Source organism: Bradyrhizobium lablabi (assembly GCF_018129385.1).
Lineage (GTDB): Bacteria > Pseudomonadota > Alphaproteobacteria > Rhizobiales > Xanthobacteraceae > Bradyrhizobium > Bradyrhizobium lablabi_C.
Genome location: NZ_JAFCLN010000018.1, coordinates 1 through 113,065 on the forward strand (window position 1 = coordinate 1; position 113,065 = coordinate 113,065).

Here is a 113,065-nt window from a genome sequence, read left to right on the forward strand (position 1 = left end):
CCTGCGCAATGGTGTTACGGCTTACTTCGTGATCTTCCCGGTGGGGCGAGCTCGTTGTCACCGTCGCCGGCAGCTCACGCAAGAGCCAGCCGACTTGACGCCAGCATCGCGGCGTCAGAACCACACGACTTGACCGTACGCAGCCCGGCTTGGCCAAGAGGCTTCGCCGGGCACGGCCCGTGCGTCCTCTCTTGAAGCGCAACGCCACTCGCCTGTGGCGCCACTGCGTCCATCGCATCCCGCGCCCAACGTGTCGTGACGATGGCGATACGCCCCTCATGGTGGGCACGAGACGGCAACGTTTATAATTCTGATTTTCCGAATTGTAAAGCGAAATATTTTGCGCGGCGGGCCGGATGATCCGAATCGGCTTGAGATTGCTCAGGAAAATAGATTTCAGGCGCAATGGATTTTGCGGGCTTTCGCGCGCGGAAGCGATCGTCATGCCCGGGCTTGTCCCGGCCATGACGAGAAAAGTGACCGGTTCCCGGACACAACGAACCTTCTTTGCGGCGTGCGGGTTTGGGAATGATTTTCTTTTTGGCCACGCAACTTGCGACGGCTAGAATTCAGCCATGATTCAAAATGCCAATACGACTTCGCCGCCAGATCGGCGAACGGGGGTGATCGCATGAATGCTTCGGCAAGTCGGCACGCGATCATCATCGGCGGCGGCGCCAGCGGCGTTCTGCTCGCTTATCAGTTGCTGCACCGCTCGACCCCGGAGCTTCGCGTCACGCTGATCGAGCGACGCCCGGATATCGGACGCGGACTTGCGTACCACACCGGCAATCCCGAACACGTCCTCAATGTGCGCGTCGCCAATATGAGCGCGCTGCCGGATGAACCGGATCATTTCTGGCGCTGGCTGAATTCCCGTGACGGCGTACCGCCGCCCTGCCCCGACGCATTTTGCTTCGTGCCGCGGCGCATCTATGGCGATTATATTGCAAGCCTGCTGACGACATCCACGGGGCGCTCATCGCACCGGCTAACGGTCGTGCAGGGCAATTGCATCGACGTCTGCGAAGATGCCGGCGAAATATCGGTCAGCCTGGAAGACGGCAGGCGCTATGCCGGCCATGTCGCGATCCTCGCCACCGGCAACGACGTCACATCCAGCTCCCCCTACCATGTCGATCCATGGAGCGCACAGCCGAGTTCCGACATCGATCCCGACGCACCGGTTCTGCTGCTCGGAACGGGACTCACCATGGTGGATCGCGTCCAGTCGCTGATCCAGGACGGGCATCGTGGACCGATCATTGCCATGTCGCGGCGGGGATTGCTGGCAAAATCCCATCGCCGCGTCTCCCCCTTTCCGATCGAGGAAGCCGAAGTGCCGTTCGGCGCCGACATCAGCCGCTTGCTCCAATGGCTGCGCGGCAAGATCGATGCGCATATGGCGCAAGGCGGGGACTGGCGCAGCGTGATCGACGGTCTGCGTCCCCACACGCAGCGGCTTTGGCGCGAGCTTCCGCAGGCGTCCCGTCGCCGCTTCCTCGAGCATGCACGCGCCTGGTGGGATGTGCATCGTCATCGCATGGCGCCTGAGGTGGAAGCGCGGATCACGGACGCGCTGTACACCGGCCGGTTGACGCTGATGGCCGCAAAAATGATCGGGACGGAGCCGGCTCCATCGGGTGCTGTCGTGCGCTATCGCCGGCGCGGCCAGCGCGAGGTCCGCAGCATGGAGGTGGGCGCGATCATCGATTGCACCGGGATCGTCAAGGATCCCATGGCCTCCGCCAACCCTGCGGTGCGCAGCCTGTTCGAGCGCGGCCTTGCGAGAGTTGACCCCTTGCGTATCGGCATCGAGACCAGCCCGGAAGGTGCGATCGTCAATCGCGAAGGCGTTCCATCAGAACGGCTGTTCGCCGTGGGACCGCTTACCAGAGCGGCTTTCTGGGAGATCATCGCCATCCCGGACATACGCAATCAATGCGCCGAGCTTGCCGCCAGACTCGCCCGTATCGACGGGACGAGCCCGGCGGAATTCGTTGCCGCGTCACAGGCCTAGCTGTTGCCGGCTACTGCACGAACAATGCTTCATCCATCAACACGGGCCGGTCGCTGACGGCGACCGGAAACTCCATCTGTTCGAGGATGTCCTTTCTGATATCGACACCCTTTGCGACTTCGGTCAGCGCCAGTCCCTCGGCGGTCACCTCGAAGACGGCGCGCTCGGTGATGATCCGGGCGCGCTGCCCGCGGTTCACCACGCCCTCGCGCACGGGATAGGTGATCTGCTCCGCGGCATTGACGAACTTGCGGACCTTGCCCTCCCTCGCGATGCTCAGGCCCTGCTTGCCGGCTTCGATCTGTAGCCCTGCCGTGGTGAAGGTCCCCGTGAACACCAGTTCGCGGGCATTATGGGCGATGTCGATAAATCCCCCGGCGCCCGGATTGAAGCTGCCGAACTTGCTGACGTTGACGTTGCCGGCCGCATCGAACTGCGCAAACGCCAGCGCCGCGAACTTGCAATTGCCGCCGTCGATGAAATCGAATTGCGCAAGTCCGTCGAGCAGCGCTTCCGGATGGCGGTTTGCGGAAAACTGCCAGTTGCTCATGACGAGGCCGCCGAACGGGCCATGCTCGGTGGTGAAGGCGTAATCCCTGATCCTGCCGTTGTCGAAGGCGCCCTGCTCCGCCATCACCAGAGGCGTGTCGGAAGCCGCGCCGAAACCGAAGATGCTGACCACGCCCGGCTTGACCTCCTGTGCCGTACGGCGCGCGATGATCTTGTCCGCTCCGAACGGCACGCCGGGAATTTTGGAGGAGTCGTAAGGCTGTCCGCCGAAATAGGCGGCATCATGCTGGACTTCCGTGGTCATCATCTGCTGCGGATCGAGCACGACGTGGTCGACCAGCGCCCCGGGAATCTTCACGGATTGGGCCCGGCGCGTTCCGCGCTCGACACGCTGCGAGACCTGCGCGATCACGAGGCCGCCACAGGCCTTGGCCGCCAGCGCCAGCGCCAGCGAAGACGACATCAGCGCTTCGTTCTCGAATGACAAATTGCCGGCGTCGTCGGCCTCGCCGGCACGAATGATCGCGACATCGATGTTCCAGGCTGGATAGAACAGATATGGCTTGCCGCGAAACTGGATCTTCTCGACCAGACTATCGGTCGAGCGCGATGTCAGACGGCCGCCGGTCTGATCGGGGTCGATGTAGCAGCCAAGTCCGATCTCGGTCATGTAGCCGGGGCTTTTGCGCGCGACTTCCCGCAGCCACTGCATGCTGGCACCGATCGGCCAGCTATAGGCCTCGATGGCATTCTCGCGGATCAGGCGCATCAGTTCAGGGCGCTTGCCGGTCGCCGGATTCATCGGGTTGATGTAGGAGCCCGAGACGATCCGCTTCATCAGTCCTTCGATGGCAACGTGGTCCATGCCGCGGATGCCGACGCCGTCGCCGGTGCCGCACGGAAAATAGAATGTGAGGTCGCGCGGCGCGCCTTCGCTGCGATAGCGCGCGGCGAGGCTCTTGAGGACAAGGTCCGGCGTGATCCAGCCGATGACGCCGACGCTGGCAACGGTCTGGCCGCTCTTGATTGTTGCGACCGCGGCTTCTGCGGAACAGAACTTGTTCATCGGGTATCCCTTAAGAATTAAACCTTCATGCCGAACTTGCGCAGCGTCGCCTTCGAGGCGTCGTCGTTGCAGTTCTCCGCAAAAATTCGGTTGGCGAGCATGTCGCTGGCCTCAGTGTTGCCATTGATCAGGGGCGCAAAGAACCGCTTGGTGCTGGCGATGGCGACGCGCGGAAGCGCGGCGAGCCGCTCCGCCACCGCAATCGCTTCGCTCTCGACGTCGGAATGCGGCACCAGATAATCCGCAAGCTTGAGTTCATAGGCTTGCGTTCCCGTGATCGGCTCGCTCGCCCAGACCAGCCGCCGTGCGGTCACCGGACCAACCCGCGCGGCAAGCGAAGCCAGCGCCCAGGGCGGCAGCCAGCCGTTCGGCACCTCCGGCATATGCCAGCGGCATTCCGGATGCGTCACGATCAAGTCGCAGCCGACGGCGAGGCCTACGCCGCCGCCGAGCGCAAATCCGCTGACCGCGGCGACCACGGGCTTTTCCAGAAATCCGATCGCGCGCACGATGCGCGCGGTTTCGGCCTCGTGATGGCACATCTGCGGGATGTTCATCGTCGCCAGCTCCTTCAGATCGCTGCCGGCACAAAAGCCCGGCGCGGTCGCGGAGACGACGATGGAGGCAACGCCGTCATCGTGCTCGAGCTCGGCGAAGGCGCGATCGAAATCTCGCATCAGCTCGGTGCCGAGCGCGTTGCGCCGGTTCGACCGGTCGATGGTGAGGATCGCAACCTGGCCCTGCTGCCGCCGCTTCAACATGGACAGACCTTTCGTTTCTTGTTGGTCATCGGCTGCCGAACCGCTCGAGCGTTTCGCGCGCAACCGGGTGACGGCAATTACCGGCAAAGACCTCGTTCGCCTCGATATCAAGAACTTCGGAAAGACCGGATATGCCAGGCGTGAAGAAGCGCTTGGTGGCGGAGACCGATGCCGCCGGCAGATCGGCCAGCCGCTGCGCCAGCGCGATTGCGGTTTCAAGTGCGCGGCCGCTCTCGGCGAGATGATCGACAACGCCGAGCCGCATCGCTTCGCGTCCGTCGAACGCTTCGCTCGCAAAGCAAAGTTTTCGCGCCGACACCGCCCCTACCCGCGCAACCAGCGCACCAAGCCCCCACGGCGTCAGCCAGCCGATCGGCACTTCCGGCAAATGCCACCGTGCGGAATCGGACGACACCACGAGATCGCAGGAAACGGCCAGGATGAAGCCGCCGCCGAGCGCAAACCCTTCGACCGCAGCGATCACAGGCTTGCGGACAAAGCCGATCAGCCGGGCCATGTCGCCGGTCTCGGCTTCGAACCGGCACATCTCTTCGAGCGAGAGACGGCCGATGAATTTCAGATCGCTGCCGGCGCAAAAGCCGGGCGACTCTCCGGTCAGCACGATGGCGGCGATGTCCGGATCCGCGTCAAAGCGCCGGAACGCCCCGACCAACGCCGCGACCAGATCGCGGTCCATCGCATTGCGCCGCTGCGGCCTGTTGATGGAGAGGATACCGATCCGGCCCTGCGTCGTGACGTCAAGCATCGGCCGCCTCCGCGCCGAAGTAGAGTTGTGCGACGACGGGCGATTCCTTCAACTGCTCCGGTGTGCCCTGCGCCGAAATGGCGCCTGCGGCAAGCACGTAGGCGCGGCTTGCGACTTCCAGCGCCATCGCCGCATTCTGTTCGGCGAGCAGGATGGTCATGCCGTCTCGCGCCAGCTTCATCACGGTCGCCGAGATTTCATCGACGATGACGGGTGCGAGCCCGAGCGTCGGCTCGTCGAGCAGCAGACATTTCGGCCTGGCCATCAATCCGCGCGCGATCGCCACCATTTGCTGTTCGCCGCCGGACATCGAGCCGGCGCGCTGGTTGCGACGCTCGCCGAGCCTCGGAAACATCGCGAACATGGCGTCGATGTCGGGCTGGATGTGGTTGCGATCGGCGCGGTGGTAGGCGCCCATGATCAGGTTCTCGAGCACGGTGGACTGCGCAAAGACCTGACGGCCCTCGGGCACCAGCGCGATGCCGAGGCCGACGCGCTTCGGCGTCGACAGGGACTCGATCTCGGTGCCATCAAGCTTGATGGAGCCGGAGGTCGCACGCTTCAAGCCCGCGATCAGGCGCATGGTCGTCGACTTGCCGGCGGCGTTCGCGCCGATCAGAGCGACTACTTCGCCGGCCTCGACCTTGAGATCGATCGAGCGCAAGACCTGGTTCTTGCCGTAATGGGCGGAGATCGCGGAAAGCTCAAGCATGGTGGCTGCGTCCGAGGTAAGCCTTCACCACGGCGGGATCGGCGAGCACGTCGTTCGGACGGCCCTGCGCGATCTTGCAGCCCTGCTGAAGCGCAATCGCCTGATCGGCGAACTTGGCGAGAAACGCCACCTTGTGGTCGATGATGCAGAGCGTGGTGCCGTGCGCGCGCAAATCGCGAAGCACGTTCTCCAGATTATGGATTTCGTCGTTGCCGAGGCCCGATGCCGGCTCGTCCAGCAAGAGCAGCTCCGGTTCGCACATCATGGCCATGGCGACGCCGAGCATTTTCTCCTCGCCATAGGACAGCTCGGCCGCGGATTTTTCCGACGCGCCCTGGAGGCGGCACAGCGTCAGCGCCTTCTCCGCACGGGCGCGCAACACGGCTTCGCCCCTGCCGGGCGCGAGAAAACTGCTCAGGCGGCTGTGATCCTTGATGCGGGTGAATGCGAGGAAGCTTGCGATCATGACGTGCTCGAATACCGAAAGCTCGGAAAACAGTTGCGGGTTCTGGAACGTCTTGATCACGCCGCGCGAGGCGATGACGTTCGGGCGCGCGCCGGCGATATCCTCGCCCTTCCAGAACACGCGGCCCGCGGTCGGCGGCAACAGTCCCGCCAGCAGGCTGAGCAGCGTGGTCTTTCCGGAGCCGTTCGGCCCGAATATGCCGATGATCTCGCCCTTCTCGATGCCGAACGAGACGTCCGACACCGCGACGAGGCCGCCGAAGCGCTTGGTGAGATTTTCGACCTTAAGAAGCATGGGCCCGCCTTTTGAAAAAGCCGGCAGCGAGCCCGACAATTCCGCGCGGCATCACCAGGATCACCAGGATCAGGATCATGCCGTAGACCGCGACCCGCAGCTCCGCGGGCAGTTCGATCAGATGCGGCAGCGACGTCAGCACGAGCGAGCCGACCACCGGCCCGAGGATGGTGGAAACGCCGCCGAGCAGCGCCATGGCTATGGCGTCGAGCGATTGCGTGACGGAAAGGTAGGACGGCTCGATGAAGCCGGTGTAGAAGCCGTAGAGCGCGCCGGCAAAGGAAGCGATCACGTTGGAAATCGTGAACGCCAGCAGCTTGTAGCGAAACGTATCGATGCCGAGCGTCTGGGCGAGATCTTCGTTGAGCCGGATCGCGGAAAAATTCCGTCCGATCCACGAGCGCATCAGCAGCGCGGAAAACGCCAGCACGACCGTCAACGAGACCAGGGTGAGGAAGTACCAGGGAGTCGTTTGCTCGATCTTGACGATGCCGCTGCCGGGCAGCCAGAGCGTCGGCTTTTCCAGCACCAGCATCCCCAGCGTTCCGTTGGTCACGCTGGTCCAGTTCAGCGCGATCAGCCGGCAGAGTTCGGCAAAGGCCATCGTCACGACCGCGAAGTAGAACTCCTTCAGCCGGAACTTGAAACAGATCCAGCCGATGACGATCGAAACCAGCACGACGACCACCACCGCAACGAGATAGCCGAGCCAGAATGGCAGGCTGAATCGCAGCATCGACAGGAACGTGACGTAGCTGCCGATGCCGAAAGCCGCGGCATGAAACATCGTCAATTGCCCGGCACCGCCGAACACGATGTTGAATCCAACCGCCAGAATGCTCAACAGGAACGAGAATATGAGAACCGTCAGAACCGTGTCGCTCGTCACGACCAGCGGCAGCAGGTAGAGTGGGATCAGTAACCAAAGCGCTTTCACTTCTGGCCTCCGAACAAGCCGGCGGGCCGGAACAGCAGGATCGCGACGAGGAAGACAAGGCCATAGGCGTCGCGGAAAGCGGATGGCAGATAGAGCGAGCCGACGGACTCAGTGACGCCAAGGATCACACCGCCGGCGAGCGCGCCCAAGAGATTGCCGACGCCGGCGAGGATCGCGGACTCCACCCCCTTCAGGATGAACAGACCGCCCAGCGAAGGCTCCAGCGAGAACAAGCAGGCGTAGAGCGCGCCGCCAAAACCCGCGATGGCGCAGGAATAAACCACCACCCCGGTCTGGAGCAGCTTGGTGGGAACGCCCATCAGCATGGCCGCCTCCGGGTTCTGCGCATAGGCGCGCGTCGCCCGGCCAAGCCATGCCCGCGACAGCCCGAGCCAGGTCAGACCGATCACGGCCGCCAGCAACAGGAAAGCCACCACCTTCATGCGCGGCAGCGTGATCGCACCGAGAGTCCATGATCCCGCAATGACGGGATCCATGTTCTTGGGCGTCGTCGTAAACAAGAGCAGAGCCACGCTTTCCGTCACCGAAATCAGGCCGATCGAAACCAGCAGCCCGTTGACCAGATTGTTGCGCGTGAAGCGAAACAACGCTTGGTCGGCCAAAAGACCGGCCACGGCGGAAATCACCACCGCGAGCGCCACGGCGACCGGAAAGGGAAACCTCGCCAGATCGGTGAAGTACCAGGTCGCGTAGGCCCCGATCATCATGAACTGCCCGAGGGCGAAGTTCACGATGCCGGTGATGCCGAACGTCATCGTCACGCCGAGCGCGATGATTCCGTACAACGAGCCGAGTATGATCCCGTTGAGGATCTGGCCGACAACAACTTGCGTCATGCTTACGGCTCGACGTGCACCACTTCCTTGGTGCCGCCTTTCCTCAAGTGAACGATATCGAAGTCGAAGATCTGCTCGCTGGTGGCGTCGAAGCTGATCTTCCACATGCCCTGGTAGGTCATCGACAGCAGGGCCTTGCGGATCTTTTCGACATCGTCGACCGTGCCGGCCTTCTTCATCGCCTCGACCAGCATGTAGACATGGTCGTAGCAGGAAGACGAACACAGCGGCGCCTGGTCGTACGGGAAGTCACGCTTGTAGAATGCCTTGTAGGCGTCGACGAAGTGCTTGACCTTCGGCTCCTTCTTTTCGGCCTCTTCGAAATCCTTCGGCACGTAGACGATGTAATCTTCCAGGCCGTCCTTGTTCTTCAGCCCCGGCCCGGTCGAGCCGCGCACCAGGAAGAATTTCTTGGAGTAGTTGCCCTCGATCGACTGACGCACGATGTCGTAGAGCGCCGCATCGGAATAGCCGGGGAAGAGATAGTCCGGCTTGAACCCGGCGATCTTGGCGAGAACGGGCGAGAAATCCTTGGTGCCCGGCTCGAAATATTCGGTCATGGTTTCGATGCCGCGGGCCTTGAAGATCGGCTCGTAGATATCGCCGAGAATCTTGCCGCCGGAGTCGTTCTGGAACAGCATCGCCACCTTTTTCGGATTGGCGGTCTTGACCAGATAGTCGACCATCTTCTCGCCAAAGCCCTTCGGCCCCGCGTCCCAATTCCAGGTGCGGATGACGAATTCGTTGCCGGGCTGGCCGACGAATTCATGGATGCGCGTGCCGCCGCCCATCATCAGGAACTTGCCGTTGAACTGCTTGGCGTAGGGGAAGACCGTCACGAACACGTTCGAGAGGAACGGGCCGAACACGAACTTCACCTTGTCCTGCTCCAGCAGCTTCTTGAGCTGGATGGTGGCCTCTTTCGGATCGCCGCGCGTGTCGAGCGCGATCAGTTCGAGCTTGTAGGTGGTCTCGCCGACCTTGAAGCCGCCGGCCTTGTTGATTTCGTCGACTGCGATCGGAACGCCCTGCGACGACATATAGCCGTAGATCGCATTCGGCCCGGTCTGGGCCTCGATCTGACCGATCTTCACCGTCTGCGCGCTGGCAAAATGCGGAACGGCGGCCGCAAGCAGCGCCGCGGCGAAGCATCCTTTGACCATACTTTTCATTTCCTCACCCCTCTTGTCTTGTTTCTGTCGTTGATACCGCCCCTGCTCCCGGGCGGGCCTTGCCTATCGAGGACCTCAAATCATCGCACCGTCCTTGCGCAGCGCGTCGCGAAGATCGGAAACCGGAAGCTGCCGCGGCGAGATTCCATCACGCAGCGACATCGCGGCCGCCATGCCGATGGCCTGACCATAGGAGAAGCACTGCGCCGTCACGCGCGCGGAGGCCATCGCCTCATGCTCGGCCGAGAGACAGCGCCCGGCCGCCAGAAAGCCCTCGCCGGCAGTGGGAACGAAGCTCTCATAGGAGATGTCGTAGTAGTCATCGAGCAGCCACTTGAGCTGCGGCTTTTCGCCGGAATGCAGCTCGATCGGCCACGCCGAGCGGGCGATCGAGCTCTTGCTCTTGGCGCCGGCGACCACGTCCTCATTGGTAAGCGTCGCAACGCCCCTGATCTGCCGCGTCTGGCGAATGCCGACCTGCACGCCGGTATCGTTCACGAACGACTCCTCGCAGCCGACCAGCCTGTCCTTGAAGAAGTTGGCGTATTCGCGAACCTGCTTGCGGCCCTGGATTTCCGCCTCGGTGATATCCTCGACCAGCACCGGATTGAGCTCGCGGCCGTCGCGACCGATGATGCGCGTGCAGTTGCAGAGCAACTCGTTGGGCCGCGGCGTTGAGAACAAAAATATCTTCGAGCGCGGCAGGTCGTATTCCCTGCTGTTGTGCAGATTACGGATCATTTGCGACACTTCTTCGCCCATGATGGTGTCTTCGCCGTAGTGCGCGCGCAGGCGCTTTACGTCGACGCCCATCAGGCGAAATATCATGGTCGGATTCTGGACCTTGCCATCCTGGCCCATGAAGGTCTCGAAGCCGCCGAGCGCGGCCACATCAGCATCGCCGCTGGCGTCGATCGTCAGCCGGGCGCGGATTTCCGCACGGCCCTGCTTGGTCCATGCCAGCACGCCCCGAACCTGATCGCCCTCGGTCAGCACATCGATGACGCTGGTGTGAAAGAGAACCTGCACGCCGGCTTCGTCGAGGAAATGATCGCCGGCCTCCCGCCAGACCAGCGGATCATGCGTCAGGGTGTAGGTGTTGCCGTAGCGTTGCGGCTCGGTGATGCCGCCCTTGCTTTGCATCACCTTGATGAAGCGATCGGCGAAGCCGAACACCACCTGTTCGGGCGGCTTGGCGGCGCCCTCGGTGGCCGCATAGAGGCCGCATACCGTACCGGAGAGTCCGGCGACGGCGGCGCCGCCGCAGAAACCGTATTTCTCCAGAAGAAGGACACGCGCGCGCGCCCGGGCGGCCGTGAATGCGGCCGCAACGCCGGCCGCGCCGCCGCCGACCACGAGGACATCCGTATCGAAAGTCAGCTGTCCGCGCCGGTCCCGCAACTCAGCCATTTCCGCTCCCCAAACTTTTCTTGTAATATATTACAGATACTTCTTTTGGCCTGTCAACACCTCTGCATTTCCCAATAGAAATAGCGATATTTCAGCAAGCCCCGCTTGTTACGTTCGCTTTTTTGATGCATTTAGCGGTGCTAACATATTATAAAGATACATCAGGAAACGCCGGGACCGGAAATGCCGATCGAACTGACCGAAGATGAATCCTCGATGCTGGCGGCGACCGACCGCTTCATCGAGCGAGAAATGAAGCCCGTGATCGGCAACTATGTCCGCGAGCACCAGTTTCCGACGCCTGTCGTTGAGGCGTTCGCCAAAGCCGGGTTCATGGGCGTCGCCTACGATCCGGCGTTCGACGGCGGCGGACTGGGCGCGCGCGGCGCCGCATTGCTGGCGGCACGACTGGCTGAAACGGAGCCCGGCTTTGCCGCCATCTTTCTCTGCAACAGCGCACCAATGACCGTGCTCGCGCGCTTCGGCTCAGACCGGATCAAGCAGGAATGGCTGGCGCCGTTGTGCCGGGGCGAGACGCTTGCATCCTTTGGGGTCACGGAGCCGCATGGCGGCTCGGACGTGGCGCAGATCAAGACCCGCGCGCGCGAAGATGGAAACGATTTCGTGCTGGATGGATCCAAGGTGTTCTCCACCAATGCCGGCACGCCTCCCCACGGCGTGACGACGGTCGTCGCGGTCACCGATCCGGACAAGGGGCCCAAGGGATTGTCCACCTTCGCGGTGCCGGTCGGCACGCCGGGCTTTTCGATCGGCAAGCCCGGCCGCAAGATCGGCTGGCGAATCGCGCCTTCCTGCGAACTGTTCTTCGACGGATGCCGGATACCAAAAACAGCCATGATCGGTAACCGCGGCGACGGCCTGAAACAGATCCTGACGACGCTTGCGATCGGCCGCGTTCTTGTCGCGGCCACCGCGCTGGGCCTGACGCGCAAGGCAACCAGGCTGGCAGTCGGCTATGGTTCCGGAAGGAAGCTGTTCGGACACAACATCCTTCAAAACCAGGGCCTGTCCTTCCCGCTCGCTGATATCCTGACCAAATGTTATGCTGCCGAACTCATGATTCAGGACGCGGCGCAGCTTGTCGATCAGGAGCGACCGTTCAAAAGCCAGACCTCGATGGTCAAGCTGTTCGCGACCGAGATGGCCGTTGAGGCGGCAACCCTCGCGATTCAGGTTCACGGCGGTTATGGCGTCTTCGAGGAGTATGATGTTTCCGGCTTGCTGGGAGAAGCCAAGGTTCTGACCCTCGTCGAGGGGACCAGCGAAATACAGCGCCTTGTTATTGCGCGAGACCTTGTGGAATTCTGAGGACGAGCACCTTCATGCGCAATGCCAGCAATCGCGGAACGGCCAAAGGCAGCCCGGCAATTTCCTCGCCATGGCCGGCGGACGCCCTGCCGCAAAAGGCCTCGCGTGGCGCCAAGCCGCGGCCCGACAGGCTCGCCGACATCGCGCACAGCAAGCTCGAGGAACTCATCGTCACGCTGGAACTGGCGCCCGGCAGCCTCTGGTCCGAGGCCATGCTTAGCGAGCGTATCGGAATTGGCCGGACACCCGTCAGAGAGGCCGTGCAACGGCTGGCATGGGAAAAACTGGTCACGATCATCCGCCGCCATGGCGTGCAGATTTCCGACATCGATCCGCACGAACAAATGCTGGTTCTCGAGCTGCGGCGGGAATTCGAGCCGCTGGTTGCATCACGCGCTGCGCGCCGCGCCACCGTCGACGAAAGACGCTATCTGTCGAAGATCGCCGATTCGTTCATGGAAGCCGGCGCCACCGTCGACGTTATGAAATTTCTTCGCGTGCACTTCGAATCCAAGCGCTTCGTGATCGCCTGCGCGCGCAATCCCTTTGTCGCTAATGCCTTTGCCCCGATCAATGCGCTGACGCGGCGCTTCTACTTTGTCTACCAGCGCGAGACAAAGGACGTGGCGAGGGCCGCCGCCCTGCACGCCGCCGTGCTGAAAGCGATCGCCTCGGGTGACGAGGTCGCGGCCGCCGAGGCTGCGACGGCAATGGTCGACTACGCCGAGTACTATACGCGGTCGGTCATTGTCGGGCGAACCACAATCGATCCGTGATGCGAGCGGCCGCTCGCGTTCAAACGGATGGCCCCGGCAGCATGCCGTTCGTGTCTCCACGACGGACGACGCCCCTACAATACGCGCCCCAGGCCGTCGGCGTGCCGCCGCAGCACCGGTACAAAGCCCCTGATCATCTGCTGGATGGTGATCCGCGCCGATGATGCGCTCGCGCTCATCGCCGCGACCACCGATCCACGCGAGTCCACCACCGGCACCGCGATCGATCGCAGCCCGATTTCCAGCTCTTCATCGGTGACCGCGTAGCCAAGACGTTTGGCTTTTTGCACGGCATCGCGAATGGCCGATGCCTTGATGAGGCTGTGCTTGGTCCTTGCCACGAATCTGGTGCGGCCGAGATAGGCCGCGAGTTGCTCGTCGTTCCAGGCGGAAAGCAGGACCCGCCCCGTTGCCGAGCAATAGAGATCGATGCGCGTGCCCAGCGCAATGCCGGTCGTCACCAATCGTTCCGCCTCGGCGCGGGCCACGAACAGAGCGGCATCCCGGTCCAGCATCGCAAGCGAAATCGACTCATGAAGCTCGTTGCGCGCCGCGGCGAGGAACGGTTGCGCGACGACGGGAAGAGACCGCGTTTCCGAATACGCGTTGCCAAGTGCAAGCAGGCGCGGCTGTGGCCGGAAGTACTTGCCGTCGAACTCGAGATAACCGAGTTCGACCAGCGTGAGCAGGCATCGCCGCGCCGAGGCGCGTGACGTGCCGGCCGACAACGCCGCGTCGGAAACCGTCATGCGGGTCCGGTCGGGCGTGAACGCCTCGATGATCGCAAGACCCTTGGCGAGGCCACCCATGCCTTCCGGCAGCCGCTGGCTTGCCTGAACGGATTTGGACGTCTTGCCGGTCATATTGACAATCGCCTTTTTCCGGTTGATCCTGACTTGGACACTTGTTCGATATTCGAACAAAGTCGGCAAGCCGTCAAATGCGGGCCAGGAGGCCATCCATGCTGGATCAGATCATCCACAGCAAAAGCGAACCCGGACATGTCTGGCCGAGCGAAAGCCTGACCCGTGTGCCGTACTGGATCTTCCAGGACCCGGACACCTACGCGGCGGAACAGAAGCTGATCTTCCAGGGTGCGTCATGGAATTACCTGTGTCTCTCGGTCGAGCTGAAGAACACCGGCGACTTCATCACGACCTTTGTCGGCGACACCCCGGTGATCGTCGCCCGCGATTCAGACGGCGAGCTGTACGCCTTCGAGAACCGCTGCGCGCATCGCGGCGCCCTGATCGCGCTGGAGCCGCGCGGCAACACCAAGGATTTCAGTTGCGTCTATCACGCCTGGACCTACGACCGGCAAGGCAACCTCAAGGGCGTCGCGTTCAAGGACGGCATCAAAGGCAAGGGCGGGATGCCCGCCTCGTTCTGCATGGAGCAGCATAATCCGCGCAAGCTGCGTCTGGCGGAAGCATTCGGCATCGTGTTCGGAAGCTTTTCCAACGACGTTCCGCCGCTCGAAGAGCATCTGGGCGAAGAGATCTATTCGCGGATAGGCCGGGTCATGAACGGACGCACGCCGGTGGTGCTCGGCCGCTTTACGCAGGCGCTTCCGAACAACTGGAAACTGTACATGGAGAACGTCAAGGACTCCTATCACGCCAGCATCCTGCACCTGTTCTTCACCACGTTCGAGCTCAATCGCCTGTCTCAGACCGGCGGCATCATCGTCGACGCTTCCGGCGGCCACCACATCAGCTTCTCGGCAATCGAGCCCGACGCTGCAAGGGACAATGAATACGCCGAGCAGGACATCCGCTCGGACAGCGAGTTCAAGCTGGCCGATCCTTCCCTGCTACAGAGCTTCAAGGAATTTCCCGACAACGTGACGCTACAGATCCTGTCGGTGTTTCCGACATTCGTCTTACAGCAGATCCAGAACGCGATTGCGGTGCGCCAGGTCGTGCCGCGCGGAACGGGCCGGACCGACCTGCACTGGACGCTGCTGGGCTTTGCCGAAGATACGCCGGAGCAGCGGCTCGTGCGCCTCAAGCAGGCCAACCTCGTCGGCCCGGCCGGGTACATTTCGATGGAGGACGGCTGCGTCGGCGGCTTCGTGCAGCGCGGCATCGCCGGCGCCGGCGGCGAGCAGGCGGTCATCGAGATGGGCGGTGCAGGCGCCGACAGCAGCGAAAGCCGCGTCACCGAGGCGTCGGTACGAGGGTTCTGGAAAGCCTATCGCGCCGGGATGGGCATGTAGGGGCCGAAGCGTGAGTCAAGACGTCGTCAACCTGATCAATCACGTGCAAGGCGCCTATGCGCGCTGCATCGACAACGGCCAGCTCGAAGCCTGGCCCGACTTCTTCGAGGAGAACTGCACCTACAAGATCACGACGGCGGACAATTACGCGCAAGGACTGGAAGCCGGCGTGATCTTCGCCAACTCGCGCGGTATGCTGCGCGACCGGGTGGCCTCGCTGCGCGAAGCCAACATCTATGAGCGGCACGTCTACCGGCATTTCCTTGGCCAGCCATGGATCCTGGCGGAAGACGCCGCGGAAGTTTCCAGCGAAACCTCGTTCTTCGTCGCCCGCATCATGCGCGACGGCACCACCGACGTCTATGCCACCGGCCGTTACCTCGATGTCTATCGCCTGAACGGCGGCGCGCCGAAGCTTCGCGAGCGGATCGTCGTCTGTGACAGCTCACGCTTCGACACGTTGCTGGCGTTGCCGCTGTGAGCGGCGGCAAGACGATAGCGCTGACGATCGGCGATCCGAACGGCATCGGCCCCGAGATCGCCGTGAAGGCAGCGGTCGAAATGGCCGGCAGGGACGATATCCGGGTGATCCTGATCGGCGACGAGCATGTGATCCGACATTATGGCGAGCGCCACGCCGGCGATGCACAGCTTCGGCAAGCCGGGGCTTCGTCGGCCGCGGCGGCTGGCGGCATTCTGTTTCATGCGGTCGATGCGTTGCCGTCCGCCAGTTTTCGGCCCGGACAGATCAACGCCGCGGCCGGCCGCGCGACAGTCGCTTATGTGGAAGCCGCCATCGGCCTGGTTCGCAGCGGCGCAGCCGACGCGATCGTCGGATGCCCGCACAACGAAACCGCGGTCAACGCCGCCGGCATCCCGTTTTCGGGATACCCCGGCCTGATCGCACAGCTCACGCATACGCCGGAAGACAAGGTATTCATGATGCTGGTCGGCGGCGGCCTGCGCATCCTTCACGCCACGCTGCATGAGCGCATCCATCACGCGCTGGCTCGCCTCACCCCCGATCTGATCGAACAGGCGGGCTTGGCCTGTGCCGCCACCTTGCAACGGCTTGGCGTCGCACATCCGCGCATCGGCATTTTCGGCATCAACCCGCATGCCGGGGAGAACGGCCTGTTCGGCGATGACGACGATCGCATCACCGCCCCGGCCGTGATGCGGCTGCGCAAGGCCGGCATTCTCGCCGAGGGACCTGTCGGCGCCGATATCATGCTTGGCCGCAAGGACATCGACGGCTTTGTCGCGATCTATCACGACCAGGGCCATATTCCCGTCAAGCTGCTCGCCGGCCGCAACGCGTCCGCGCTATCGGTCGGTGCCGGCGTGCTGTTCTCGAGCGTCGGCCATGGCAGTGCGTTCGATATTGCCGGGCAGGACAAGGCCGATCCATCGGCCGTGCTGCGCACCCTTCGGCTGCTCGGCAACATTCCGGCGCCGCCAAAGCTCGCTTCGGAAAGCGCGGCATGACCTTTACCGTCCACGTTGCCGGGAGCGAATTGTCCTTTCCATGCGAACCGCGTGAGTTCGTGCTCGATGCCGCCGAGCGGGCCGGCTATTCGATGCCCTCCTCCTGCCGCAAGGGCGTCTGCAACACCTGCGAGACCGCGCTGCTTTCCGGCGAGGTCGAGCAGCGCGGCAAGGGCCGGCGAACGGCGCGGGACGGCTCGGCATTGGTATGCCGCGCCCAGCCGCGTGCCGACCTGACCATCCGCCCCAAGCGTTTCGAACGGATCGACATCTTTCGCCGCAAGACCATCACGGCGACCGTATACCGGCTCGCCCGGCCTGCGCCTGACGTCACCATCCTGACGTTGCGCTTTCCGATCGGGCTGCGCGCGCCGTTCAAGGCCGGTCAGTATCTGCAAGTCATCATGGAAGACGGCGACCGCCGGAATTTCTCGATGGCGAATGCGGCGCGCCACAATGACGGCGCGGAATTGCATATCCGGCACGTTCCGAACGGAAAATTCTCGGAGAAAGCCCTTTCCAGATTAGCGGTCGGCGATCGGTTGCAGGTCGAAATCCCCCATGGCGATTTTCACCTGCGCGTGTCGCCGCGGCCCGTCATCCTGCTCGCCAGCGGCACCGGCTTCGCGCCGATCAAGTCGATCGTCGAGACGGCGATCCACGCGGGCAATGATCGCCCGATGCACCTCTATTGGGGCGGGCACAGGCGCGAACACATCTATCTGTTCGATCTTGCCGCCAACTGGCAACGGCGGCTGCCCTGGTTCACGTCCACGCCGGTGCTTTCAGACGCGCCAGCGTCCTGGGCGGGCCGCACCGGGCTCGTCCACCATGCGGTCCGCGAAGACCACAGGGATTTGTCGGGGGCGCAGGTCTATGCCTGTGGCAATCCAAAAATGGTCGAGGCCGCGCAGCGCGATTTTACGGCAGATCATGGCTTGCCCGAAGCCGAGTTTTTCGCCGATGCCTTCGTCGATTCCGGGCCATCCGCTTCGGGTGATTCCCAACGAGCCTAAGCGATCGCAACCGGCCTTATGGGGGAGCCGGTGCTTCCCGAAAGGCGCAGCGGCAGCGCGATGAACATGGCCCTTGGAAACCGCTGTGGCGCGATCTCCTCGAGATTCAGGTTTTCCATGATGTGGATGCCGTGATCGACCAGCATGATGGCGTGGACCGAAACGCCGGGTGTCGGCAGGCACTCGAAGCCGGGCGTATCCGAGCCCACCAGCGTCGCGCCGCGCGCAACCAGCCATCGCGCCGCCTCCTCACCCGGACCGGGCATCCCGCCACGGCGGCCGATGAAGGTCTCCGCATCCGTCCAGTATTTCGACCAGCCGGTGCGGATCAGCACCGCGTCGCCGGGCCGGAGCTCTGCGTTGGAGAAGGCGAGAGCGCGTTCGAGATCGCCAACGGAAATCTCTTCGGCCGGTTTCAGGCATTCGACGCCCTGGGCCGCCGCGACGTCGAGGATGACGGCGTGCTGGAGAATCGGCGGAATGTCGGCCGCGTTGTGCTCCCGGTAGCCATCGCGCGTCTCGACCTCGGAGACCTTGATGCCGCCGTGCAGGCAGCCATTGCGCGAGAAATGCCCGAGCGCATCGATGTGGGTGCCGGAATGACCCGAGGTGACGATCACCTCGTTGGCAAAGCTCGAACCGTCCTCGCGCGGCTTTGGATGCGGGTCGCCGTGCCGGCGATGCAATGCGAGACTGAAGGGGATGTGCTGATGGTAGACCGGCATCGACGGCGCCATCGCATGCGACAGCTCGTAAATTCTTGCGTCCGGCCGGATCGCGGCGAGCAACGCGGGATCGAAACCCGGCAAACGACTATCCATCCCTACCCCCGAGATCAGACGCCAATCTTCGGCACGCGATGCCTGTCGAGGCCGATCGCGATATTCTTCTGCTCCATGTAGATCTCGAAGGCATAGTCGCCGCCGTCGCGGCCGATGCCGCTGGCCTTCACGCCGCCGAACGGCGTCGGCAGATGCCGGACGTTCTCCGAGTTGACCCAGACCATGCCGGCGTCTACGCCCTGGGCAATTCGGTGGGCGCGGCCGACATCGCCCGTCCACAGATAGGCGGCCAGCCCGTACCGGACGTCGTTGGCGATGCGCAATGCATCGGCTTCATCGTCGAACGGGATCGCGGTCAGCACGGGGCCGAAAATCTCTTCCTGTGCGATGCGCATCGACGTGGCAGCGCCGGTGAACAGTGTCGGGCAAACGAAATTGCCCTTGCCGTCGAGAGCACGATTGCCACCGGTTGCGACTTCGGCGCCGTCGGCTTTCGCATGAGCGGTGTAGCTCAGCACCTTTTCAACATGCCGCTTGTGAATCAGCGGGCCAAGCTCGGTCGCGGGATCCAGCGGATGTCCGACGGCGATCTTCTCCACCCTCGCCTTCAGCTTCGCGGTGAACTCGGCGTAGATCGACCGTTGCACGAGGGCGCGGCTCGATGAGGTACAGCGCTGGCCGTTGAGGCTGTAGATCATGAACAATACGGCATCGAGCGCGCGGTCGAGATCGGCATCGTCGAACACGATGACGGGGTTCTTGCCGCCAAGCTCGAAATGCACGCGCTTGAGGGTCATCGCGCCCTGCGCCATGATGTGGCTGCCGGTGATCGACTCGCCAACAAAGGCGATGGCCTTGATGGCGGGATGTTCGGTCAGCGCCTTGCCGGCGGTTTCGCCCAGACCATGCACGAGGTTGACGATGCCCTTGGGAAGGCCGGCGCCCTCGAACACCTCGCTCATGATTTCCGAGAGGATCACGGCGGTCAGCGGACTCCACTCTGCCGGCTTGTGCACGATCGTGCAGCCGGCCGCCAGCGCAGGCGCGATCTTCCAGGTCGACAGCATGAACGGCGTGTTCCAGGGCGTAATGACGCCGACCGGACCGATCGGTTGCCGGATCGTGTAGTTGAGGTGTGTTTCGGTCGGCAGCGACAGGCCGTCGCGCGCCTCGGGCGCCTTGTCGGCATAGAAGCGGAAATTCTCCGCGCCGCGCAGCGCGGCCTTGGCCATGTAGCGTATCGGCTGGCCGCTATCGGTGCTTTCAATGAGGGCAATCTCGTCCGCCCTCGCCTCGATCCTGTCCGCGATCTGGTGCAGCAATGCGCGACGGCGCTCGCCCGGCACGTCCTTCCAGATCCTGAACGCATCCTCGGCGGCGCGGGCGGCAAGATCGATCTCATGCGCGCCGCCCGAAGATATCTGGCACAGCACGGTGTTGTCGCTCGGATCGAAATTCTCAAAGCTCGCATGGCCCACGACGTTCTCGCCCGCGATCCGGTGCGGCACGGCGGCGTTCTTGAAGCGCGCCAGATAATTCTGCGCCTTACGGAGATTCTCGGTCAGTGCGTTGCTGGCGAGAGGCTTGTTCATGGGGTTCCTCCTGGCAATTGGCGTTTCTCAGGCCCATTCATTTAACATGTTAATTATATCTTGGAAGCCTCTTTTTGTATAGGTGCCATTACGCCGCCAGCGTTCCGTCGGAATAGGCGATTTTGCCTCCGACCACGGTCAGCCGGCTTCGGGTTTCAGCGAGTTCGGCGGGATCGACCATGAGAATGTCGCGATCGAGCACGGCAATATCCGCGAGCATGCCTGCCTGCAATTGGCCGCGCCGCAGTTCGTGCCCCATCGCAAACGCCCCGCCCTGCGTATAGGCTGCGAGCGCCTCGCGCACCGGCAGGCCTTCCTCCGGATTGAGCACAAGCCCGGCCGACGTGGTCCGATTGATCGCTGCCGCAATCGCCGGATAGGGCGACAGAGGCCCGATCGGATGATCGGAACTGCCGGCGATGGTCACGCCGGCCCGCTTCACGCTGCGGCCGGGATAAAGCCGCTGCGCGCGATCGGGACCGATGGCTGAGGCGAACGAGTTTCCAAGCCGGTGCAGGAAGCCGTATTGCGGAACGACAATGGCGCCGAGGCGGTGTACCCGCGCGAGTGCATCGCGGCCGGGCACCGCAAAATGTTCGAGGCGATGGCGCTCGGGCGATGGAGCTGCCTCGGCAGCCGCCTCCAGGCAATCCAGCCAGTGTGCGATGGCGCGATCGCCGATCACATGCGCGGCAAGTTGCCAGCCGAGCACATGGGCCTCGACCGCCTTGGCGCGCAAATCAGCCGCCTCCTCCATCAGGAAACCCTTGGTGTCGCGGTCGGCATAAGGTTCGCTGAACGCCGCCGTGCGCGCACCGATGATGCCGTCGACGAAGAATTTCAGCGTGCGCACCTGCCAATGATCGTCATGGCCGGTCGGGCGAAGGTTCAGCCGGCGCGCCTCGGCGGGATCGATGCGCAGCATGAATCCCATGCGCAGCGGCAGGCCGCCCGCATCCTTCAGCGCCTGCCAGATATTCCACTCGACGCCAAAACCGTTGTTGAAGCCGACGGCCGCTTCGACCGCCGCAACAATGCCGAGGCTCAGACACTCGGCGGCGACCTTGCGAATGGCCTCGATGGTTTGCGCCGGCGACGGCGGCGGGATCAGGGCCGCGACGATGTCGGCAGCGTTCTCGGTGAGAACGCCGGTCAGCTCGCCATGCGCCCGCTCGATCGTGCCGCCGGGTGGATCCGGCGTATTGATATCGAACCCGGCCAGCGCAAGCGCTGCGGAATTGGCGACGGACAGATGGCCGCCCGTGCGCCGCAGCAGCACGGGATTCCCCTGCGAGACAGCATCGAGTTCGGTGCGCGTCGGATGCCGCCGTTCAGCGAGGAACTGTTCGCTGTAATCGGCGGACATCACCCATTGGCCGGGCGCTGTGGCCGCACACGCGGATCGCACGCATTCCAGCAGCGCAGGAATCGATGCCGTCGCCGGACCGAGCCCGAGGTTGAGCAGCTCCTGCGCGCGCATAAAGAGATGAAGATGCGCGTCTGTCAGTCCGGCAACGGTCCGGCTGCCGTGCAGGTCGATCGCTTTGCCGGCGCGCGGCGCATCGCGCGCCTCGCCGATCCAGGCGATGCGATCGCCCTCGATCAGGATGCTGTCGCGCGGCGCGCCGTCCAGGGCAGGATCGATCTTCCCGCCCCGCAACAACAGCGTTGCCGTGCTGGCGCCTTTTTGTTTTGACGCGTTTTCTTCACGCGAACCGGTACCCACTTCGCTCGAAAACGCTTTAGACGCCATCCTTCACCACGGCGATCATGTCGATCTCGATCTTCAGGCCGGTGCGCGCCAGATGCGCCACGCCGACGGTGGTGCGCGACGGCGGGTCCTTCGGGAAGAACTCGCGGAACACTTCGTTCATCGCGCCGAATTCGTTGAGCATGTCGGTCATATGGATGGTCATCTTCAGCGCCGTGTCCATCGATGCGCCGCCGGCCTCCGCCAGCGCCTTGACGTTCTCCAGCGCAATGCGGGTCTGCGCCTTGATGTCCGGCGGAAATTCGCGCGTCACCGGATCGGAGCCGGTCTGACCCGAGATGAACAGCAGCTTGTCCCAGCGGATCGCCGGCGAATAGGGAATGCCGGGGCGCAGGCCCGTGGGCGGAACGACGACGGTACGTGCCATGATGGTTTCCTTCCGTTTGGCGTGAATTATGCGTCGCGATAGCGGTCCCCGGCGCCGAGATAAGCGGCAAGCACCCGCGGATCCTGGCGCAATTCGTCGGCCGCGCCGGAGGCGACGACGTTGCCGACTTCCAGCACAAAGCCGCGATCGGCGACCGAGAAGGCGAGATGCGCGTTCTGCTCCACGATGATTGCCGTCATGCCGTCGGCTTTGAGCCGGGCAATCGCTTCGAAAATCTCTTCGGTGATCCGCGGCGCAAGCCCGGTCGAGGGCTCGTCGAGCATCAGCAGTTGCGGCTCCGCCATCAGCGCGCGGCCGACCGCCACCATCTGCTGCTCGCCGCCGGACAGCGTGCCGGCCAACTGCCGCCGCCGTTCCTTCAATTTCGGCAGCAGCGCGTAAATGCGTTCGAGCCCGGCGTCGAGTATTGCCCGTCCTTCCCTGCGGCGCAGGAAGGCGCCAAGCCGCAGATGGTCTTCGACCGACAATTGCGGAAACAGCTCGCGCCGTTCCGGAACGATGACGATGCCGCGCGCTACACGCGTCTCCGGCTTCAGTGTTCCCAGGTCTTCCCCCTTGAAGGACACCGTGCCCGACTTCTGGCGCAGCACACCCATCAGGCTGTTGAGCAGCGTGGTCTTGCCGGCCCCGTTGGGACCGATGAAGGTGATGAACTCGCCGCGCGCGACATCGAAGGAGATCGCATCGAGCGCCACGGCCTCGCCGTAGCCGACGGTCAGGGCGGATACCTCAAGCAGCTTTGTCACGGGCGCCCCCGAGATAAGCCGAAATCACGGCCGGATTGGCCTGGACATCCTTGGGCGCGCCTTCCGCGATGACGCGGCCGCGGTCGAGCACGACGAGCCGTTCCACGCAACCCATGACGAGCTCCATATCGTGCTCGACAAGCAGGATGGTGACGTGCTCGGCATTGAGCTGGCGCAGGATCTTGACCAGCAGGAGCTTCTCCTGAAAGCGCAAGCCGGCAGCCGGCTCGTCAAGCAGCAGGATCTGCGGATCGGCCAGCAGCGCGCGGGCGATCTCGACGATGCGCTGCTTGCCGAGTGGCAGGCTGCCGGCGGCAAGCTCGGCTTCGGCCTCGAGCCCGACGCGGCGCAGCACGGCGCGCGCACTCGCCAGCACGCGCGCATTCTCGGCGTCATCGAGCGCGAGAAGACCGCGCATGAAGCCGGAAGAGGTGCGCCAGTAGGCGCCGAGCGCGACGTTGTCGATCACGGACAGCGTGGGCACCAGCTGGACATGCTGGAACGTGCGCGCCATGCCCTCGCGCACGATCGAATGGCTGTCCGGCATCTTGCCGCCGAACAGGGTCACCGTGCCACTGCTCTGGCGCAGCAGGCCGGAGATGATCGCAAACAGCGTGGTCTTGCCGGCGCCGTTGGGACCGATCAGACCGACGAATTCGCCGCGCTTGAGCTGCATATTGACGTCGGCAAGCGCCTGTAGTCCGCCGAAATTGATGCCGATGCCCTTCAGTTCAAGCAGGGACTCCGCGCGATCGGCCGGCAATGTACGCGCCGACAGCGGCGTGCCGTCGCTGCGGCGAGGCTTCGCCTTCGGCAGCAGCCTTTCGAGCGCGGGCGAGAGGCCTTGCGGCCATTTCAGCAGCATCACGACAAGGATGACGCCGAACACGATGACCTCGAGATTTCCCGTTGCGCCCCAGCGCGCGAGCAGATCCTGCAACGCCCACTGCGCGCTCTCCAGGGTCAGCGCGCCGACCACGCCGCCGATGGCGCTGGACGGACCGCCGACGACGGCCATGATGAGCAGCTTGAAGGAGGTCAGGAGCGCAAACGGCGACGGACTGACGAAGCGTAGCAAATGCACGTAGAGCCCGCCCGCCAGCGCCGCCAGCACGGCGGAGAACACGAATACCTTGATGCGCAGCACGGTGGTGTCGATACCGAAGCTGCGCGCCATGCCGTCATGCGATTCCAGTGTCGCGATCGCCCGGCCAATGCGCGAGTTGCGCAGGCGTGAAAGGCCGAGCACGGCGAGCAGCACGACGATCCAGATCAGTTGGGTATAGAGGCGATCATCGGTCAGCGCATAGCCGAACAATCCGAGCGGCGGAATCTTGTCGAGGCCGGAGGCGCCACCGGTGACGTCATGCCAGGCGGTGAAGCTGCTCGCGAGTGCAATGCCATAGGCGAGCGTTGCCAGCGGCAAATAATGACCGCGCAGACGCAACGTGATGTAGCCGATCAGAGCGGCGACCAGCGCAGTTGCGGCGATGCTGAAGATCAGAGTGAAGAAGCTGTCGATGCCATAGGCGCGCGCCACCAGCGCCGAGCCGTAGGCACCGAGACCCATGAAAGCGGCCTGGCCGAGCGATATCTGGCCGGCCTGTAGCAACAGCACGAGGCCGATCGCGGCCAGCGCATAGATGCCGGCATAGGCGAAGATGCCGACATGGAACGGCGGCAACAGCCACGGTGCGACGAGGAAGATGAGGCTCGCCGTAAGGGCAAGCAGCGTTCTGCGCGGCACGGCTACCTCGTTTCCACGCGTTGCCGGGCATTGCGCCAGAGCAGGATCGGGATAAGCAGGCTGAACACCAGCACGTCGCGGTAAGCACTCGCGAGGTAGGCGGAGGTCGATTCGAGACCGCCGACGATCATCACGCCGGCGAGCGACAACGGATAATCGGCAAGCCCGCCCATGGCGGCGCCGACAAATCCCTTCAGGCCGACCATGAAGCCCATTTCGTAGTTGGCGGTGATCAGCGGCGCGAGCAGCATGCCGCTGAGCGCGCTGAAGGCGGCCGCGAGCAGGAAGGCCAATCCGCCGGCAAGGTTGACCGGAATGCCGCAGAACTGCGCGCCAAGCCGGTTCATGGCGGAGGCCTGCAGCGCCTTGCCGATCAGCGTGTGCTCCGAGAAGAGATAGAGCCCGCCCATCGACAGCAGCGCGACAACCATGATGGCAATGGCCTGGTAGGGAATGAACACGGGACCGGCCATCAGGCCACCGGCGGCGATCGGCTCGACCGGATAGGGACTGGCGCCCCAGATCAGCAGGCCAAGCCCCTGCACCGCCATCGACACGCCGACGGAGATGATGACGAAGACGATGGTGCTGGCGTCGGGAATGGGATGCACGGTGAAACGATAGATCAGGACGCCAAGGGGGGCGACCAACAACAGCGCGACCGCCATCATGGCGATCACCGGGAAGTGCAACGAAAGCGCCATACGGGTGATCAGGGCAGCCGCGATCGCAACCGCGATCAGGCCCGTCGCGAACAAAAGCGCGCCGCGCCAGTCGCGCCGCCAGCGGCCGGCGTCAAGCAGAATGCAGAGCGCAAGTCCGCCGATCAGGAGATACAGCGTGCCCGGCATCCGTCCCTGCAGGAGGTCGGCAAGAGTCAGCGCGCCCAGCATGACGTACTCGCCTTGTGCGATGTTCACCACCCGCGTGACGGTGAACACCAGCACAAGGCTGAGCGCCAGCAGTGCATAGATCAGGCCGTTGGTCAGACCATCGACCAGCAGAAAGAGAGCGGTATCGATCATGCCCTATTTGGCATTGTAGAGGCGGAATTCGCCGTTCTTGACCACTGAGATGAAGGTCGAGCGCTGGTCAAGACCAAGATGGTCGGTCGGCGAATAATTGAAGATGCCGCCCACCGCCACGAACTCCTTGACCCCTTCCAGCTTGTCGCGCAGCGCGGCGCGAAAAGCTTCGAGATTGTCGGGCTTGGCACCCGCCTTGACGGCGTTCGATGCGGCCAGGATCGCGATATTGCCGGCGTCCCATGACTGGCCCGGGAAGATATCGACCTTCGGCACGTTGAACCGCTTTTCATAGAGCGCGGCGAATTTGGTGATGACGGGCTTCAATGGATTGCTGTCGGGCAATTCGCCGTAGACCAGCACCGGCGTCGTGCCGAGCAGCGCGCCTTCGACGTCGGCCTTGCCGATCGAGATGAACGCATTGTTGGCGGACCCGCCGGAGTGATAGATCGGACCGGTATAGCCGACGCGCTTCAGCGCCTGGTGAACCAGCGCCGAGGACGGCGGGATGGCGTGGATGTAGACGGCGCCTGGGCTGGCCTGCCGTACCTTGAGCGCCTGCGGGGTGAAATTGGTGTCGGTGCGCGAGAAGCGTTCGGCGGCGACGATCTCAACGCCCTTGGCCTTGGCGACGGCCTGTAGCGCGACCCAGCCGCCCTCGCCAAACGAGTCTTCAAGTCCGAGGAACGCGATCTTCTTGAGGCCGCGCTTGACCATGTCGTCAACGAGCACCTGTATCTGAAGCTGGTCCGTGCTCGGCGTCTTGAAGATCCAGTAGCGGTCCTTGACCGGTTCGATCACGCTCTGTCCGAGCGCAAGCGAGATGTTCGGCACCTTGGCCTGGGTCACGGTTTCAAGAATGGCCATGGAGGTCGGCGTCGTCGTGCAGCAGATCACGACATGGACGTTGTCCTCGGTGATCAGCTTGCGGACATTGTTGACCGCTTTGGTCGGATCCGAAGCGTCGTCATAGGTGATGAATTTCACCGTGAAGGGCAGGCTCGTATCGGAGGCGATTTGCTCCTGTAGCAACTCCAGCGCGTTCTTCTCGGGCAAACCGAGCGCCGATGCAGGCCCGGTCATGGCGACGACCGAGCCGATGCGCAGCTCCGGCTTGTCGGCGGCGCCGGCAGCGAGCGCCGACATCAGCCATGCGGCGCAAGCGGCCGCGACGGAGATTTTCTTCATGATCCCTTCCCCTTCTGTTTAATCGACTACGTAGCTCGGCACCGGCGCCAGCAGCGGCGGCTTGGTCGCCTGCATCGCCGCGCCGTCGAAAGTTTCCACCGCCATCGATTCTTCGAACCAGCGGCGCGGCGGCGGCGCACCCCAGAAGGTCTGGCGTACCGGATTATTCAGGCTCCAGCGGATCGGCTCCGCCGACATGTCGCCGGTCAGGTAATCGCCGGTGTAAAGCTCGAAGCGGTTGCCATCGGGATCGCGGACATAGACGAACAGCGCGTTGGAGATGCCGTGGCGCGCCGGTCCGCGCTCGATGCTGTCGGCGTAACCGGCGCCGGCGAGCATGTCGCAGGCGCGGATGATGCCCATTGGCTCCGGCAGCGAGATGCCCAGGTGATGGGCGGCCGGTCCCGCGCCGGTCATCACGGCGATGTCGTGCACGGTTGCCTTGCGATAGAGCCAGCTTGCCCAAATGCGCGTATCCGGCGGCTCGGACTCGGTATATTCGGCGCAGCCGAAGCCGAGCTCGCCGGTGTACCATTCGTAGCCGGCCTGGGCGTCGGGAGTCAGCACGTTGGCGTGGTCGATGCGCGTTGGCGAGGCGCCCTTGTGCAAATGGTAGCTCTGCACCATCCAGGGAACGCTGGCCATCTCGGCGTAGTAGTCGATGACAAAGCCGAGCGGATCCTGCATGCGCAGGGTGCGTCCCTGCCCCAACACGTCATTGCCGGCCCAGCGCACGGGAAGGCCGAGCTCCTCGAAACGGGCCTTCATGCGGTCGAGATCGGCATCGCTGGAAACACGAAAGCCGATGGTGCCGACCCCGGCGCTGTCGGCCTTGCGCAGCACGAAAGTGTGGTGCTGCCGGTCCTCGGTGCAGCGCAAATAGACCCGGTTCTCGTCCCGAGCGGTCTCGTGCATGCCGATCAGGTTGACGTAGAAGTCCCGCGCCCTCTCGAGGTCGGTGGTCCGGAACTCGACGTGTCCGAGCTTCTGGATATTGGCAATGTCCTTGATCCGACCGCCGCTCATGGCCGTCTCCCTGTTTCCTGAAGTTCCCGGGAGGTTACCCGCCCTGCGGACGGCGTCTGTATCGCCCGCTACCAAGAGCGCCAGATTCCCGGGGCAGGCCCCCGTCAGCGGGGTGCATAGAGAACCGCCTTGATCTCGATCACGAGACCGGGGCGGGCCAGTCCGGCGATCTCCAGGATGGTCCAGGTCGGAAAGGGCTCGCGGATGTAGCCACTCTTGATTTCGACGAAGCGCGCGAGGTGACGCTGCAAGCCGACGTGATAGCTGACCAGCTCGACGATGTCGTCGAGCGAGGCGCCCGCCTCCTCGATCACGATCTTCAGACGGTCGAAGGCGTTGACGATCTGCCCCTCGTCATCCTCCGGCATCGAGCCGTCCGGGTTCAATCCGATCTGGCCGGCGACATAGATGAAGTCACCGGCGCGCACCGCGGGCGAATAGCCGAACTTCTTGAAGATGGTTGATCCGTCCTTGGTCGCGAAGATCGGATTGGCGGACTGGATGGCTTGTTTTTTCATTTTCATTGTTCCTGTGGTTAGACGCGCGCCGCCGGCGGCAGCGGAAGATCAAGCAGCAGCTTGCCGTAGATTTCGCCGATGGCTTCCGGCTGTAGCAGCATATGCGTGCTCATGGCATGAACGTCGCGGAACAGCCGCTCGATGCGGGTGCCGGTCGGCAGCACGGAGCTGCCGAGCCCGGCGAACAGCCGCTGCGCGGTCTGTAGCGCAAGGCGTGAAGCGATCGCAATGCGGGTGCGCATCGCCGCGCGTTCGAGCAGGCTGACGCTGCCGCTGCGTTCGGCCTCACGCACGATGAGGTCGGCATCGTCGAGCAAGGCGCGGCGCAGGATCGCGAGCGTGGCCTCTCCCGTCGCCGCCTCGATCTGCGCAACGCGATCGTCGACCAGCACCCTTTGTGCCGCAGGGCTGACCTTCTTCTTCACGATCGCACGAAACTCCTCGGCGACGGCGGAGGCCACGCCCAGGGTCGGAGCGAGCGTCGACATCGCATTGATGGCGTTGAGCGGCGCGTCGCTGATCGGGCCATGATGCGGACAGGTCGGATCGCGGCCACCCTCCTGCAACACCTGCCAGTTCATCCAGCGATGCGCGGGCACGAAGGTCTTGGTCAGCGAGATATCCTTGCTGCCGGTGCCGCGCATCCCGAGCACGTTCCAGCTCTGATGATCGACGGCGAATTCCTTCGTCGGCACCAGTACGACATGCATCACGGCATGGCCATCGACCGGCACCGGCACCAGCAGCCCCGCCCAGGTGGCGGCATCGATCCCGGATGCGTAGCGCCAGCGTCCGCTCAGCAGCATGCCATCAGCGACATGCTCGACCTCGATGTCCGAGCCGACGCCGCCGGTCAGCAAGGACACGATGGTCGGCTTTCCGGAAAGGAAGACGTCGCGCTGCGCCTCGTCCGAGAATTTTCCGATCATCACCACGTTTGCGCTCGACAGGCCGAGGATCCAGGCGGTCGACGAGCAGCCGCGGGCGATGGCATAAGTCGCTTCCCAGGCCGCGCGCGGCTCGAGGCCGAGCCCGCCATAGCGGCTCGGCTGCGTGATGCGGAACAGTCCTTCATCGACCAGCCGCCCGGTGACGTCGGGCGGCAGGGAGCGCCGCTGCTCGATCTCGGCGGCCTTGCCGCGCAGCCATTCCCCGGTGCGTTCGGCGCGCGCGAGGACCGCGGCAACCGGATCGGCAGCCTCTTCACGCTCGGCCTGAACCGGCGCCATTGACGACATGGGGACCTCCGGGGGAAGTTGATGAAAATGACGCTAGATCACCGTCCTGTCGCAGCGCTGTATCGCCCTATACGAGTTTGACGGACTTTTCGCGTTACAGAGCCGGATGCTCATGAGCCGCACGTCGAAGAGAAAGCTCGGTACATGGCGGATCGACCGCGAGCTGGTCGAGATGCTCACCGGCCATGCCGCCTATGGGCGGCGCCGGAAGTTCAGGAAGAACGCGGTGCTGTACGAGCAGGGCGAGATCTCGAGCTGCTTCTATTTCGTGCTGAAGGGCCTGGTGCAGATCTCGATCTTCCGCGTCGACGGCGCGGAGGTCGTGCTCGAGCTGATGGGCCCCAACACGATCTGCGGCGAAGGCGCGGCGTTCGATGGTCTGCCGCGGTTTTCGAGCGCGGTTGCGGTCGAGGACACCGAAACCATCGAGTTCGATTCGACGCGGCTCGGCGCTGCCTTCCGCGATCATCCCGAATTTGCCAGCTCGCTGCTGCGCATTACCAGCCTCAAGCAGCGCGTGCTTGCGATACGCCTGAAGCACCTGACGTCGCGCGAGCCGCAGGAGCGCATCATGGAATTGCTGACGCGGCTGGAAGAAATGTTCGCGATCGAGCATCCCAAGGGACGCCTGCTGGTGACCCAGCTCACCCACGAGCAGATCGCGGCCATGACGGGAACCTCGCGCGTGACCGTGACGCGGACGCTCCAGCGGCTCCGCGAGCAGGGCCGGATCGCGATCCTGGAAGGACACATCCTGCTGCTGGGGAAACGCCCGGCGCGTTAGACCCGCGGGAGCAGTCAGGCCAGCCGGCTGTAGCGGCCCTCATGATAGACCAGCGGCCGCTCGGCGGCTTCCGGCGCCAGGATATCCCTGACGCGGCCGACGATGATGCGGTGATCGCCGCCGGGGTAGACGCTATCCACCTCGCAGAACAAGGCGCCGTTGCTGTCGGGAATGGCAAGCCAGCCGCCGTGGCGGCGGCAGCGCGCGGCATCCCAGCCCTCGCCCTTGTTCGTGTCCTTGCCTGCGAAATGACCCGACACATCCTGTTGCGCGGCGGTGAGGATATTGACGGAGAACAGGCCCTGCTCGATCACGCAAGCGCCGGTGCGGCTGCTGTTGCCGGCGCAGAACAGCAGCAGCGGCGGCTCGAGGCTGAGCGACGTCAGTGAATTGACGGTGGCGCCGACCGGACCCTCGCGCGCTGCCGTGAGGATCACGGCAACGCCGGTCGTGAAGCGGCCCATCATCTGCCGAAACGATGGAGCTGTGTGTGCTGCATTCATGGTCGCCTCCTCCCATGCTGGAGACAGGCTACGGCAGGCGGCGACATGAGGCTGTATCGCCATACACAGGCAATATGAGAATCCGTGGGGCGCGCTACTCTAGTTCGTGAGCGACCCGGCTTGCGGACGCACCAGCTCGTAGCGGCCGCGCTCGCAGCGCACAGCGCCCTCGCGCCGCAATTTCTGCATCGCGCGCGTGACCGTGATCCGCGAGGCGCCGATCAGGCTTGCGATCTGCTGATGGGTCAACACGATCGCCGACGAATCCGGAAAGCTGATCTGCGAGAGCAGCTCGGTGATCCGCACCTCCGGCGAGGCCTGCGCCACCTGCACCAGGCGGCTTGCCAGGGTGCGCTGCTTCAGCGCGATGGTCTGGGCAATCGATGCGGCCAGTTCGACATCGGCGGACATCAGCTTGCAGAACTCGCCGACGGGAACGACCAGCACCTCGCTCGGCTCGAGCGCGCTCGCACTCGAGAAGCGCGGCAGGCCGTCGAAGGCGGCGCCTTCGCCGCAAAGCGCGCCCGTCCCGACGATATCGATCATCAATTCCTGGCCGCCGACACCCAGCATCGTGATCCCGATGCGGCCGGAAACGACGACGTAAACGTTGGTCCCGGTCTCGCCTTGTCGATACAGCGATCCGCCTTTCGGAAACTTGCGACGCGCGAGCGTTGGCGCGACCTCGAACAGACGAACCAGCATCGACGCGGGAACCCGCAGCGTTTCACTCGCCTCTGCCCGCCTGCCCGCTGCCAATGGCGAAGACACGGTGCCGTCAGACATGTTGACCCTCCTGTTGCCTTCAACAAGGTACCCACCGGCGTCCCGTTCGGCTACAGGCATCGCATACCATCGTTGCCGAAGGTGCAAGCGGCGCAGTGCCGATAACGGAGACGCCGCCGGCAATCTCTGCGGGTGTGCCATACATTGTCCGCCCCAGAAATGGCAAAAGGGCCGGATAGCACGCAAAGGGCCATCGGAGAGCGTTCAGCGAACTGGCGTGAAAGTGTCCGTGGTATCACGGCCGCAAGCGGCGCTGCCCATCGTGAGCGATGAGTTGCGCAGGATCAAACGCACTTTGCGATTTCGCGCGAAAATGCTCATGCTTTCGCATCGGGAGAGTTCCGCATGTATGCAATGGTTCTCGCCGCCCCCGGTGCGGCCCTTACGATGCAGGAGCGGCCGGAGCCCGCGCCAGGCGCCGGCGAGGTGCGCGTCAGGGTGAGTGCCTGCGGCGTCTGCCGCACCGATCTGCATGTCGTCGATGGTGAACTGCCCGATATCCGCTATCCGATCGTGCCCGGACACGAAGTCGTCGGCCGGATCGATGCGGTCGGCGCCGGCGTGACCGAGCTAACGCCGGACATGCGGGTCGGTGTGCCCTGGCTGGGCTGGACCTGCGGCCATTGCACGTACTGCGATAGCGGGCAGGAAAATCTCTGCGACCGTCCGCAATTCACCGGCTATACCCGCGACGGCGGCTTTGCCACCCATCTGGTGGCCGACGCCCGCTACTGCTTTCCGCTCGGCGAGGACGGCGATGACGTTTCGCTGGCGCCCCTGCTCTGCGCCGGACTGATCGGCTGGCGCTCGCTGGTGATGGCAGGCGGCGGCAAGCATATCGGCATCTATGGCTTTGGCGCGGCGGGCCACATCGTGGCGCAGGTCGCCCATTGGCAGGGCCGTTCGGTCTACGCCTTCACGCGCAACGGCGACGAAGAGGCGCAGCAGCTTGCGCGCTCGCTCGGCGCAGTCTGGGCCGGCGCATCGGAGGATGCACCGCCGGCCGCGCTCGACGCCGCGATCATCTACGCGCCGGTCGGCGCGCTGGTGCCGTTCGCCTTGCGCGCAGTGCGCAAGGGCGGGCGCGTGATCTGCGCGGGCATTCATATGTCCGACATCCCTGCCTTTCCCTACAGCATTCTCTGGCAGGAGCGGCAGCTTGTCTCGGTCGCCAATCTGACCCGGCAGGATGGTATCGACTTTCTCAAGGTCGCCGCGCAGGCGAACATCACGACACACACCACCGCCTTTCCACTCGAGCGCGCCAATGAGGCACTGGCGCGGTTGCGCGAAGGAAAGCTGGTTGGCGCCGCGGTCCTGCGGCCGTGACGGATCCGGCGAAATCGCCCGCTGCCTCGGCTGCGTCCGGCCAGGACGAGGTCCTGGCGTTTCTCGCGCGAAGCACGGAGCGCATCGATACCCACGCCTCGATCGTGTTTCTCGGCGCCGACCACGCGCTGAAGGTGAAGCGCGCCGTCAAACTGCCGTTCCTCGACTATTCGACGCTGGAGAAGCGCAAGCACGCCTGCGAGGAGGAACTGGCGGTCAATGCTCGCAATGCGCCCAAAATCTATCGCCGCGTCGTAGCCGTCACGCGCGAGGCCAGCGGCCTAGCGCTGGATGGCAAGGGGCCGGTGGTTGAATGGGCGGTGGAAATGGCGCGGTTCGACGAGCGGCGCGCGCTCGACCATCTCGCTGCGGCCCATGCGCTTCCACCCGATGCCGCCGAGGCATTGGCCGAAACAATGCACGCCTCGCATGCCCGCGCACCCGTCGCCGACGGTTCGGCATGGCTGGCCTCGATCGCTGGCATCATCGACCGCAATACCGCGAATTTTCGCAAGCAAGGCGAATTGCCGGCCGGTGACGTCGATCGGCTGCATGAACTCAATCACCGGCACCTGCACGACCTTTTCCCGCTGCTGCAACAGCGCGCCGCGGCTGGCCTGGTCCGCCGCTGTCACGGCGACGCGCATCTTGCCAACATCGTCATGATCGACGACGAGCCCGTTCTCTTCGACGCCATCGAATTCGATCCGGTGATTGCGACGACCGACGTGCTCTATGACCTCGCCTTCCCGATCATGGACTTCCTGCACTTCGGCGAAGAGGGCCCGGCAAACCGCCTGTTCAACGGCTATCTGGAGTCCGGCTGGCGCGAACACGGCGATGCGCTGGCGGTGCTGCCCTTGTTCCTTTCCATCCGCGCCGCGATCCGCGCGCTGGTGGCGTTTACCAAACGCGACCTGTATCCTGAGGATGCCACGTGCCTCGCCGATGCAAAGTCCTACTTCGCTCTGGCGCTGCGTCTTGCGACGCCGGCCAGGCCATCCCTGATCGCGATCGGCGGCCGCTCCGGCACCGGCAAGAGCGTGCTCGCGCGTGCCGTCGCGGCAGGCATCGCGCCGCCGCCCGGCGCGGTGCTGCTGCGCTCCGACCTCATTCGCAAGGAACTTGCCGGCGTCGATCCGCTGACGCGGCTACCAGCGTCCACCTACACGCGCGAGAGCTCGGAGAAAGTCTATGACGAGATGTTCGCGCGCGCCCGCAAGGTGCTGGCGCAGGGATATTCGGCGATCGTGGACGCCGCTTTTCTGATGGAGGCGGAGCGATGTGCGGCGGCCGAGATCGCGAAGGCGGCCGAAGCAGGCTTCTGCGGCCTGTTCCTGACGGCTGCCGCTGACGTCCGCGCGCGGCGCATTGGCTTGCGTCGCAACGATGCATCCGATGCCACCGAGCATGTGGCGCGGCTCCAGGAGGATATCGATACGGGGACGATCGAATGGCCGCTCATCGACGCAGCGGGGACGCCTGAACAGACCCGCTCTCGCGCCACGGCGTTTCTGCCGCGATCCGGCACCTGACGTTCGAGCATCCCGTTCAAAATTCACTCAATGCTGTGGAACATAGAGGCGGGGTGCATCGCCGAGCTGTCCTTGCGCCCCAGCCCCTCCTGCTTCAGCGCGTACAGCGTGCAGGTGTTCGGACAGTACTCGTCGCGCCGAGTCTCCTCGCACACGGTGAAATCGTGAGCGCAGCGCGATGCCGCCCTGCATGTGCCACACACCCGCTGTAGATCGTGCAGCACGTCGGGGTGCTTCCTCGCCAGCGATTCCTCCGTGAGCCCGAACTGCGCCAGGCGACGCTTCAGCAGATCGCCGCTCTCCTTGTTGTTGCAGATCGCAAAGAGCTCCAAGCGCGAAAGACCCAGACCATGCGCGATCTCGTCGACCTGATGGTCGTCCATACGGCGCAGCTCAAACGTCTCGGCGTTAACGGCAGCAAGCCGCTTTACGCGCGCGATCAGGCGGCCAATGACGGAAGTGTTCTGAAGGTTTGACGATACAGCCATGTTGCCCCCATCAGAACCCGCGACGTTTTACTTTTGCAGTTTCGCCGGCAGGAGACACCGTCCGGGTCCGGCGCTCCCCCCAGTACAAAACCGAACCGAAAATCACGAACACGCTGACGATGGCGGCGGAAACAAGCAGGGAATCTACGGGCATCGCGGTCCTCCTTTGAGCTTGGGACCAGCGTGGCATGGAAACCCGCTTCCGTATTTGAGCTGCATCAAGCTCCCACGTTCAGGCTCGAGACCGACCAGATCAACGATGTGCTGCCTTATCTGAAAAGTCTGGAGTAGCGCCCCGCGCTCAAAGCTTTTGCACTGTCCAGGCGATCAGTTCCCGCGCAACATCAGCGAAAGCCGTATCGAAGGCAGCGATGACGCCTGACGGATCGACCCTGTCGACCGTCTGGCTTGCGCTGAACACGCGGGCGGCAACGACCTTGCCTTGCCTGGTCAGGAGCCGCGCCGAGAAGGCGATCTTTGCCGTCGGCGCCGAGCCCGCCTCTACCCGAAATTCACGGATATCGAGCAGGAGCTGGTAGTCCATCTCGACGCCATCGGCGCTTCGCAGCGGCGCATGCGCGATGTCGTAATTCTCAAAGCTCTGGATCAACTTTGCCTGCAACAGCCGCGGGATCGTGTCGGCCCATTGCGCGTTGGCGAACTCCGCCGAGTCATTGGCTGGCGAGAACAGGATGCGCTGCGTGTCGAGCATCACGACCGTCGAGGGCTCCGGGATCACGAGCTGCCCCTGCAACGGCTTACCGGGACTTGCGGGCGCGGGCGCGGCCTGCAAGTTGTAGACGGTCTTCGGCGGCGGCGTGCTGGCGCCGGTCATGCGCTCGAGGCCGCTGACGATGCTGTCGAGCTTGCCGGTGTTGCGCGCCAGCCCGTCCGAGAAGGTCCGGAAGTTCGCGATCATGCCCTGCAACGGCTCGGCGTTTTCGGAGAGGATCGAATCGACGCGGCGCAACGCATCGCGCGCGGCCTGCGTCATGCTCTGACCTGCGCCGGGCTCGGCAATCAGCGTCGGCACGTTGCCGGAAGCAGCAATCTCCTTGCCGCCTTCCAGCGCCACGACCGGCACACCGGTCAGGCCCTGGAAATCGAGCCCGACTTTGGTGTCGGAGCGCACCGGCGTGTCGGCGGCAACCGCGATCGTCGCATTGACGCGGCGCGGATTGTCGGTGGCGAGCTTGAGTCCGGTGACCTCGCCGACGCGGATGCCGTTGAACAGCACGCTGGCGCCGACCAACAGGCCAGGCACCGACCCGTCGAATTGCACATGGTAGGTGCTCCGCGCGCCGATGCCGGTGGAATTGTGCAGCCAGTACACGAAGCCGAACACGGCCGCGATTGCCGCCAGGACGAAGGCGCCGACAACGATGAAGGGGGCTCTGGTTTCCATGTCGATCAATCCGGTTTCTTTTGCAGCATCAGCGAGCGCTTGCCGTGGAAATAGGCCTTCACCCAGGGATGTTCGGAATGCAGCAGGTCGTCCATCGATCCGATGGCCACGATCTTGCCGTCGGCGAGCGCCGCAACGCGGTCGCAGACGGTCTTGAGGCTTGCGAGGTCATGCGTCACCATGAAGACGGTGAGACCGAGCGTCTTCTGGAGCGTCTTGATCAGCACGTCGAAATCGCCGGCCGCGATCGGATCGAGGCCGCTGGTCGGCTCGTCGAGAAAGACGATCGCCGGATCGAGCGCAAGCGCACGCGCCAGCGCAACGCGCTTGACCATGCCGCCCGAGAGTTCGTATGGCAGCTTGTCGCCGTCCTCTGCCGTGAGCCCCACCATTTCGAGCTTGGCGTCGGCGATCTCGTCCATCAGCGATTGCGACAGCGAGAGATTCTCGCGCAGGGGAAACTGCACGTTCTGCCGGGCCGTGAGCGAGGAGAACAGCGCGCCCTGCTGAAACAGGATGCCCCATTTCGGCGCACCGAAATGGCCGTTCAATCCGCCGGCGGCATCCGCATCCCAGCCCATCACCTCGATGCGGCCGCCCATCTTCGGAATCAGCCCGATGATGGTGCGCATCAGCACCGACTTTCCGCCGCCGGAAGCGCCGACCAGACCGAGGATCTCGCCCCGGCGCACATCGAGCGAGAGATGATCGATCACGACCCGGCGGCCGAAGCCGACCACGAGGTCGCTGACACGAATCGCATATTGATCGGTCGGGGCGTCCACGGCTCACATTCCGATCGAGGCGAAGAACACGGCAAACAGGCCGTCGAGCACGATGACGAGGAAGATCGACTTCACCACCGAGGTCGTGGTCTGGCGGCCCAGCGATTCCGCGCTGCCCTTTACTTTAAGCCCTTCGCTACAGGCGATAATGCCGATCACCAGCGCCATGAACGGCGCCTTGATCATGCCGACCTCGAAATGGGTGACCGACACCGCCTCGTGCAGGCGGGCGATGAAGATCGCGGGCGACATACCGCCATAAAGCCAGGCGATCAGACCGCCGCCATAGAGCGCAGCCATCGAACCCAAGAAGGCCAGGATCGGCAAGGCAATCACTAGCGCGACGATGCGCGGAAGAATGAGCACCTCGACCGGATCGAGGCCCATGGTGGAGAGTGCATCGATCTCCTCCCGCATTTTCATCGAGCCGAGTTCCGCCGTGCACGCGCTGCCCGAGCGGCCGGCCACCATGATCGCGACAATCAACACGCCGATCTCGCGCAGCACGAGAATGCCGACCATATCGACGACATAGGATTCGGCACCGAACCTGCGGAAGTGGAAGATGCCCTGCTGGGCTATGATCGCACCGATCAGGAAAGTGATCAGCACCACGATCGGGATGGCCTGCCAGCCGAACCGCCAGGTCTGGTAGACCAGCGAGGTCAGCCGCAGCGAACGCGGGCGGCGCAGCACGCCGAACAGCGCCCAGCTGACAGCGCCCAACATCTGGAGGAGGATGGCGGCTTCGCCGACGGCGCCGAACGCCGATCGCCCTGTCCGTTCCAAAAGTGCGAGCGCGGCGTTGGGTCGAGGCTGCACTCTCCGCTTGCCGCGGTTGACCTTGCGGACATCCTCGATCAGCTCTGCATGGCGCTCATCGACACCTGTGACAACGACCGGCCGGCCCGCCTGCTCCGCTCCGCGCGAAATCTTTTCCAGCAGCCATGCGCCGAGCGTATCGATTTCGCGAACCCCGGCGAGATCGACGCGCAGGCGCTTCGCGCTCGCCAGTTGCGGAGTCACGGCGTTGAACAGGTTTTCCAGCAAATTGGCGTTGACCACCGTCCACGATCCGGTGGGACGGAGTTCAAGCGAGTCGCCGGTTGTGACGGCGTTGAGAAGCGGCGCGGAATTCACTGCCAGGTTCCGGAACGGTTGAAGTTCGATCTTTCTAAAGGCCCACTGCGGTTCCAGCTTGAGCCAAATCAACGCCGCTTCCCGCCGCGCTCATAGAATGTTTGCACCCATCAAGGAGATGAATCGGTGAAATCGACTGAATTCCGCGACGAGCTTTTGGCGCTCAGGGCCGATGCCGCTCGCCTGCTGGGCACCGCCGGCGACGAGATGCTGAAGGCTTCCCGCGAGCGCGCCGATGCCGTTGCCGGGCAGTTGAAATCCGCGCTGGACGAACTCGGGCAAACCCTGAGCCAGGAAGAAAAACAGATCGAACGGCTTGTCGTCGAGCGCCCGGTCATGGCGCTTGCCTGCGCCCTCGCGGTCGGCATCGTCATCGGCGTTGCCTTGAGGAGAATTTGAGATGAACACCGAAAACATCGTAAGAAATCTGCGGCTGCTATGGCGCGCGGACAAGATCATCGCCGAGATGCGGCTGCGGCACATGCTCGTCGGCTTCGGCTTGCTGGCCTTCGCCGCGCTGCTCGCGGCCTTTGCGCTTCTGATGTTCCAGCTTGCCGCCTATTTCGCGCTGGTTGGGGTAGTGAGCGCGATCACCGCAGCCGCCATCCTCGGCGCCGTCAATCTCGCCATCAGCCTCATCCTTGTTCTGGCGGCATCCCGCCGCGCCAGTACCAATCAGGAACTGGGGTTTGCAAACGAGATCCACGACGCCGCAATCGAAGCGCTACAGATCGATGCCAAAGCCGTGCAGGCGCAAGTCGACCGCCTGCTTCACCACCCGCTCGAGGGCGCGCTGCCGCTGATCGTGCCCTTGATCACAGCCGCCATCAGCCATTTGCGCAAGCCGGCAGCGGCCGCCGAATAGATTCGCTTCACCAAAACCAGGGATCTTCCATGCCGAATTCATCGCCAGCCCCTATCTTGAACACGTCGCTGCCGCCGAGCTTTCGCCAGATCCGGATCGAACTGGCGCGCGAGCGGGGACATCCTGAGGGCGCGCACAACATCGCCTATGTCCTGGTCGCACCGCTGGACGATGATGGCCATATCGATCCCGAAACGTGGCGGCAGCATCGCGAGGCCTGCCGCGTGGCGCGGCTGCGGCCCAACGAGGGAACCGTGCACGGCCATCTCGTACATCGCCGCGGCGGCTCGTGGGCCTTCCAGTACGACGCCAACATTCCCGACGAGCCCGGCTATCACTTCAACGAGGAGCGCTTCGTACCCGGGGAATATGTCTCGGTGAACGAGGAAGGGCGGACACACCCGTTCCGCGTGGTAGCGGTCGCCCGGCTCTAGCGATCGAGAAGTGACCGCAGCGAAGGTCCAGCGCGAATGACAACTTTCGTCATTCCCGCGATTTTGCCATAACGCGGACCGGCGATGCCGAGCTTGCCGGCAAATCCGCCGCAAATATTTTCAAAGACCACCGCGCCGCGCGAGCCCTGTCATGGGCCCGCTCCGGCCACCGCCACAAAGCGTTGGCCTCACACGACTGAAATTGGTGACCCTAATGCGCCAGCATGACCCAGCAAGGCGGGTCGTTGATAATGGTGTTCGTCATGCCGCCCCAGAACCATTCATTCACGGGCGAATGCCGGTAGCCACCCATGACGAGCAGGTCGATGACGTTCTGATCCACATAGGTCGCGAAAACCCTGCCGACGGAGCTACCTTTGATCTCAAGGACATCGAGCTGAGCCTCGATGCCGTGCTCCGCCAGATGCCTTCGCAGAGCCGCGCTGGAACCACGTTGCGCGTCGCTCGCGCGATCTGTCGCCGTGACAATCCGGACCCGCGTCGCTCGCTTGAGTAAAGGAATGGCGTCGCCGACGGCGCGGGCAGCCGGCGCCGTATGGTCCCAGGCAATCGCAATGTCGTCGAAAGTCGCGCTGAGCGTGTCGGCCGTGGTCTCCGGGCACATCAGAATCGGCCGCCCTGTTTCAAACAAAAGCCGTTCGACAAGCTTTTCCGAGAACGAGTCGTTGGACCTGATCGGCACGACCGATAGGTCTTTCAATCGCGCCTCCTCGGCGACCGCGCCGATCATCCCGGCAATGGTCGAACGCTCGAGTCGCTGCTCGTTGCGGACCCCACACTTGGTTGCCGCGGCCTGGAACGCGGTGAGCAAGGTCCGAGCAGTCGGCGCAGTCTGCACGAGCTGGGTTTCGCCCAATACGTCGGCCACGGTTGGCGGCAAGGCGTCTTGCTCGGTCTCCAATGCCAAAGCCGTGATACGGGCGTCCAGCCGGGCCGCCATAGCCACGCTCTTCTCGATCGCGTCCATTGTCGTTCTGGTGGCATCGCCAATCAGCGGCAGTAACAAGTCCCTGATCGCCATGGCTGTGCTCCTCGGGTTTCGGTTTGTGCGCAAGACTCGAGCGCGCCGATAATGTCCTCACGCGCGATCACGCCAATCAGGCGCGCGTCGGCGTCCAGGATCGGCAGGCTCCTGAGGCGATGCTCGATCATCAGTTGAAGAACGCGCGTCAGTTTCGTTTCTCGGCCCACGTAGATGAAATCACGGGTCATGACGCCGGCGACCGTCCGCTGCATCAGATCATCATAGTGTGGCACCATGGATGCGGGGGTGAACTCGAAGCAGGCGAGATAATCGAATTTCGAGACTATGCCGACGACCTGCCCATGATCGACGACCGGAAAGCTGTTGAAGTCGGTTTCCTTGAAGCGCTGACCGAGTTCGCGGATCGACATGGCTGGCGATACCGTGACGATGTCGCAGGTCATGTAATCGGAAACGATCTGTTCGAGAAATTTGTACAAACCAGCCACCAGTCGGATGTCGGGTTGAAAATGCGCCCCGGATGATTTTCCGGACCGCCAGCATTAGACGCCTTGCCGTGCAGCGGCACTTGATCGAGGTCAACAATGGGCGGGACTACGTAATGAACCCTAGGGAGCCGATCGGAATGTCGCGCCGCCATGCGCGACGATAATATTCGGCCACCATTCAGGGGAGAAAAAGCAATGTTGCAAAGGCTAGTCTATGTCGCGGTGGTCGCTACGGCTGTGCTGGTCGGCATTACCGTTGTACTCGGCTACTTCTCCGACATGCAACCGGTCGCCTTTCCCGAGCCGCAATCGGTCTGGCGATTCGAGGCCGCCTTCCTGCTAACCGCCGCGCAATGGATCGCGCTTGCGGTGGTGGGAATTGCTCTCTTCGCGATCGTGGTGCTGCTATGTAGATCGGCCCGTCCTCGTATGCCGTGACGGGGCCCCCACCTGCCAAGGCGTCCCGGGTGGCAATACGCCGCGCCTGCGATGATCGCAACGCGGCGGGTTGCCACGCAGGGCACTACTGCTTCCGGGTGTTGGTAAACAGCTGCGAAGTCGCTTCGACCAGACGCTGGTTGCGCCGGAGGAAGTTCCGGCCTTCCCGGCTGAACACGTCCATTTGGTGCTGGCCGCACTCCTTCAGCGCCGTCCGGATGTTCTCCACGGAATGGGCCTCATTGATCTTGGCGGCAAACTCGGCCGCAAGATGCATCTCGGCGCGAACATCTTCGAGTATCTCGTCGCCGGCGGTGACCATTTCGGTCAGCATGACGCGCTGCACATCGAACAGGAAATGCAGCGCCCGCTTGTTGAGCTCGACGAACATGCCCGGGGTGTCGCTGGCGGGACGATTCGTGCTGGCCTGGATCGAGATGTCTGACATGGCAAACCTCCATTTGCCTCGAAAAGCTAACGCTGGAGCTACCGATGTCCTTGCGCTGCATCAAAAGACGGCTCATCGCGACAGCAACGCACACCGGGCCGCTTGCCCGACGAGATGCTGGGTGACGCCGCCCAGCACCCATTCGCGGAACCGCGAGTGGCCATAGGCACCGGCCACCACGACGCCGGCGCCGGTATCCGCAGCAATGCGGTTGAGCTGTATCACCGCATTGCCAATTCGCTCCGGCACGTGCGCACGCGCCACGATGCCGTGGCGGGAGAGCCAGCCGACGACATCGTCCGCTTGGCGGCGCACCGTCGCCTGGCCGCCCTCTTCCTCGGCAATGCCCGCAACGGTCACTTCCTTTGCCTTGGCGAGGAGTGGCAATGCATCGGCGACCGCGCGCCGCGCTTCCGGACAATCCTTCCAGGCCACCAGCACGCTGCGCAGATCCAGCCATTTCACGGCCGCCGGCACGACCAGTAGCGGCCGTCCCGCCTGTAGCACCAGATCGCTGGGCCCTGCGATCGCAAACGGATCGAGAATCGCGTTACCGTCGCCGCCGACGATGACGAGATCGGCCGCGCGGGCTTCGCGCGCGACATAGCGCGCCGGCAACTCCAGGGCGGAGCGCCATTCGACATCTCTGGCGCGACCGTGCATCGCTGCGCGAAATTGCCCCTCCAGTTCGACCATGCGCCTGTTGATGGCGCCCTCGCCCTCCTCGATCAGCCGCTGGCTGGCGACGCCGTCGAGGAAATACATCGGCGGGCTGAACATGGCCGCTGCAATGCCGATCATCTTCGCGGAAAACTGTCCGGCGAATTGCCCGGCTACCTCGAGCAGCGCGTCGTTCGGCTGCTCCACCGCCAGGCTGATCATTGCTGTCGCATATGTCATCGTCTTCTCCCGCTTCTGATTCTGAAATGCGGGTAGCGGAGAGAAGGCAATCGCGGGATGAGCTAGATCAAAACGAATGCGCTCCGCCGCCTGCACCGTTCTTGACCTGTATCAATCGCCGGCGACGTGGGTGATCTAGAGTTGCGCCGGATTTTAGCTCGGCTGGAGAATTCAACATGCGGGCCCATCAGATCATGACCCGACAGGTCATCACCACGACAGTCGATACTCCGATCGTACAGGCGGCGCGCACGCTGCTGTTACAGCACATCAGCGGGATGCCCGTGCTCGATGAAGCCGGCAAACTGGTGGGCGTCGTCTCACAAGGCGACTTCATGCGCCGCGCGGAGATCGGTACGCAACGCCGCCGGCCGCGGTGGCTGAAACTGCTGGTCGGGCCCGGGCGCGCGGCGGTCGATTTCGTTCGCGAACGCGGCCGCAAGGTCGGTGATGTTATGAACGCGCAGCCGATCACGGTCTCGGAGGACGCCACCCTGGAGGAGGTGACCGAGACAATGGAGAAAAATGACATCAAGCGCGTGCCGGTCATGCGAGGCGACGAGCTTGTCGGCATCATCACGCGCACCAACCTGGTGCAGGCCGTGCTTGATCTCGCCCGGGATGTCCCCGATCCGACCGCCGACGACGATCATGTCCGGAACCGGATTTTTGCGGCCATCGAACAGAACGATTGGACGCCGTTCGGCCTCGGCGTAACAGTGCGCGGCGGTATCGTGCATCTCAGCGGCGTCATCACCGACGAGCGGTCGCGCAAGGCAGCGATTGTCGCGGCAGAGAACGTCACCGGCGTTCGCAAGGTGCATGACCATCTGGTTTGGCTCGAACCGATGTCAGGAGTCTACGTGAACTCCCCGGAGGATGAGCAGGATTCGACGGCCGCGGCAGGCTAAACCCCTCTGCACCGAACAAGTCTTGAGCTTTACCTGGTCTTGGGACAAAAAGGCTTGTTCGATCCGTGGCCGCGCCCCCAGCGCCGTGATCCGCGGAGGGCTGACCTGAAGGCAAGGCGTGACCAACGTCGTCAAACCACACCCGGATGATGCCGAGCGAGACCTGCGCTTCCGCCTCGGAATCGAGCGTTCCGGGGTCGGGATGTGGGATCTCGATCTGCTGACCCGGGAAGTGACGTGGTCGGCAAATGCCGGCGAACTATTCGGCATATCCGGCAAGCAGGAGATCGCCTACGAAATTTTCCTTTCGCTGCTCGATCCACTCGACCGTGAACGCGTGAGAGAAGCAATCGCCCGCACGGCGGAAACGGGCGCCGGGCTTGACACCACTTTCTTCATCGCCGCGCGGCCCAACTCGCGGCACTGGATTCGCCTGCGCGCGGGCCTGGTGCGGACCGACGACGGCCGGCCGCACCATCTCACCGGCATTGCCTTCGATATCGACGAGGAAAAGCAGGTCGAGGAGGCATTGCGCATCCGCGAAACGCATCTGCGATCGATCCTGGAGACGATCCCCGATGCGATGATCGTCATCGACCGCCGCGGCGTCATGCAGTTTTTCAGCAACGCGGCTGAGCGGCAGTTCGGCTATGCGGCGGAAGAAGCGATCGGCCAGAACGTCAGCATCCTGATGCCCGAGCCGGATCGGACCCTTCACGATTCCTATCTTGAACGCTATCTCCTGAGCGGCGAACGGCGCATCATCGGCATCGGCCGCATCGTTACCGGCAAGCGCAAGGATGGCACCACTTTCCCGATGCATCTCTCGGTCGGCGAAATGCGCTCCGGTGGCGAACCCTATTTCACCGGTTTCGTGCGCGATCTGACGGAACAGCAGCAAACCCAGCACCGCCTCCAGGAACTGCAATCCGAGCTCGTGCACATATCCCGGCTCTCGGCAATGGGCGAGATGGCTTCGGCGCTGGCACACGAGTTGAATCAGCCCCTGGCGGCGATCAGCAACTACATGAAGGGTTCGCGCCGGTTGCTCTCGGCGAGCAATGACCCCAACCGCGAAAGAATCGAAAGCGCGATGGATCGCGCCGCAGAGCAGGCCCAGCGCGCCGGCCAGATCATCCGCCGCCTGCGCGATTTCGTCGCGCGGGGGGAGTCGGAAAAGCGGATTGAAAGTATTGCCAAGCTGATCGAGGAATCCGGCGCACTTGGGCTCACCGGCGCGCGCGAACAGGGAGTCAACTTGCAGTTCGAACTCGACCGCAAACACGATCTGGTGCTTGTTGACCGCGTCCAGATTCAGCAGGTGCTGGTAAACTTGTTCCGTAACGCGCTGGAAGCCATGGCGAGTTCGCCGCAGCGCCGCCTCGTGGCTTCGACAAGAGTGGTCGCTGACGACATGGTCGAGATCTCGGTTGCCGACACCGGTTCGGGCTTCGCCGAGGGCGTCGAGTCCAACCTGTTCCAGACCTTCTTCACCACCAAGGAAGCCGGCATGGGTGTCGGGCTTTCGATCAGCCGCTCCATCGTCGAGGCGCATGGCGGCAAGATGTGGGCTGAGAGCAATTCTTCCGGCGGCGCGACCTTCCGCTTTACGCTTCCCGGTGCACCCCATGAGAGCCTGACCGATGCCGACTAGAGGAAAAGTCTACGTTGTCGATGATGACGAGGCGATGCGTCACTCGCTGGAATTCTTGCTCGGCTCTGCCGATTTCGAGGTGATGCTGTTCGATTCGGCCCAGGCTTTCCTCGGCGCGCTTTCCGGCCTCGAATTCGGCTGCGTGGTCTCGGACGTACGCATGCCCGGAATCGGCGGCATTGAAATGCTGCGCCGCTTGCAGGCGCAGCATTGCCGCTTCCCCGTCATCATCATGACCGGTCACGGCGACGTGCCGCTGGCGGTGGAAGCGATGAAACTTGGCGCTGTCGACTTCCTCGAAAAGCCGTTCGACGATGGTCTGTTGGTGTCCATGCTCGAAGGCGGCCTCAGGCGCGCCGAGACCGAGGCGAAGAATGAGGCAGTGACACACGAAATCGCGGGCCGCGTCGCCAGCCTGAGCCAACGCGAACGCCAGGTGATGGACGGGCTGGTGGCAGGCTTGTCGAACAAGGCCATTGCCCGCGAGTATGACATCAGCCCCCGCACCATCGAGGTCTATCGCGCCAATGTGATGACCAAGATGCAGGCGGGCAGCCTTTCCGAGCTGGTGCGGCTCGCCATGCGGGCGGGCGCGCTGAAAGATTGAGGCAGATCAAGCCGCAATTCGCGAACTCTGTCATACAATCCGGATGCTTCGCGCCAATGAAACGCCATCTTGTGGGGGTCGGTGATGCCCGCTTCGCCGGCCAAAGCCATGATTTATATTGTCGATGACGATCCCGACGTGCTCGGCTCGCTGCAATTCCTGCTCGAGACGGAAGGATTCGACGTGCGGACGTTCAGGAGTGGCGCAGCGCTTCTCAAGGAGGACGCCGAAAATGCCGATTGCCTGGTGATCGACTACAAGATGCCGAACATGAATGGAATCGACCTGGCTGCGCGGCTGAGAAGCCGTGAGGTCCGGGTGCCCATCATCCTGATCACCGGCCAGATCGATCAAAATCTGCCGGACCGCGCCAGCGTCGCCGGCATCCGGCATGTGCTGCGCAAGCCTCACCTCGAGGAGAGCCTGCCCGGCCATATCAGAGGCGTGCTGGGGAATGTAAGCGCCGGCCTATAGCCTCCTCCAATACGATCAGCGGCTTCCGCCAAGGGCATCAGACCAAATCTCGGGGCCCATTGGCCACAATCGCTATGACGGGAATTCCGTCTCGACGATCTGCACGCGGTCGGCGTGAAGCAGCCACTGCGCGACCTTCTCCCCTTCACAGAATCTGGCCTTGGCAAGTTCGGCCGCGTCTTCGCTGGATGGGGCGTCAACCTCGATCGCGCTCTGGCAGATCTCAGCTTCATGGCCGTTTTCGCCCAACACTTTTTTCATGAATCGAGCAATGTAACGCGTCATGTTTCGACTCCACGTCTGACAACTCAAGGAGGTTGGGATCAAGCTACCACGCGGAATCCCAACTCCGCCTTGATCGAGCTCAAACGGCTGCGGAATGCACCCGAGTATCAGAGAATCTTTGGGAAATGCAGTGTCCCGGCCGCTGACAACTCCGGAAAGCTACGTAGGGGATTCCCCTTAAGGCATCGGACCAAATTTCGGGCTCCCCGGTTCCGGATTACAGCTTGGTCAACCCGGAACGTGGAGATGCCCAATGCTCAGCCAGTCAATCAGCACTTCTGCCCCCGGCGGCCGCAAGGTTGCCCCCGCGCCCGCTGCAACCACCGACCACTTCGACGTGTTGACCGGTCATGCTGGCCTCGTCGCGTCCGAATTCATCTACCGCAAGGACGAAGAGATCTACGGCGAGGACGAGACGGCCGAATATGTCTACCAGGTGGTCCGGGGCGCGGTGCGCACCTACAAGCTTCTTTCCGACGGCCGGCGCCAGATCGGCGCCTTCCATCTGGCAGGCGACGTATTCGGCCTCGAAACCGGCATGAAGCATCGCCTCGCCGCTGAAGCCATCCTCGACACGACGGTCCGTCTGGTCAATCGCCGCAGCCTGGAGCAGGCCGCGCACAGCGATGTTCGCGTCGCCCGCGATCTCTGGTCCATCACGTCGGGCGAGCTGCGGCACGCTGAAAACCACATGCTGCTGCTCGGCCGCAAGACCGCGATGGAGCGCGTTGCGACGTTCTTGCTCGAAATGGACCGCCGTCTGGCAAGAGCGGGCATGATCGCCCTGCCGATGTGCCGTCGCGACATCGGCGACTATCTCGGGCTCACATTGGAAACCGTGTCACGTTCGCTCTCCGAATTGCAGGCCAAGGGCGTGCTCGGGCTTTCCAGCGCACGGCAGATCCTGCTGCGCGACCGGCACCAACTGGCGGTTCTCAACTGTTGACTCCCACGTCGAAGCAAGCGGGACGATCCCCGCAGTGACCGGCGGCGACGCACGGCCTTTCACCGAACCACACACGCGCCTTCGCCTTCCCGCGGCGCGGAGGCGCCCGGGCTTTGCAAATCTCGTTGACCCTCTTGTGATGAGAGGGCGCAGGGGTGCCGGGTGCGCGCTGCACCCGCGGTCTCGTGCGCCTGATGCGCAAGCACAAAAAGGTGCACACGAGCATACAGGTGAAGCGGAGAACACTCCGGCATCCCCTGCGCAATGGTGTTACGGCTTACTTCGTGATCTTCCCGGTGGGGCGAGCTCGTTGTCACCGTCGCCGGCAGCTCATTCAAGAGTCAGCCGACTTGACGCCAGCCTACGCGGCGTCGGAACCACACGACTTGACCGTACGCGAACTGATCTCATTCGCCGGTGAGACCGTCGCGTCCATCGCAACCCCGCGCCCCACGTGTCGTGACGATGGCGATACGCCCCTCAAGCGGGCACGGGATGGGAGGGGTTATACTTCTGATTTTCAGAATTGTCAAGAGGGGCATTCCCGTGAATCGATCTGACGACCCAAATCGACTTGAGATTGCTGGGAAAATTAGTTTCAGGCGCAACGAATTGGGTGATGTTTCGGCTTAAGTTGCCTCTGCTTTGAAATCGGCGAAGTATTCCGAGGTCGGCGCAACCCCCGTCAGCAGCAGATGCTCGCGCGCCCTCGTGCAGGCAACATAGAGCAGTCGCCGCTCCGTCTCGTAGATTTCGTCCAGCTCCGCTTCATCCGCTGCATCCGAGACGCGTTCATCCAGCGGCAAGATGCCCTCATCGCAGGCCATGATGACAACTGCACGAAATTCCAGCCCCTTGGCGAGGCTCATTGGCGCGATCACCATTTCGGCTGCTCCCGCCAATCCATCGATGGCGGTTCGTGCGCGAGCGACAAGCTCAGGCATTCGCACAAACAGGCCTATCTCGTGAGGGGCGATGCCATCACCAAGCCAGACGTCAACCGCCTTCCGGACAGCTTCCGCCTCGGCCGTGACGTTCGGGAACGACTCCACTTCGGGCGGAGGTCCATCGAATACCGAGACAATGCCACGGCGTTCATCGTCCAACCCGTCGCTATCGCGCAAGACAGTCGGCAACAGCCGATCCGCGGCGCGGCGGATTTGTTGCGAGGTGCGATAGCAGACTTTCAGGGTATGAGATCGCCCGCGAACTTCGACACCGAGACTTGCCCATGAATAGGGATGCTGGAAAATGCGCTGGCCGATGTCGCCGGACAGGAACAGTCCGTTCACCTTGGCCGGTGCCAGCGCTGCGAAAAAACGCAACTCGGCCGGCGCCAGGTCTTGTGCTTCGTCGATGACCACATGGTCGAATGGCTTTGAAGGCTTCCCCTCAAGAGCCTTCGCAAGGTCGCTGAAAACACTGGCCCACGTCGTGTAGCGCTCCGCCATCAGCGCGGCGCGAACTGCCTCGAATACCGGCCACAGGCGCCCACGTTGATTAGGACCAAGCCGGCTCTTGCGACCCATCCGCTCGACGGTGGAATAGGCATCGAGCGACGAGATGCCCCAGGCATCAACGACGTTGGTCCACTCGGACAACAGAAAGCGTTCCGAAAAACCCTTAAGGCTGGCCGCCGCAGCGGCAGCGCGCAGCCGCTCGCGCAGAACAGTGTCCGATGCAATGCGGGGGCGTACGCCGTGTTCGAGTTGGTACATCTGTTCGGCGATTCCTCGGAACGACGCGGTCGTTATCCGGGGAACGACGCCACCCGTCTCGGGCGCGAGGACAAGGAGTTTTTTCGCCAAGGCATCAGCCAACGGCTGCGAAAAGCTTGCGAGCAATACTTTCGCGGCAGGATTTTCGCGAGCGAGTCGCACGGCGCGGTGCAGGGCGACAATGGTCTTGCCGGTTCCAGCCGATCCCGCCACGCGGGCCGGACCTGCGAAGGAACGCTCGACCAGCGCGCGTTGCGAGGGATGCAGGAAGACGCCCCACTTTTCCCACGGAAAGGCCAGCGCCTGCTCCAGTTCTTCCTGATCGGCGATCGGACGGATTCGGCGCAGTGCATCGGGATGGGTGAAGGGCGTTGAAGCCGCAGGCACGGGAGCCGGCGCCGGCAGCTTGCCGGTTGCGGCAAACTCGAGCAGCGCTTCGGAAGCCTCAGCTGGAAGGTGAGCCGCCAGTGCAAAGAAGCCGTCTTCCGTTGCGGCGCGAACATCGGCCAGCCAGTCGGCGGGCACACCGATCGACAGCAGCGCATTATCATCGAGTGATGAAAACAACAGCGTCGACGCTTCTGTTTCCTTCGCCTCCTCCTTCCCGGGTTCGGGGAACACAAAGTCGAATGTCGCCGGCGGTGCGACCTCCTCCACGCGCTCGCGGATTTCGACAATCTGGACCGCGCCGGTTCGGGGATGCGCCTCGATCCGCCGCCGTTCCGCCCAGGCATAAGCCGCGTCGTGGTGGTCGACATAGGCGACGAGAAGACTTTCCTTCGTCTTGTGTACGATCAGGCGGATGTCGCGATTGACCCTCGCCGACCAGAAGTTCGGATCCTTGCTATTATCGATCCGATGCAACTGGAGACCGGGACCGCTGCGATCCATCTGCAGGTCAAACACACTCGCCTTCACGGCCTTCTGGTCAACGCCGGAGAGGCGGTTGAACGATGCGGTGAAGGTTTCGGCGATCAGGAAGTTCATGATCGGCCAAGCGCGAATCTTACGCCCGCTTGTGCCAATAGCCCCAAACGACCCCGTTCGTGGCCCTCACCGCTCAACCAATTTGGTAGAAGCGCCCCCTGCGAGGCGAAGTGCTCAGTATGGACGACCACCACTTTGTCGTCGGTATAGGTAACCTCATTGAGGGGTCGCCACGATCCCGGGCGCGCCTTGGCAAAAGCTTGACGGCATGCGGTGACATAATTCCCCGCCGTGCCGAGCCCAAGCATGACAATCAATTTTGTCGGGTTCGGCAAGTCGCCAAGAAATTGAGTGGAGCAGTTTGTGAGAACTTTCCTGCCAAAATCACGCGCGATGAACTTGTCCAGCATGCCGCCGCCCGTGCCCTTCCACTGCTTGTCCGGCACCGTTTCCTTCGCATCCCGCCGCTCGACAGTGCATCGGATTAGGGACCCGAAGTGAAACCGACCATCGCGATCAGCTATCGCCTGATCCACGAGACGACTGTCAGGAGCCGTCAATAATCCAACGTGATGAAGGATTTTCGCCAGGTTCGTGCGGCCACCCCTGAAGGCAATCTGATCATGCGGCTGGCTGGACAGTGCACCGGCCTGGGTTGGTCCCTTGGAAAAGCCCATCACAACGAATTCTGGCCTAGGATTTCCCCAAGCCAGCGGATTGTTGGTTATCCGCCAGCCATCTTCCTCGGTTCGTGTTCGATCAAACGCATAGGCTTGGCCTCGGTGACAAAGAGCGCATTGAACGCGGCCATGCGCAGGAAGGTCAGTCATGCATCACACCCCAAATACCTTCATCACCTCGTCGCCGAAGTGGTTGATCACCTTCACCGCGATGCGGCGGTTCGCTGGCCGCGGGAACGGGCGCGAGGTGTCGGAATAGAGCGTCGCCCAAGCGTCCTCGTCGATCTCGGCCTGCAGCGCGGTCTTCAGGCTCTTGTAGGGATCGTTGGCGCCGAGGAAATAGGCGTGACGGACGAAAAAACTTTCCTCGTTATAGTCGGTGTCGATGAACCAAGCGGCGATGCCCTTGGTGTCATTGGAGCGGATATCGCCGGTGTTGGGATCGAACACGTCGACGCCGTTGACCTTGACCCTGATCTCGGGACCGCCCTCGTCGAGCACTTCCACGTCGGGCTCGCCGAACACGACGAACATGTTGCCGCGACCGGTGTTCTTCAACTCCTTCGACATATGCATGTCGGGGTTAATGCGCGCCTTCAGGATTTTGAGGCTACCCAAACTGTCTAGCTCCGAGGAATGGGCGTCAAAATTGAAGGCGCAGGCGATCAGCACGTCGAAGCGGCAATCGGCGGCCTCGCGCGCCGCAGCAACAATATCCTGCCGTCCGACGGTACCGTACTCGGGACCGATCAGGATCGCGGCTCGGCGTTCCGGGCCGCTCTCGCCTTCGATGAACGTCCCACTGGCACCAATGAACTTTTTGCCTGGCCACGGCGTAAGGCTTTCGAAGGTAATGCGGCCTCCCTTCTCTTGCTGCTTGACACCTTCGGACTTGAGATAGTCTATCACGATAGCCGCAAAGTCCTGCCCAGCCAGATCCGCATCGGCTGCAGAGCGCTTGCCCTCCGCGGCGTCGAGGAGGTCGATCAGTTCCTCTTCGCTTGCGGGCAATGCACGGTGTGGCGAGAGGCTCTCCACCGTGAAAGGACCCGCAACACGGACGCGGGCATTGTCAGTGTAGGGCTTGTCGTAGAGGTATTCGACATCGGCGCGCGCGGCGATGCTGGCGTCGATCTCGCGTTGGCGGGTGATTCGTGCTTCCCACCATTTGGCGTGCGGCTCGGCAGCCGAGGCCGGCGTACCGGTGGGAAGGTCGCGCGGGACCTGCCACTCTTCCCAATTACTCTTGGTCGCCTTATTGATCGCTGCGCGCAGCGGCTCGAGTACCGCCTGCCACTTCTCCCAGATGTCGTCGATTAGTGGGTTGTTGGCGATCGATTTTAGCGTGATATGCGGCACTCGCTCGTAGACGAAACCCTGCCGGATATCGTTGTGTGTCGGTGTATCTGCCGGCGCCCGCAGAGCAAGTGCTCCTTCCTTCTCACGACCCTCGCGACTATCTGCAAGCAGATACCATGGATAACGAGCTGCAATAACGCGCGTACGCGCTAATGTCAGCGCAACACGACTCGTATCAACGGTAATCCAGCGTCGACCCCATTGCTCAGCCACATAAGCGGTAGTGCCTGACCCGCAAGTGGGATCAAGCACGAGGTCTCCAGGATCGGTAGCCATTAGGACGCAGCGTTCAATGATCTTGGGCGACGTCTCCACTACGTATCGCTTCTGATCAAGATAGCCAGCACGCGTAGTGTCAGCCCAGATATTGTTGATGGGTTCAATTGAAAAATCAGAAAGGTATCTCACGTACCGAATACTGTTCGTGGATGCATCAATTCGCTCAGCGAGTGCCAGCCTATGCATGCCCTGCAAATGAGTCTTCCAATGTGAGTTTCGCGGTGGCTGGTACTGTCGACCTTGAAACGTAAACGGTAGCGACCCGTCTGGCGTCGCACCTTGAGAAGAGATATTGTCCTGATAGTACGGATCGATAGGTTCTCCAGCGGCAAGGCGGCGCGCAACTTCGTCTTTGCCCAAATCGACCTTTTGTCCGTCTTGCAAGCGCGCCCTTGAATGTGACCAGCCTCCGCCCCCCCGTAGTTCGCGCATTACGTAGGGTTGTCGATATTTCACCCTTTCGGCTGACTTTGCATACCAAAGTACTAGATCAAAAACGCGCCCGAGGCCGATGGTAGACTGACCGCCGGTTGTGACGAAGGGCACCATGTTTAGGAAGTTCGTGTCCCCAAACACCTCGTCCATTACCGCCCGCACGCGATGAACGTTTTCGTCGCCGATCTGAACGAAAATTGACCCGCTATCAGTCAATAGGTCGCGCATAACACTAAAGCGATCATGCAAATAGGAAAGATAGCTGTGGACGCCATCCTTCCATGTGTCACGAAACGCCCTGACCTGCTCCGGCTCGCGGCTGATATCAAACTGCTTGCCATCCTTGACATCACGCGATTGCGTCGATACCTGCCAATTCGAATTGAACTTGATGCCATAGGGCGGATCGAAATAGATGCACTGCACCTTGCCGCGCAGGCTTTCACGCTCGGCAAGGCTCGCCATCACCTGCAGCGAATCGCCCAAGATCATGCGGTTCGACCAGTGCTGGTCGTGCTGGTAGAACTCGGCGCGCTGGTCCGGCTCGATTCCGTTGAAGTCGGCGAACAGGTCGGGCGCATCGCTCTGCGCCTCACGCTTCTCCGCAGTCCGCCGCTTCAAATCGTCGATGATCGCCTTGGGGTGAATCTTTTCCTGGATGTAGAGCGGCGGCACGTTGACGACGAGGTCGGACCAGTCCTGCCTGTCTTTGCCGCGCCAGACCAGTTGCGCGTCCGACAGCGTCAAGGTGCCGGTCTCGGCCAGTTTCTTCATCTGTTCGTCGGTGATGGTGATCTTCGCGCCGTTCCAGATCAGTTCCGGCGCGCGCGGCTCTTCGGCTGTGCGCTTCGCCCCCTCAGCCAGCGGCCGGCTGCGCGGATAATGCTTGGGAGGCATCGGTGAGGCATCCTCGTCGCGCCGGAAGAAGCTCTCCATCTCCGCGGTCGGAATATTGCGCCGGCTCGCGGCGTCATGCTTGAGCGCGTCGACCTGTTTGGAAGATTTCGGCGACTTGGGTGATTTCGGCGAACGAGCCATCAGGCGGGGACTTTCTTCATCAAACGATCAACCAGTTTGGCGAAATCTTCGTCCATCGCCGCCCAGTCACGAAATTCCTCGAATCGCCAGCGCCCAAAGCCACCAAGCGCATTGACGCCCGGCACCCACAGGTCGCGCGTGGTCTGCGCCTTGGCCTTGTCGCTCTCGTCCCTGTCACCCTTGACTTCGAGGATCAGGTTCAGCGGTTCATCGCCGCCGATATCGAGCCGGACGAGGAAATCGGGAACGTAGCGGCGCATCACACCGGCGTCGAGGTAGGGGATGTCGAACCCCATCGCCTGGTTCTTGGCATAGGCCAGCACACGCGGATGGTTTTCGAGGGTCAGGGCAAGCTGCTGTTCCCAACTGCTGTCTAGCACGACATGGCTGATCTGACACTTCGGCGGCTGCGCGCCGGTTTTCCACACCGGCTTCGAGGTGATGAAATTGACGAAACGCGTCGAGCCCTTCGGATTGTAGGGATCGAGCACTGCCAGCAGTTTCCCCTCGCTGCCGCGCGTCAGCGCGATGTCGATCTTCTCCGCAGCGCGCTTGAGCTGGTCCTGATACAAGATGGCGCCGATCGGGACACCCCTCGTGACCAGATAGCCTTCGTCCAGCCATCTCCGAGCGATGCGCTGGATCTGCGGAAACAGATGCTGCCTGGGAATATTCTCGTCATCGCGAAAGTTCGCATAGAGCAGATACTTGGCAAGGTTGAAGCTGATCTCGGAAGGGCGCAACCGCTCCAGCACCTGCGGCGTGATGGTGACGCCGGCGCCGACGATACCTTCCATCACCACCGCAGTCGGGCCGATGTCGAGAGGCGTGATTTCCAGCCGGCTGTCCGTGGTGAATTTGGCTTCCAGCCTGTCGGACGGCAGGTCGCGGCGATAGCCGCTGACTCGCGGGAAGACGATCTCGAACTCAGCCCTCTCCCTGATGGCGTGGACGCGGGTGACCGGCTTTGGCGCAACCGGCTTCGTCTTCTGCGGTGAGGATGCGAAGTCGAACGGAATGCCCATGATGTCGGCATACTCGACGTCGAACAAGCCGGTGTTCGGGTTGAGGTCGTAGGACTGGCGGCGCAGGCCACGGCCAACCACCTGTTCGCACAACAATTGGGTGCCGAACGCGCGAACGCCGAGAATATGGGTCACGGTGTTGGTGTCCCAACCCTCGGTCAGCATCGACACCGAGACGACGCAGCGGATTTGCTCGCCGAGCCGGCCCGGGCGACCGACGGTGTTCATGACCTCGCGCAGGAGATCGCTCTCGCTGGTTTCACCGTGCACGCTGCCGGCACCCTCGCGCGCCGCAAGCTCACGCTTGAACTGCTCGATCTCGGGGCCCGCGGCGTCGCGGAAACCCTTGTCGAGGGCATCGCCGGACTCAAGCTGGCGCGAATCGATCAGCAACGTCCGCGGGCGAGGAAGGCGCCGTCCCTGGTCGTCATAGTTCCGGAACCGTTCGAGATGTCCGGCATGGAAGGCAGCGCGTTCGCCCTCCTCCGCATCGCCGCGCTCGAAGCCGGCGATCCATTCGAACACCAGCTTCGAGATCGCCGTGTTCTGGCACACGACGATGAACACCGGTGGCACTCCGATGCCAGCGCGTTCCCAGCGATCGAACTCGCCTTCATAGTGGCTGTAGAGCGCGTTGAGCGCCGTGCGCAGCATGTTAGGGAGATCGAAGGGACTCAGCTTGTTGGCGGCCGCTGCGGTCTTCGGCAAATCCTTACCGATCTGCTTCCACAGATGACGATAGACGACCGTATCGGTCTGCACGAGATTGTCGGTGACTGGGATGCGGGGCAGCTTGACGATGCCGCTCTCGATCGCGTCCATCAGGCTGAAGTCGGACACCACCCAGGGGAACAGGGTGCCTTCTTCATAACCCGAGCCGCGCAGGAAGAAAGGCGTTGCGGAGAGATCATAGACTGCGCGCAAGCCCTTCGACAGTTTGCGGCCAAGCGCCTCGATGCCGTTGATCCAGAGCCGGGCGGCCTCCTCGTTTTCGGCAGCCTCCTTCTTGTCTTCTCCCGTCAGGGGACCTTCGACATCAGCGCCGACCTTGTGCCGATAGCAATGATGCGCCTCATCGTTGAGGACGTTGACGCGGTCGTAGTTCAGCAGCTTGCCGCAGGCCCGCGCCAGCATCTCGGCGTCGGTTTCCGTGGTCTTGATCGGCTCGGGCGCGTTGCCTTGCAGGAAACTGCGCGCGACTGCGGGCAAGGACATGGTCTCGCGGTGCTGAAACGAATGGTAGTTGGTGATCACGATTTCGGCGCGGCGGATTTCCGGCAGCATTTCCGGCGGGACGATTTCGCGGGTCTCATAATAGTTGTCCGGCTCGCTGGGAAGCAGCACGCGAAGCCGGTCGCGGATGGTGATGCCGGGGGTGACGATCAGGAAAGCGCGCGAAAAGTCCTTCGAGTCCTTGCGGGCCGCGTTCACCGCCTGCCAGGCGATCAGCATCGCCATCACGGTGGTCTTGCCGCTGCCGGTCGCCATCTTCATGGCGAGGCGGAACAACTCGGGGTTGGCTTCCGCGTTGGCTTTTTCGAGTTGATCCAGCAGTCCCTTGGTCGCGGCGCGTTTCGGCGCAACCTCGGTCAGCCAGATGATGGTTTCGACCGCCTCGATCTGACAGAAGAAGGGTTGCTGGGCGCTGAATTTGTGGTGCCGCCAATGTTCGAGCAGCCGCTGTGTCGCGCCGGTGACGCCCCAGTCGGCAGGATTGCGCAAGGCGCGCCAGCTTTCGAGATAGCCGCGAATTTCGTTGATGAGGGCGTGGTCGGTATAGGTCTCAAGATCGAGCGAAGCCTGATTGGCCGACGCCTTCTTCCTCGAGGCCGGAACAGGCACGATCAGGCGCGACGGGCGACGCCCGCGCCTCGGCTCGCCTTCAATCGGCTGGCCGTTGTCGTCGAGAGGATGGTGCAGTTCCGGTGCCCGATAGGGCGAGTTCAAAATCGGCCGTTCGTAAAAGCTGCTCAATTGTGACGTCCGCCCCGTAATTTTCTTCGCATGAATTAATGCGATGCAATGCTTCGAGGCAACCGTCATGTGGACGGCTGCAGACGATACTTTAGGTTGAAGATTTCGGATGAGCCATCGGATAATGGCATCGAAATGCCCTGGCTGGGGCGGGAGGGATCGAACCTCCGAATGGCGGAATCAAAATCCGCTGCCTTACCGCTTGGCTACGCCCCAACTGGCGACGGATGCGGCGGCGAGTTGGCTCGCTGGATGCGCCGGTCCGGCAACGCACGGTCTATAGAGAGCGGTGGGGCATTTCAACCCGCCTTCGCCCGAAGGCGGGCTTCGGCGCGGCAAGCCCGGCTTCGCCAACTGCCATCGTCCGAAAGGCGGGCTTCGGCGAGGCAGGCCCGGTCCGGACGGCTAGCCTTTATATTGGGTGTACCTTGTGGCCATCCTTCGAGACGCCCGCCTTTCGGCGGGCTCCTCAGGATGAGGTCCGAGACGCCCGCCTTCGGCGGGATCCTCAGGATGAGGCCGGCGTGTGTTGCGGCGGCGTTGCAGGTTCCGGAATGAGGCCTTCCCGGGCCGGCCGCGCGGAAAGCCGGGGCATTTGGCGCCGTCCTCGTCTATGCTGCCGGCAGGCGCCCATTGAGACGCCTGCGGTTTCGTGATACGGCAGCGTATCACCCCCTTTTCCGAGCCGAGTACCCGCCATGACCTATCGCGCACCGATCAACGACATCCTGCTGGCGCTCAATCATGGGGCGGGGCTCGGGAAAGCGGTGGCGGCCGGGCATTATGGGGATTTCGACGCCGACATCACGGCGGCGGTGCTGGAGGAAGCCGGCAAGTTCGCCGGCGAGGTGCTGGCGCCGCTCAATCGGGTCGGGGACGAGCACGGCATCAAGCTCGCGGACAAACAAGTGACGACAGCGCCGGGCTGGCCGGATGCCTACAGGCAATGGGCGGCGGCGGGGTGGAACGCGGTGTCGGGGCCGGAAGCGTTCGGCGGGCAAGGCCTGCCGCTGGCGATCAACGCCGCCTGCACCGAAATCTGGAGCGCGTCGAACATCGCCTTCGGCCTCTGCCCGCTGCTGACGCTCTCGGCGATCGAGGCGCTCGATGCGCATGGCAGCGAGGAGCTGAAGAAGATCTATCTGGCAAAGCTGGTGTCGGGCGAATGGACCGGCACCATGCAGCTCACCGAGCCCAATGCCGGCTCCGATGTCGGCGCGCTGCGCAGCCGCGCCGAGCGCGCACCCGACGGGACGTATCGCCTGAAGGGCACAAAAATCTTCATCACCTATGGCGACCACGACATGACCGACAATATCGTGCATTTCGTGCTGGCCCGCCTGCCCGATGCGCCCGCGGGCACGCGCGGCATCTCGCTGTTCCTGGTGCCGAAATTCCTGGTGAATGGCGACGGCTCGCTCGGCGCGCGCAACGACATCTATGCCTCTGGCGTCGAGCACAAGCTCGGCATGCATGCCTCGCCTACCTGCACGATGACGATGGGCGATGCCGGCGGCGCGATCGGCTACCTGATCGGCGAAGAAAATAAAGGCATGGCCTGCATGTTCACGATGATGAACCAGGCGCGCCTCGCCGTCGGCCTCGAAGGCGTCGGCATCGCCGACCGCGCCTATCAGCAGGCGCTGGCCTTTGCGCAGGAGCGCAAACAAGGCCGCGCGGTGGGGAAAAAGGGCGACGGGCTCGATCCGATCATCGTGCATCCCGACGTCAAGCGCATGCTGATGCAGATGCGCAGCATGACGGCGGCGGCGCGCTCGATCTGCTACGCCACCGCGGTGGCGCTGGATGTGGCCGCGCGCGCTGGGGATGCCAAGGTGCGGGCGGATGCGGCGGCGCGCGGCGCGCTGCTGACGCCGATCGCAAAGGCGTTTTCCACCGATATCGGCAATAAAGTCACCTATCTCGGCGTGCAGGTGCATGGCGGCATGGGGTTCATCGAGGAGACCGGCGCCGCGCAGCATTATCGCGACGCGCGCATCACCACGATCTATGAGGGCACCAACGGCATCCAGTCGATCGATCTCGTGACGCGAAAACTCGCGGCGAATGGCGGGGAATCGGTGTGGGCGCTGCTGGAAGAGCTCTCCGCTATCGTCAAGCAGGTGGAGGCCTCGAACGATCCGGCGTTCGGCACCACCGGCGCCAAGCTGCGCGAGGCGCTGGGTTCGCTCGAGCGGAGCAGCAAATGGCTTTTGGAGCGGATGGCTTCCGCCCCCAATGACGCGCTCGCGGGAGCAACGCCCTATTTGCGGCTGTTCGGCGCAACGCTCGGCGGCTGCATGCTGGCCGGCGAAGCGCTGGCGGCGAAGAGCCATGGCGAAGCCGAGCCGGGACGCTATGTGGCGGTGGCAAGATTCTTTGCGGAGAACGTTTCGGTGCAGGCCGGCTCGCTGGAGAAGACGGTGATGGATAGCGCCGACGCGGTGAACGGCGCGGATGCCGTGCTGCTGGGTTGACCGTAGGGTGGGTTAGCGAAGCGTAACCCACCATCGCGCGTAACACTCCGATGCATGCGGCGGATTACGCTGCGCTAATCCGCCCTTCGGACTGAGGTAGCGCCACATCTGCGGTCGTCATCCCCGCGCATGCGGGGATCCAGTACGCCGCGGCTTCCCGGCTTGATCACTGCTGCCTCTGGAATACTGGGTCGCCCGGTCAAGCCGGGCGATGACGGGTGAGTGTGTCGCGCCGTCATTGCGAGGAGCTCGCGACAAAATTGCGAAGCAATTTTGCGCTGAAGCGACGAAGCAACCAGCTTTCTTGTTGCAGCGAAGGAAGCTGGATTGCTTCGCTCCGCTCGCAATGACGGGCACCCGTATAAAAATCATTGACTTATATAAGCCATGGCTTTTACCTTGCCGCCGGCAGCAAGGGAGTATCGCCATGAATATCGACATCGCCCGCGTGCTGGGCGCGGTCACGCGTTCGGTTCGCAATTTCGAGAAGGATGGCAAGCCGGCGAGCGCGGTGACGCTGACGCGGCTTTACGACACCGATCCGGAGGATCTGTGGGACGCGCTGACCAGCGCCAAGCGCATTCCGCGCTGGTTCCTGCCGGTCGAGGGCGAATTGAAGCTCGGCGGAAAATACCAGTTGAAGGGCAATGCGGGCGGCACGATCACGGCCTGCACGCCGCCGGAGCATTTTGCGGCGACCTGGGAATTCGGCGGCGGCGTGAGCTGGATCGATGTCCGGGTCAGCCCGGAGCGCGGCAAGGCGCGCATGACGCTCGAGCATACGGCTGTCATCGAGGATCACTGGAACCAGTTCGGCCCGGGCGCCGTCGGCATCGGCTGGGACCTCGCCGTGACGGGACTGGAGCTGTATCTTTCGACCGGCGCGGCGAACGATCACGAGGCGGCGGAAGCCTGGATGGGCACGGACAACGGCAAGGCGTTCATGAGCGAGAGCGGCGAGTCCTGGCGGGCGGCGCATGTCGAAAGCGGCGTCGATGCAGCTTCAGCCAAGGAGCGCTCGGACCGCACCATCGCCTTCTATCGCGGCGAGCCGCCTGCCGGCGTCGCCCATCCCGGCACGGGGAGCTGATGCACGCCTTCGACGTCCTCTCCGATCCCGTGCGCCGGCGCGTCCTCGAACTGCTCGGCGGCGGCGAGATGGCGTCGGGCGAAATCGTGGAGGCGATCGGCGCCGAGTTCGGCATCACGCAGCCGGCGGTCGCGCAGCATCTGAAGGTGCTGCGCGAAAGCGGATTTGCAAAAGTGCGCGCCGAGGCGCAGCGGCGGCTCTATTCGGTCGATGTTGCGGGGCTACGGGCGGTCGACGAATGGGTCGGGCGCTTCAGAAGTTTTTGGGAGCCGAAGCTGGATGCGCTGGCGACCGAGATCGCGCGCGGAAAGCGCGAGCGGCGAACGCGGCCGATCGCGGCGCGGAAGGGAAAGCGGGCGTAGCTCAGCTGTCGCCAAGCACGATTCTGTCATTCCCCGCGCATGCGGGGAATCCAGTACGCCGCGGCCTCTCGATTCAATTACAGCCGCCTCTGGAATACTGGATCGCCCGGTCAAGCCGGGCGACGACGAGTGGGCTCTACTATCCCAGCGGCTTGAGCCCCGCCTCTATCGCGGCGCGGCGCGGCTCGAGGAATGGCGGCAGCGCGAGCTTTTCGCCGAGCGTTGCCATCGGCTCGTCGGTGGCAAAGCCGGGGCCGTCGGTGGCGATCTCGAACAGGATGCCGTTGGGCTCGCGGAAATAGAGGCTGCGGAAATAGAAGCGGTCGATCTCGCCGCTGTTGCGGATGCGCGCCTCGTTCAGCCGCTGCGTCCAGGCGTGATACTGCGCCTCGTCGGGCGTGCGGAACGCGACATGGTGCACGCCGCCAGCGCCCTGCCGCGCCGCCGGCTGCTCGCGGTCCTCGATGACGTGAAGCTCGGCGGCGGGACCGCCCTCGCCCATCGCGAACACGACCATGCGCGCGCCGTGCGCGGCATATTCGCGCGCGCGACGCATGTTCATGACGGATGTCAGCACGTCTTCGGTGCGCGCCAGATCGTGCACGGTGAGCACGATCGGGCCCAGCCCGCGGATCTGGAATTCCGCCGGCACCGAACTCTTCGCCCACGGCGAAGCCGAACCCGCGCCGCCGTCGTCGATCAGCGTCAGCCGCTGGCCCTCGCCGTCCTCGAACGGCAGCGACAGCCGCCCGTCGACCTCGACGATGTCACGGACGTTCACGCCGGCCTGCTTCAGCCGGTCGCGCCAGAAGGAAAGGCTCTGCTCGCCGTTCACGCGCAGGCAGGTGCGCGAGATGCTGTTGGTTCCACGTCGCTCCGGCGGCAGCGGAAAATCGAAAAAGGTCAGGTCCGTGCCCGGCCGCGCCTCGCCGTCGGCATAGAACAGATGATAGGCGCTGACATCGTCCTGGTTGACCGTCTTCTTGACCAGCCGCATGCCGAGCAGCCCGGCGTAGAACGACAGGTTCTCCTTCGGCCTCGCCGAGATCGCGGTCAGGTGATGAATCCCGGTTAGCTGCATCACATAATCCTCATACCGGCTTTTCGGGAAAAACCGGCCCGATGGCTTGGCCTTGGCGGGCTTCATGTAGGATACTGCCAGAGGACTCGCCAGCGGCACCGCCGCCGGCTTTTCCGGGGACGGCCGCAATGACCGAGCACCTGATAGTCGCCGACGAACAAGCAACGCGCGTGATCACGCTGCGGCGCCCGGAAAAGAAGAACGCGCTCACGCAAGGGATGTACCGCGCGATGAGCGATGCCATCGACACGGCACAGAACAACCCGGACATTCGCTGCCTGATCATTACCGGCGGCTCCGGCGTGTTCACCGCCGGCAACGATCTGGATGATTTTCTGACCAGTGGCAGGCCGAGCGTCGATACCGTGATGGCGTCGAACGCGGTCAAATTCCTCCATTCGCTGGCGCACAACGTCAAGCCGATCATCGCCGCCGTCGACGGCGTCGCAGTCGGCATGGGCACCACGATGCTGTTCCACTGCGACTATGTGCTGGCGAGCAAGACGGCGACGTTCTCGACGCCGTTCGTCAGTCTCGGGCTGGTGCCGGAAGGCGCCTCCAGCCTGCTGATGCCGCGCACCATGGGGCATCAGCGCGCCTTCTCGATGCTGGTGATGGGCCGCACCATGGACGCCGATGAGGCGCGCGAAGCCGGCTTTGTCAACGTGGTGGTGGCGCCCGGCCATACCGAAGCGGAGGCCCGCAAGGCCGCGCGCGACATCTGCGCGCTGCCGGCCGAGGGAGTCGCGATCTCGCGAAGACTGTTGAGGTTGCCGCCGGAAGACATGACGCGCCGGATCGACCAGGAGACCCATCTGTTCGCCGAGCGGATGCGTTCGAAGGAGGCCGTTGCCGCGTTCAAGGCCTTCTTCGCGCGCAAGAAGGAAGAGTGAATTCGTGAAATCGTCGCGGCGATCTCCTAATGTAGCGTCATGAAAATCCGCAGCCTTACGATCCTCGCCGCGCTCGCGCTGTCATGCGTGCCGGCGTCAGCCCAAACCGCCGCACCCGTCGATCTGCGCATGCTCGCGATCAACGACTTTCACGGCTATCTGCGCCCCGCCCCGGGCGGCATCCGGATCGCCGATCCCGCCGACAAGGCCAAGAGCATCGTCGTCCCCGCCGGCGGCGCCGAGCACATGGCGACGCTGGTCAAGCAGCTCCGCGAGGGCCACAAGAACACGATCTTCGTCGCCGCCGGCGACCTGATCGGCGCGAGCCCCTTCCTGTCGGCGATGTTCCATGACGAGCCGACGATCGAATCGCTCGACCTGATGGGCCTCGATGTCGCCTCCGTCGGCAATCACGAATTCGACGAGGGCAAGGACGAACTGCTGCGGATGCAGAACGGCGGCTGCCATCCAAAGGACGGCTGCCAGGGCCCGCATCCCTTCCTCGGCGCAAAATTCCGTTACCTCGCCGCGTCCACGATCGAGAAGAGCACCGGCAAGCCGCTGTTCCCGGCCTACCAGATAAGGGAGTTCGACGGCATTCCGGTCGCCTTCATCGGACTGACGCTGAAGGGCACGCCGCTGATCGTCGCACCCGACGGCGTCGCCACCCTCGAATTCCGCGACGAGGCCGAGACCGTGAACGCGCTCGTTCCGGAATTGAAGGCGCGCGGCGTCGAGGCGATCGTGGTGCTGATCCACGAAGGCGGGCTTCCCACCGGCGACTACAACGAATGCCCGGGCATTTCGGGGCCGATCGTCGAGATCGTGAAAAAGTTCGACAAGGCCGTCGACGTCGTGGTCTCCGGCCATACCCACCGCGCCTATGTCTGCGAGATCGACGGGCGGCTCGTCACCTCGGCCGACAAATACGGCACCCTCGTCACCGCCATCGACCTCAAGCTCGATCCGACGACGCGCGACATCGTCAGCGCCAAAGCCGACAACACCATCGTCCGCATCAATACGCTAGCGAAAGCGCCGGAGCAGACCGCGCTGATCGAATCCTATGACAAGCTTGCCGCGCCGATCGCCGGCCGCCCGGCGGGATCGGTCACGGAAACGCTGTCGCGCGCGCCGAACGGCGCCGGAGAAAGTCCGCTCGGCAATATCATTGCCGATGCGCAGCTCGCAGCTACCGCGAGCGAAAAAACCGGCGGCGCGGTGATCGCGCTCACCAATCCCGGCGGCATCCGCAGCGACGTCACGCGCAAGGATGACGGCGCCGTGAGCTATGGCGACGTCTTCGCCGCCCAGCCGTTCCGCAACCAGCTCGTGACGATGACGCTGACGGGACAGCAGATCAGGCAGGCGCTGGAGCAGCAATGGACCGACCCGAAGCGGCCGCGCATCCTCCAGGTCTCCAGAGGATTCAGCTATAGCTGGGACAACAACAAGCCGAACGGCGAGCGCATTGTCGCCGAAAGCATGACGCTGAACGGGCGGCCGATTGACCCGGCTGCGTCATATCGCGTGACCGTGAACAACTATCTTGCGGTCGGCGGCGACGGTTTTACGGCGCTGATGGGCGCCGATCAGCTCACCGGCGTCTACGATGTCGACGCGCTCTATGCCTATTTCCAGGCCAACAGCCCGATATCCCCGGGGCAGACCGGCCGCATCGTCCGGATAAATTGAACCGGCCGGACCCCTGCCTTCCGGAACACGCGGCAAACAATAAGGTTAGCCCTCGTTCGCAAGTTGCGCTAAACGGCGGGAGTCCCGCCTGTATGATGCGGGACCCATGAAAAGACCGACCGTATGACCACGCTCCTGTTGACCCATCGGGCAAGCCTCGATCATCTCACCCCGCCGGGCCATCCCGAAAGGCCCGACCGTATCCGCGCGATCGAGGAAGTGCTGGGCAACGGCCAGTTCGGCGCGCTCGTGCGCGAACAGGCGCCGGAAGGCTCGCTCGATCAGGTCACGCTCTGCCACGACGGCCATTACATCGAAGAGCTGCATCACATCTCCCCGAAAGACGGCATCGTCTATCTCGACGGCGATACCTCGATGTCGCCGGGCACCTGGGAAGCCGTCATGCGCGGCGTCGGCGGCGCAGTGGCGGCGACCGATGCGGTCATTGCCGGCAAACACAACAACGCCTTCGTCGCGACACGGCCGCCCGGCCATCACGCCGAGAGCAACAGGCCGATGGGCTTCTGCTTCTTCGATCACGCCGCGATTGCGGCGCGCCACGCCCAGCGCAAGCACGGCATCGCGCGCGTCGCGGTGGTCGACTTCGATGTCCACCACGGCAACGGCACCCAGGAAATTTTCTGGGCCGATCCCACCGTGATGTACTGCTCGACGCATCAGATGCCGCTGTTTCCGGGCACCGGCGCCACGCGCGAGCGCGGCGAGCACGACAACATCGTCAACGCGCCGCTCGCTTCGGAAGACGGCAGCGCCAAATTCCGCGCCGCATTCGAAAACCTGATCCTGCCGCAGCTCACCAAATTCAGCCCCGAACTGATCATCATCTCCGCGGGCTTCGATGCGCATCACCGCGATCCGCTGGCCTCGATCAATCTGAGGGGCGAGGATTTCGGCTGGGTCACGCGCAAGCTGATGGATGTCGCGGACGCCACCGCCGGCGGCCGCGTCGTGTCGGTGCTCGAAGGCGGCTATGATTTGCAGGGGCTGAAAGAGTCGGTGGCAGCGCACGTCACCGCATTGATGGGCGCGTAAATCCCCGCCACAATGCACCCGCAAAACTTCGCTTGATTCCGGGAACACCAAATGGCCGAAAACACCCAAGCCGATGTCAGCAAGCTTACCTTCGAGCGAGCGCTCGAGGAGCTTGAAACCATCGTGAAACGGCTCGAGGACGGCAAGGTGCCGCTGGAGGAATCGGTTGCGATCTACGAGCGCGGCGAAGCGCTCAAGCGGCGCTGCGAGGAACTGTTGCGGCAGGCCGAGGCCCGCGTCGACAAGATCACTACCGGCGCCAATGGCGAGGCCACCGGCACCGAGCCGCTTGACGTGAAGTAAACCGCCGCTGCACCGCACCCGTTGATGTCGGGGTAATTGGTCGCACAACGCGAAATGGCCGCGAAATAGCTCTTGGCGCTCGGCGCAGGCTGCTATAGTCCCCCGGGAGCCGGGGACCAAAGTTGCGCGTTCAGCATCGCCATATCATCTATATCCAGGGATACGATCCGCGCGGGCTGGCGCAGTATTACCGCATGTTCCGGACCGAACTGCGCAAGTTCGGCCGGCTCTATCAGCTCTCCGCCACCGTCGGCCGCCCGAAGGTCATAGCCGACGACGAGATCGCCTCCTGGAGCATCGAGACCAAAGGGCCCGACTGGCAGACGCGGACCGACTACGATTTCCTTCGCTTCGAAGACTTCATCCAGGACGATCTCGCCGCACCGATCTGGCGCACGGTTCTACATGCGGCGTGGATCTATTTGCGCCTGATCCTGTCGGGCACTATCGCGCGCTTCACGAAGGCGAACTGGCGTTTCACCGCCTTCATCACCTATCCGCATATCGTGGTGCTGCTGGAGGCGCTTGGCGCGGCTGCCATCGCCTTCGTGTTCGAAACCGGTCTCGACGCACTCGGCCTGCCAAAGCTGTTCAGCATCGGCGCCGCGGCCGCCGTCTTCGTCGCGCTGATGGGCGTCGTGCTGAAATACACCGAGAACAACACCTATGCGCTTTATCTGCTCTCGGACACGATCTGGACCTGGGAGTTCTCCCGCCGCGATCGCCCGGAATGGGATGCGCGCATCGACCGGTTTGCAAGGCATCTGATCGAGGTGACGAAAACCACCGACGCCGACGAGATCGTCATCGTCGGCCACAGCTCGGGCTCGTTCCTCGGCACCGAGATCCTGGCCCGCGCGCTAAAGCTCGATCCCGAACTGGGGCGGCGCGGATCGCGCGTGATCCTGCTGACGCTGGGCGGCAATTATCCGATCGTGGGCTTCCACAAGGTCTCGCGGGAATTCCGCGACCATCTGCGGCTGCTTGCGATCGAGCCGTCGATCGACTGGATCGACTGCCAGGCGCGCAAGGATGTGATGAATTTCTACCAGTTCGACCCGATCGAGAGCCACGGCATCAAGCTCGGCCCGGAGCGCCGCAATCCCACCATCGTGCCCATCCGCTTTCGCGACCTGGTGAGGCCTGAGCACTACAAGCAGTTCCGCTGGCAGTTCTTCCGCATGCATTTCCAATTTGTAATGGCGAACGAGCAGCCGAACGCCTATGACTTTTTCATGATCGTATGCGGGCCGGTCCCCCTCACCAACCGCATGGCCATGCCGGACGCGGCGCTCGCGATCGCCACCGGCGACGCTCCTGCCCGCGAATGGGCATGGAAACAGCTCGAAAATGCCCGTTTCGGCCATGCAGATGCGGCGGAAGCCGGCGAGACGGAACCAACGGCCCGCCGGCGCGGTTAACCCTCTACGGCTTGATTTGCCCGCGCCGGTGGCCCCTTTCGGGTCCGCCGGGTTGGCTTTGAGGCCGGGTTTAGTGTAAAGCTTGGAATTCCATGGGCGGTTGAAGCCGGCCCGAGGCTACGGTATGTCAGCGGCAACCGCCTCAAATGGCTTAAGAAATCGACCGGGATGGGTGAAGACGTCTTGGGGTGATGCACATCACATTGAACGTTTTGGAGTGCCGGTAGGCTAACAAATCAGGTTTCGGCCTGCTCTGGCATCCCAAGCGCCTGGTTCTCGCTGCGCTCACGTTGCGCAACCCTTTCTCGTCGGGCCTCGTTCCGACATGCAAAACTGGAATATCGCTGTGACCGTATTTAGTAAGACACCGCTCCTCGATACGATCAAAACCCCCGACGATCTGCGCAAGCTCAAGATCGAACAGGTGCGCCAGGTTGCCGACGAGCTTCGTCAGGAAACCATCGACGCAGTCTCGGTGACCGGCGGCCACTTCGGCGCCGGCCTCGGCGTGGTCGAACTGACCACCGCCATCCACTACGTGTTCGATACGCCGCGCGACCGGCTGATCTGGGACGTCGGGCATCAGGCCTACCCGCACAAGATCCTCACCGGACGGCGCGACCGCATCCGCACGCTGCGCACCGGCGGCGGCCTTTCCGGCTTCACCAAGCGCAGCGAGAGCGACTACGATCCGTTCGGCGCCGCGCACTCCTCGACCTCGATCTCCGCCGGCCTCGGCATGGCCGTGGCGCGCGACCTCTCCGGCGGCAAGAACAACGTGATCGCCGTGATCGGCGACGGCGCGATGAGCGCCGGCATGGCCTATGAGGCCATGAACAATGCGGGCGCGATGAATTCCCGCCTGATCGTGATCCTCAACGACAACGACATGTCGATTGCCCCGCCGGTCGGCGCCATGAGCGCGTACCTGTCGCGGCTCTATTCCGGCAAGACCTACCGCACGCTGCGCGAGGCGGCCAAGCAGATCAACAAGCGTCTGCCGAAAATCCTCGCCAACCGCGCCAACCGCGTCGAAGAATATTCCCGCGGCTTCATGATGGACGGCGGCACGCTGTTCGAGGAGCTCGGCTTCTACTATGTCGGCCCGATCGACGGCCATAACCTCGACCATCTGCTGCCCGTTCTGAAGAACGTCCGCGACATGGAGACCGGCCCGATCCTGGTCCATGTCGTGACGCAAAAGGGCAAAGGCTACGGCCCGGCCGAAGCTTCCGCCGACAAGTACCACGCCGTGGTCAAGTTCGACGTCGCGACCGGCACGCAGGCCAAGGCCAAACCGAACGCACCGGCCTATCAGAACGTGTTCGGCCAGAGCCTCGTCAAGGAAGCCGAGAAGGACGACAAGATCGTCGGCATCACCGCCGCGATGCCTTCCGGCACCGGCATCGACATCTTCAACAAGGCCTTTCCGGACCGCACCTTCGACGTCGGCATTGCCGAGCAGCATGCGGTGACTTTTGCGGCCGGCCTTGCCACCGAAGGCTACAAGCCGTTCTGCGCGATCTACTCCACCTTCCTACAGCGCGGCTACGACCAGGTCGTGCATGACGTGGCGATCCAGAGCCTGCCGGTGCGCTTTGCCATCGACCGCGCCGGGCTCGTCGGCGCCGACGGCGCCACCCACGCCGGCTCGTTCGACAATGCCTATCTCGGCTGCCTGCCCAATTTCGTGATCATGGCGGCTTCGGATGAGGCTGAACTCGTGCACATGGTGGCAACGCAGGTTGCCATCGACGATCGTCCGAGCGCGCTGCGCTATCCGCGCGGCGAAGGCCGCGGCGTCGAGATGCCGGAATTCGGCGTTCCCCTGGAGATCGGCAAGGGCCGCATCGTCCGCGAAGGCAAGAAGGTGGCGCTGCTGTCGTTCGGCACGCGGCTTGCCGAATGCGAGAAGGCGGCCGACGAGCTCGCCGCCCACGGCCTTTCCGCCACCATCGCGGATGCGCGCTTCATGAAGCCGCTCGACGAGGAGATGATCCTGAAGCTCGCGCGCGACCACGAGATCCTCATCACCATCGAGGAAGGCTCGATCGGCGGTTTTGGCTCGCACGTCATGCAGTTCGTGTCCGACAACGGTCTGCTCGACGGCGGCCTGCGGATGCGCACGATGGTGCTGCCCGACGTGTTCCTCGACCACGACTCGCCGGCAGCGATGTACGGCCGCGCCGGCCTCGATGCCAAGGGCATCGTCGCAAAAGTGTTCGAGACGCTCGGCAAGGATTTCAAGACCGAGACCGTCAAGCTGGCGTAGACCGAATGCCAGACCCCACCTCTCCCATCGGGAGAGGTCGGCGCGAAGCGCCGGGTGAGGGGCTACGGTCTCTCATGGGGCACCTGAACCCCTCACCGGATCGCTGCGCGATCCGACCTCTCCCTATGGGAGAGGTGTCAGACGCAGTACCAGGTGACGCAATGAAAATCTATCTGGCAGGACCCGATGTGTTCCTGCCGGATGCCCTCGACATCGGCCGGCGCAAGCGCGAGATCTGCGCCCGTCATGGCGTGACGGGCCTTTATCCGCTCGACAATGTCATCGATCGCGGAGCATCCGACGCCTCGCTGCGGATATTCGAGGGCAATCAAGCGATGATGGACGCATGCGAGGCGATCATCGCCAATTTAACGCCGTTTCGCGGGCCCGGCGCCGACGCCGGCACGGTCTATGAACTCGGCTACATGGCCGGCCGTGGCAAATTGTGCCTTGGCTACAGCAACGATCCCTCCCCATATCCCGCGCGCACGGCGCGCTTCGGCACTGTCACAACGTCGTCCGAAGGCAGGCTTATCGATATGCACGGACTGACGGTGGAAGATTTCGGCCATCCGGACAATCTGATGATGATCCATGCGCTCGATTCCTACGGCTGTCCGCTGGTGGTGCCGCAAGAGCTGCCCGCCGATATCTGGCGCGATCTTGCCTCGTTCGAGGCCTGCGTGCGTCTTGCGGCCGCAAGATCGGCGTGACCGTGGCGAAGCCGGACGATAGCGACGCTGTCGCGAAAAAGCGCATCGACGTGCTGCTGGTCGAGCGCGGCCTGTTCGAAAGCCGGGCGCGAGCGCGCGCCGCGATCGACGCCGGCCTCGTCACCGCCAATGGCCGCCAGATCCTGAAAGCCTCCGAAGTCATTGCGGCCGACGCCGTGCTCAAGGCCGAGCCCGCCCACCCCTATGTTTCGCGCGGCGGCGTCAAGCTTGCCGGCGCGCTGGAGCAATATCCGATCGAGATCGAAGACCACATCTGCCTCGACGTCGGCGCGTCCACCGGCGGTTTTACCGAAGTGCTGCTCGCCAATGGTGCCGCGATGGTGTTCGCCATCGACGTCGGGCACGGGCAGTTGCATCATTCGCTACAAGGCAATCCAAAAATCGTCTCGATGGAAGAAACCGACATCCGCAAGTTCGAGAACAAGCGCCTGCCGGCGCGGCCGGATGTCGTCGTGATCGACGTCAGCTTCATCTCGCTGAAGGCTGTGCTGCCAGTCGCGCTGTCGCTGGCCGCCGCGCCGATGAGCCTGCTTGCGCTGATCAAGCCGCAATACGAGGCGGAGCGAAAGCATTCGAAGCGCGGCATCATCCGCAACGCGATGGTGCATCAGGAAATCTGCGACGACATCATGGCGTTCGCGGCGTCGCTCGGCTGCACCGACATGCAGGTATTCCCCTCGTCGATTCCCGGCGGGGACGGCAATATCGAATTCTTTCTCGGCGCGCGCCGTGGCTGAAACGCTGCTGATCGACCATGTCGGCCATCGCGGCGACGGCGTCGCCATTGCCGGCGGCACCAGCGTGTACGTGCCCTACACGCTTGGCGGCGAGACCGTCGCCGTCGAGACGGTACCAGGCCATCCCGACCGGCGGCGGCTGGTCCAGGTCGAGCGCGCCAGCACAGAGCGGATCGCGCCGTTCTGTCCGCATTTCGGCGTGTGCGGCGGCTGCGCCATCCAGCACTGGGAAGTGGATGCGTATCGCGCCTGGAAGCGCAGCATCGTGATCGAGACGCTGGCGCAGGCCGGCATTGCTTGCGACGTGGCGCCGCTAATCGACGCCCATGGCAAAGGCCGCCGCCGCATGACGCTGCATGCGCAGATGGGCACGCACGAAATCCTCAAGGTCGGTTTTGCGGCCGGTGGCTCGCACGACATCATCCCCATCGACCGCTGTCCGATCCTCGATCCGGCCTTAAGCGGCGCGATCGAAGCGGCATGGGCCGTCGCCGAACCGCTGATCAGGATGGGCAAGCCGCTGGACATCCAGGTCACGGCGACCCACGGCGGCCTCGATGTCGATGTGCGCGGCTCGGGTGCGCTCTCGACGGCGCTGATCACCCAACTGTCGGCGATTGCGCAAAAGCATCGCCTCGCCCGGCTGACGCGGCATGGCGAACTCGTGCTGATGCGGACACCACCGGTCGTCACCATCGGCAAGGCGCAGGTCACCTTGCCGCCCGGCTCGTTCCTACAGGCAACGGCGGCCGGCGAGGAAGCGCTGGCCGCGCTGGTGCTGGAGCATTGCAAGCGCGCCAAGCATATCGCCGACCTCTTCTGCGGCGTCGGCCCGTTCGCGCTGCGGCTGGCGGCGAAATCGAGGATCGCCGCCTTCGACAACGATGCCGGCGCGGTGGCCGCACTCCAGAAGGCGGCGACCTCCACCTCCGGACTGAAGCCGATCAAGGCCGAGACCCGCGACCTGTTCCGCCGCCCGCTGATGCCGGTCGAACTGCGCGACTACGACACCGTCGTGTTCGATCCGCCACGCCAGGGCGCGCAGGCGCAGGTGACACAGCTTGCGGCGAGCAAGGTGCCGGTCGTGGTCGCGGTGTCCTGCAACGTCGCGACGTTTGCGCGCGATGCAAAGATTTTGATCGATGGCGGCTACAAAATCGAGGGCGTCACTCCGGTCGACCAGTTCCGCCACACGCCACATATCGAGTTGGTGGCGCGATTCTCGCGCTGAAATCGAGGCAAGCATGCAGGCCGACCCATTGCTGGAGCGCGTGGTAGCGGCCCTTGCGAAGGTGCCCGGCGTCACGGCGATTGTGCTCGGCGGCTCGCGGGCCCGCGGGACTGCGCACGTCGCCTCCGATTACGATATCGGCCTTTACTACCGGACGAGCGATCCGCTCGACACCAGGCGGCTGCTTGAGGCCGCGAAGGGTTTGGCCGACGACGCAGCCGACACGACGGTTACATCCGTCGGCGAATGGGGGCGATGGATCGTCGGAGGGGCCTGGCTATCGATCGAAGGCCGCAAAGTCGACCTGCTCTACCGGAATATCGATGAGGTGGCGCAGGTAATCGAGGCGTGCCGCTCAGGCCAAATCACGATGGACTACCAACCCGGACATCCGCACGGATTTTGCTCGGCGATCTGGGCCGGCGAGGCGGCGCTGTGCCGGCCGCTGCACGATCCCCAGGGCGCTGTCGCCGGGTTGAAATCGCTTGCCCTGCCCTATCCGCCGCCGCTGCGCGAGGCGCTGGTCCGCCGCTTCCAGTGGGAGATCGCGTTCAGCATCGGCAATGCCGAACTCGGCGCTGTCAGGCTGGATCAAACGCATGTCGCCGGCTGCGTCTACCGGGCGCTGGCCTGCATCGCGCAAGTGCTGTTCGCGCTCAACGAACGCTATCTCATCAACGAGAAAGGCGCGCTGAGGGAGGCTGCGAAACTGGCACAGACGCTTCCGGAACTGATGGAGCGCGTTGACGACGTCTGGCAATTCGTCGGCGACGGGGACTTTGAAACCGCCGTCGCGATCCTGCGCGAGTTGCAGCAGGAACTGGAAACCCTTGCGTGAGAGGCTACCGCCCCCAGCGATCCTGCCAGATCTTCTCGCCGATCATGCAATTCACCCGCGGCTCCCGGTTCTGCTGCGCGGCGGTCGGCACCACCGGACGATCCGGCGTCTTGCCCGCAACCTCCAGCAGCAGTTTGGTGCGGATCGCTTCCTTGAATTTCTCGCGCTCCTTGATCGTCACGACGAAGGAGCCGGGACCGCCGATCACGCAATCCTCGTAGTACATATCGAGATTGTCGATATCCATCGTCGAATAGGACGGCTCCTTCACCATGATCGGCAGACCGTTGATGATGATGCCCTTCTCCAGCGCCGCATCGCGCGCGATGGTCACCGGCGAGCCGTTGTTGTTGGGACCGTCGCCGGAGATGTCGATCACCCGCCGCAGGCCGCGGTGCTGGTTTTCGTCGAACAGCGGCACTGCGAACTGGATCGCGCCCGAGATCGAGGTGCGCGAGGCGCGGCGGATCGGCGTCTTCAGGATTTCGGCGGCCACCGCGTCGGCGGACTCAGGGCCGTCGATCACCCGCCAGGGAATGATCAGTTTCTGGTCGGTGGAGGCGGCCCATTCGAAATAGGTGACCGTGATCTTGCCGTTCGGCCCGGCCTTCAGCGCCTGCAAGAATTCCTTCGAGGTGATCGCCTGCGCATAACCCTCGCGCTGGATCGCCAGCTCATCCATGTCCATCGAATAGGAAACGTCGACCGCCAGCACCAGCTCGACATCGACTGAAGGATGCTCCTCCTTCACCAGTTGCGGACCGATCTGGCCCCGGCCGTTGGGCGCGGCAACACCGGCCAGGTCGCCGCCAGCCAGGATGCCGGCGACGAGCACAGCTCCGATCGAGACATACCAGCGCATCGCGGCCCTCCCGTTCGTACGATGCGATGGTGACATGCAAATCGCGTCGCGCAAAGCAGGAACATCATTTGCCCTTCACAATTGGGTTAGGCCGATCCGTAGTTTGCCGGGCCAGCCTTGCGCTGCCGCCGCACACCGATGCCGCAACAAGGCCGGGATTTGAACGCAACCGGCCGCGTGCGCGACCAAGGCAAAAGCGCGGCGCATGCCGCTTTTTGGCATGGACATGGCGACGCTTCCGAAAATCCCCGCTGTTGAACACCCGCCGGCCCGGGCGCCCTCGCCGCTGATGTGGGTGGGTATCATCGCAATCGCCTGCGCTGCCGCTGCGGTGCTGCTGCCGCCGCTGTTGCCGCCCGCGCCGCCGAGCGAGGAGGCAAAATCCGAGCCGGCGCTGACGCCGGCCGATGTCGGCCCGGTCTGTCTGGAGCTGTCCGAGAACCCGAAGGAATATCTTTCCGGCGAGGAGATGCAGCGCCGTACCGAGCGGCGCCGCGCCGCCTGCGACATGGCGTTTGCCGTCGCGCCCTACGACCTGACCTTGAAGGTCAAGATGGCGCTCGCCAAGCCCCATGAGCAGCGCCCCGAAGAACTCGCGATCCTGCGCGAAGCGGCCAGCCAGGGCTCGCCGGAGGCGTATTATCAAATCTACGAGTCGCACAAATCGTGGGACCGCGGCGACCTCGACAGGACGCCGCTGGTGCCGCGTGCGGAAGCCGACCACGCGCTGCGCATGGCCGCGCAACTCGGCCATCCCTTTGCGACCCAGATGCTGGCCGTCCTGCTGGACCGCGGCACCACCGTGAAGCGCGATCCGGACGCGGCGCGCTACTGGGCCGAACGCGCTGTCAACAATCCCGCCAAGGACGCTACCAGAGGCGGGTTGTTGGAATTGCTCGCCCGCCTGCTGGTGACCTCCGACAAGCCCGAAGAACGCGCCCGCGGCCTCGACCTGCTGGAGCGCTTGAGCAAGGCGGGCGTGTTCGGTGCCAAGGCCGATCTGGCCGAAGCGATCCGGAAAGAGGACCCGGTGCGCGCCCGCAACCTTCTCGAAGAAGCCCGCCGTCCCGATCCCGGCGGCGCGATTCCGCCGCTGGCGGAAATGCTGATCGCGGGCGAAGGCGGCCCTGCCGATCCGAAGCGCGCGCTGTCGCTACTGAAGTCCACCCGCACGGCGCGGGCCGAGGCCGCACTCGGCCGGCTCCATCTCGAAGGCAGGCTGGTGCCGCACGACGTGCAGGAGGCCGCACGCCGGCTCTTCCTCGGCAGCGCGTGGGACGTTGACGTGCAGCGCGAGCTTCTCACGATGCTGGCCGAAAATCCGGAAGCCCGGCTCGATTATCCCAAACGCCTGCTCTATTTCGCCGTAGAGGCGGCGGAACTCGACGAACCCGGCGCGCTGACCGCGCTGATCAACTTAAAGCTCTCGGACAATGCCCAGTTTCAGGACAAGCCGGGAGCCTGTAAACTGATCGAGACCGCGGTGTCCCGCGGCGATCAGGCCATGGCGGCACGCCTTCCGGAGTGCCGCAGCGGTTGATCGCGGGCTGCGCGGTCTAGGAGCAACCGACCGAGCTTCGCCGATATGCCTGAAACCGTCACCAAGCCGAAAACCAAGGTCAAAACCAAGACCGAACGGCCGCGCCTGCACAAGGTGATCCTGATCAACGACGACTACACGCCGCGCGAATTCGTCGTCACCGTGCTGAAGGGCGAATTCCGCATGACCGAGGACCAGGCCTACAAGGTGATGATCACGGCGCATCAGCGCGGCGTCTGCGTGGTCGCCGTCTTCACCAAGGATGTCGCCGAGACCAAGGCCACGCGCGCCACCGATGCCGGTCGCGCCAAGGGCTATCCGCTCTTGTTCACGACCGAGCCCGAGGAATAACGGTTGCGCTAGAGATACGCGGCCAACCCGCCGCTGGCGTTGGAGCCGAAACTGTTCTGGATCGACGACATCGTGCGGTAGTTTTGCATGATCTTGTTGGCATAATCGTCGGTGAAGCCGAGCACGCTTCGCTCCTCCGGACTCATCGTCTGATATTGCTGAAGCAGCCCCAGCGTCACGTCCCCTGCGCCGCCGCCCGAACTCGGATTGAAAGCAGCCAGCAAGCCGCTGCGGGTACGCTGGTTAAGTTCGGCCTTGGCCGCACTCGCTTCAGCCGACGAGAATTTCGCATCGCTGTTCAATGCCATGATCGCCAGGGTCCGGTTGTCGAAATCGGTGAAATCGGCCTGTTGTCCGGTGGTCCTGCCGCTGTTGAAGACCAGTTCCTTGCCGTTGTCTTTTGCGCTGCCCGCCTGTGCGTCGAGCATGGCCCGTGCATGGGCGGCGAGCTTGTCCGGACTCGAGCCGGCCGCGGGGGCCGGCGTTTGAACCAAGGCCTGGCTGAGCAATGCCTTGACGGGGTCGTCCTCATTGCCGGTGTCGGGCGCCTTGCCGAACGACACCCGGGCGACGGCCCAGCCATCCTGCACGGCCTGTTTCTGGTCCTGCCAGGTCTTGGTCGCCTTCTCGTCGGGGCCCGCCTTGTCGAGATAATCGGACGCCGCTGCATAGAGGCTCGCATAGTCGCCGGTGTGGCGGGCGATCACGACGTGCGGCGACAGCGCGCTATCGAATCGCGACTGCAAGACTTTTGCGGCGGCGGCCACTTCGTCTTCCGTGAACTGGCCGTTTTTGTTGTCTGCCACCGCCGACAACGTGGCGCGGGTCTGCCCGGAAAGATCGACGGCGACCTGCCCGTCCAGCATCGCCGATGAAATCCCGAGCGAGGCGTATTGCTGGTCGAACCATGTCCGTGCGTTTGCCGTCACGGTCGCCAGCGAAAGCACATCGTCCTGCGCCGCCGCGCCGCGCGCGAGGTAGGCTTTTGCCTCTTCAGACAAGGTGACCGAGGTCGACGCTGACGATGAAACTCCGGCGGCGTTCTCCGCCGATGCCGAAGCGCCTTTCGATGTGCCGTTCCCCGCGCCGTAAGCGCTGTAGGCATTGCCGGCATAGGCCTGATGAGAAACCGCGTTTGATCCGATCGAAATGGACACGAGCAGAACCTCGAACCGCGAGGAAAAGGTAAACGACAGTTAAACAGACATGGTTAACCAATCGTTACACTTCGTCCGCCTGGGCGGCCGCGCCCTCCTCCACCAGCCCGAACACCCGCGCGGCCTTCGAAAAGCCGGCCACCGGAAATTCGCCGAGATCGCTCCAGCCGCCCGGGCAGATGCCGGCAAAGCCTTCGGACGCCACCACGGTGCGATGCAGCTTTCCGGTCAGCTTCTCCAGCCGCGCCGCCAGATTGATCGCCGGCCCGATGCAGGTGAAGTCGAGCCGGTTGCCGCCGCCGATATTGCCGTAGAGGATTCGCCCAAGGTGGAGCGCGACGCCGAAGCGGAAACGCTCGATGCCGCCATTGACCGGATATTGCAGCGCCTCGACGCTGGCGCGGGATTCCCGCGCCGCTTCCAGCACGCGGCTACAGACCTGCTGCTCGTCGCCGACATATTCGTCGACCGGAAACACCGCGAGCAGGCCGTCGCCCATGTATTTCAGCACCTCGCCGCCGTGATCGCGGATCGAGGCGACCTGGCAATCGAAATACTGGTTGAGGATGTCGACCACGGTCTCCGCCGGCAGCCGGTCCGACAGCGCGGTGAAGCCGCGCAGATCCGACAGCCAGATCGCGGCGTTCATGGTCTCGTTGTGGCCGCGACGGATCTGGCCGCCCATGATCTTTTCGCCGGCACGATTGCCGACATAGGTGTCGAGCAGCATGGTGGCGGTGCGGCGCAGGCTGACGATCTCGATATAGCGTGCCAGCGGTCTGATGATGGCGCGCAGCGCGGCGAGCTGCTCGTCGGTAAAGCCGCCCGCCTGCCTGGTGGTCCAGCTCGAGGCATTGACGGCGCCGTCCGTGAACGGCACGGGCAGCGCGACGTAATCGGTGACGCCCTCGGTGCGCAGCTCCGCGACGATCGGAAAACGGTCGCTTGCGGGATCGTCCGCGCGGGCGCGCACTTCCAGTCCCTGAGTGAAAACAATCGAGAGCGGGCTCGAGTGAAATCCGGGCGAATCCAGGATGCCGAAATCGACCGTGCCGATCTCGACTTCGGCGCCGGGCTTCCAGATGAAATTGCGGCCGAAAATCTCGGGATGCAGGGTGCGCACGAACACGCCGACGCGCCAGAGCGGAATGCCCGCCTTGACCAGCCGCTCGCAGCTCTCCGCCATCGCTTCCGCGGGGTTGGATACCGACCTCGCGCCGTCGATCAGCCAGTCGGAGAGTTTTTGAAGTTCAACTGCGTCCAGCATGAAGGCATTAGCGTCGCTACTTGCGACAACGTCAAGACAGCCCCGCTAGCCGCCGACCTGCCCGCGATGCCTGAGCAGGTGATCGGCCAGCACGCACGCCATCATGGCTTCGCCGACCGGCACCGCGCGGATGCCGACGCAGGGATCGTGGCGGCCCTTGGTCATGATGTCGGTGTCGTGGCCGGAGCGGTCGACGGTTTTCCGCGGCGACAATATCGAGGAGGTCGGCTTCACTGCGAAACGCACCACCACCGGCTGCCCGGTGGAGATGCCGCCCAGAATGCCGCCGGCATTGTTCGACAGAAAGCGCGTGCCGTTATTGCCGGTGCGCATCTCGTCGGCGTTCTCTTCGCCGGACAATTCCGCCGCGCCAAAGCCCGCGCCGATCTCGACGCCCTTCACCGCATTGATGCTCATCATCGCCGCCGCCAGATCGCCGTCGAGTTTTGCGTAGATCGGCGCGCCCAGTCCCGGCGGCACGCCTTCGGCGACTACCTCGATGACGGCGCCGATCGATGAGCCCGCCTTGCGGATGCCGTCGAGATAGCTTTCGAAGAATGCCGCCTTTTCCTTGTCCGGACAGAAGAACGGATTCCTTGCAATCTCGTCCCAGTCCCACTTGGCGCGGTCGATCTTGTGCGGACCCATCTGCACCAGCGCGCCGCGCACCCTCACCTCGGGCAGAACTTTTCGCGCGATGGCGCCGGCCGCCACGCGTGTCGCCGTCTCGCGCGCGGAGGAGCGGCCGCCGCCGCGATAATCGCGCAGGCCGTATTTGGCTTCATAGGTGAAGTCGGCGTGGCCGGGCCGGAACTTGTCCTTGATCTCGGAATAGTCCTTCGAGCGCTGGTCGGTGTTCTCGATCAACAGCGCGATCGGCGTGCCTGTCGTCACCTGCACGCCGGTCTCCGGGTGGGCCATCACGCCGGACAGGATTTTCACCGCATCCGGCTCCTGCCGCTGCGTGGTGAAGCGCGACTGGCCGGGACGGCGGCGGTCGAGATCGAGCTGGATGTCCTCGTTGGTCAGGGGGATCAGCGGCGGACAGCCGTCGACCACGCAGCCGATCGCGATCCCGTGGCTCTCGCCAAAGGTCGTGACGCGGAACATGTGGCCGAAGGTGTTGAAGGACATTGGTACTGGTTCGCGCTGATGTTGCTTGTCAACGTTGGTGGTAACTCGCAACGGTTTGAGGGTCAAATGACCTCTCACCTTCGTCATGGCCGGGCTTGTCCCGGCCATCCACGTCTTGGCCACGCGCTCCGAAAGACGTGGATGCCCGGGACGAGCCCGGGCACGACAGCGCGGTTGGGGCGCACACCGCCTGCCCTTAACTATGTTTCGTAAGGCTCCCGTTGCCGAACACGTAGACCGCGCCCTGCTCGATGAAGAGGTCTGCCGCGCTTTGCGGGGTCTCGTGGCCGAGCGCCACCATTAGCGCGCGGCAGGTGCCACCATGGGCAACGGCGACGGTGTCGGCCTTCAAGGAATCGTACCAGTCGCGCATCCGGAGCTGCACCGAGGCATAGGTCTCGCCGCCGGGCGAGGACATCGTCCACTTCTCGGTCAGGCGCTTGGCGTAGAAGGCGGGATCCTTTGCCTCCATCTCGGCCAGCGTCGAGCCTTCCCATTCGCCATATCCGATCTCGCGCAGGCGGTCGTCGAGCGAATATTCGCCCGGCGCAAGGCCGAGCACCTCGCGCACGAAATCCATGGTCGAGCGCGCGCGGCCGAGCGGGCTGGCGACATAGGCAAGATCGTTTCTGTCGCGGCCGTCGCGCGCGAACAGGCCGGTGAGCACCTCGCCGGCATGCGCCGCCTGCTTGCGGCCGAGCGCATTGAGCGGAATGTCCTGCGTGCCCTGTAGCCTGCCGGTCGCGTTCCATTCCGTCTCGCCATGGCGGATGTAGTAGATAACAGGCGCGGGCATGGCTGATAGCGGCTAATCCTGCGTCCGCGAAATATCCGGCGCGTCGGGATGCTTCATGCCGACGATGTGATAGCCGGAATCGACATGGTGCACCTCGCCGGTGACGCCGCGCGACAGGTCCGACAGCAGGTACAGCGCGCTCGCGCCGACCTCCTCGAGACTCACCGTGCGCCGCATCGGCGAATTGAGCTCGTTCCACTTCAGCATATAGCGGAAGTCGCCGATGCCCGCCGCGGCCAGCGTCTTGATGGGACCGGCCGACAGCGCGTTGACGCGGATATTGTCCTTGCCGAGATCGGCGGCGAGATAACGCACGCTGGCCTCCAGCGCCGCCTTCGCCACGCCCATCACGTTGTAGTGCGGCATCCACTTTTCGGAGCCGTAATAGGTCAGCGTCAGGATCGAGCCGCCTGATGTCATCAGCTTCTCGGCGCGTTGGGTGATTGCGGTCAGCGAGTAGCAACTGATCAGCATCGTCTTCGAGAAATTGTCCGCCGTGGTGTCGAGATAGCGGCCCTCGAGTTGGTCCTTGTCCGAGAAGGCGATCGCGTGCACCACGAAATCGATCGTGCCCCATTGCTTCTCGAGCTCGGCGAAGACGGCGTCGATGGTGGCGGGATCGGTGACGTCGCAATGGCCGAGCAGGATGCCGCCGAGCTCCTTTGCCAGCGGCTCGACGCGCTTCTTCAGCGCCTCGCCCTGCCAGGTCAGCGCGACTTGTGCACCAGCCTCCTGGCATGCCTTGGCGATGCCCCAGGCGATCGAGCGGTTGTTGGCAACGCCCAGGATCACCCCGCGCTTGCCCTGCATCAGACCCGAAGTTTGCGCCATCCGTTTTTGCCTCGCTTGATCCGTCATCTGGGGGTACACCAGCGCTCCGGCGCGGGAAAGCCCGAATCGGAGCGCGATTAACGCTGTTTGCGACGAACGCGCGCAGCCGGAATAGTTCCGTCATTAGGGTGTTATGTTGGATGAGGCGCGCGAGCGCTTCCTGAAATTCGGACCATTGTCGATGACTGCGTTTCGTCAGAGTGTCGAAGCCATGATTCCGGCGCTCCGCCGTTATGCGCGGGCGCTGGCGCGCGATGCAGATATCGCCGACGATCTGGTACAGGACACGCTGGTGCGCGCGTTGCGCTCGGAAAAACTGTTTCTCGGCGGCGACGTCAGGAGCTGGCTCTACACCATCCTGACCAACCTGAACAAGAACAGGCGGCGCTCGCTGGCGAGGCGCCCGCAATTCATGCCGCTGCTGGACAACAATCCGGACGCCAGCGGCACCGAGGCGGAGGGCCGCGATATCGCCCGTGCGCTGTCGACGCTGGTGGAAGAGCAGCGCGCGGTGCTGCTGCTGGTGATGCTGGAGGGCCTCAGCTACCGCGAGGTCGCCGACATCCAGGGCGTGCCGATCGGCACCGTGATGTCGCGGCTTGCCCGGGCTCGCGCCCATGTGAAGGCTTCGCTCGAGGGCGAGCGCGCTGCGCTCAGGCGGGTGAAGTGATGGCAGTTGCAACACCGAGAGATTTTTCGAGATTGGACAGAGACCGCTGATATGACCGACCCCAAAATTCCCGTCACCGAAGACGAGCTGCATGCTTACGTCGACAACGAACTGCCGGCCGAGCGCCGCGGCGACGTCGAGGCGTGGCTGACGGCGCATCCCGATGACGGCGAACGGGTGCAGTCATGGCGCACGATGGCGGAGATGCTGCATGCCCGCTACGACTCCGTGCTCGACGAGGCCGTGCCGAAGCGGCTGGAGATCGAGCAACTCGTGCAGCGGCCGCGCCGCTGGCTTTATGGCGCGGCGGCCGCGGCGCTGGTCGCCTTCGCCGCCGGCGGCAGCGCCGGCTGGATCGCGCATGGCCAGGCCTCCACGCCGTCGGCCATCCAGACCCTGACGCTGGAGGCGATGGATGCGCACAAGCTGTATGTCGTGGAGGTCCGCCATCCCGTCGAAGTGCCGGGCAGCGAGCGCGCGCATCTCCAGCAATGGCTGACCAAGCGCTGCGGCTGGATCGTCCGCGCCCCCGAGCTTGACGGCAGCGGCCTGAAGCTGATCGGCGGACGACTGTTGCCCGGCCCCAACGGGCCCGCCTCGTTCATGATGTATGAGGGCCCGTCCGGCGAGCGGTTCACGTTCTATGCCGCGAAGGCAAAGGTCGATACGGCGCAGATGCGCTTCACCACGGCCGAGAACAGCGGCGCTGTGTTCTGGTCGGACGATGGTGTCGGCTACGTCGTGAGCGGTCCCGCCGACAAGGAGCGGCTGAAACAGGTCGCGCGGCTGATCTACGATCAGATGGACAAGAAAAGCGGTTGATCCGCCCTAGCCGTGGCCGGTGTATGGCGGGTCTGCGGCTATCATGCGCGTGCACTGCGGGCGCAGCCGCCTCCGAAGCCAGTCATGCTCCCTGTCCCAATTCGGACATCGAAAATCTGGAATGAAACCATCGGTGCGTCTCATTATCGCACCGGAACATCACGAGAAAATGAGCAGCGTTCGATCCGCCGATCGGCGCAAGCGGCCTCGATCGGGGTTTGGTACCGCGCTGGTCCCCCTTTCGAGGCCGCACCCCTTTGGGGGTCTCGCCAAATCTAGCGGCTCTCGCGCGAACGAAACACCCATCCGCGCCGCAAGCGAACTCCCACGAAACGCGATACGGCCGGGGTTCAATCTGGTTTCAGAAGACCAGCAAAAAACTCAGCCGAGATCGCTGCGTGGATTGTACGGGTGCCCATCGCGCCACTTCTGCATCAATTGCTCGAGATCGGAGTCGTTCCCGTCGGGCAGGATAATTTTAGTGGTCACGAACAGATCGCCGGTTCCACCTGCCTTCGGCAGCCCCTTGCCCTTGAGGCGAAAGGTGCGTCCGCTCGAGGTGTTTTTCGGGATCGACAGTTCGACCGCGCCGCCGAGCGTCGGCACACGGACCTTGCCGCCGAGCACGGCTTCGTAGAGCGTGATCGGCAGATCGACCCTGAGGTCGCTGCCGTCGACCTTGAAGAACGGGTGCGGTGCGATCGAGACGGTGATCAACAGATCGCCGGGCCGGTGACCGGGCGCGGTCTCGCCCTGCCCCTTCAGCCGGATCTGCTGGCCGCTGGTGACGCCGGCGGGAATCTTGACATTGAGCTCCTTGCCGGTCGGCAGCCGCACGCGTTTCTCGGCGCCATTCACCGCTTCTTCCAGCGACACCGTCATGGCGACGTTGAGATCGAGGTCGATGCCGATGCCGCCGGTGTCGAACTCGAACGGGCTGCCGCCGGCGCCAGGGCGAGCGCCACGCGCGGCGCCGCCGAACATGCTGTTGAGGATGTCTTCGAAGTTTCCGCCGCCCATGCCGCCGGGCCCACCGCCGCCGGTGCGGAAGGTGTAGGACTCAAAACCGCCGGGGCCTGCGCCGGGACCCGCACGGCCGCGCGGATCGCCACCGCCAAAACCCTGGAAGCGCGGCTTGCCCTCGGCGTCGATCTCGCCGCGATCGAACTGCTTGCGCTTTTCCTCGTCGCCGACGATCTCGTTCGCCGAGTTGATTTCGGCAAAGCGCGCAGCCGCCTTCGGATCGTTCTTGTTGTTGTCAGGGTGATGCTTCTTGGCCAGCTTGCGATAGGCGCTCTTGATCGCCGCAGCGCTGGCGCTCCGCTGCACCCCCAGGACCTCATAGGGGTCGCGCATACGTTACGTCTCCTTCACGGGAATTCCGGTCTCAAATTTGGGGCAAATTTATCCACCTCGCCTTCATCTGGGGGCTCCGTGGCATTTTTGCAACTGCCTTTTCAGCCTCGCATTATAGTCTAGCTGCGTCGCCAAGGCTTTAGCGTATGAATTTCCCACCGGCCCTGGCTCGCCTTGCAAGCGGCGCCTTGCAGCCAGCTTTCGGTACGGCCGTTGACGTAGCTTGCCAGGAAATCCCGGCAGGTGCGTCCGTCGTCAGACGAATAGGCCGCCGCCAGCGGCGTCACCGACCCGCGGGCGCCGGTTTCAGGGTTTTCCCAGGGCTGGCTGGAATCCTTGTCGCCCTTGGTCAGCACATCGGAAGCGGCGGTGCGTGCAAAGGCCATGTCGGTCTCGGTCGGCACCGGCTCCTTGGCCGGCAGCGACCCCGTCACCTCCTTGTCTTCGGCCTTGGAGGAGAAGAAGCCGCCATCGGAGCGCGAAAAGCTACAGCCGCCCGAGCCCACCCCGATTAGAAACAGAGTAACGAGGGTGCCGGCAGGCCGGATCGCCGATAGGCCAACGCGTCCCCATGTCCTATATAGGCTGAGCCCATAGAACGACTGCAACGCGTACTGGGACGCAACCGAGCGCAACTGGGGACTCCGGACATGACGGACACAACCTCCATCAAAACCCCAACACCGTTAAAATCCGGTGATTTCACCGCTGCCGAAGAACCGTTCGCGCTGTTCGCCGAGTGGTTTGCGGAAGCCGTGAAGGCCGAACCGAACGATCCCAATGCAATGGCGCTCGCGACCGTCGATGCCGACGGCCTGCCCGACCTGCGAATGGTGTTGATGAAAGGTTACGATGCCGAGGGCTTTGTCTTCTACAGCCACATTGCCAGCGCAAAGGGCCGCGAACTCGCCGCAAATCCTAAGGCCGCGTTACTGTTTCACTGGAAGTCGCTGCGCCGCCAGGTGCGCATCCGCGGGCCGGTGACCCCGGTGACGGACAAGGAAGCGGATGAATATTTTGCCACCCGCCCCAAGCAGGCGCAGATCGGCGCCTGGGCCAGCAAGCAGTCGCAGCCGCTGGAGAGTCGCTTTGCGTTCGAGCAGGCGATCGCGCTGGTCGCCGCCAAGCATGTCATCGGCGAGGTGCCGCGGCCGCCGGGCTGGAGCGGCTGGCGCATCGCGCCGCAGCGTTTCGAATTCTGGCACGACCGCCCCTTCCGCCTGCACGACCGCATCGAATTCCGCCGCGAGGGGGCCAACCAGCCCTGGAGCAAGGTGCGGCTCTATCCGTAGGAAGCCGTCATGCCCGGCCTTGAGCCGGGCATCCACGTTTTTGGCCGAGACAAAGAGAAGAACGTCGATGCCCCGGGCATGACGGAGAACGAGAGAACAGTAGATGGTAAGTTCCGCCAACACGCCGCGGCGCACGCTGCTTCTGACCGGAGCCAGCCGCGGCATCGGCCATGCCACCGTCATCCGCTTCTCCTCGGCGGGCTGGCGCGTCATCACCTGCTCGCGGCACGCCTTCCCCGAGGACTGCCCGTGGGACGCGGGGCCTGAGGATCATATCCAGGTCGATCTCGCCGACCACGACGATACGACGCGTGCGATTTCGGAAATCCGCCGCCGGCTCGAAGGCGGCGTGCTGCATGCGCTGGTCAACAACGCCGCGATCTCGCCCAAGGCGCCGGGCGGCAAGCGGCTCGGCAGCGTCGACACCGACCTCGACACCTGGACGCATGTGTTCGCGGTCAACTTCTTTGCGCCGATCATGATCGCACGCGGCCTGATCGAGGAACTGAAGGCGGCCAAAGGCTCGGTGGTGAACGTCACCTCGATCGCCGGCTCGCGCGTGCATCCCTTCGCGGGCGCGGCCTATGCGACGTCGAAAGCCGCGCTCGCCTCCCTGACGCGCGAGATGGCGTCCGACTTCGGCCGCGTCGGCGTGCGCGTCAACGCGATCGCGCCGGGCGAGATCGACACCTCGATCCTGTCGCCGGGCACGGAGAAGATCGTCGACCAGCAGATCCCGATGCATCGCCTCGGCACGCCGGATGAGGTCGCAAAGATCATCTATGTGCTGTGCACGGAAACGTCATCATATGTGAACGGCGCCGAAATTCACATCAACGGCGGCCAGCACGTATGATGTGACCGCCGCCGTCGCCCCCGCGGCGCCCCCCGGCCCATTGAAGGAATCCCCCCTCGAGATGGGACGTTTCGCTACCACCGTTGCGCTGTACGAAGAATTGCGGCCGCCCTATCCGCCCGCTTTCTTCCGCCGCGTCGCTGAGCAACTCGGCTTCCGGAGCGAGCACGCGCTGATCGACCTCGGGACCGGCCCCGGCCTGCTGGCGCTCGGCTTTGCCCCCTATGTCGGCCGCATCGTCGGCGTCGATCCCGAGCCCGCGATGATCGCCGCCGCGAGCGCAGCGGCGGTGCGGGCTTCGCGAAGCCTCACCCTGATCGAGGGCAAGGCCGAAGAGTTGCCTGCCGATATCGGCAGTTTCGACGTCGTCACGGTCGGGCGGGCGCTGCACTGGATGGAGCGCGATGCCACGCTCGCGCTGTTCGAGCGGCTGGTCGCGCCCGAAGGCGTCATCCTCGTATGCTCCTCCCATACCGCAGCCGACGGACGTAACCCGTGGCTCGACGAATACAACAAGGCCCGGCACGCCTGGTCGCAGGAACGCTTGTGGTCGGAGTCGAGCAGCGGCGCGCGAACCCATCGGGACCTTGCCGCCTTCTTTCGCGGCACGCGATTCCAACTCGCAGACCCGGTCGCGGTCGAGGCCAGCCAGGAGATCAGCGTGACCGACCTGGCGCGGCGCGTGCTGACGTTCTCATCGTCCTCGCCCGGGGTGCTCGGAGACAAGGCATCGGCGATGCTTGATGATGTCGCGCAGCGCCTGCTTCCCTCGAGCCGCAACGGCGTCATCACGGAGGTGTTCGTGGCGTCGGCGCAGGTGGCACGACGATAGGCAGCGCGGCGGCGAATGGACCCGCATGCCGCATGGATCGCAATCCGCAAATCCGTCCCCGAGATGCCGCGCAATGCGCGGCCCTCACAATGACGCCAGTACGCGGCTGCTCAAACCAGCCCGCGCAGGATTTGAGCGGCCTGCCAGCGCAGGCTCACCGTATCGACCGTGCGCACGCTGAAATTGAACGCGCTGGAGCATTCGTCTTCGTTCTCGCCGTCGAGCAAAGCCGCGCCGCAGTGCCGGCAAATCCGCGCCGACATGGCCGGCATCCTTTCGGCAGCGCCGCGGCCCTTTTGAAAGCGCGCGAAGTCGATGACGTTGCGCTCTGAAGTTATGACTTTCTGAACCATTGTTGTCCTCGCGGCCTGAGGCAGGTTTTATGACAGAAAGTTTTCGCTCAAACGTTCAGCGCACCGCTCAAATTTTAGCGGAGGAATTGCGGCGGACGGAACCGCCGGCTACGCCTTTTCATCAACGCATTTCACCGGATTTTTGACGCGTTGGGACAACAATTCTGTCGCGTTGATGCCGCGGCTATGAATGCTTTCTGGAAGATGGTTGCCCGGCGCATCGGTTTCGGACAACACACTGTTAAGCGTGCCCTACAGCCACTTCTTCCACCTGAAGACGAAGTACGGCACCACCGCCGCCGCCAGCATCATCACCAGCGCCATCGGATAGCCGTGCGCCCAATCCAGCTCGGGCATCCGCTTGAAGTTCATGCCGTAGATCGAGGCGATCAGGGTCGGCGGCATCAGCACCACGGCCATCACCGAGAACAGCTTGATGATGTTGTTCTGCTCGAGATTAACCACGCCGAGCATGGCGTCCAGCACGAAGGTGATCTTGTTCGAGAGATAGGAGGCGTGGTCGGTGAGCGAGGCCACGTCGCGCTGCATGGTCTTGAGTTGCTCGCGCATGTCCTTGGACCATTTGACGCCTTCCATCACGGCCGACATGAAGGTGACGAGACGGCCGATCGAGACCAGGCTCTCACGGACTTTCGAGGTCAGGTCGCCCTTGCGCCCGATCGCGATCAGGATCTGCGAATATCGTTTGGCCTGGCCGTGGCGCTCGCTCTCGGGCTCGAAGATGTCGTGCGAGACGGTGTCGATCTCCGCGCCGACCCGTTCCAGAATGTCGGCGCAGCGGTCGATCACCGCGTCCAGCAATTCCATCAGCACCATCTCGCCGGTAATGCTCGGCGAACAGGAGCGCGCCAGCTTGTGCTCGACCAGCGCAAAGGGCTTTGGATCGTCGTAGCGCACGGTCACCAGCCGATGGCCGGCCAGGATGAAGGTGACCGCCGTGGTCTTGGGCATGTCGGTGTCGGACTGGCACATCAGCGTCGCCGTCATGTAGCGGGCGCTGTTCTCGATATAGAGGCGGCTGGAAATCTCGATTTCCTGCATCTCGTCCCTGGTCGGGACCGCGATTCCCGCCAGCCGTTCGACCGCCCTGTCCTCCTCCGGGCTCGGCTTGACGAGGTCGATCCAGACCGCGTTTTCCGGCAGCGCGGCGAGATCGGCGGCGACCGCCTTTTTGAGGGAAAAATCGGAGGGGACGTACACGGAAAACATGGGCAACTCCGGCAGGGGTACTCAGGCACTCTTGGTGGGCGCCCCTCGGGCACCCAACCCGACTTAGCGCGATTCTGGCAAGCGCTTCATGACGGTTAACCGCCGGTCCACCATTATGGCGACCGAATGGCGACACGGTGGCCCCGGTTCGGCGAGCCGTGGCCGCTTTGCACAAAAATCAGCCCCCGGGCGGCCGCGCTGCGGCAGAAAGGACACAGGCGGCCGTTTGCAGCACAGGACAAGTCCCTAAGTTCTGGAATTATGGCGGCTATCGGGGATAATGCGCTTAATGAATTTGTGGCGTTTGCAGCGCATCCTTGGCGCATGCAATGCAGGCTTTTGATTGGAACTGAACATGTCGTCGCTGATGACAAGATTGGGAATCCTGGTTGCCGGCCTGATGCTCTCGGGCTGCATGCAGACCGCGACCTACCAGGCCGCTCCGGAGAGTTCGCTCAAACCGGCCGACAAGGCGCAACTCGCGAAGGCGAAATACGCCAAGGTCGTCAACGAGCCGTTCCGCCGTGCGATCGTCGACTATCACCGCAAGGAGCTGCCCGGCTCCATCGTGGTCGATTCCGACAACCATTACCTCTATCTGGTGCAGGACGGCGGCAAGGCGATCCGCTACGGCATCACGGTCGGTGAGGAAGCGCTGGCCTTCTCCGGCATCGCCAAGGTCGGCAACATGGCGGAATGGCCGAAATGGACGCCGACCGCCGACATCCATAAGCGAATCGAAGGCCTGCCGGCCTCGGTGCCCGGCGGCGTCGACAACCCGCTCGGCGCCCGCGCGCTCTACCTCTATCAGGGCGGCCGCGACACCCTGTTCCGCATCCACGGCACCAACCAGCCGGAATATATCGGCGCGTCGATCTCCTCGGGCTGCATCCGCATGACCAACGAGGACGTCATCGACCTCTATAGCCGCGTGAAGGTCGGCACGATCGTGGTCGTGCTCGATCCCAAGCACGGCGACTCGCCCTACAATTCGAAGATGGCGCTCGGCAATACCGGCATGCCGCAGGTGCAATAGCGCGCTTCGGCGCCTCATAACGGAATCAGGAACGCCGGCTCTGCCGGCGTTTTTCTTTGTGCGGATGGCTAACGCTCTTTGCGCGGAGAGCTAACGCTTGCCGGCATCCCCCTGCGACAAAAAGGCCACAGCCAGCGTGCTGCGGCACAGGGTGGTCGACCAATCACTGGGAATTGTCAGCAACCTGGGCGATAATCGGTTTAAAGATTCCGTTGCGTTTCAAGCGCTCATATTGTCGCAGCGGACGTAAATCTTGACCGGAAGTGTGCAATGTCGTCGCTCAAAACAAGACTGGGAATCCTGGCTGCGGGCCTGATGCTCTCGGGCTGCATGCAGGCCACCACCTGGGAGGCGACCAACACCGCCAATTTCAAGCCCCGCGACAAGGAGATGCTGGCAAAGGTCACCTACGCCAAGGTGCCGGTCGCCGAGCCGTTCCGCCGCGCGATCGTCGACTATCACCGCAAGGAATTGCCCGGCTCCATCGTGGTCGATTCCGACAACCACTACCTCTATCTCGTGCAGAAGGACGGCAAGGCGATCCGCTACGGCATCACCGTGGGCGAGGAAGCCATGGCCTGGTCCGGCATCGCCAAGGTCGGCAGCAAGACCGAGTGGCCGGCCTGGCATCCGACCAAGAGCGAGATTTCGCGGCTCGGCGTGCCGACCTATGTGCCGCCGGGTCCTGACAATCCGATGGGCTCGCGCGCGCTCTATCTGTATTCGGGCGGCAAGGACACGCTGTTCCGGATTCACGGCACCAACCAGCCGGAATATATCGGCGCCTCGATCTCCTCGGGCTGCATCCGCATGACCAATGAGGACGTCATCGACCTCTACGATCGTGTTGGCGTCGGCACCGTCGTGGTGGTGCTCGCCCCCAAGGCGGGCGACTCGCCCTTCAATTCGCAGATGGCGCTACAGGGCGGCAGCAGCGGCCCGATGATCCAATAGCGCGGCACAGAGGCGCGAACAGACGAAAAGCGCCAGCCTTAGCGGCGCTTTTTTGTTGCCTGCTTCTTTGTTTTCTTGGGCTCAGGCTTGGCCGGCTCCGGCTTGGCCTCGTCGTCCTCCTCATCGCTGGACTTGGCTTTCACCTTGCCGTCCGATTTCTCCGCGACCTCGCGCGGCGGCGCTTCCTCGGGCCGGACGGCCGGCATCAGCGGCGCCACCTGCGGCAGCGGATCCCACACATCCCATTGGCAGATGCGATAATTGTTGCGCCGCTCCATCACGTCGAGATGAACGTGGTCCTCGTGGTAGCCGTCCGAGCCCGGTCCGAGCACGGTCGAAAAGCGCGTGCAGGCCGAATGCAGCACGCTTTCGCGCACCTCCCGCGCCACCGTGCGATCGGTCAGCGAGATCGAGCGGCCGTTCGCCAGCTTGAAGGCGCGCACGTCGAGCGCATTGGCGCGGCCGTGCTCCGACAACAGCGCACCGGCGACACGGTTGCGGCCACGGCATTCGTACGAATCGAAATTGTCGAGCTCGCTGATCGGGCTGCCGACCTTTGCGGTGAGCGGCGCGATGTCGGCACGGATCCATTCGGCGATCGCGGTCGCCATCTTGCAGCGGAGGATGGCCGCCGGTTTCACCGGCACTTGGCGCTTGTCCGGCAGCACGATCGCCTCCAGCCGCACCAGATCCTCACCGCCGCACCCACCGGGACCCTTGATGTCGGGAATGCTGGGCGCGATCGCGATCTGATCCGTCAGCGCCAGCCGGCAGGCCGACGGCTGCGGCGCGGGGGCGGCCTGCTCGGCCGGCTTGTCGGCATCTTTCTTGTCGGCGTCCTTCTTGTCGGCATCCTTGGCGGCCGGCTTTTCGGCCTCCTTTTTCTCCGGCTGCGCGGACGGCGCCTCCGCCGGGCGCGGGCGCGGCAACGGAACTGCGGCGCGGTGATGCTGGGTCCCGCGCAGCTTTGGCGGCCTTCCTCCGAACAGGTCGCCCCAGATGTCATGGCTCGCCTTGCGCGCCAAAGCGGGGGTTGCCGGCGCAGCCAGCAGCACGACAACGGTAACCATTGCCGCCGCGGCGCGGCCAAAGCGGCCAAAAGGCCATTTCGGGCTTGATTTCTCCGCGCTAAAGTTCATGACAATTCCAAGCCTTACCGCCAGACCGCGCGGAAATCGGCGGGGCAACAACATAACGTCCAGGAGGAGCTTTCGGATGCGTGGTTTGATGCAAGATTGGCCTTTGCTGTGCCACCGGATTATCGAGCACGCGGCCAAGTATCATGGCACACAGGAAGTCGTCACCCGCTCGGTCGAAGGTCCCATCGTCCGGACCAATTATGCCGAAATTCACAAGCGCGCGCTGAAAGTTTCGCAGATGCTGCAACGCGACGGCATCAAGCTCGGCGACCGCGTCGCCACCATCGCCTGGAACACCGCCCGCCATCTCGAATGCTGGTACGGCATCATGGGCATCGGCGCGATCTGCCACACCGTCAATCCGCGCCTGTTCCCGGAACAAATCGCTTGGATCGTCAACCACGCCGAGGATCGCGTGGTGATGACCGATATCACCTTCGTGCCGCTGCTGGAGAAGCTCGCCGACAAGCTGCCCAGCGTCGAGCGCTTCATCGTACTGACCGACAAGGCGCACATGCCGCAGACCACGCTGAAGAACGCGGTCGCCTATGAGGAATGGCTTGCGCAGGCCGACGGCAACTTCGAATGGCAGGACTTTGACGAGAATACCGCGGCCGCCATGTGCTACACCTCGGGCACCACGGGCGACCCGAAGGGCGTGCTCTATTCGCACCGTTCGAACGTGCTGCACTCCTTCATGGCCAACTCAAAGGACGCGCTCGGCACCTCCGCGAGCGATGTCATGCTGCCGGTGGTGCCGCTGTTCCACGCCAATAGCTGGGGCATTGCGTTCTCCGCGCCCGCGATGGGCACCAAGCTGGTGATGCCCGGCATGAAGCTCGACGGCGCCTCCGTGTATGAGCTGCTCGACACCGAGAAGGTGACGCACACCGCCGGCGTGCCGACGGTGTGGCTGATGCTGCTCAACCACATGGCGGCGAACAATCTGAAACTGCCGCTGCTCGAATTCGTGGTCTGCGGCGGCTCGGCGATGCCGCGCTCCATGATCAAGGCGTTCGTCGACATGGGCGTGACCGTGCGCCATGCCTGGGGCATGACCGAGATGAGCCCGCTCGGCACGCTGGCGGCGCTCAAGCCGCCGTTCGCCGAGCTCGCCGGCGAGGAACAGCTCGACATCCTGCAAACCCAGGGTTTCCCGCCCTACGGCGTGCAGATGAAGATCACCGACGATGCCGGCAAGGAGCTGCCGTGGGACGGCAAGACTTTTGGCCGGCTCAAGGTGTCCGGCCCCGCGGTGGCCAAGGCCTATTTCAAGGTCGACATGGATATCCTCGACGAGGACGGCTATTTCGACACCGGCGACGTCGCCACCATCGACCCGCACGGCTACATGCGGATCACCGATCGCTCCAAGGACGTGATCAAGTCGGGCGGCGAGTGGATTTCCTCGATCGATCTGGAAAACCTCGCGGTCGGCCACCCCGCCGTGGCGGAAGCCGCCGTAATCGGCGTCTATCATCCCAAATGGGACGAGCGTCCGCTCTTGATCGTGCAGCTCAAGCAGGGCCAGAGCGCCACGCGCGAGGAGATCCTGAAATTCATGGACGGCAAGATCGCCAAATGGTGGATGCCCGACGACGTCGCCTTCGTCGAAGGCATCCCGCACACCGCCACCGGCAAGATTTTGAAGACGGCGCTGCGCGATCAGTTCAAGAGCTACCGTTTCCCGAACGCCGCGGCTTAAAGAGTCTTTCCAAACAATCCGCGCAAACTCCGTGAGGAGCTTGCGCGGATTTTGCTTTATTGGCTGCTCACTCCCAGTTCAACGCGCCGCCGTTCTGGTATTCGATCACGCGCGTCTCGAAAAAGTTCTTTTCCTTCTTCAAGTCCATCGCCTCCGACATCCACGGGAATGGATTTTCCGTTTCCGCAAATACCGGCGCTAAGCCAAGCTGGGCGCAGCGGCGGTTGGCGATGAAATGCATGTAGGTCTCGCACAGCGCAGCATTCAGGCCGAGGAAACCGCGCGGCATGGTGTCCCGGCCATAGGCCGCTTCCAGTTCGGCCGCCTCGCGCACCATGGCGCGGATTTCATCCTGGAACGACCTGGTCCATAGATGCGGATTCTCGATCTTGATCTGGTTGATGACGTCGATGCCGAAATTGAGGTGAATGGATTCATCGCGCAGGATGTACTGGTACTGCTCGGCGATCCCCACCATCTTGTTGCGCCGGCCGAGCGAGAGGATTTGCGCGAATCCTGTGTAGAACCACATGCCCTCGAAGATGACATAGAAGGCGACGAGATCGCGCAGGAAGGCCTGATCAGCCTCCGGCGTGCCGGTCTTGAAGTCGGGATCGTCGAGGTGCTGCGTATGCTTGAGCGCCCACGCCGCCTTGTCGGTGATGGAAGGCACCTCGCGGTACATGTTGAACAGCTCGCCCTCATCCAAGCCAAGGCTTTCGACGATGTACTGGAAGGTATGGGTATGCACGGCTTCCTCGAATGCCTGCCGCAAGAGATATTGCCGGCATTCCGGATTGGTGAGGTGGCGGTAGATTGCCAGCACAATGTTGTTGGCGACGAGGCTTTCGGACGCGGCGAAGAAGCCGAGGTTGCGCTTGATGGCGCGGCGTTCGTCCTCGGTGAGGCCGTCGCGCGACTTCCAGAGCGCGATGTCGGCCTGCATGGAGACCTCGGTCGGCATCCAGTGATTGTTGCAGCCGGCGAGGTATTTTTCCCAGGCCCATTTGTATTTCAGCGGCAGCAATTGGTTGACGTCGGCGCGACAGTTGATCATGCGCTTTTCGTCCACCGACACCCGGCCGCCGCGGCGGTCGATGGTGCCGAGGCCGGTCGCTTCGGCAGGTGACGCGATTGGCTTCGCGGCAATTGCCGACGGCGGCAGCGGGCGAACGGGCGCGGAAGGTTCGGACCAGTCGAGCATGTTGATATCCCCTCCCCCGCTTACTGGCACGCTTCGCAATCGGGATTGTCGATCGAGCACGCGATCGCGCCGGACAGGTCAGGCGCCGGCGACATCAGTACGGCCGAAGACACCGCGTTGAGCTTGCCGTCGGTTCCCTTCAGCGTCGATTTCTCGACATGGGTCGCGCTGCGCGAGCGCAGGTAATAGGTCGTCTTCAGCCCGCGCGACCAGGCGAGGCGATAGAGCGCGTCCAGCTTCTTGCCGGAAGGGTTGGCGATGTAGAGGTTGAGCGACTGCGCCTGGTCGATCCATTTCTGACGCCGCGCCGCGGCCTCGATCAGCCAGGCGCTGTCGATCTCGAAGGCGGTGGCATAGAGCGCCTTGAGATCGTCGGGGATGCGATCGATGGCCCCGACACTGCCGTCGAAATATTTGAGGTCGTTGACCATCACCTCGTCCCACAAGCCGCGCGCCTTGAGGTCGCGGACCAGATGCTCGTTGACCACGGTGAAATCGCCGGACATGTTCGACTTGACGTAGAGGTTCTGATAGGCGGGCTCGATCGATTGCGCGACGCCGCAAATGTTAGAGATGGTCGCGGTCGGCGCGATCGCCATCACGTTGGAATTGCGCATGCCGACTGAGCGAACGCGTTCGCGCAAGCCAATCCAGTCCCGCGACACGCTACGATCCATCTCCATGCTGCCGCGTTCCCTGGCGAGCAGTTCAATCGAATCGACTGGCAAGATACCCTGGCTCCACAGCGAGCCCTCGAACGAGGGATAGCGCCCGCGCTCGGCCGCAAGATCGACCGAGGCTGAGATCGCGTACCAGGAGATCGCCTCCATGCTGGTGTCGGCAAAGGCAACCGCGGCATCGGAGGCCACCGCAATACGCAACAGGTGCAATGCGTCCTGAAAACCCATCAGGCCGAGACCGACGGGGCGATGCCGCAGGTTCGAACGGCGCGCTTCCGGGATGGTGTAGAAATTGATGTCGATGACGTTGTCGAGCATGCGCATCGCAATCGTCACCGTCTTCTTCAGCCGCGCCTCGTTCAGTCCGCCGTCCTGGATGTGGTTGGCGAGGTTGACCGAGCCGAGATTGCAGACCGCCGTTTCATCGTCCGACGTGTTGAGCGTGATCTCGGTGCAGAGGTTCGAGGAGTGGATGACGCCGGCATGGCGCTGAGGCGAGCGGATGTTGCAGGGATCCTTGAAGGTGATCCAGGGGTGCCCGGTCTCGAACAGCATGGTCAGCATCTTGCGCCAGAGGTCGACGGCGCGAACCTGCTTGAACACGCGGATCTCGCCGCGCGCGGCCCTGGCTTCATAGAAGGCGTAGCGCTCGGCAAAGGCCTTGCCGTAGAGATCGTGCAAATCAGGCGTCTCGTCCGGCGAGAACAGCGTCCAGTCGCCATCCGCCTCGACGCGTTGCATGAACAGGTCGGGCACCCAGTTCGCGGTGTTCATGTCGTGGGTGCGGCGGCGGTCGTCGCCGGTATTCTTCCGCAGGTCCAGAAATTCCTCGATATCGACATGCCAGGTCTCCAGATAGGCGCACACCGCGCCCTTGCGCTTGCCGCCCTGGTTGACAGCGATCGCGGTATCGTTGGCGACTTTCAGGAACGGCACTACGCCCTGGCTTTCGCCATTGGTGCCCTTGATGTGCGCGCCAAGCCCGCGCACGCGCGTCCAGTCATTGCCGAGCCCGCCGGAATATTTGGCCAGCAGCGCGTTGTCCTTGATCGACTTGAAGATGCCGTCGAGGTCGTCGGCGATCGTCGTCAGGAAGCAGGATGATAGCTGCGGCCGCAGCGTGCCGGAATTGAACAGCGTCGGCGTGGAGGCCATGAAGTCGAAAGAGGACAAGAGATCATAGAACTCGATCGCGCGCCCCTCGCGGTCGATCTCGCGCATCGCGAGCCCCATCGCGACGCGCATGAAAAAGGCCTGCGGCAGTTCGATCCGGTTGCCGGCGACATGCAGGAAGTAGCGGTCATACAGCGTCTGGAGCCCGAGGAACTGGAACGACAAATCGCGCTCGGGTTTCAGCGCGGCGGCAAGCCGCTTGAGGTCGAAACGGCCGAGCTCGGGGTCGAGCAATTCGGCGCCGATGCCCGTCCTGATATAGGCCGGAAAAAATTCGGCGTAGCGCACGGCCATGTCGGCTTGTGAGGCGCTGGCCGGCGTGCCATCCACATAGGACAGCACTTCGGTGCGCAGCTTGTCGAGCAGGAGGCGCGCGCTGACATAGACGTAATTCGGCTCCTGCTCCACCAGCGTGCGCGCGGCCATCACGGAGGCGAGCGCCAGTTCGTCCTGGCTGATGCCGTCATAGATGTTGCGGTGGGTTTCCGCGATCACCGGCGCCGCATCGACGCCGTCGAGGCCGGCACAGGCTTCGCCTGTTATCAGCGCCAGCCGCGCGCTGTCGAGCCGTGTCCTGGCGCCGTTCGGCAGCGTCACATGAATGATTGGCTCATTCGACGGCGCGGCCGATTTCGCCGCTGCCTGTTCGTGGCGCTGCCGGGAGCGCTCCTCACGGTACAGCACATACGCGCGGGCCACCTTGTGGTGCTCGCTGCGCATCAGCGCCAGTTCGACCTGATCCTGCACGTCCTCGATGTGAAAGGTGCGCCCCTCGCTGACGCGGCGTGACAAGGCGTTCACGACGTCAGCAGTCAATTGCTCGACGATCTCGTGCACGCGGCGCGACGCCGCCGCCGTGTGCCCTTCGACCGCCAGGAACGCCTTGGTCATCGCGACCGAAATCTTGCCGGCGTCGAAACGCGACACCGTGCCGTTGCGCCTGATGACCTGCATCGGCGGCTGCGCTTCCGCCGCAGCGAGCGACTCGCTGCGCAACTGGATGATCGCTGCCGGCCTGGTTTCGCGTTCGAGAGAAAGTGACATCTGAGGACCCCGTGATGTTGTTGGGGCCGGATGCCGAAGGCGACGCTGCATGAGATGCCGGCGCAAGTTACCGGCACAGGTCTGCGAGCGACCGCCGGGACACCCCGCCCGTGGACGTGTTTTCGGTGTCGCGGCAGGTCTCCTGGCTCGCAGGTCGCCGTCACTCCCTTGTCTTCCCAACGCGGTACCCGCGTCAGTGACGTAAAGTCGGGAGCAACTCACTGCTTACAGTTGCGGGGGCAGCGCCGGATTCGCCGCGCGGAACCGCGCGATTCACCGGCTTCCCTCTTAGCCACCAAATCTGGGATTTGCTGGAACCGTGACGCCTACATGTGGTGCTATTCGCGACCGACTGTCAATGGCCGGACAGCGCCATCTTCATAATTTCGGTTCGGGCTGTGCAAAGCTGTGAAAAATCGGTGGCGTCTCAGTTTGAAATTTCATCGGCGATCAGCTTCTTGCAAGGACTACATCCCGCGGCGACCACACGTGCATGAGTTAAATGAAGCAGGGCTCCGTGAGTGTAGTTCGCGACGGCGGCATCTTGAGTCCATAGTGGCCATAACGAAAATGCTGCACGGCTTCCCTGACGCGCCTCCGGATAGATTTTTACGAAGTAAGTTTCTTTAACGACGGCCGATCTATTGACGACCTCGGCCCTGCATAGGTTGAGCTCCGACCTTGGTTCGATTCTTACTGCCGCGGGCTGATCTGCCAGCTAGCGTCACGCTTTGGCGCTGAAGTGCTTCAGACTGCCGCCAGAGGATCGCGGATCGCAAGCTCAATCTGAGTCGCTGTCCAAAACTGATCCTGAAGGAAGCTATCAACTTCGCTTTCGTGGCTTCCTGACCTGAGGTCGCATGTGGAAATTGCTGCAATTTTCCCGAGCGTCGGCTAGAATGTGCAGCCGTCCAGTGTGACAGGGAGACGATTGTTTGGCTCGCATTTTCTTGAGCCATTCCAGCGCGAACAACGCCGAAGCGGTTGCGTTGCGGAATTGGTTGATCGGTGAGGGTTGGGACGATCTCTTCCTCGATCTCGATCCCAAACGCGGCATCGTTGCGGGAGACCGGTGGGAACGCGCGCTCAATCAGGCAGCGAGCCGCTGCGAGGTGATCCTCTTCCTCATCTCCAAGGCGTGGCTTGCTTCGCGTTGGTGCCTCAAGGAGCTTAATCTCGCTCAACGCCTCGGCAAGCGCCTGTTCGGCGTCGTGGTCGAGGATATTCCGCTCGATGATTTGCCTGCCGACTTGACCGGCACGTGGCAACTTGTGTGGCTCGCCTCCGGGCGCGACCACATGATGTTGCGCGTCACGCTCCCGGAGTCGGGTAACGAAGCGCATGTCACGTTTTCGGCGGAAGGCCTCGCGCGGCTCAAGGCCGGGCTTCAGAAGGCCGGCCTCGACGCCAAGTACTTCGATTGGCCGCCGCCCGATGATTCCAACCGTCCACCGTATCGTGGCTTGCGTCCGCTGGAGGCCGAGGACGCCGGCATCTTTTTCGGGCGCGAAGGTCCGATCGTCGAAGCGCTGGATCGGCTGCGCGGGCTGCGCGAAGCGGTGGCCCCCCGCCTCATGGTCATCCTCGGGGCGTCGGGCGCGGGCAAGTCTTCGTTCCTGCGCGCAGGGCTGGTTCCGCGTCTGGCGCGGGACGATCGCCACTTCCTGGTCATGCCGGTGGTGCGTCCGCAGCGCGCGGTGCTCAGTGGCGATACGGGACTCGTGGCCTGCCTCGAGGCGGCGTTCAACGCCCGCGGCCTTGCTTGCACACGCGCCAGAATTAGAGCATCCGTCGATGGCGGCGCGCCGACCTTAAGGCCCCTGTTGGCGGACCTTCTCCAGGTTCATTGTCGAATGGTCCTCATCGGCGATGCCGAAGCGGCAGGCCGTCCGCCGATTCTCGTTGTGCCCATCGATCAGGGCGAGGAATTGTTTTTGGCCGAGGGCGCCAGCGAGGCGGAGGCCTTTCTGACGGTGTTGAAGGACTTGCTGACGATCGACAGCCCCGCGGTCGCGGCCGTCTTCACGATTCGCTCGGATGCCTATGAGCGCCTCCAGATGGCAAAGCCGCTGGAAGGTATCCGCCAGGACACGTTCAGTCTGGCGGCGATGCCGAAGGGCGCCTACGCCGAGATCATCAAGGCGCCCGCGCGGCGACTAGAGGGTACGGCGCGCGCCCTCACGATCGAAGAGCCGCTGGTCGACGCGCTGCTGGCCGATGTTGAAGCCGGTGGAAAGGACGCACTGCCGCTGCTCGCGTTCACGCTCGAGCGGCTGTACCTAGAGCACGGGGGTGACGGCGATCTCAGGCTCAGCGAATACGATGAGCTCGGCCGCGTCCGCGGCTCGATCGAAGCCGCCGTCGAGCGAGCGCTCAGCGCTGCTGACGCCGATCCGGCCATCCCCAAGGAGCGCGCCGCGCGGCTTGCGCTATTGCGTCGCGGCCTCATCCCGGCGCTTGCCAATGTCGACCTCGCCACCGGCGCGCCGCGCCGCCGTGTCGCCCGGATGCGTGAGCTTCCAGCCGAAGCGGCGCCACTGATCGGTTACCTGATCGAGATGAGGCTGCTCGCGACCGACGTCGCACGAGGCACCGGTGAGGTGACGATCGAGCCGGCGCACGAGGCGCTGTTGCGCCAGTGGGGTCTGCTGCAAACCTGGCTGGCCGCGGATTTCCAGGACCTCGCCGCACTCGAAGGCGTCAAGCGCGCGGCGCACGACTGGGCCGAGAACGATCGCAGCCAGGAATGGATCGCCCATGCAGGCGGGCGACTGGAGGAAGCCGAGCGCGTGGCAGGTCGCGAAGATTTCGCTTCTCAAGTGGAGCCGGCCGAGCGCGCGTACCTGGCGGCTTGCCGCGCCGTCGCGCAGGCGCAGCGCCGCGATCGCGAGGCACAACTTGCAGCGCGCGAGAGGGCGCAGCGACGGGCGCGCTGGGCGACGATCGGCGTCTTCTTCATTGGCCTGATGGCGTTGGCCGCAGGACTCTACCAGGCGCGCGCGACCGACAGACGTGAAGCGCGAGTGCTGACCAACCTGGCGAACCAGGCGATCATCGATCAACACTATGATGCGGCCATGCGGATCGCCCTACAGGGCCTGCCGGCTCCGGGCGATCTACCGGTGGCGCTTGGCTGGTCAACGCCGGAGATGAGTGGGCTCGAGGCCAAACTTGCCGGCGCCGCGCAAATGAGCCCGCTGTTGCACGCATTCACGGACCGCGGCCGGGAGATACGGGGAGCCGCGTTCAGCCCCGACGGCAAGCGCATCGTTACATCATCGAAAGATCGCACGGCGCGGCTTTGGGACTCCGTCAGCGGCGAGCTAGAGAGCGAGTTCGGCGATCGCGATGTCTCCACTGCGGCATTCAGCCCCGACGGCACGCGCATTGTCACTGGCTCTGAAGACGGCACCGCGCGGATTTGGGATGCCGCCGGGCGCAAGATTTTGGGCAAGTTCAAGGGACACGATGCAAAGGTGTATGCGGCGACGTTCAGCGCCGACGCGAGCCGCATCGTCACCGCATCCGAGGACAAGACTGCGATTGTTTGGAATGTTGCCAGCGGCGAGCCGGCGTGCCGGTTCAAGGGACACCGCGACGAGGTCTACCGCGCCGCGTTCAGCCCGGACGGGGCCCGCATCGTTACGGCGTCGCGGGACCAAAGCGCGCGGGTATGGGATGCCGCCCGCTGCGCAGAGCTCAGTGAGCTCAAAGGCTACCGCAGCGTCGTTCTCGACGCAGAGTTCAGTCCGGACGGCGCCCGCATCGTCACGGCCTCCGACGACGGCGTGGCGCGCGTGTGGGATGCGACAAGCGGTGAGATGCTGGGCGAGCTCACGGGCCACCGCAGCAGGGTTCATAGCGCGGTGTTCAGCCCGGACGGCCGGCGCATTCTCACGGCGTCGGAAGACGGAACGGCACGGCTTTGGGACGCTGGCAACGGTGAAGCGCAACGTGAGCTTACTGGCCATGGAAGCTGGGTGCGCGCCGCCGTGTTCGCCCTTGACGGCAAGCGTATCGTGACGGCGTCAGGCGATGGGACCGCACGGGTCTGGGACGTCGCCAGCGGGGATCCGCTGCTTGTGTTCGCGGGTCATCGGCAATGGGTTCTCAGCGCGGCATTCAGTCGCGATGGCGCGCGCCTCGTTACCGCATCGACCGACAAGACTGCGCGGGTGTGGGACGCCGCAAGCGGAGCCCTCTTGCATGAGCTCAAGGACCATCGTGACGGGGTCGCCGGCGCGGCGTTCAGCCCGGACGGGACGCGTATCGCCACCGCGTCAGATGACGGTACCGTGCGCGTATGGGATGCCGCCAACGGCAAGACCCTGCGCGAACTGGCCGAACACGGCGGCGTCATCAATGGCGTCGCGTTCAGCCCTGACGGAACGCGCATCGCCACCGCGTCCGGAGACAAGACCGCGCGGGTATGGGACACCGCGACCGGCGAGACGCTCCACAAGCTCGAGGGCCACGGCGACCGGGTCATGAGCGTCGCATTCAGTCCGGACGGGAGGCAGATCGTCACGGCATCCTTCGACCAGACCGCGCGGGTATGGGACGCCACGAGCGGAAAAACGCTGCACACCCTCCCCGGCCATACCGACAAAGTCATGGGCGCAGCGTTCAGTCCCGACGGCGCGCGCATTGTCACAGCATCGTACGATCGGACTGCACGGGTGTGGGATGCCGTCAGCGGCAGCGTGCTGCGCGAGCTGAAGGGTCATACCGACGCGCTGTATTCCGCCGCGTTCAGTCCCGACGGCGCACGGATCGTCACGGCATCGTACGACCGGACCGCACGGGTGTGGGATGTGGCCAGCGGGCTCGTGTTGCGCGAGCTGAAGGGCCATAGCGACGGTGTTGCCAGCGCTGAGTTCAGTCCCGACGGAACGCGCGTCGTCACCGCGTCCGGAGACGGAACCGCGCGGATGTGGGATGTAAGCTTCGGGACAACGATCCGGCGTGAAGATCTGATCCGCCGCGTCTGCGCCGGGAAACTGCGCGGCGCCCAGATGTTCACGTCGTCGGACACCGCGGATCCGGTTCTGTCCGCGTTTGCCGGCACCAACCCGTGCAGACGCGTCGGTCCGCTTTCCCTGCAATACTGGTTCGACCTGGGCCCTGCCATATGGGCTGCGGTGGTGAAATAAGGCCGCCGAGCATTCTCGACGGCCCTCTTCTGTCCACGTCCAGGCCTAGTAGCCGTACCGGTAGTAGCCCGGTCTTCCCATACCGGGCCGACTGTAGAGCCGGCCGCCGTGACTGTATTGGCGGCTGATGGGGCGCGTTACTTTACCGGCCCTGGCGCCGGCACGCCCGCCCGGCCGGTGCGCGCTATCGGAGATCTCGCCGCCAGGTCTGGTGGAAGCAATCAATCCGCCGCCACTGCCACCACGCGTGCCGGCGGAGCCGCCGACAATAATGACGCCTCTGCCGAAGCCTCTGCCGGAGCCGAGGTCCTGGCCACCGCGGAAGTCGCGACCGCCACCAAAGTCGCGGCCACCGCCCGACCCGCGCCCACCGCCGGAGTCAGACCCGCTCCGAGTTAGACGTCGGTCCGGCGTGTCGTCGCGGCTCTGGCGTCCGCTTGGAGGGTCGTCGCGTGTCTGGCGCGCGCTCGACGTGTCGTTGCGGCCCTGGCGTTCGTTGGAAGAATCTTCGCGTGTCTGGCGTGCGGTCGACGTATCATTCGTGCTCTTGCGCTGGTCGTCCGCCGACTCTCGCTCGAGCTGCGGCCATTTTTCGCCCCACATTGCGGCCGTCCGCCGCGAATCCTCGTAATCGGCTTGCGTGCACGTCTGCCTGAGATCTTCTACGGAATTTTCGATGCGCTTCCCATCCTTCATGGTGTAGCTCGCAACGAACCAGCCGAGACGAGCGCCGGATTGCCGGCACTCCTGGTATCGCGCCCCTTCCGCCAGCGCATTTGGGGCCAGTATTGTCAAAAGGCTGGCCGAAAGAATGTACTTTCTCATTGGCCACTCCTGTCCTCAGCCGGACTGCGGGAGCTGACTGAGCTCTTGGCTGCTCTGAGCACCCGATTGGACTTATACTCGCTGTCTGGTTGCGGAGTTGTGATCCTGCTTACACTGCCGAGAGGTTCGCGCGTTATTTGCCCTCGGGGGTGATCACAATCGAAAGCTCATCGCTTGCGCCCCGCCCATGTTCGGCAACCAGAGCATACCAAAGCCGCACTTTAACGCAATTGAGTGAAATGGTATGATCAACCTGTGCGAGATTGAGGGAGAGGACCAGCTCCGCGACGGGCTTCAGCCGCGCACGGCGGGCACAGGATCGAGGGAGGAATTCAGATGAACTCTTCTTTGTCGGGACTCGAAGGCCGCATCGTGCAAGTCATCGATGGCCCGTTTGCCGGTTTTCGGGGCGAGGTGAAGGAAATAGGCGAACAGACCGTGAAAGTGGACGTTCAAGTCTATGGCCGCGTTACTCCACTGGACGTGGCACTTAGGCAGATCGATTTGGTGTCAGAGAAGTCAAACTGAGACACCCCCGAAAAAGTCGCGAGCCGCGCGGGCATCATGGTCGCGCCGTTCAAGTCTCGCGAGACGGAGCCGACGATGCCGCGCTTCCAAGGCCTGGTGCCGATGCTTCAGACGCTCGACATCGAGCGTACCATCACGTGGTACGAAACGATTCTCGGATTTCGTCGCGAGGATTTTCAACCGGGCGACGGTTGGTGTCGCCTGAGCCGTGACGACGTCGCCATCATGTTCATGACCAACGCCCATCTCGGGCCGCCGCACGCAACGGCCACCCAGTATTTCTACGTCGACGATGCCGACGCGCTCTGGGAACGCATCAAGGACAACTGCACGGCCGAATGGGGACCCGAGGACATGCCTTACGGGCTGCGCGAATTCGCGATCAAGGATCCCAACGGCTATTTCCTGAGCTTCGGCAGCCCGATCAAGCAGGCGCCCACGAACTCTTGAGCGATTGCCAGAGGGAGCGGGAGGTTGACGGCGGGACGTTCCCTCGGATAATTCGAACCTGTCGTGGTTCTCCGGGGTCCGCTTGCCCCGGAGCTAAGAGGGAAGCCGGTGCAAGGCCGGAGCTGCCCCCGCAACTGTAAGCGGCGAGCCGCTGTCCAACAAAGTCACTGAATCCCGCGAGGGATTTGGGAAGACGAGACAGCAGCCGTGACCCGCGAGCCAGGAGACCTGCCTCGACAACATACACGTCCTCGGGCGGGGTGTCCCGGTGGTGCGGTTGCGATTTCCCGCAACGCTGCATCGCGTTGTTGCGGAATCCAGACGTGTCACTTCGGCCTTTGCCCCCAACTGATTGGGGTTAAGCCAATGTCCTCCTCTACCAACTCGGTCTCTTCACTTGCCGTTGCAACACTCGGCACGCCGCGGATTGGTCCGCGCCGTGAACTCAAACTCGCGCTGGAAAGCTTCTGGTCCGGGGCGACGGACGAACAGGCGCTGATCGAAACCGGCATCGGGCTGCGCGCGGCCAACTGGGCGCGCCAGAAAAAGCTCGGCGTCACCGTGATCCCTTCCAACGATTTTTCCTTCTATGACCAGGTGCTCGACACCGCCGTCATGGTCGGCGCGATCCCGGACGTTTATGGCTGGAAAGGCGGGCCTGTTTCGCTCGCCACCTATTTCGCCATGGCGCGCGGCGCCAATGGCGGCGCGCATGACGAATCCTGCGGCCATGCCCATCATGCGCACGGCGTGCCGGCGCTCGAAATGACAAAATGGTTCGACACCAATTATCACTACATGGTGCCCGAGCTGAGCAGGGACCAGCGCTTCGCCCTCGCCTCACGCAAGCCGATCGAGGAATATGAAGAGGCCAAGGCGCTCGGCTATCAGACCCGCCCGGTGCTGATCGGCCCCGTCACTTTCCTAAAACTCGCAAAGAGCAAGGAGACCGGCTTCGAGCCGCTTTCGCTGCTCGACCGGCTGCTACCGGTCTATGTCGAAGTGTTGCGCGAACTTGCCGGGCGCGGCGCGGAATGGGTGCAGCTCGACGAACCCTGCCTCGTGCTCGACCTGGATGTTTCAGCGCAAAAGGCCCTGCAACAGGCCTATGCGGCTTTCGCGAAAGAGGTGCCGCAGATCAGGATCATGCTGGCAGGCTATTTTGGCGCGCTCGGCAACAACCGCGATACCGCCTTTGCGCTTCCGGTCGCCGGCCTGCATCTCGACCTCGTGCGCGCGCCGGAGCAGCTCGAGGATGTCGCCAAGCTCGCGGACGACTGCGTGATCTCGCTCGGCGTGATCGACGGCCGCAACATCTGGCGCGCCGATCTCACCGGGGTTCTCGACCGGATCGAGCCTGTCATCGCCATGCTCGGCAAGGAGCGCGTGCAGATCGCGCCTTCCTGCTCGCTGCTGCATGTGCCGATCGATCTTGGCCTGGAGACCAAACTCGACCCCGAAGTGTCGAGCTGGCTGGCTTTTGCCATCCAGAAAATCGAGGAACTGGCCACGCTGGCAACCGCGCTGGGCAGCGGCCGCGAGCATGCGGCACAGGCGCTGAAGGCGTCCGATGCCGCCGCCTCGGCGCGCAAGACGTCGTCGCGCATTCACGATCCGAAGGTTGCGCAGCGCCTCTCGTCGATTGACGATGGCATGCGCCGCCGCACCAGCGCGTTCCGGCAGCGTGCCGCCGCACAGCACCAGCGGTTCAAGCTGCCTTCGTTTCCGACCACCACCATCGGCTCGTTTCCGCAGACGCCGGAAATCAGAAAGGCCCGCGCGGCCCACAGCAAGGGCGAGCTGAGCGATGCCGGCTACAAGATATTCCTCCAGAACCAGACCAAGCGGGCGGTGCGCTGGCAGGAAACCATCGGCCTCGACGTGCTCGTGCATGGCGAGTTCGAGCGCAACGACATGGTCCAGTATTTTGGCGAGCAGCTTTCCGGCTTCGTCTTCACCGAGAATGGCTGGGTGCAGTCCTACGGCTCGCGCTATGTACGCCCGCCGATCCTGTTCGGCGACGTCTCGCGGCCGCTGCCGATGACGGTGGAGTGGTGGCGATATGCCCAGTCGCTGACGGAAAAGCCCATGAAGGCGATGCTGACCGGGCCGGTCACCATCCTCAACTGGTCGTTTGTGCGGAACGACATTCCGCGCAGCGAAGCATGCCGGCAGATCGCGCTCGCGATGCGCGACGAGGTGGCGGATCTGGAAGCCGCTGGCGCCGGCATGATCCAGATCGACGAGGCGGCGCTGCGTGAAGGCCTGCCGCTGCGAAAATCCGAGTGGCAGGCCTATCTCGACTGGGCCGTGGACAGCTTCCGCATCTGTTCCTCCGGCGTGCGCGACGAGACGCAGATCCATACCCACATGTGCTACTCGGAGTTCAACGACATCATCGATGCGATCGGCGCGATGGACGCCGACGTGATCTCGATCGAAACCTCGCGCTCGAAAATGGAGCTGCTCGACGCCTTCAGGAACTACCGCTATCCGAACGAGATCGGCCCGGGCGTCTACGACATCCATTCGCCGCGAATACCCGAAATCGCTGAAATGACGGAGTTGCTGAAACTCGCGCGGCAGCAGCTATCCGACGGCCAGCTCTGGATCAACCCGGATTGCGGCCTGAAGACCCGCAAATGGGAAGAGGTGCGCCCGGCGCTTGCCAACATGGTGGCCGCCGCGCGTGAACTGAGAGAGCTGGCGTAGCATCGGCGTCTGCCCCGTCTCTCACCCGAGCAAGCAAGGAGGAGCCATGCGCTTCTGGATCGAATGCACGCGCTTTGAGACGGGGCAGACCGTTCACATCAACATCGCCCTCGTCGGCAGCATGTGGCGCGAGGCCGACCGCACTATGCTCGCCTTTGTCGGCAACGATGCCCAGACGGTGCAGGTCACCGAAACGCCGGAGCAACTGCTCGAACAGCATTTTGGTTCGGCTGAAAAGACCCGCGCATGAACCGCAAGGGAACTGAGTCTCACCTTGAAGTCACAATGAATTGCGGAGCTGGCATTTGCACACGCTGCTAAGTCTGCTGCCGTTCAGCCAGGAGAACATTATGCCGGCTTTTCGTCGTTGGCTTATTGCGATTGCCCTGCTCTCTTCACTCACCGCCGCGCATGCCGCGCCGCGATGGCTCACGCTGCCGCCCACGCCGACGCTGCCGAAAGCTGCCGAAAGCGGCCTCGCGCCGGTCAACGGCATCAAGATCTGGTACGCCACCTTCGGCCATGGCGATCCGGTCGTGATGATCCATGGCGGCCTTGCCAATTCCAATTATTGGGCGCACCAGGTCCGTGCATTGCAGGACCGCTATCGCGTCATCGTGCTCGACAGCCGCGGCCATGGCCGCAGCAGCCGCGACGCGCAGCCCTATGGCTACGACCTGATGGCATCCGACGTGATCGGCCTGATGGATTATCTCAAGATCGGCAAGGCTGCGATTGTCGGCTGGAGCGACGGCGCGATCATCGGCCTCGACATCGCGATGAAGCATCCGGATCGCATCTCGAAGCTGTTCGCCTTTGCGGCCAACTCCGACCCCTCTGCCGTAGCGGACATCTCGAAGAGCGACGTCTTCAACGCCTTCATCGGGCGCGCCGGCGAGGAGTACAAGCGCCTGTCGCCGACGCCGACCGCGTACAATGCCTTTGTCGACCAGATCAAGCAGATGTGGGACACCCAGCCGAAATGGACGGCGGCCGATCTTGCCAAGATCAAGGTCCCGACCTGGATCGTCGACGGCGACCGCGATGAAGCGATCAAGCGCGAGAACACCGAATTCATGGCCGCCAGCATCCCGAACGCAGGCCTCCTGATCCAGCCGCAGGTGACCCATTTCTCGTTCCTACAGGACCCGCAGCAGTTCAGTGACGACGTCCTGCGCTTTCTCGGGCAGGCGCGGTGAACGCCCGGCGTTACCTGATGTGGTGGGTTTGCTGTTTTGCCGCGGACGATCCGGACCTGCCGGTCAGCCACCACACCGCGTCGCGGGCAAAGCTTGCTGCCCCTTCGATCGAAGATGCGATGGCGGCCTGCCGTGCGCGCCGTGCGGCCGCCCGGTAGGCGTCGAAATTGATGCTGCCATCGGGATAACGCAGGACACGATCGCCGTCCTGCGCCTGTGAGACCGCACCGCTGGAATTGCTTTCCCGGACCATGCTGACCTCCGTTGTCGGAGGCTTGATATATTAGGTATAAATCGTGATATAATAGGCTGATAGATACGATCATACGTGAATTGAATTCATGAATTATAGTGCCGCCTCCTCGGAAATGGGCGCTTTCGTCCGGGTCGTCGAGCGCGGCAGCTTTGCCGCCGCGGCCACCGACCTGGGCCTGACCCCGTCGGCCCTGTCAAAGCTGGTGACCCGGATCGAGGATCGGCTGGGCGTACGGCTGCTGACCCGAACCACGCGAAGGCTGGCTCTCACCGCGGAGGGCGAATTGTTCGTCGCCCGCAGCCGCGAAATCCTGGCCTCGATCGAAGCCGCGGAGGCCGAAGTGACGGCGGCGAGCGAACGGCCGCGCGGCCATGTGAAGATCAGCGTCGGCACCGCCATCGCCAAGCAAATCCTCGGTCCCGCGCTGCCCGCCTTCCTGGCCGGCCATCCCGATATCAGCGTCGAGCTTCACGTTTCGGACCGGCAGATCGATCTGGTCGCCGAGCAGGTCGATGTGGCGATCCGCTCCGGCGCGCTCGGCGATTCCACGCTGGTGGCGCGCAAGCTCGCCGAGGCGACGCGCGTGATCTGCGCCAGTCCGCTTTATCTGGAGCGGCGCGGAACGCCGCGCGTGCCCGCCGATCTCCTCCGGCATAATTGCCTGACATTGCCGGGACCGGCATGGTCGCGCTGGCCGTTCCACACCCATGAGGGCATCAACCGGCTCGCCATCTCCGGCACATTCACCAGCGACAATGCCGATTTGCTGCTCGATATGGCCGTGGCCGGGCTCGGCATCGCACGGCTGGCGGATTTCATGGTCGCGCGCGCCCTACAGCAAGGCGCCCTCGTCCCCCTGCTCGGGGATAGCCACGTGCCGGAATCCTTTGCCATCCATGCGCTGACGGTCCCGGGCCGTCACCGCGCGCCGCGCGTCAAGGCTTTTGTCGACTTTCTGGCCGCACAATTTGGCGAGGCCCGATGAGGAGCCGACCACCTTTTGGACCGAATTTCCGGCAAGCTGCTTTCCCCGGGGGCAGCAAATGCGCTAGTTCAGGCGCGCCGACCACGAGGCGCGAATCCGAACATCGGCGGCATGATTTCATGATGGAAGTTTGAGGGATGGCCCGCAGGTTTTCCGCCCCCTACCAGTCGGAGCCCGTGTCCGGCCTTGCGACATGGTCGCGCAATCTCGCCGTGTTCTCGGTGATTGCGGTCATCGTCTCGATCCTGATCGTCCGCTTCGGCTTCCTCGAGATGAAGCCGGCGCTGGCGACCTTTTTCGGCGCGCTGGGCCTGGCCGGCCTTTCGATCCTGCTCGGCCTCGCGGCCTTTGTCGCGATCTGGCAGACCGGCGCGCGCGGCATGAGCCGGATCCTGCTTGCCTTTCTCATCAACGCCGTCGTGCTCGCCTATCCCGCCTATCTGGCCCTGCAATACCGCAAGCTGCCGGCGATCCACGACATCACCACCGACCCGATCGACCCGCCGCGGTTCGAGGCGCTGGCGCGCCTGCGCACCGGCGACGGCACCAACTCGGCGGTCTATGCCGGTTTGTACTCGGCCGAGCAGCAGCGCATCGCCTATCCCGATATCGAGACGGTCGAGCTCGAAATGCCGGTGCAGCGCGCCTATGACGTGACGCTTGCGATCATCCACAAGCGCAAATGGACCGTGATCGACGAGCGCCCGCCGCAGCTTCCGCGCCGCATCGGCCGCATCGAGGCGGTGGCGCGCACGCCGATCATGGGTTTTCGCGAGGACGTCTCGATCCGCATCACGCCCGACGGCGACGACTCCCGCGTCGATATCCGCTCCTCCTCGCGCTATTTCGAGGGCGACCTCGGCAGCAACGCCGCGCGGGTCTCAAAGCTGATCGAGGACATCAACACCGCCGCGGAAGCCGCCGCCAACAAGCCGGTCGTGAAGAAGGCCCCGACGCCACCGCCGAAGGGGCCGGCGAAGACGGTGAAGAAGCAGTAACTTCAGTCGTCATTCCGGGGCGCGCGAAGCGCGAACTATGGGGCGCCCTTGCGCCCCTGAGAATCTCGAGATTCCGGGTCTGGTCCTGCGGACCATCCCGGAATGACAGCTCAAGCCATCCGGTACGTCCCGCCAATCACGGGATCACCATCCGTCGCCACGATGCCGCGCGCGACCAGATCTTCCAGATGCGCCAGCACGGAATAGCCGGCAGCGCCTGAGAGGCGCGGGTCGAGGCCGATATAGATCGCACGCACCATGGTCGGGATGTCGGCCTCGCCCTTGGTGAGGCGGTGCAGGATCGAGGCCTCGCGCGCGCGGCGGTGCCGTTCCAGGAAGCGGACATAGCGCGGGCCCTCGGGGATTTCCGGCCCGTGTCCGGAGAAATAGAGATCCTCGTCGCGCTGCGCGAGCCGCTCGAGCGAGGCCATGTAGTCGATCATCGAGCCGTCGGGCGGCGCCACGATCGAGGTCGACCAGCCCATCACGTGATCGCCGACGAAATTGATCTTTCGCTCCGGCCAGGCAAAGGCAAGATGGTTGGCGGTGTGGCCGGGCGTCGCTACCGCTTCCAGCCGCCAGCCGTCTCCCTCGATCACGTCGCCGTTTTTCACCTGGACGTCGGGCCGGAAGTCGCGGTCGGCGCCGGATTCCGGATTATGCTTCTCGCTCTCGAACCGCGGCCGCGAGGCGCGGTGCGGGCCCTCGGCATAGACAGGCGCGCCGGTAGCTTGCTTGATCCGCGCCGTGTTCGGCGAGTGGTCGCGATGGGTATGCGTGACGAGGATATGCGTCACCGTCTCGCCGCGCACCGCATCCAGCAGCGCCTTGGCATGCGCCTCGTCATCCGGGCCGGGATCGATGATCGCGACATTGCCCCGGCCGACGATGTAGCTGACGGTGCCGGTGAAGGTGAACGGGCTCGGATTGTTGCAGAGTACGCGCCGCACGCCGGGGCGGGCTTCGTCGGCCACGCCGGGTTTTAAGGGAAAGTCGCGGTTGAAGGGGATGTCGTCGTTGTCGGCCATGGCTGATCCTGCATGAAGGGCCGCGCCACCGAACCCTCATGCTGAGGAGGCCCGCAGGGCCGTCTCGAAGCATCGGGCGATATCCGTCGCGCGGCCATCCTTCGAGACGCCCGCGATGCGGGCTCCTCAGGATGAGGTGGGAGTACCTTACGAAAACGCCTGTATTCCCGTGATCGCACGTCCCAGGATCAGCGCGTGCACGTCGTGGGTGCCTTCATACGTATTCACGGTTTCCAAATTCGCCGTATGGCGCATCACGTGATACTCGATCTGGATGCCGTTGCCGCCGTGCATGTCGCGCGAGACGCGGGCGATGTCGAGCGCCTTGCCGCAATTGTTGCGCTTGACGATCGAGATCATTTCGGGGGCCATCTTGCCCTCGTCCATCAGGCGGCCGACGCGAAGCGACGCCTGAAGTCCGAGCGCGATCTCGGTCTCCATGTCGGCGAGCTTCTTCTGCACGAGCTGGGTTGCCGCCAGCGGCCGGCCGAACTGCTTGCGGTCCAGCGTGTACTGCCGCGCGCGATGCATGCAGTCTTCCGCGGCGCCCATCGCGCCCCAGGAAATGCCGTAGCGGGCGCGGTTGAGGCAGCCGAACGGCCCCTTCAGGCCGGAGACGTTGGGCAGCAGCGCGCTTTCCGGCACCACCACATTGTCCATCACGATCTCGCCGGTGATGGAGGCACGCAGAGAGAGCTTGCCGCCGACCTTCGGCGCCGACAGCCCCTTCATGCCCTTCTCGAGAACGAAGCCGCGGATCTGGTTGTCATGCGCTGCTGATTTCGCCCACACCACGAACACGTCGGCGATCGGCGCGTTCGAAATCCACATCTTGGCGCCATTGAGCTTGTAGCCGTCCGACACCTTCTCGGCACGGGTCTTCATCCCGCCGGGATCGGAACCGGCGTCCGGCTCGGTCAGGCCGAAACAGCCGACCCATTCGCCGGTGGCGAGTTTCGGCAGGTACTTCTTGCGCTGGGTCTCGTCGCCATAAG

Annotated in this window: 106 protein-coding genes, 1 tRNA gene and 2 riboswitches (1 of these 109 cut by a window edge); of the genes, 50 read left to right on the forward strand and 57 right to left on the reverse strand. The window is 63.7% G+C overall.

Annotated elements, in window-relative coordinates; translation table 11 throughout:
• Nucleotides 1-302: 302 nt before the first annotated feature.
• Complete coding sequence (locus JQ628_RS26690; protein WP_212227124.1) at nt 303-548, reverse strand: hypothetical protein; 246 nt, start codon at nt 546-548, stop codon at nt 303-305.
• Between the two features lie 83 nt (nt 549-631).
• On the opposite strand from JQ628_RS26690, the gene JQ628_RS26695 reads away from it, so the two are divergent.
• On the forward strand, nt 632-2,020 hold the full coding sequence (locus tag JQ628_RS26695) for an FAD/NAD(P)-binding protein (protein ID WP_212227126.1): 1,389 nt from the start codon (nt 632-634) through the stop codon (nt 2,018-2,020).
• 10 nt (nt 2,021-2,030) lie between these two features.
• On the opposite strand, the gene JQ628_RS26700 is transcribed toward JQ628_RS26695, so the two are convergent.
• The 9 genes from JQ628_RS26700 to JQ628_RS26740 all read right to left on the reverse strand — a co-directional run bounded on the left by JQ628_RS26700 (nt 2,031) and on the right by JQ628_RS26740 (nt 10,971).
• Nucleotides 2,031-3,596 (reverse strand): CoA-transferase, encoded by a 1,566-nt coding sequence (locus JQ628_RS26700; protein WP_212227128.1) that lies wholly within the window; start codon nt 3,594-3,596, stop codon nt 2,031-2,033.
• Between the two features lie 17 nt (nt 3,597-3,613).
• Entirely contained in the window at nt 3,614-4,357 is a 744-nt protein-coding gene (locus tag JQ628_RS26705; protein WP_212227130.1) for an enoyl-CoA hydratase/isomerase family protein, read from the reverse strand.
• Nucleotides 4,358-4,382: 25 nt separating this feature from the next.
• The gene (locus JQ628_RS26710; RefSeq protein WP_212227132.1) at nt 4,383-5,123 is read right to left on the reverse strand and encodes an enoyl-CoA hydratase/isomerase family protein; all 741 of its coding nucleotides are present in this window, start codon (nt 5,121-5,123) and stop codon (nt 4,383-4,385) included.
• Nucleotides 5,116-5,835, reverse strand: a complete 720-nt coding sequence (locus JQ628_RS26715) for an ABC transporter ATP-binding protein (RefSeq protein ID WP_212227134.1) — start codon at nt 5,833-5,835, stop codon at nt 5,116-5,118. Before JQ628_RS26715 ends, JQ628_RS26710 begins: the two co-directional genes overlap by 8 nt.
• Nucleotides 5,828-6,595 (reverse strand): ABC transporter ATP-binding protein, encoded by a 768-nt coding sequence (locus JQ628_RS26720; protein WP_212227136.1) that lies wholly within the window; start codon nt 6,593-6,595, stop codon nt 5,828-5,830. Before JQ628_RS26720 ends, JQ628_RS26715 begins: the two co-directional genes overlap by 8 nt.
• On the reverse strand, nt 6,585-7,532 hold the full coding sequence (locus tag JQ628_RS26725) for a branched-chain amino acid ABC transporter permease (protein WP_212227138.1): 948 nt from the start codon (nt 7,530-7,532) through the stop codon (nt 6,585-6,587). The genes JQ628_RS26720 and JQ628_RS26725 overlap by 11 nt, the downstream gene beginning before the upstream one ends.
• Nucleotides 7,529-8,389, reverse strand: a complete 861-nt coding sequence (locus tag JQ628_RS26730) for a branched-chain amino acid ABC transporter permease (protein WP_212227140.1) — start codon at nt 8,387-8,389, stop codon at nt 7,529-7,531. The genes JQ628_RS26725 and JQ628_RS26730 overlap by 4 nt, the downstream gene beginning before the upstream one ends.
• Nucleotides 8,390-8,391: 2 nt before the next feature.
• A complete protein-coding gene (locus JQ628_RS26735) occupies nt 8,392-9,561 on the reverse strand; it encodes an ABC transporter substrate-binding protein (protein WP_212227142.1) in 1,170 nt (389 codons plus the stop codon).
• A gap of 75 nt (nt 9,562-9,636) precedes the next feature.
• Nucleotides 9,637-10,971: an FAD-dependent oxidoreductase gene (locus JQ628_RS26740; protein WP_212227144.1), complete on the reverse strand. Its 1,335-nt coding sequence runs from the start codon at nt 10,969-10,971 to the stop codon at nt 9,637-9,639.
• A 183-nt stretch (nt 10,972-11,154) separates the two neighbouring features.
• Here JQ628_RS26740 and JQ628_RS26745 point away from each other — a divergent pair, with 183 nt between their 5' ends.
• Together JQ628_RS26745 and JQ628_RS26750 are read left to right on the forward strand one after the other, a co-directional pair.
• Complete coding sequence (locus JQ628_RS26745; RefSeq protein ID WP_212227146.1) at nt 11,155-12,300, forward strand: acyl-CoA dehydrogenase family protein; 1,146 nt, start codon at nt 11,155-11,157, stop codon at nt 12,298-12,300.
• A 14-nt stretch (nt 12,301-12,314) separates the two neighbouring features.
• Entirely contained in the window at nt 12,315-13,076 is a 762-nt protein-coding gene (locus JQ628_RS26750; protein WP_212227148.1) for a GntR family transcriptional regulator, read from the forward strand.
• Nucleotides 13,077-13,150: 74 nt separating this feature from the next.
• Here JQ628_RS26750 and JQ628_RS26755 read toward each other — a convergent pair whose 3' ends face one another.
• Nucleotides 13,151-13,939 carry an IclR family transcriptional regulator domain-containing protein gene (locus tag JQ628_RS26755; protein ID WP_249128467.1) on the reverse strand — a complete coding sequence of 263 codons (789 nt, stop codon included), beginning with the start codon at nt 13,937-13,939 and terminating at the stop codon, nt 13,151-13,153.
• A gap of 98 nt (nt 13,940-14,037) precedes the next feature.
• On the opposite strand from JQ628_RS26755, the gene JQ628_RS26760 reads away from it, so the two are divergent.
• The 4 genes from JQ628_RS26760 to JQ628_RS26775 are packed head-to-tail and all read left to right on the forward strand — an operon-like array spanning nt 14,038 to nt 17,798.
• Nucleotides 14,038-15,294, forward strand: a complete 1,257-nt coding sequence (locus JQ628_RS26760; protein WP_212227150.1) for an aromatic ring-hydroxylating dioxygenase subunit alpha — start codon at nt 14,038-14,040, stop codon at nt 15,292-15,294.
• 10 nt (nt 15,295-15,304) lie between these two features.
• Nucleotides 15,305-15,775, forward strand: coding sequence for an aromatic-ring-hydroxylating dioxygenase subunit beta (locus JQ628_RS26765; protein ID WP_212227152.1), 471 nt, complete (start codon nt 15,305-15,307; stop codon nt 15,773-15,775).
• On the forward strand, nt 15,772-16,782 hold the full coding sequence (locus JQ628_RS26770; protein ID WP_349628130.1) for a PdxA family dehydrogenase: 1,011 nt from the start codon (nt 15,772-15,774) through the stop codon (nt 16,780-16,782). The genes JQ628_RS26765 and JQ628_RS26770 overlap by 4 nt, the downstream gene beginning before the upstream one ends.
• On the forward strand, nt 16,779-17,798 hold the full coding sequence (locus tag JQ628_RS26775) for a 2Fe-2S iron-sulfur cluster-binding protein (protein ID WP_212227154.1): 1,020 nt from the start codon (nt 16,779-16,781) through the stop codon (nt 17,796-17,798). The genes JQ628_RS26770 and JQ628_RS26775 overlap by 4 nt, the downstream gene beginning before the upstream one ends.
• On the opposite strand, the gene JQ628_RS26780 is transcribed toward JQ628_RS26775, so the two are convergent.
• From JQ628_RS26780 to JQ628_RS26830, 11 genes are all read right to left on the reverse strand, one after another.
• Complete coding sequence (locus JQ628_RS26780) at nt 17,795-18,619, reverse strand: cyclase family protein (RefSeq protein WP_212227156.1); 825 nt, start codon at nt 18,617-18,619, stop codon at nt 17,795-17,797. The two genes, JQ628_RS26775 and JQ628_RS26780, sit on opposite strands and share 4 nt — an antisense overlap.
• Nucleotides 18,620-18,633: 14 nt before the next feature.
• Nucleotides 18,634-20,172, reverse strand: coding sequence for a 5-carboxymethyl-2-hydroxymuconate semialdehyde dehydrogenase (hpaE, locus tag JQ628_RS26785; protein ID WP_212227158.1), 1,539 nt, complete (start codon nt 20,170-20,172; stop codon nt 18,634-18,636).
• A gap of 88 nt (nt 20,173-20,260) precedes the next feature.
• A complete protein-coding gene (locus JQ628_RS26790; RefSeq protein ID WP_212227160.1) occupies nt 20,261-21,835 on the reverse strand; it encodes an amidohydrolase in 1,575 nt (524 codons plus the stop codon).
• A 79-nt stretch (nt 21,836-21,914) separates the two neighbouring features.
• Nucleotides 21,915-22,310, reverse strand: coding sequence for a RidA family protein (locus tag JQ628_RS26795; RefSeq protein ID WP_212227162.1), 396 nt, complete (start codon nt 22,308-22,310; stop codon nt 21,915-21,917).
• A gap of 26 nt (nt 22,311-22,336) precedes the next feature.
• Nucleotides 22,337-23,077, reverse strand: a complete 741-nt coding sequence (locus tag JQ628_RS26800; RefSeq protein WP_212227176.1) for an ABC transporter ATP-binding protein — start codon at nt 23,075-23,077, stop codon at nt 22,337-22,339.
• Nucleotides 23,061-24,824: a branched-chain amino acid ABC transporter ATP-binding protein/permease gene (locus tag JQ628_RS26805; RefSeq protein ID WP_212227178.1), complete on the reverse strand. Its 1,764-nt coding sequence runs from the start codon at nt 24,822-24,824 to the stop codon at nt 23,061-23,063. The genes JQ628_RS26800 and JQ628_RS26805 overlap by 17 nt, the downstream gene beginning before the upstream one ends.
• Nucleotides 24,825-24,826: 2 nt before the next feature.
• Entirely contained in the window at nt 24,827-25,849 is a 1,023-nt protein-coding gene (locus tag JQ628_RS26810; RefSeq protein ID WP_212227180.1) for a branched-chain amino acid ABC transporter permease, read from the reverse strand.
• A 3-nt stretch (nt 25,850-25,852) separates the two neighbouring features.
• Nucleotides 25,853-27,037: an ABC transporter substrate-binding protein gene (locus tag JQ628_RS26815; protein ID WP_212227183.1), complete on the reverse strand. Its 1,185-nt coding sequence runs from the start codon at nt 27,035-27,037 to the stop codon at nt 25,853-25,855.
• An 18-nt stretch (nt 27,038-27,055) separates the two neighbouring features.
• Nucleotides 27,056-28,063 carry a 3,4-dihydroxyphenylacetate 2,3-dioxygenase gene (gene hpaD, locus JQ628_RS26820; protein ID WP_212227185.1) on the reverse strand — a complete coding sequence of 336 codons (1,008 nt, stop codon included), beginning with the start codon at nt 28,061-28,063 and terminating at the stop codon, nt 27,056-27,058.
• Nucleotides 28,064-28,167: 104 nt separating this feature from the next.
• On the reverse strand, nt 28,168-28,581 hold the full coding sequence (locus JQ628_RS26825; RefSeq protein WP_212227187.1) for a RidA family protein: 414 nt from the start codon (nt 28,579-28,581) through the stop codon (nt 28,168-28,170).
• 17 nt (nt 28,582-28,598) lie between these two features.
• Nucleotides 28,599-29,819 carry an acyl-CoA dehydrogenase family protein gene (locus JQ628_RS26830; RefSeq protein WP_212227189.1) on the reverse strand — a complete coding sequence of 407 codons (1,221 nt, stop codon included), beginning with the start codon at nt 29,817-29,819 and terminating at the stop codon, nt 28,599-28,601.
• Between the two features lie 112 nt (nt 29,820-29,931).
• On the opposite strand from JQ628_RS26830, the gene JQ628_RS26835 reads away from it, so the two are divergent.
• Nucleotides 29,932-30,603 (forward strand): Crp/Fnr family transcriptional regulator, encoded by a 672-nt coding sequence (locus JQ628_RS26835; protein WP_212227191.1) that lies wholly within the window; start codon nt 29,932-29,934, stop codon nt 30,601-30,603.
• A 14-nt stretch (nt 30,604-30,617) separates the two neighbouring features.
• Here JQ628_RS26835 and JQ628_RS26840 read toward each other — a convergent pair whose 3' ends face one another.
• Together JQ628_RS26840 and JQ628_RS26845 are read right to left on the reverse strand one after the other, a co-directional pair.
• Nucleotides 30,618-31,106: a flavin reductase family protein gene (locus JQ628_RS26840; protein WP_212227193.1), complete on the reverse strand. Its 489-nt coding sequence runs from the start codon at nt 31,104-31,106 to the stop codon at nt 30,618-30,620.
• A 99-nt stretch (nt 31,107-31,205) separates the two neighbouring features.
• A complete protein-coding gene (locus JQ628_RS26845; RefSeq protein ID WP_212227195.1) occupies nt 31,206-31,892 on the reverse strand; it encodes a Crp/Fnr family transcriptional regulator in 687 nt (228 codons plus the stop codon).
• Between the two features lie 345 nt (nt 31,893-32,237).
• Here JQ628_RS26845 and JQ628_RS26850 point away from each other — a divergent pair, with 345 nt between their 5' ends.
• Both JQ628_RS26850 and JQ628_RS26855 read left to right on the forward strand, forming a co-directional pair.
• Complete coding sequence (locus JQ628_RS26850; RefSeq protein WP_212227197.1) at nt 32,238-33,221, forward strand: zinc-dependent alcohol dehydrogenase family protein; 984 nt, start codon at nt 32,238-32,240, stop codon at nt 33,219-33,221.
• Complete coding sequence (locus JQ628_RS26855; protein WP_212227199.1) at nt 33,218-34,756, forward strand: AAA family ATPase; 1,539 nt, start codon at nt 33,218-33,220, stop codon at nt 34,754-34,756. The genes JQ628_RS26850 and JQ628_RS26855 overlap by 4 nt, the downstream gene beginning before the upstream one ends.
• Before the next feature lie 23 nt (nt 34,757-34,779).
• Here JQ628_RS26855 and JQ628_RS26860 read toward each other — a convergent pair whose 3' ends face one another.
• The 5 genes from JQ628_RS26860 to JQ628_RS26880 form a co-directional block, all read right to left on the reverse strand.
• Nucleotides 34,780-35,244 carry a hypothetical protein gene (locus JQ628_RS26860; protein ID WP_212227201.1) on the reverse strand — a complete coding sequence of 155 codons (465 nt, stop codon included), beginning with the start codon at nt 35,242-35,244 and terminating at the stop codon, nt 34,780-34,782.
• A 10-nt stretch (nt 35,245-35,254) separates the two neighbouring features.
• Nucleotides 35,255-35,398 (reverse strand): hypothetical protein, encoded by a 144-nt coding sequence (locus tag JQ628_RS26865; protein WP_212227203.1) that lies wholly within the window; start codon nt 35,396-35,398, stop codon nt 35,255-35,257.
• 147 nt (nt 35,399-35,545) lie between these two features.
• Nucleotides 35,546-36,649 carry an ABC-type transport auxiliary lipoprotein family protein gene (locus JQ628_RS26870; RefSeq protein ID WP_212227205.1) on the reverse strand — a complete coding sequence of 368 codons (1,104 nt, stop codon included), beginning with the start codon at nt 36,647-36,649 and terminating at the stop codon, nt 35,546-35,548.
• Nucleotides 36,650-36,654: 5 nt separating this feature from the next.
• Nucleotides 36,655-37,434 (reverse strand): ABC transporter ATP-binding protein, encoded by a 780-nt coding sequence (locus tag JQ628_RS26875; protein WP_212227207.1) that lies wholly within the window; start codon nt 37,432-37,434, stop codon nt 36,655-36,657.
• Nucleotides 37,435-37,437: 3 nt separating this feature from the next.
• Nucleotides 37,438-38,574, reverse strand: a complete 1,137-nt coding sequence (locus JQ628_RS26880) for an ABC transporter permease (protein ID WP_212227216.1) — start codon at nt 38,572-38,574, stop codon at nt 37,438-37,440.
• Between the two features lie 126 nt (nt 38,575-38,700).
• Here JQ628_RS26880 and JQ628_RS26885 point away from each other — a divergent pair, with 126 nt between their 5' ends.
• The 3 genes from JQ628_RS26885 to JQ628_RS26895 are packed head-to-tail and all read left to right on the forward strand — an operon-like array spanning nt 38,701 to nt 39,873.
• Nucleotides 38,701-38,973 carry a hypothetical protein gene (locus tag JQ628_RS26885; RefSeq protein WP_212227218.1) on the forward strand — a complete coding sequence of 91 codons (273 nt, stop codon included), beginning with the start codon at nt 38,701-38,703 and terminating at the stop codon, nt 38,971-38,973.
• A gap of 1 nt (nt 38,974) precedes the next feature.
• Nucleotides 38,975-39,439 carry a phage holin family protein gene (locus tag JQ628_RS26890; RefSeq protein WP_212227220.1) on the forward strand — a complete coding sequence of 155 codons (465 nt, stop codon included), beginning with the start codon at nt 38,975-38,977 and terminating at the stop codon, nt 39,437-39,439.
• A 29-nt stretch (nt 39,440-39,468) separates the two neighbouring features.
• A complete protein-coding gene (locus JQ628_RS26895) occupies nt 39,469-39,873 on the forward strand; it encodes a hypothetical protein (protein ID WP_212227222.1) in 405 nt (134 codons plus the stop codon).
• Nucleotides 39,874-40,084: 211 nt separating this feature from the next.
• On the opposite strand, the gene JQ628_RS26900 is transcribed toward JQ628_RS26895, so the two are convergent.
• Both JQ628_RS26900 and JQ628_RS26905 read right to left on the reverse strand, forming a co-directional pair.
• Nucleotides 40,085-40,915 carry a universal stress protein gene (locus tag JQ628_RS26900; protein ID WP_212227230.1) on the reverse strand — a complete coding sequence of 277 codons (831 nt, stop codon included), beginning with the start codon at nt 40,913-40,915 and terminating at the stop codon, nt 40,085-40,087.
• Nucleotides 40,885-41,358, reverse strand: a complete 474-nt coding sequence (locus JQ628_RS26905; protein WP_212227238.1) for a CBS domain-containing protein — start codon at nt 41,356-41,358, stop codon at nt 40,885-40,887. The genes JQ628_RS26900 and JQ628_RS26905 overlap by 31 nt, the downstream gene beginning before the upstream one ends.
• Nucleotides 41,359-41,562: 204 nt before the next feature.
• On the opposite strand from JQ628_RS26905, the gene JQ628_RS26910 reads away from it, so the two are divergent.
• Complete coding sequence (locus tag JQ628_RS26910) at nt 41,563-41,805, forward strand: hypothetical protein (protein ID WP_212227240.1); 243 nt, start codon at nt 41,563-41,565, stop codon at nt 41,803-41,805.
• Nucleotides 41,806-41,890: 85 nt separating this feature from the next.
• Here the strand turns inward: JQ628_RS26910 and JQ628_RS26915 are convergent, their stop codons facing one another.
• Both JQ628_RS26915 and JQ628_RS26920 read right to left on the reverse strand, forming a co-directional pair.
• A complete protein-coding gene (locus tag JQ628_RS26915) occupies nt 41,891-42,253 on the reverse strand; it encodes a hypothetical protein (protein WP_212227243.1) in 363 nt (120 codons plus the stop codon).
• A 72-nt stretch (nt 42,254-42,325) separates the two neighbouring features.
• Complete coding sequence (locus tag JQ628_RS26920; RefSeq protein WP_212227245.1) at nt 42,326-43,153, reverse strand: universal stress protein; 828 nt, start codon at nt 43,151-43,153, stop codon at nt 42,326-42,328.
• Between the two features lie 176 nt (nt 43,154-43,329).
• Between JQ628_RS26920 and JQ628_RS26925 the strand changes: the two genes are divergently transcribed.
• The 4 genes from JQ628_RS26925 (at nt 43,330) to JQ628_RS26940 (ending at nt 46,799) form a co-directional block, all read left to right on the forward strand.
• Nucleotides 43,330-44,064 carry a CBS domain-containing protein gene (locus tag JQ628_RS26925; RefSeq protein ID WP_212227247.1) on the forward strand — a complete coding sequence of 245 codons (735 nt, stop codon included), beginning with the start codon at nt 43,330-43,332 and terminating at the stop codon, nt 44,062-44,064.
• Nucleotides 44,065-44,182: 118 nt separating this feature from the next.
• Entirely contained in the window at nt 44,183-45,718 is a 1,536-nt protein-coding gene (fixL, locus tag JQ628_RS26930; RefSeq protein ID WP_212227249.1) for a sensor protein FixL, read from the forward strand.
• The gene (gene fixJ / locus JQ628_RS26935) at nt 45,708-46,325 is read left to right on the forward strand and encodes a response regulator FixJ (protein ID WP_212227258.1); all 618 of its coding nucleotides are present in this window, start codon (nt 45,708-45,710) and stop codon (nt 46,323-46,325) included. The genes fixL and fixJ overlap by 11 nt, the downstream gene beginning before the upstream one ends.
• Nucleotides 46,326-46,409: 84 nt before the next feature.
• A complete protein-coding gene (locus JQ628_RS26940; RefSeq protein WP_212227260.1) occupies nt 46,410-46,799 on the forward strand; it encodes a response regulator transcription factor in 390 nt (129 codons plus the stop codon).
• A 72-nt stretch (nt 46,800-46,871) separates the two neighbouring features.
• On the opposite strand, the gene JQ628_RS26945 is transcribed toward JQ628_RS26940, so the two are convergent.
• The gene (locus JQ628_RS26945) at nt 46,872-47,084 is read right to left on the reverse strand and encodes a hypothetical protein (protein ID WP_212227262.1); all 213 of its coding nucleotides are present in this window, start codon (nt 47,082-47,084) and stop codon (nt 46,872-46,874) included.
• A gap of 253 nt (nt 47,085-47,337) precedes the next feature.
• Between JQ628_RS26945 and JQ628_RS26950 the strand changes: the two genes are divergently transcribed.
• Nucleotides 47,338-48,030, forward strand: coding sequence for a helix-turn-helix domain-containing protein (locus tag JQ628_RS26950; RefSeq protein WP_212227264.1), 693 nt, complete (start codon nt 47,338-47,340; stop codon nt 48,028-48,030).
• Between the two features lie 629 nt (nt 48,031-48,659).
• Here JQ628_RS26950 and JQ628_RS26955 read toward each other — a convergent pair.
• The 5 genes from JQ628_RS26955 to JQ628_RS26975 form a co-directional block, all read right to left on the reverse strand.
• Nucleotides 48,660-50,735, reverse strand: a complete 2,076-nt coding sequence (locus JQ628_RS26955; RefSeq protein WP_212227266.1) for a UvrD-helicase domain-containing protein — start codon at nt 50,733-50,735, stop codon at nt 48,660-48,662.
• On the reverse strand, nt 50,732-51,505 hold the full coding sequence (locus tag JQ628_RS26960) for a hypothetical protein (protein ID WP_249128470.1): 774 nt from the start codon (nt 51,503-51,505) through the stop codon (nt 50,732-50,734). The genes JQ628_RS26955 and JQ628_RS26960 overlap by 4 nt, the downstream gene beginning before the upstream one ends.
• Before the next feature lie 3 nt (nt 51,506-51,508).
• A complete protein-coding gene (locus JQ628_RS26965) occupies nt 51,509-54,466 on the reverse strand; it encodes a site-specific DNA-methyltransferase (protein WP_212227268.1) in 2,958 nt (985 codons plus the stop codon).
• Nucleotides 54,466-57,465, reverse strand: a complete 3,000-nt coding sequence (locus JQ628_RS26970; protein ID WP_212227270.1) for a BPTD_3080 family restriction endonuclease — start codon at nt 57,463-57,465, stop codon at nt 54,466-54,468. Before JQ628_RS26970 ends, JQ628_RS26965 begins: the two co-directional genes overlap by 1 nt.
• A 141-nt stretch (nt 57,466-57,606) precedes the next feature.
• Nucleotides 57,607-57,681: transfer RNA gene (locus JQ628_RS26975), tRNA-Gln, on the reverse strand.
• 482 nt (nt 57,682-58,163) lie between these two features.
• Between JQ628_RS26975 and JQ628_RS26980 the strand changes: the two genes are divergently transcribed.
• From JQ628_RS26980 to JQ628_RS26990, 3 genes are all read left to right on the forward strand, one after another.
• The gene (locus JQ628_RS26980) at nt 58,164-59,942 is read left to right on the forward strand and encodes an acyl-CoA dehydrogenase (protein ID WP_212227272.1); all 1,779 of its coding nucleotides are present in this window, start codon (nt 58,164-58,166) and stop codon (nt 59,940-59,942) included.
• 427 nt (nt 59,943-60,369) lie between these two features.
• Nucleotides 60,370-61,032, forward strand: a complete 663-nt coding sequence (locus tag JQ628_RS26985; RefSeq protein WP_212227274.1) for an SRPBCC family protein — start codon at nt 60,370-60,372, stop codon at nt 61,030-61,032.
• On the forward strand, nt 61,032-61,394 hold the full coding sequence (locus tag JQ628_RS26990; RefSeq protein WP_212227276.1) for an ArsR/SmtB family transcription factor: 363 nt from the start codon (nt 61,032-61,034) through the stop codon (nt 61,392-61,394). Before JQ628_RS26985 ends, JQ628_RS26990 begins: the two co-directional genes overlap by 1 nt.
• Before the next feature lie 139 nt (nt 61,395-61,533).
• On the opposite strand, the gene JQ628_RS26995 is transcribed toward JQ628_RS26990, so the two are convergent.
• Nucleotides 61,534-62,475 carry a ring-cleaving dioxygenase gene (locus JQ628_RS26995; RefSeq protein ID WP_212227490.1) on the reverse strand — a complete coding sequence of 314 codons (942 nt, stop codon included), beginning with the start codon at nt 62,473-62,475 and terminating at the stop codon, nt 61,534-61,536.
• Nucleotides 62,476-62,603: 128 nt separating this feature from the next.
• Between JQ628_RS26995 and JQ628_RS27000 the strand changes: the two genes are divergently transcribed.
• From JQ628_RS27000 to JQ628_RS27045, 10 genes are all read left to right on the forward strand, one after another.
• Nucleotides 62,604-63,368 (forward strand): crotonase/enoyl-CoA hydratase family protein, encoded by a 765-nt coding sequence (locus JQ628_RS27000; RefSeq protein ID WP_212227278.1) that lies wholly within the window; start codon nt 62,604-62,606, stop codon nt 63,366-63,368.
• A 39-nt stretch (nt 63,369-63,407) separates the two neighbouring features.
• Entirely contained in the window at nt 63,408-65,063 is a 1,656-nt protein-coding gene (locus JQ628_RS27005; RefSeq protein WP_212227280.1) for a bifunctional metallophosphatase/5'-nucleotidase, read from the forward strand.
• 123 nt (nt 65,064-65,186) lie between these two features.
• Nucleotides 65,187-66,116, forward strand: a complete 930-nt coding sequence (locus JQ628_RS27010; protein ID WP_212227282.1) for a histone deacetylase family protein — start codon at nt 65,187-65,189, stop codon at nt 66,114-66,116.
• 51 nt (nt 66,117-66,167) lie between these two features.
• Nucleotides 66,168-66,419 carry an exodeoxyribonuclease VII small subunit gene (locus tag JQ628_RS27015; protein ID WP_212227284.1) on the forward strand — a complete coding sequence of 84 codons (252 nt, stop codon included), beginning with the start codon at nt 66,168-66,170 and terminating at the stop codon, nt 66,417-66,419.
• Between the two features lie 122 nt (nt 66,420-66,541).
• The gene (locus tag JQ628_RS27020; RefSeq protein ID WP_212227286.1) at nt 66,542-67,840 is read left to right on the forward strand and encodes a hypothetical protein; all 1,299 of its coding nucleotides are present in this window, start codon (nt 66,542-66,544) and stop codon (nt 67,838-67,840) included.
• Nucleotides 67,841-68,186: 346 nt separating this feature from the next.
• Nucleotides 68,187-70,112: a 1-deoxy-D-xylulose-5-phosphate synthase gene (gene dxs / locus JQ628_RS27025; RefSeq protein ID WP_212227288.1), complete on the forward strand. Its 1,926-nt coding sequence runs from the start codon at nt 68,187-68,189 to the stop codon at nt 70,110-70,112.
• Nucleotides 70,113-70,273: 161 nt separating this feature from the next.
• The gene (locus JQ628_RS27030; protein ID WP_212227290.1) at nt 70,274-70,825 is read left to right on the forward strand and encodes a nucleoside 2-deoxyribosyltransferase; all 552 of its coding nucleotides are present in this window, start codon (nt 70,274-70,276) and stop codon (nt 70,823-70,825) included.
• A gap of 2 nt (nt 70,826-70,827) precedes the next feature.
• A complete protein-coding gene (locus tag JQ628_RS27035) occupies nt 70,828-71,583 on the forward strand; it encodes a TlyA family RNA methyltransferase (RefSeq protein ID WP_212227492.1) in 756 nt (251 codons plus the stop codon).
• On the forward strand, nt 71,576-72,814 hold the full coding sequence (locus JQ628_RS27040) for a class I SAM-dependent RNA methyltransferase (protein WP_212227292.1): 1,239 nt from the start codon (nt 71,576-71,578) through the stop codon (nt 72,812-72,814). Before JQ628_RS27035 ends, JQ628_RS27040 begins: the two co-directional genes overlap by 8 nt.
• A gap of 13 nt (nt 72,815-72,827) precedes the next feature.
• The gene (locus JQ628_RS27045) at nt 72,828-73,652 is read left to right on the forward strand and encodes a nucleotidyltransferase domain-containing protein (protein WP_212227294.1); all 825 of its coding nucleotides are present in this window, start codon (nt 72,828-72,830) and stop codon (nt 73,650-73,652) included.
• A gap of 4 nt (nt 73,653-73,656) precedes the next feature.
• Here the strand turns inward: JQ628_RS27045 and JQ628_RS27050 are convergent, their stop codons facing one another.
• The gene (locus tag JQ628_RS27050) at nt 73,657-74,514 is read right to left on the reverse strand and encodes a DUF1194 domain-containing protein (protein WP_212227296.1); all 858 of its coding nucleotides are present in this window, start codon (nt 74,512-74,514) and stop codon (nt 73,657-73,659) included.
• Between the two features lie 205 nt (nt 74,515-74,719).
• On the opposite strand from JQ628_RS27050, the gene JQ628_RS27055 reads away from it, so the two are divergent.
• Complete coding sequence (locus JQ628_RS27055; RefSeq protein ID WP_212227298.1) at nt 74,720-76,054, forward strand: tetratricopeptide repeat protein; 1,335 nt, start codon at nt 74,720-74,722, stop codon at nt 76,052-76,054.
• A 45-nt stretch (nt 76,055-76,099) separates the two neighbouring features.
• Nucleotides 76,100-76,405, forward strand: coding sequence for an ATP-dependent Clp protease adapter ClpS (gene clpS, locus JQ628_RS27060; protein WP_212227300.1), 306 nt, complete (start codon nt 76,100-76,102; stop codon nt 76,403-76,405).
• Nucleotides 76,406-76,413: 8 nt separating this feature from the next.
• On the opposite strand, the gene JQ628_RS27065 is transcribed toward clpS, so the two are convergent.
• From JQ628_RS27065 to fabI, 5 genes are all read right to left on the reverse strand, one after another.
• On the reverse strand, nt 76,414-77,562 hold the full coding sequence (locus tag JQ628_RS27065) for a hypothetical protein (RefSeq protein WP_212227302.1): 1,149 nt from the start codon (nt 77,560-77,562) through the stop codon (nt 76,414-76,416).
• A 64-nt stretch (nt 77,563-77,626) separates the two neighbouring features.
• Complete coding sequence (locus JQ628_RS27070) at nt 77,627-78,829, reverse strand: adenylate/guanylate cyclase domain-containing protein (protein WP_433996168.1); 1,203 nt, start codon at nt 78,827-78,829, stop codon at nt 77,627-77,629.
• A gap of 45 nt (nt 78,830-78,874) precedes the next feature.
• Complete coding sequence (aroC, locus tag JQ628_RS27075) at nt 78,875-79,963, reverse strand: chorismate synthase (protein ID WP_212227304.1); 1,089 nt, start codon at nt 79,961-79,963, stop codon at nt 78,875-78,877.
• Nucleotides 79,964-80,159: 196 nt separating this feature from the next.
• On the reverse strand, nt 80,160-80,759 hold the full coding sequence (locus tag JQ628_RS27080) for a histidine phosphatase family protein (protein WP_212227306.1): 600 nt from the start codon (nt 80,757-80,759) through the stop codon (nt 80,160-80,162).
• A 12-nt stretch (nt 80,760-80,771) separates the two neighbouring features.
• Complete coding sequence (fabI, locus tag JQ628_RS27085; protein WP_212227308.1) at nt 80,772-81,590, reverse strand: enoyl-ACP reductase FabI; 819 nt, start codon at nt 81,588-81,590, stop codon at nt 80,772-80,774.
• A gap of 181 nt (nt 81,591-81,771) precedes the next feature.
• On the opposite strand from fabI, the gene JQ628_RS27090 reads away from it, so the two are divergent.
• Together JQ628_RS27090 and JQ628_RS27095 are read left to right on the forward strand one after the other, a co-directional pair.
• Nucleotides 81,772-82,260, forward strand: a complete 489-nt coding sequence (locus JQ628_RS27090; protein WP_212227310.1) for an RNA polymerase sigma factor — start codon at nt 81,772-81,774, stop codon at nt 82,258-82,260.
• Nucleotides 82,261-82,311: 51 nt separating this feature from the next.
• Nucleotides 82,312-83,082 carry an anti-sigma factor family protein gene (locus tag JQ628_RS27095; RefSeq protein ID WP_212227312.1) on the forward strand — a complete coding sequence of 257 codons (771 nt, stop codon included), beginning with the start codon at nt 82,312-82,314 and terminating at the stop codon, nt 83,080-83,082.
• Between the two features lie 381 nt (nt 83,083-83,463).
• Here JQ628_RS27095 and JQ628_RS27100 read toward each other — a convergent pair whose 3' ends face one another.
• Nucleotides 83,464-84,438, reverse strand: coding sequence for a DnaJ C-terminal domain-containing protein (locus JQ628_RS27100; protein ID WP_212227315.1), 975 nt, complete (start codon nt 84,436-84,438; stop codon nt 83,464-83,466).
• A 119-nt stretch (nt 84,439-84,557) separates the two neighbouring features.
• Nucleotides 84,558-85,073, reverse strand: a complete 516-nt coding sequence (locus tag JQ628_RS27105) for an RT0821/Lpp0805 family surface protein (RefSeq protein WP_249128474.1) — start codon at nt 85,071-85,073, stop codon at nt 84,558-84,560.
• Between the two features lie 15 nt (nt 85,074-85,088).
• Between JQ628_RS27105 and pdxH the strand changes: the two genes are divergently transcribed.
• The 3 genes from pdxH (at nt 85,089) to JQ628_RS27120 (ending at nt 87,418) form a co-directional block, all read left to right on the forward strand.
• Complete coding sequence (gene pdxH, locus JQ628_RS27110; RefSeq protein ID WP_212227317.1) at nt 85,089-85,730, forward strand: pyridoxamine 5'-phosphate oxidase; 642 nt, start codon at nt 85,089-85,091, stop codon at nt 85,728-85,730.
• A 103-nt stretch (nt 85,731-85,833) separates the two neighbouring features.
• Complete coding sequence (locus JQ628_RS27115) at nt 85,834-86,586, forward strand: SDR family NAD(P)-dependent oxidoreductase (protein WP_212227319.1); 753 nt, start codon at nt 85,834-85,836, stop codon at nt 86,584-86,586.
• 61 nt (nt 86,587-86,647) lie between these two features.
• Nucleotides 86,648-87,418, forward strand: coding sequence for a class I SAM-dependent methyltransferase (locus JQ628_RS27120; RefSeq protein WP_212227321.1), 771 nt, complete (start codon nt 86,648-86,650; stop codon nt 87,416-87,418).
• Nucleotides 87,419-87,528: 110 nt separating this feature from the next.
• Here JQ628_RS27120 and JQ628_RS27125 read toward each other — a convergent pair whose 3' ends face one another.
• Entirely contained in the window at nt 87,529-87,771 is a 243-nt protein-coding gene (locus JQ628_RS27125; RefSeq protein WP_212227323.1) for a hypothetical protein, read from the reverse strand.
• Nucleotides 87,772-88,023: 252 nt separating this feature from the next.
• Nucleotides 88,024-89,001, reverse strand: coding sequence for a magnesium transporter CorA family protein (locus JQ628_RS27130; protein ID WP_212227324.1), 978 nt, complete (start codon nt 88,999-89,001; stop codon nt 88,024-88,026).
• Between the two features lie 355 nt (nt 89,002-89,356).
• Between JQ628_RS27130 and JQ628_RS27135 the strand changes: the two genes are divergently transcribed.
• Nucleotides 89,357-90,037, forward strand: coding sequence for a L,D-transpeptidase (locus tag JQ628_RS27135; RefSeq protein ID WP_212227326.1), 681 nt, complete (start codon nt 89,357-89,359; stop codon nt 90,035-90,037).
• 270 nt (nt 90,038-90,307) lie between these two features.
• Entirely contained in the window at nt 90,308-90,991 is a 684-nt protein-coding gene (locus JQ628_RS27140; protein WP_212227328.1) for a L,D-transpeptidase, read from the forward strand.
• 38 nt (nt 90,992-91,029) lie between these two features.
• Here JQ628_RS27140 and JQ628_RS27145 read toward each other — a convergent pair whose 3' ends face one another.
• The gene (locus JQ628_RS27145; protein WP_212227335.1) at nt 91,030-92,130 is read right to left on the reverse strand and encodes an extensin family protein; all 1,101 of its coding nucleotides are present in this window, start codon (nt 92,128-92,130) and stop codon (nt 91,030-91,032) included.
• A gap of 76 nt (nt 92,131-92,206) precedes the next feature.
• Between JQ628_RS27145 and JQ628_RS27150 the strand changes: the two genes are divergently transcribed.
• A complete protein-coding gene (locus JQ628_RS27150; RefSeq protein WP_212227337.1) occupies nt 92,207-93,835 on the forward strand; it encodes a fatty-acid--CoA ligase in 1,629 nt (542 codons plus the stop codon).
• 67 nt (nt 93,836-93,902) lie between these two features.
• Here the strand turns inward: JQ628_RS27150 and JQ628_RS27155 are convergent, their stop codons facing one another.
• Both JQ628_RS27155 and JQ628_RS27160 read right to left on the reverse strand, forming a co-directional pair.
• Nucleotides 93,903-95,039 carry a ribonucleotide-diphosphate reductase subunit beta gene (locus JQ628_RS27155; protein ID WP_212227339.1) on the reverse strand — a complete coding sequence of 379 codons (1,137 nt, stop codon included), beginning with the start codon at nt 95,037-95,039 and terminating at the stop codon, nt 93,903-93,905.
• A 20-nt stretch (nt 95,040-95,059) separates the two neighbouring features.
• Entirely contained in the window at nt 95,060-97,936 is a 2,877-nt protein-coding gene (locus JQ628_RS27160; RefSeq protein WP_212227341.1) for a ribonucleoside-diphosphate reductase subunit alpha, read from the reverse strand.
• Between the two features lie 115 nt (nt 97,937-98,051).
• Nucleotides 98,052-98,273: riboswitch (cobalamin riboswitch) on the reverse strand.
• Nucleotides 98,274-98,871: 598 nt separating this feature from the next.
• On the opposite strand from JQ628_RS27160, the gene JQ628_RS27165 reads away from it, so the two are divergent.
• On the forward strand, nt 98,872-103,089 hold the full coding sequence (locus JQ628_RS27165) for a TIR domain-containing protein (protein WP_212227343.1): 4,218 nt from the start codon (nt 98,872-98,874) through the stop codon (nt 103,087-103,089).
• A 45-nt stretch (nt 103,090-103,134) separates the two neighbouring features.
• Here the strand turns inward: JQ628_RS27165 and JQ628_RS27170 are convergent, their stop codons facing one another.
• Nucleotides 103,135-103,914, reverse strand: coding sequence for a hypothetical protein (locus JQ628_RS27170; protein WP_212227345.1), 780 nt, complete (start codon nt 103,912-103,914; stop codon nt 103,135-103,137).
• Between the two features lie 336 nt (nt 103,915-104,250).
• Between JQ628_RS27170 and JQ628_RS27175 the strand changes: the two genes are divergently transcribed.
• From JQ628_RS27175 to JQ628_RS27195, 5 genes are all read left to right on the forward strand, one after another.
• Complete coding sequence (locus JQ628_RS27175; RefSeq protein ID WP_212227353.1) at nt 104,251-104,442, forward strand: KOW motif-containing protein; 192 nt, start codon at nt 104,251-104,253, stop codon at nt 104,440-104,442.
• A 36-nt stretch (nt 104,443-104,478) separates the two neighbouring features.
• The gene (locus JQ628_RS27180) at nt 104,479-104,892 is read left to right on the forward strand and encodes a bleomycin resistance protein (protein WP_212227355.1); all 414 of its coding nucleotides are present in this window, start codon (nt 104,479-104,481) and stop codon (nt 104,890-104,892) included.
• A gap of 47 nt (nt 104,893-104,939) precedes the next feature.
• Nucleotides 104,940-105,142, forward strand: a riboswitch (cobalamin riboswitch).
• 116 nt (nt 105,143-105,258) lie between these two features.
• Nucleotides 105,259-107,604 (forward strand): 5-methyltetrahydropteroyltriglutamate--homocysteine S-methyltransferase, encoded by a 2,346-nt coding sequence (metE, locus tag JQ628_RS27185; RefSeq protein WP_212227357.1) that lies wholly within the window; start codon nt 105,259-105,261, stop codon nt 107,602-107,604.
• 46 nt (nt 107,605-107,650) lie between these two features.
• Entirely contained in the window at nt 107,651-107,854 is a 204-nt protein-coding gene (locus tag JQ628_RS27190) for a hypothetical protein (RefSeq protein WP_212227359.1), read from the forward strand.
• Nucleotides 107,855-107,954: 100 nt separating this feature from the next.
• A complete protein-coding gene (locus JQ628_RS27195; protein ID WP_212227367.1) occupies nt 107,955-108,803 on the forward strand; it encodes an alpha/beta fold hydrolase in 849 nt (282 codons plus the stop codon).
• Nucleotides 108,804-108,813: 10 nt separating this feature from the next.
• Here JQ628_RS27195 and JQ628_RS27200 read toward each other — a convergent pair whose 3' ends face one another.
• Entirely contained in the window at nt 108,814-109,056 is a 243-nt protein-coding gene (locus JQ628_RS27200; protein ID WP_212227369.1) for a hypothetical protein, read from the reverse strand.
• An 88-nt stretch (nt 109,057-109,144) separates the two neighbouring features.
• Here JQ628_RS27200 and JQ628_RS27205 point away from each other — a divergent pair, with 88 nt between their 5' ends.
• Entirely contained in the window at nt 109,145-110,044 is a 900-nt protein-coding gene (locus JQ628_RS27205) for a LysR family transcriptional regulator (protein ID WP_249128475.1), read from the forward strand.
• 137 nt (nt 110,045-110,181) lie between these two features.
• Entirely contained in the window at nt 110,182-111,042 is an 861-nt protein-coding gene (locus tag JQ628_RS27210) for a DUF1499 domain-containing protein (protein ID WP_212227370.1), read from the forward strand.
• 110 nt (nt 111,043-111,152) lie between these two features.
• Here the strand turns inward: JQ628_RS27210 and JQ628_RS27215 are convergent, their stop codons facing one another.
• Together JQ628_RS27215 and JQ628_RS27220 are read right to left on the reverse strand one after the other, a co-directional pair.
• Complete coding sequence (locus JQ628_RS27215; RefSeq protein WP_212227372.1) at nt 111,153-112,070, reverse strand: MBL fold metallo-hydrolase; 918 nt, start codon at nt 112,068-112,070, stop codon at nt 111,153-111,155.
• Between the two features lie 147 nt (nt 112,071-112,217).
• On the reverse strand, nt 112,218-113,065 hold the 3' portion of the coding sequence (locus JQ628_RS27220; protein ID WP_212227374.1) for an acyl-CoA dehydrogenase. The gene runs 367 nt beyond the window's last position; the window shows 848 of its 1,215 coding nt (coding positions 368-1,215); its start codon lies off the right edge, out of view; its stop codon occupies nt 112,218-112,220.

Bases quoted from the DNA above. Each gene is read 5' to 3' on its own strand.
- JQ628_RS26940 (WP_212227260.1), top strand. From the start codon at position 46,410: ATGCCCGCTTCGCCGGCCAAAGCCATGATTTATATTGTCGATGACGAT.
- fabI (WP_212227308.1), bottom strand. From the start codon at position 81,590: ATGGCGCAAACTTCGGGTCTGATGCAGGGCAAGCGCGGGGTGATCCTG.
- JQ628_RS26920 (WP_212227245.1), bottom strand. From the start codon at position 43,153: ATGACATATGCGACAGCAATGATCAGCCTGGCGGTGGAGCAGCCGAAC.
- clpS (WP_212227300.1), top strand. From the start codon at position 76,100: ATGCCTGAAACCGTCACCAAGCCGAAAACCAAGGTCAAAACCAAGACC.
- JQ628_RS26950 (WP_212227264.1), top strand. From the start codon at position 47,338: ATGCTCAGCCAGTCAATCAGCACTTCTGCCCCCGGCGGCCGCAAGGTT.
- JQ628_RS26795 (WP_212227162.1), bottom strand. From the start codon at position 22,310: ATGGCACGTACCGTCGTCGTTCCGCCCACGGGCCTGCGCCCCGGCATT.
- JQ628_RS27095 (WP_212227312.1), top strand. From the start codon at position 82,312: ATGACCGACCCCAAAATTCCCGTCACCGAAGACGAGCTGCATGCTTAC.
- JQ628_RS26860 (WP_212227201.1), bottom strand. From the start codon at position 35,244: ATGGCTGTATCGTCAAACCTTCAGAACACTTCCGTCATTGGCCGCCTG.
- JQ628_RS27005 (WP_212227280.1), top strand. From the start codon at position 63,408: ATGAAAATCCGCAGCCTTACGATCCTCGCCGCGCTCGCGCTGTCATGC.
- JQ628_RS26910 (WP_212227240.1), top strand. From the start codon at position 41,563: ATGTTGCAAAGGCTAGTCTATGTCGCGGTGGTCGCTACGGCTGTGCTG.
- JQ628_RS26830 (WP_212227189.1), bottom strand. From the start codon at position 29,819: ATGTCGTCAATGGCGCCGGTTCAGGCCGAGCGTGAAGAGGCTGCCGAT.
- hpaE (WP_212227158.1), bottom strand. From the start codon at position 20,172: ATGAACAAGCCTCTCGCCAGCAACGCACTGACCGAGAATCTCCGTAAG.
- JQ628_RS27090 (WP_212227310.1), top strand. From the start codon at position 81,772: ATGACTGCGTTTCGTCAGAGTGTCGAAGCCATGATTCCGGCGCTCCGC.
- JQ628_RS26995 (WP_212227490.1), bottom strand. From the start codon at position 62,475: ATGCAGCTAACCGGGATTCATCACCTGACCGCGATCTCGGCGAGGCCG.
- JQ628_RS26810 (WP_212227180.1), bottom strand. From the start codon at position 25,849: ATGATCGATACCGCTCTCTTTCTGCTGGTCGATGGTCTGACCAACGGC.
- JQ628_RS27200 (WP_212227369.1), bottom strand. From the start codon at position 109,056: ATGGTCCGGGAAAGCAATTCCAGCGGTGCGGTCTCACAGGCGCAGGAC.
- JQ628_RS26715 (WP_212227134.1), bottom strand. From the start codon at position 5,835: ATGCTTGAGCTTTCCGCGATCTCCGCCCATTACGGCAAGAACCAGGTC.
- JQ628_RS27190 (WP_212227359.1), top strand. From the start codon at position 107,651: ATGCGCTTCTGGATCGAATGCACGCGCTTTGAGACGGGGCAGACCGTT.
- JQ628_RS27100 (WP_212227315.1), bottom strand. From the start codon at position 84,438: ATGCGCGACCCCTATGAGGTCCTGGGGGTGCAGCGGAGCGCCAGCGCT.
- JQ628_RS27170 (WP_212227345.1), bottom strand. From the start codon at position 103,914: ATGAGAAAGTACATTCTTTCGGCCAGCCTTTTGACAATACTGGCCCCA.
- JQ628_RS26780 (WP_212227156.1), bottom strand. From the start codon at position 18,619: ATGGATAGTCGTTTGCCGGGTTTCGATCCCGCGTTGCTCGCCGCGATC.
- JQ628_RS26985 (WP_212227274.1), top strand. From the start codon at position 60,370: ATGAATATCGACATCGCCCGCGTGCTGGGCGCGGTCACGCGTTCGGTT.
- JQ628_RS26965 (WP_212227268.1), bottom strand. From the start codon at position 54,466: ATGGCTCGTTCGCCGAAATCACCCAAGTCGCCGAAATCTTCCAAACAG.
- JQ628_RS26760 (WP_212227150.1), top strand. From the start codon at position 14,038: ATGCTGGATCAGATCATCCACAGCAAAAGCGAACCCGGACATGTCTGG.
- JQ628_RS26850 (WP_212227197.1), top strand. From the start codon at position 32,238: ATGTATGCAATGGTTCTCGCCGCCCCCGGTGCGGCCCTTACGATGCAG.
- JQ628_RS26695 (WP_212227126.1), top strand. From the start codon at position 632: ATGAATGCTTCGGCAAGTCGGCACGCGATCATCATCGGCGGCGGCGCC.
- JQ628_RS26755 (WP_249128467.1), bottom strand. From the start codon at position 13,939: ATGACCGGCAAGACGTCCAAATCCGTTCAGGCAAGCCAGCGGCTGCCG.
- JQ628_RS27000 (WP_212227278.1), top strand. From the start codon at position 62,604: ATGACCGAGCACCTGATAGTCGCCGACGAACAAGCAACGCGCGTGATC.
- JQ628_RS26825 (WP_212227187.1), bottom strand. From the start codon at position 28,581: ATGAAAAAACAAGCCATCCAGTCCGCCAATCCGATCTTCGCGACCAAG.
- JQ628_RS26700 (WP_212227128.1), bottom strand. From the start codon at position 3,596: ATGAACAAGTTCTGTTCCGCAGAAGCCGCGGTCGCAACAATCAAGAGC.
- JQ628_RS27180 (WP_212227355.1), top strand. From the start codon at position 104,479: ATGGTCGCGCCGTTCAAGTCTCGCGAGACGGAGCCGACGATGCCGCGC.
- JQ628_RS27160 (WP_212227341.1), bottom strand. From the start codon at position 97,936: ATGTCACTTTCTCTCGAACGCGAAACCAGGCCGGCAGCGATCATCCAG.
- JQ628_RS27045 (WP_212227294.1), top strand. From the start codon at position 72,828: ATGCAGGCCGACCCATTGCTGGAGCGCGTGGTAGCGGCCCTTGCGAAG.
- JQ628_RS26710 (WP_212227132.1), bottom strand. From the start codon at position 5,123: ATGCTTGACGTCACGACGCAGGGCCGGATCGGTATCCTCTCCATCAAC.
- metE (WP_212227357.1), top strand. From the start codon at position 105,259: ATGTCCTCCTCTACCAACTCGGTCTCTTCACTTGCCGTTGCAACACTC.
- pdxH (WP_212227317.1), top strand. From the start codon at position 85,089: ATGACGGACACAACCTCCATCAAAACCCCAACACCGTTAAAATCCGGT.
- JQ628_RS26870 (WP_212227205.1), bottom strand. From the start codon at position 36,649: ATGGAAACCAGAGCCCCCTTCATCGTTGTCGGCGCCTTCGTCCTGGCG.
- JQ628_RS26735 (WP_212227142.1), bottom strand. From the start codon at position 9,561: ATGAAAAGTATGGTCAAAGGATGCTTCGCCGCGGCGCTGCTTGCGGCC.
- JQ628_RS27030 (WP_212227290.1), top strand. From the start codon at position 70,274: ATGAAAATCTATCTGGCAGGACCCGATGTGTTCCTGCCGGATGCCCTC.
- JQ628_RS27125 (WP_212227323.1), bottom strand. From the start codon at position 87,771: ATGGTTCAGAAAGTCATAACTTCAGAGCGCAACGTCATCGACTTCGCG.
- hpaD (WP_212227185.1), bottom strand. From the start codon at position 28,063: ATGAGCGGCGGTCGGATCAAGGACATTGCCAATATCCAGAAGCTCGGA.
- JQ628_RS26705 (WP_212227130.1), bottom strand. From the start codon at position 4,357: ATGTTGAAGCGGCGGCAGCAGGGCCAGGTTGCGATCCTCACCATCGAC.
- JQ628_RS27130 (WP_212227324.1), bottom strand. From the start codon at position 89,001: ATGTTTTCCGTGTACGTCCCCTCCGATTTTTCCCTCAAAAAGGCGGTC.
- JQ628_RS26750 (WP_212227148.1), top strand. From the start codon at position 12,315: ATGCGCAATGCCAGCAATCGCGGAACGGCCAAAGGCAGCCCGGCAATT.
- JQ628_RS27015 (WP_212227284.1), top strand. From the start codon at position 66,168: ATGGCCGAAAACACCCAAGCCGATGTCAGCAAGCTTACCTTCGAGCGA.
- JQ628_RS27010 (WP_212227282.1), top strand. From the start codon at position 65,187: ATGACCACGCTCCTGTTGACCCATCGGGCAAGCCTCGATCATCTCACC.
- JQ628_RS27115 (WP_212227319.1), top strand. From the start codon at position 85,834: ATGGTAAGTTCCGCCAACACGCCGCGGCGCACGCTGCTTCTGACCGGA.
- JQ628_RS27215 (WP_212227372.1), bottom strand. From the start codon at position 112,070: ATGGCCGACAACGACGACATCCCCTTCAACCGCGACTTTCCCTTAAAA.
- fixJ (WP_212227258.1), top strand. From the start codon at position 45,708: ATGCCGACTAGAGGAAAAGTCTACGTTGTCGATGATGACGAGGCGATG.
- JQ628_RS27055 (WP_212227298.1), top strand. From the start codon at position 74,720: ATGCCGCTTTTTGGCATGGACATGGCGACGCTTCCGAAAATCCCCGCT.
- JQ628_RS26945 (WP_212227262.1), bottom strand. From the start codon at position 47,084: ATGACGCGTTACATTGCTCGATTCATGAAAAAAGTGTTGGGCGAAAAC.
- JQ628_RS27050 (WP_212227296.1), bottom strand. From the start codon at position 74,514: ATGCGCTGGTATGTCTCGATCGGAGCTGTGCTCGTCGCCGGCATCCTG.
- aroC (WP_212227304.1), bottom strand. From the start codon at position 79,963: ATGTCCTTCAACACCTTCGGCCACATGTTCCGCGTCACGACCTTTGGC.
- JQ628_RS27070 (WP_433996168.1), bottom strand. From the start codon at position 78,829: ATGCTGGACGCAGTTGAACTTCAAAAACTCTCCGACTGGCTGATCGAC.
- JQ628_RS26915 (WP_212227243.1), bottom strand. From the start codon at position 42,253: ATGTCAGACATCTCGATCCAGGCCAGCACGAATCGTCCCGCCAGCGAC.
- JQ628_RS26835 (WP_212227191.1), top strand. From the start codon at position 29,932: ATGAGCCGCACGTCGAAGAGAAAGCTCGGTACATGGCGGATCGACCGC.
- JQ628_RS26990 (WP_212227276.1), top strand. From the start codon at position 61,032: ATGCACGCCTTCGACGTCCTCTCCGATCCCGTGCGCCGGCGCGTCCTC.
- JQ628_RS26955 (WP_212227266.1), bottom strand. From the start codon at position 50,735: ATGAACTTCCTGATCGCCGAAACCTTCACCGCATCGTTCAACCGCCTC.
- JQ628_RS27135 (WP_212227326.1), top strand. From the start codon at position 89,357: ATGTCGTCGCTGATGACAAGATTGGGAATCCTGGTTGCCGGCCTGATG.
- JQ628_RS26865 (WP_212227203.1), bottom strand. From the start codon at position 35,398: ATGCCCGTAGATTCCCTGCTTGTTTCCGCCGCCATCGTCAGCGTGTTC.
- JQ628_RS26895 (WP_212227222.1), top strand. From the start codon at position 39,469: ATGCCGAATTCATCGCCAGCCCCTATCTTGAACACGTCGCTGCCGCCG.
- JQ628_RS27195 (WP_212227367.1), top strand. From the start codon at position 107,955: ATGCCGGCTTTTCGTCGTTGGCTTATTGCGATTGCCCTGCTCTCTTCA.
- JQ628_RS26730 (WP_212227140.1), bottom strand. From the start codon at position 8,389: ATGACGCAAGTTGTTGTCGGCCAGATCCTCAACGGGATCATACTCGGC.
- JQ628_RS26845 (WP_212227195.1), bottom strand. From the start codon at position 31,892: ATGTCTGACGGCACCGTGTCTTCGCCATTGGCAGCGGGCAGGCGGGCA.
- JQ628_RS26925 (WP_212227247.1), top strand. From the start codon at position 43,330: ATGCGGGCCCATCAGATCATGACCCGACAGGTCATCACCACGACAGTC.
- JQ628_RS26840 (WP_212227193.1), bottom strand. From the start codon at position 31,106: ATGAATGCAGCACACACAGCTCCATCGTTTCGGCAGATGATGGGCCGC.
- JQ628_RS27080 (WP_212227306.1), bottom strand. From the start codon at position 80,759: ATGCCCGCGCCTGTTATCTACTACATCCGCCATGGCGAGACGGAATGG.
- JQ628_RS26815 (WP_212227183.1), bottom strand. From the start codon at position 27,037: ATGAAGAAAATCTCCGTCGCGGCCGCTTGCGCCGCATGGCTGATGTCG.
- JQ628_RS26900 (WP_212227230.1), bottom strand. From the start codon at position 40,915: ATGGCGATCAGGGACTTGTTACTGCCGCTGATTGGCGATGCCACCAGA.
- JQ628_RS27155 (WP_212227339.1), bottom strand. From the start codon at position 95,039: ATGCTCGACTGGTCCGAACCTTCCGCGCCCGTTCGCCCGCTGCCGCCG.
- JQ628_RS26745 (WP_212227146.1), top strand. From the start codon at position 11,155: ATGCCGATCGAACTGACCGAAGATGAATCCTCGATGCTGGCGGCGACC.
- JQ628_RS26980 (WP_212227272.1), top strand. From the start codon at position 58,164: ATGACCTATCGCGCACCGATCAACGACATCCTGCTGGCGCTCAATCAT.
- JQ628_RS27145 (WP_212227335.1), bottom strand. From the start codon at position 92,130: ATGAACTTTAGCGCGGAGAAATCAAGCCCGAAATGGCCTTTTGGCCGC.
- JQ628_RS27140 (WP_212227328.1), top strand. From the start codon at position 90,308: ATGTCGTCGCTCAAAACAAGACTGGGAATCCTGGCTGCGGGCCTGATG.
- JQ628_RS26740 (WP_212227144.1), bottom strand. From the start codon at position 10,971: ATGGCTGAGTTGCGGGACCGGCGCGGACAGCTGACTTTCGATACGGAT.
- JQ628_RS27175 (WP_212227353.1), top strand. From the start codon at position 104,251: ATGAACTCTTCTTTGTCGGGACTCGAAGGCCGCATCGTGCAAGTCATC.
- JQ628_RS26960 (WP_249128470.1), bottom strand. From the start codon at position 51,505: ATGACTGACCTTCCTGCGCATGGCCGCGTTCAATGCGCTCTTTGTCAC.
- JQ628_RS27150 (WP_212227337.1), top strand. From the start codon at position 92,207: ATGCGTGGTTTGATGCAAGATTGGCCTTTGCTGTGCCACCGGATTATC.
- JQ628_RS27210 (WP_212227370.1), top strand. From the start codon at position 110,182: ATGGCCCGCAGGTTTTCCGCCCCCTACCAGTCGGAGCCCGTGTCCGGC.
- JQ628_RS26775 (WP_212227154.1), top strand. From the start codon at position 16,779: ATGACCTTTACCGTCCACGTTGCCGGGAGCGAATTGTCCTTTCCATGC.
- JQ628_RS26890 (WP_212227220.1), top strand. From the start codon at position 38,975: ATGAACACCGAAAACATCGTAAGAAATCTGCGGCTGCTATGGCGCGCG.
- JQ628_RS27205 (WP_249128475.1), top strand. From the start codon at position 109,145: ATGAATTATAGTGCCGCCTCCTCGGAAATGGGCGCTTTCGTCCGGGTC.
- JQ628_RS27120 (WP_212227321.1), top strand. From the start codon at position 86,648: ATGGGACGTTTCGCTACCACCGTTGCGCTGTACGAAGAATTGCGGCCG.
- JQ628_RS26720 (WP_212227136.1), bottom strand. From the start codon at position 6,595: ATGCTTCTTAAGGTCGAAAATCTCACCAAGCGCTTCGGCGGCCTCGTC.